Source organism: Agrococcus sp. SL85 (genome assembly GCF_026625845.1).
Taxonomy (GTDB): domain Bacteria; phylum Actinomycetota; class Actinomycetes; order Actinomycetales; family Microbacteriaceae; genus Agrococcus.
The window spans coordinates 2,122,777-2,235,438 of record NZ_CP113066.1; the positions used below are offsets into that span (position 1 = coordinate 2,122,777).

Below are 112,662 nucleotides of genomic sequence, written 5' to 3' on the forward strand. Positions count from 1 at the left end.
CGAAGTCGTCGCGACCGGCCGCATCCAGCGAACCGAGGGTGGCTACCAGTTCGTCGGCTGGGACAAGTCCCTGGGGCAGACCGCCGCGGCCGCACTGGAAGCCCGTCGAGACGCGAACCGGGCTCGACAGGCAGCCAAGCGTGCACGCGACGCGCGAGCCGCTGAGAGCGCGCCGGTCACCCGTGAGTCACGGGCGCCGTCACGGCGTGATTCACGCATGACGCCTAAGGAGAGGACAAGGCAAGGCCAGGACGAGGAAGCGACAGCAACCACGGGCTGGCCGACCGCGACTCCCGGCAGCGGCAGCACCTTCCCCCTCCCGCCCTACGACGGCACCGACCCCCGAAAGGACGCAGCATGACCACCGCCACCCTCAGCTCGATTGGAGACCGGCTCGACGCCGCTCGCCGCGACCTCGGCATGACCTGGCCCGACCTCGCCGTGGCCACGCAGATGACCGAGCCGATCCTGCGCCGCAGACTCCACCGGCCCGCCGGCATGACGCTCGCGGAGCTCGACGTGATCGCGCGAGCGCTCGACGTCGTGCCGGCGAGGCTCTTCGGTGAGGTCGGCCGCCCCACGGAATTGCCGCATGGCTGAGGTGCTCTACCTCGTGATCCCGCCCGGGGAGACCTCGGAGCGGCAGATGGTCGTCAACCACCCGTGGACGGGACCCACGACGACCATGGCGCCGAACATCAAGGTCATCTGGGCGCCGCTCATGATCAACCCCTCTAGCGGCGAGCTCGCCCACGGTTGGGACCAGTGGCGTCTCGACGGCGGTGTCCTCTACCAGGTGCGAGCGAAGTCATGACCGGCGAGCACTAGCGCGCCAGCGGCCCGGGAAGAGATGTGGCCCGGTCGCTGCATCGACCGGGCCACCACTGATCCTCAAGGAGGTGCTCCAAGCCTCCCACACCCCACCCACACGGAGGCCACCATGACCGATGATCCGACACCCACTGACGACCCCGCGATCGTGCTCCTCGCCCTCCGCATCGTCGACGCCACCCGGCTCGATGATCAGTCGGCGTTGCGACGCGCTCTCCTCGATGCGATCGAGTCGCGCCAGACAGCATCCGTGCTCCGGTCGATCGCGGCGCTCGCGGCCGAGCTCGTGCGAGCGCTGCCCGACGCCGACGAGCGCATGGCGAGATGGCTGCTCGCGACCGACCTCGAGATCCCCGCCCGCGACACCCCGCCCGACGCCAATGCGTCGACGCCGGATCGCCGATAGACTCGAACCAACGTTCGAAGCGACGTCGCAACCGGCAGCCAGCACCGAGGAGCCCCACGGGGCCAAGGCGCTCGACTCCCCACGGGGACCTGCACACCGGCCGACCAGCCCGAACGCGAGTGACGGCGTAGATCCGAAGCCGCCCACCCCCACGGGGGCCAGGGCCGCGAGCGCATCCGCCACGAGTCGCGGAACCCTCTCGCCGTGCGTCCGCGCGGCGGATTCCAGTCACTCTCAGGAGACACCACATGTCGAAGAACACCGGCTCCACCACCGCCCTGCGCGAGGAGCTCACCGCCATCCAGAAGAAGATGCAGGCCACCATCGGCTCCGCCAAGGGCGCAGGCCGCGCCATCACCCCCGCCGAAGCCCAGCAGGTCGAGAAGCTCGGCGAGGAGGCGCTCGAGCTCAAGGGCCGCATCGACAGCATCGAGCGCTCCGAGTCCCAGTTGAAGGAGCTGCTCGACCTCGGCAAGGGCTCGAGCGGCGACGGCTCCAAGTACCTCTCCCTCGGCGGCCGCGGCGCCAAGGCCGCCGGCAAGGTCATCGGCGACACCTTCCGCGAGCGCGACGACGTCCGCTCCAAGGGCATCGTCGCCGCCGGCTCGCAGCTCAGCCCCATGCCGCTCGTCGAGGCCAACCCCGTCGAGCTCGGCATGGCGCCCGCCTCGATCGTCAACCTCATCCCGGCCGTCGAGCAGACGAGCCCGACCTACAAGTACCTCCGACAGACGGAGTACACGAACAACGCTGACGTCGTCGCCCCGGGCGAGCTCAAGCCGACGTCGACGACGACGGTCGAGTCCGTCGAGAACGAGCTCAAGGTCATCGCCCACCTGTCGGAGCCCGTTGACATCTACCTCCTCAACGACAACAGCACCCTCGACTCGTTCATCGAGCGACAGCTCCTCTGGGGCATCCAGTCGAAGCTGCAGCAGCTCGTCGTCGCGGGTCAGGAGGCCGACGAGATCCAGGGCATCCTCACCACCACCGGCGTTCAGCAGCAGCCGTTCCGAGCCGACGCGATCACCACCCTCCGCGCCGCGGTCACCCGCCTCGAGAACCTCGGCTACAAGGCTGGCGCGTTCGTCCTCAACCCGGACGACTGGGAGGCCATTGAGACGAACCGCATCACCAGCGGCAGCTTCGACCTCGGCGGCCCCATCGACCGCGGCGAGCGCAAGGCCTGGGGCGTCCCCGTCGTCACGAGCCCCGACATCGCCGCCGGCACCGCGTTCGCCCTCGACCTCACCGCCGTCGGTGTCCGCTACGGCGCAGAAGGCATCAAGATCCGCTGGGACGGCGGCGGCGCTCTCTTCGAGCGCAACCAGGCGCGAGCGCTCGTCGAGGGCCGCTTCGCGATCGACGTCCTCCGCCCCCGCGGCATCGTCACGATCGAGCTCACGGCCACCACGCCGTAGCCCACGCCCAGCAGCAGCGGAGGGGCCGAGCGCATGAGCGCCGGCTCCTCCGTTCGTCGAGCGACGGTGACTAGCTGGCGCTCGCCTCGGGCTCTGCATGCTCGGCAGCAGCGGCCGCGAGCTTCCGCACGCCATCGACCTGCCCCTCGACGTAGTCCCGCTTCGCCTTCGGGATCGCGTTGTAGATCCGCTCGGCTCGCTTCGGGACCGCGATGAGCGCCTCGCACGCTTCGTTCACGACCGTGATGATCGTTTCGGCGATCTCCGCATCGTCCTCGTCGAGGTAGACGGCGACGAGCTCGGGCGCACCTTGCTCGTCGTGAAGGGTGGAGTTGCCGAGGACTCGGAGCGACGTGAGCAGCTGGAAGAGCGCCCACGGCACCTCAGACTCCGTGTTGACGATCAGCTCGGAGAGATCCCGTCCCTCCACCCCGGCGTGCCGCAGCAGGCGCTCGAGCGCTCCGCGCGCGAGAGCCGCCGCCGCACGTCGTGAGTGTGGGAAGACCGCCGCTGCCTCGCTGTAGAGCTGCAGCGCCTCCGGGGGCATGTCCTCATGCGGGCCAGGGAGGGTGGAGGCTGTGGGGTAGATCATCTGGTTGTCGTGCCAGACGGCGATGTTCTCGCAGACGCCGCAGCGTGAGAACGACCACTGCGCGATCGAGCGAGGGTCACGCCGGCTCCTGCTCGTCAGGACCGTGCCCGTGCCCTCCTTGACCAGGCGGGAGTCGCTCTGCTGAGCGAGCACGCCGCAATGCGGACAGTAGAACGACTTCTTGCCCTGCGCGGGCTTGCCATCAGGCTGCGACATGTGCCGAGCCTACGAGAGCCCGCTGACGGCGCGGACGGCGCCCGCCCGCCTACCGACGCTCCTGGGCCCGCACGCCGCCTCCGAGAGCCGCCTCGACCCTCATCCGGGCCGAGCAACGGGGGGAGGGGGCGTTCGGATCTTCGGAGACCCGACGGCCGGAACACTCCCCGCCGCGAGGCTTCCTCTCTCCCCGACTCCGCGACGGTAGGGGGGGTCGCGCGCGCGAGGCGTCGCCTCGGCGCGCCGCGTGTCGGGGGCCAGGGCTACCGTCGGCGCATGACCCAGTCTGCAATCACCCGCCGCGACGTCGCGGCACGCCTCCACGACCTTGACCCCTCCTGGATGGACGTTTGGTCGAGCGACAACGCACATATGCACCGAACCCTCGAGCTGGCAGCGTCACTCCTCGGCGATCAGCAGCCGCGGTACGCCGAGGTTCAAGCAGGCGTCGCTGCACCGAAGTTCGTGCTCGTCGTGATCGCGGACGACCGCGTCGTTCGCGTAGACGGTGCTGTCGACGGCGGTTGGCCGCGGGCCACGGTGGTGCCGCGTCACGAGCTGCGCGCGCTCACGCTGCTCGAGACTCCGCATCAGCCATTGGACTTCGGCGAGTTGAGCAGCGATTCGGTCGCTGTCGCTCTCGACTTCGGTGCCTTCACTGTGGAGCTCCCCAGCAAGCGCAACGGCCGGCGCGGTCGCGTCCTGGCGGAGCTACTGCCTTCGCTTCTCGCCGACCGTGTGAGCGCTAGGTGACTTGGTCGATACTCGGCAAGGCTCAGACCCACCGCGACGCTAGCCCCTCCTCGGCCCCAGCGGGAGCAGTGCTGGGCGGGAGCGCAAGCGTGCGCGCCGGCAGCGGCTGATCGGTGCGGGCCCGGCGCTTCGACTCGATCCACATCACGACGTCCGTCAACTCGTACACGATCGTCTTTCGCGTCACGGCGGAGTAGACCGGCCCGCCGCCTGCGTAGCGGAGCTGCGCGAGGTTGCCTGTGGTGAGCCCGGGGACCATGTCTGCCATCTGCGCCGCGCTCAGGTACGTCGGGGGCCATGCCAGTGGGAGCGAGTTCATCCCTTCAGGCTTCCAGAAGAACCGGTCGAAACCTGCGGCTAGGCCGCCTCGACCGGCTGCACGGCGCCAGGATGGGGCCATGAGCGAGACTCCGTCCGGCTACCTCGATCGCTCCGCTGCTGCGGCGCGAGTCGACCGCTCTGAGCGGACCATCTTCCGATGGGTCGAGCGCGGCGAGATCACCGCGATCATGGGCTTGTTCCGCGAGACCGACCTGCTCGAGGTCGACCGGACGATGCGGCTCCGCCGCGGGCGACCAGGCAAGCCGCGCGGGCAGTCGAAGCCGGAGTTGCAGCTGGGCGGCATGGCGGGCGCCGAGGGGCACGGCCCGCTCGCCGTCGCCGACGAGGCGGCCGAGGACGTCGTCGACGCACTCCGCGATCTCATGTTCGTGCTCGAGGACGTCGAGAACGGAACGGTGGAGCTGCCGGCACACTACGCCGTCGCGCTCACCGACGCACGGCTCGTGCTCAGCCGTCTCGCGGAACTGGTGCCGGATGCGGCCGAAAGCCTCGCAGCATGACGCCGGAGAAGCGACCGACTCGTGACGAAGCGATCGCGGCCGCCGCGCTCGTCGTCTCGGAGTGGGCGGCCAGCCTGACTGACGAGGAGTACGCGGACCTCGCCGAGAGGGCCTCGCGCAATCCGGGCTGAGCGCTCGCGGGCCATCGGTGGCCGGCGCTGGGGATCTTGCGGTCCGCAGGGAGTCCGCAAGAACCTCAGCCGAGGGCGAATGATGCAAACTCCTCACCAACACAAATTGCCTGAGAATCCGCGGATCCCCGACCCCTACAATCGGGCGCTATGAACGCTGCCGAGTACTGGTACAACCTCGAGACGGGCGTCGTCGAGGAGGGCATGGTCTCGCCGGGCTACGACCGCGCGGGGCCCTTCGCCACGCGCGAGGAGGCCGCCCGTGCACCCGAGATCATCGAGCAGCGCTCGAAGCAGTGGGCCGCCGAGGACGCCGCGGACGACGACTGGGGCGGCGCGAAGCAGTAGCCCGGGCGAGCGATCGATCGGTCTCAGCGCTCGGCGAGTCGCACTATGCGGCTCGTGCTGCGCTCAGCCCGGTCCTGCGCGGAGCAGGTCGAGCGCGCGCGACCTAGGCGGCGGCGAGCACCTTGCGCAGCGTGCGCAGGTTGCGGGTGGTGACGCGATCCTTCGCGGTGCGCTCCAGCGCCTTCGCGAACGGGCTCGTGAGCGTCGTGCCCCTCGGGTTCGACCAGTAGACGAGCTCGCGGCCGCCCGCGAGTGCCTCGCCCTCGCCCGGCTCGAGCGCCGCGAGCGCGGGCGCGACGCCCGCCTCGAGGGCGAACACGACGTACGGCGTGTGCGCGTCGTCCTCGGCGTGCGGGTACGCGTCGACGACCGTCCGGAGCGCATCGACCCCGATGCCGTGCAGTCGGATGCGTCGCCCGTAGCGCGCCTCGAGCGCCGCCTCCGCGGTCGATGCCGCCGCCGCGACGGAGGGCGCGGTCACGACCGCGTTGCCGCTCGCGAGCACCGTCGTGACGTCGCCGAGCCCGGCCTCCGACAGCAGCGCGCGCAGGTCGGCCGAGCGCACCGTCACCCCGCCGACGTTCACGCCGCGCAGCAGCAGGGCGACGCGCACGGCGCTACTCGTACTCGTGCTCGGGCGCGGGGTAGGCGCCGGAGGCGACGTCCTCGCGGAAGGCGACGGCCGCCGCCTCGAGGTCCTTGCCGATCTGCGCGTACTGCTTGACGAAGCGCGGGATGCGGCCGGTGGCGAGCCCCGCCCAGTCGGTCCAGACGAGCAGCTGGCCGTCGCAGTGCGGGCCCGCGCCGACGGAGATCGTGGGTATCTCGAGCGCCTCGGTCACCGCCTTCGCGGCGTCGGAGGGCACCATCTCGAGCACGACCGCGAAGGCGCCCGCGGCCTGCACGGCGCGCGCGTCGCGCAGCAGCTGCTCGGCCCCGGCCTCGCCGCGGCCCTGGATGACGTGCCCGCCGAGCCCGTGCTCCGACTGCGGCGTGAAGCCGATGTGCGCCATGACGGGGATGCCGGCCTCGACGATGTGCCGGATCTGCTCGGCCGAGCGCTCGCCGCCCTCGAGCTTCACCGCGTGCGCGCCAGTCTCCTTCATGAAGCGGATGGCCGTGTGCACGGCCTCGCGCGGGTTCGTCTCGTAGGAGCCGAAGGGGAGGTCGGCCACGACGAGCGCGCGCTGCGCGGCCCTCGCGACGGCGCGCGTGAGCGGGATGAGCTCGTCGACGGTGACGGGCAGCGTCGTGTCGTAGCCGAAGACCGTGTTGCCTGCGGAGTCGCCGACGAGCAGGAAGTCGATGCCGGCGCGGTCGAAGATCTGCGCCGAGAGGAAGTCGTAGCTCGTGAGGCCCACGATGGGGTGCCCGTCGCGCTTCGCCTGCAGGAAGTGACGCGTGCGCACGCGCCTCGGTCCGCCGCTCGTGCCGCCGCCGTAGGGCGCGGCGACCTCGCCGCTCTCGCTCGCTGCCATGCTCCGAGCCTAGCCCCGCGCGCCTCCGCGGCCGGCCCGCTCAGGCCGCCCCGCCCCGCGCCCCGCCTCTCAGGCGCGCCGACGCGGGGGCACTAGCCTGGGAGCAGGCAGAGAGGGGCCGGGATGGACAAGCAGCGGGACTTCGTGCTCCGGACGATCGAGGAGCGCGGCATCAAGTTCGTGCGGCTCTGGTTCACCGACGTGCTCGGCACCCTGAAGTCGGTGGCGATCGCCCCGGCGGAGGTCGAGGGCGCGTTCACCGAGGGCCTCGGCATCGACGGCTCGTCGATCGAGGGGCTCTCGCGCTCCTCCGAGGCCGACGTCATCGCGAAGGCCGACCCCTCGACGTTCCAGATCCTCCCGTGGCGCGGCGAGATCGACCCGACCGCGCGCATGTTCTGCGACATCTCGACGCCCGACGGCGAACCGGCGGCGGCCGACCCGCGGCACGTGCTGAAGCGCACGCTCGCGAAGGCCGCCGACCTCGGCTTCAGCTTCTACACGCACCCCGAGTGCGAGTTCTACCTGCTGAAGTCGGCCGACGTGCAGAACCCCGAGCCCGTCGACCGCGCCGGCTACTTCGACAACGTGCCCGGCGGCTCCGCCCACGACTTCCGCCGTGCGAGCGTGCGGATGCTCGAGGACCTCGGCATCTCGGTGGAGTTCAGCCACCACGAGGCCGGCCCCGGCCAGAACGAGATCGACCTGCGCTACGCCGACGCGCTCTCGACCGCCGACAACCTCATGACCTTCCGCACGGTCGTCAAGGAGGTCGCGATCTCGCAGGGCGTCTACGCGACCTTCATGCCGAAGCCCTTCGCCGACGCGCCCGGCAGCGGCATGCACACCCACATGTCGCTCTTCGAGGGCGAGCGGAACGCCTTCTACGACGCCTCCGGGCAGTACCGGCTGTCGAAGATCGGGCGGCAGTTCGTGGCGGGCCTGCTGCGCCACGCGCCCGAGTTCACGGCCGTCACGAACCAGTTCGTCAACTCCTACAAGCGGATGTGGTCGGGCGACGAGGCGCCGAGCCACATCTCCTGGGGCCACAACAACCGCTCCGCGCTCGTGCGCGTGCCGCTCTCGAAGCCCAACAAGGCGCAGTCGGCGCGCGTGGAGTACCGCGGCCTCGACTCCGCCGCGAACCCCTACCTCGCCTTCTCGGTGCTGCTCGCCGCGGGCCTCAAGGGCATCCAGGAGGGCTACGAGCTGCCCGAGGAGGCCACCGACGACGTGTGGCAGCTCTCGGACCGCGAGCGCAAGGCGCTCGGGTTCCAGCCGCTGCCCGCGAGCCTCGACCGCGCGCTCGGCGCGATGGAGGAGTCGGAGCTCGTGGCCGAGACGCTCGGCGAGCAGGTCTTCTCCTACTTCCTGCGCAACAAGCGCGAGGACTGGAAGCGCTACCGCGCCCAGGTGACGCAGGTCGAGCTCGAGTCGAACCTGCTGCTGCTCTAGCGCGATGCGCATCCCCTCGCCCCGGGCCCGGCTCGCGCGGCTGGGCTTCCGGGAGCCCAGCCGCGCCGAGGCGCTGCTCGCCGAGGTGCCGGAGGTGCTGCAGCCGCTGCTCGAGCACGCGCGCGAGGCCGCCGACCCCGACACGGCCCTGCAGATGCTCGTGCGGCTCGTGCGCGCGGAGGCCGACCTCGCGCCTGCGCGCCGCGACGAGGGCGCGGCCGCCTCGCTGCTGCGGGTGCTGGGCGGATCGCTCGGCACCGCCGAGCACCTGGAGCGGCACGGCGAGGACCTCGACGTGGCGATGGCGCCGAGCGCGCCCGTCGGGGCCGACGCCTACCGCGCGAGCCTGCTGGAGGCCGTGCAGGAGCAGGGCGGCGCCTCGACCCTCCCGCGGGAGGCCGCCGTCGCCGCGCTGCGCGGTCGGTACCGCCGGCACGTCACCGAGCTCGTCGCGTGGGACCTCGCGCTCGCATCGCCCGAGGCGCACGTCGACCGCGTCGCCGCCGCGCTCGCCGACCTCGCGGCCGCGGCGCTCGAGGCCGGGCTCGCCGTCGCGCGGGCGACCGCGCGAGCGCGATTCGGCGAGGACGCCGACCGCGTGCGCCTCGCGGTCATCGGCATGGGCAAGACCGGCGCGCGCGAGCTCAACTACGTGAGCGACGTCGACGTCATCTGGGTCCACGAGGCCGACGAGGGCCTCGACGACAGCCGTGCGACCACGATCGCGACGCTGCTCGCCCGCGAGACCGCGGCCGCGTGCGCCGAGTTCCAGAAGGCGCCGCCGCTGTGGGAGGTGGATGCGAACCTGCGCCCCGAGGGCAAGGACGGCGCGCTCACCCGCACCCTCGCCTCGCACCTCGCCTACTACGAGCGGTGGGCCAAGTCGTGGGAGTTCCAGGCGCTCCTGAAGGCACGCCCCCTCGCGGGCGACGCCGCGCTCGGCGCCGCCTACGACGAGGCGGTGCGCGCCAAGGTGTGGGAGTCGTCGAGCCGCGAGGGCTTCGTCGAGTCGGTGCAGCGGATGCGCGAGCGCGTCACCGAGCACATCCCGGCCGACGAGGTCGACCGCCAGCTGAAGCTCGGCCCCGGGGGCCTCCGCGACATCGAGTTCACGGTGCAGCTGCTGCAGCTCGTGCACGGCGCCGACGACGAGGGGCTGCGCCAGCGCGGCACGCTCGACGCGCTCGACGCGCTCGCGGCGCGCGGCATCATCGGGCGCGCCGAGCGCGACGAGTTCAGCGCGCACTACCGGGTCCTGCGCACCATCGAGCACCGCATCCAGTTCTGGCGGATGCGTCGCACCCACCTCATGCCCGAGGGCGACGACGACCGCCGGCGGCTCGCCCGCACCGCGGGGCTCGCCGACGCCGCGGCGCTCGACGCGCGGTGGCAAGCGGTGCGGCGCTCGGTGCGGACGCTCCACGAGCGGCTGTTCTACCGCCCGCTCCTCGGCGCGGTCGCCTCGCTCGACCACGACGCCGTGCGCCTCACGCCCGAGAGCGCGATGCGCCGCCTCGAGGCCTCCGGCTACGCCGATGCGCGCGGCGCGCTCGCGCACATCGCCGAGCTCACGGGCGGCGTCTCGCGCCGCGCGCAGATCCAGCGGCTGCTGCTGCCGGTGCTGCTCGGCTGGTTCGCCGAGGGCGCCGACCCCGACATGGGCCTCCTCGCCTTCCGCAGGCTCTCGGAGTCGCTCGGCGAGAGCCCGTGGTTCCTGCGCATGCTGCGCGACTCGCCCGTCGCGGCGCAGCGACTCACGAGGCTCCTGGCGTCGTCGCGCCTCATCGCGGCGCTCATGGAGAAGGTGTCGGAGGCCGCGTCGTGGCTCGACGACGACGACCAGCTGCGACCGCGCTCCGAGGCGGCGCTCCGCGAGGAGGCGGCCGCGGTGCTCGCGCGCCACGAGGAGCCCGCTGCCGTGCGCGAGGCGCTGCGCACCCTGCGCCGGCGCGAGCACCTGCGGGTGGCGATGGGCAGCGCCCTGCAGCGCATCGACGAGACGCAGGTCGGCGCCGCGCTCACCGCGATCGCCGCGGCGATGGTCGATGCGGCGCTGACGCTCCACGCGCAGGACGGCGTCGAGCTCGCGACCATCACGATGGGCCGCACGGGCGGGCGCGAGATCGGCTTCGGCAGCGACATCGACGTCATGCACGTCGTGCGGGGCGAGGGCGACGTCGTCGCGGCCGCGACCGGGATCATCCGGAAGGTGGGCGAGACCCTCGCCGACCCGTTCCTGCCGTTCGAGATGGATGCGGGCCTCCGCCCCGAGGGCAGGCAGGGCCCGATCGTGCGCACGCTCGAGAGCTACCGCGCCTACTACGACCGCTGGTCGGAGCCGTGGGAGGCGCAGGCGCTGCTGCGCGCCGGCTCGTTCGCGGGCTCCGCGCCGCTCGCCGCCGAGCTGCTCGCGATCATCGACGAGCGGCGGTACCCGAAGGACTTCCCGGCCTCGTCGGTGCGGGAGGTGCGGCGCATCAAGGCGCGCGTCGAGGCGGAGCGGCTGCCGCGGAGCGCCGACCGCCGCCGCCACCTCAAGCTCGGCGACGGCTCGCTGAGCGACGTCGAGTGGCTCGTGCAGCTCGTGCAGCTGCGGCACGCGGGCGCGGAGCCGAGCCTCCGCACCACGTCGACGCTCGAGGCCCTGGCCTCAGCCGCGCGCGCGGACCTCGTGGGCGACCGGGACGCCGAGGTGCTGCGGGAGGCGTGGACGCTCGCGACCCGCATCCGCAACGGGCTCGCGCTCGCGCGGGCGCGCACGATCGACCTGCTGCCCGTCGACCGCATCGAGCTGGAGGCCGTCGCGCGGCTCATCGGCATGCCCGCCGGTTCCGCGAACGCGCTCGAGGAGCAGTACCTCGCGACGACCCGCAGGGCGCGCCGCGTCTTCGACCGGCTCTTCTACGAGGCCTGACCCGCTGGAGCCCCTCCGGACGCCCGGGACGGTCGTCCGCGCTGGCGTCGCGGCGGAGGCGCGCAGGCGCCTCCGCTCCACGCTCCAGCGCGCAGCGCAGCCGCTCGCGTCCGCCCGCTGGTCGAGGAGCGCGCGGCGCAGCCGCTCGCGTCCGCCCGCTGGTCGAGGAGCGCGCGGCGCAGCCGCTCGCGTCCGCCCGCTGGTCGAGGAGCGCGCGGCGCAGCCGCTCGCGTCACGAGGCCACAGCCCCGCCCTGCGGGCTGCCCCTAGCCTGGCTGCATGCTCCTCATCTTCGGCGTCTCCGACAAGCGCGAGGACCTCGGCCCGGGCCAGACCCGCACGTGCCCGCGCTGCGGCAACACGACCGCGTGGGCGCGCATCCGCACGTCCCGCCGGTTCACGCTCTTCTTCATCCCGGTCATCCGCTGGGGCCGCCAGGAGCTCGAGGCATGCACGATCTGCGGCGAGGCGGCGCGGGCGTAGGGCAGCCTCCGCCAGGCCCCCGCGCACGGAGAGGGGCCGGGTCCCCCCAAGGAACCCGGCCCCCGTCTGGTCGCCGTCAGGCGCTCAGCGCATCAGACCCCGTAGTAGAGCTCGAACTCGAACGGGTGCGGACGCTGCGCCATCGGCAGGATCTCGTTCTCGCGCTTGTACGCGATCCACGTCTCGATGAGGTCCTTCGTGAACACGTTGCCCTCGAGGAGGAACTCGTGGTCCTGCTCGAGCGCGACGAGCGCCTCCTCGAGCGTGCCGGGCACCTGCGGGATGCCCTTGGCCTCCTCGGGCGGCAGCTCGTAGAGGTCCTTGTCGACCGGCTCGTGCGGCTCGATGCGGTTCTTGATGCCGTCGAGGCCGGCCATCATCTGCGCAGCGAACGCGAGGTAGGGGTTCGACGAGGCGTCGGGCGCGCGGAACTCGATGCGCTTCGCCTTCGGGTTCGAGCCCGTGATCGGGATGCGGATGGCCGCCGAGCGGTTGCCGGCCGAGTAGACCAGGTTGACCGGCGCCTCGAAGCCCTTCACGAGGCGGTGGTACGAGTTGATCGACGGGTTCGTGAAGGCGAGCACCGCGGGAGCGTGCGCGAGCAGGCCGCCGATGTACCAGCGGGCAGTGTCGGAGAGGTTGCCGTAGCCGTGCTCGTCGAAGAAGAGGGGCTTGCCGTCGAGCCACAGCGACTGGTGCGTGTGCATGCCCGAGCCGTTGTCGCCGAAGAGGGGCTTCGGCATGAAGGTGGCCGTCTTGCCCCACTCCTCTGCCGTGTTCTTGACGATGTACTTGAAGGCGAGGATCTCGTCCGCGGCCTTCACCATCGTGTTGAAGCGGTAGTTGATCTCGGCCTGGCCGCCCGTGCCGACCTCGTGGTGGCTGCGCTCGACCGCGAGGCCGATGGCCTCGAGCTTGAGCACGATGTCGTCGCGGAGATCGGCCTGCTTGTCGACGGGGGAGACGGGGAAGTAGCCGCCCTTGTAGGGCGTCTTGTTGCCGAGGTTGCCGCCCTCCTCGACGCGACCCGAGTTCCAGGCGCCCTCCTCGGAGTCGACGACGTGGAACGACTGGTTCTGCGTCGTCGAGTAGCGCACGTCGTCGAAGACGTAGAACTCGGCCTCGGGCGCGAAGAACGCGGTGTCGGCGATGCCGGTGGAGGCGAGGTACTGCTCGGCCTTGTGCGCCACCTGGCGGGGGTCGCGGTGGTAGATCTCGCCCGTGCGCGGGTTGTAGATGTCGAAGATCATGACGAGCGTCTTGTGCTCGCGGAAGGGGTCGACGTACGCCGTCGTCACGTCGGGGATGAGCTGCATGTCCGACTCGTGGATGTTCGCGAAGCCGCGGATCGACGAGCCGTCGAACAGCTGGCCGACGGTGAAGAACTCCTCGTCGACGGTCGACGCGGGGATGTTGAAGTGCTGCTGCACGCCCGGCAGGTCCGTGAAGCGGATGTCGAGGAACTTCACCTCCTCGTCCTTGATGTAGGCGAGGACCTCGGAGGAATCCTTGAACATGATGCTCCTGACTGGTTGGGGGTAGGCGGATGCCGTGGCATCGACGCTACGCAGGAGCGGTTGCCCTCCGGTGACGCCGATGTTTCGGCGGTGTTACGTCAGCGGGGGCGGCCGGGCCGCACTCGGCGGGGATCGATGCCCTTCGGGATGGGCAGGCTCACCTGGCCGAGCGAGGTGAGGCGGTTGGCCACGGCCATCACCTCGGCCCTCGTGAGCGTGCGCTTCAGGCGCCGCATCGAGCGCGTGAGGCGCCGCAGCTCGAGCTCGGAGTCGGGGCCGATCGCGAGCACGTGCACGGGCACGTTCGGCACGATCCGCTTCACCTTGCGCTGCTCGTCGGCGAGGATGCGCGCGACGCGCTCCCGCGGGCCCTCGGCGATGAGCACGATGCCGGGGCGGCCGACCGCGCGGTAGATCGCGTCCTGCGTCTTGGGGTTGACCGCGACGGGCATCTCGCTCGACGTCCACGAGCCGCGGAGGCCGTTCTTCAGCACGGCGCCGACCGCGCCGGGGCGGCCCTCGATCTGGCCGAAGGCGATCTTCTCGGCGCGGTTCGTGAGCACCATCATCATGAGCATCAGGCCCACGAGCAGGCCCGAGATGATCCACAGCACCAGGAACAGCACGTCGCTGCCGAGCACGATCGGCAGCACGATCGAGAGGACGACGGGGGCGAGGAACGCGAGCAGCATCAGCGGCAGCGCGACCTTGTCGTTCCTGCGGGTCATCTGGAAGATGGACCACATCGTCTTGAGCCTGCCCGGCTCCTTCTCGGTCTCGCGTGCCATGGCGTCCACGATACCGGGGGCGGGGGCCGCCGCTCTCCACACCTCGTCGCCCGATCGGCCCGGGCGGCGCGGACCTCGGGGCATCCTCGCCCGCATGGACGACGCGCGCACCACCATCGCCGGCCATCCCCTCGTGCGGCTGCTGCGGCGCGACGACGAGCGGGAGGTGTGGGTCGCCGCGGCGGAGGACGGCGCGGGCGTCGAGCCTGCACCGCGGGCTCGGGGCGGGCGCCGCGGCGATCGCGCGCGAGGCGGAGGCGGTGGCGGCCGCGGCCCACCCCCATCTCGTGCCCGTGCTCGACCAGGCCGCGGACGGCGGCGCGGTGCTCGTGCTGCCGCTGCTGCCCCGCGACCTCGCGAGCTGGCTCGTGGCGCGCGGTGCCCCGGAGACGGGGAGGCGGTGACGGCTCTCGCGCCCGTCGCGGCGGCGCTCGGCGCCCTGCACGCGGTGGGTGCGGCCGCTCGCGGCATCGCGCTGCAGGACGTGCGGCTCGATGCCGACGGGGCGCCGCTGCTGCTCGCGGCGGGCGCCGCGATCGAGACGAGCGCGCCGACCCGAGCCTGGCGGGATGCGAGCGAGGCCGTGGCGCGCGACGTCGCCGCGTGGCGCGACGTCGCCGAGGCGGTGCTCGACGCCGCGGGCGCCGCCCTGCCGCCTGCCGTCGAGACGGCGCTGGCCGAGCGCGACCTCGCCGCGGCGGGCGAGGCGCTGCTGGAGGCGTGGCCGGCGCTGCCGCTCGCGCTCGAGCCCCCGAGGCGCGCGGTGGAGCTCGACCCGCGCGCGCCGATGCGGCGCCGCGATCGCTCGGCGGCGGAGCGCTCGGCCGGCATCGGGGCGCTGTGGGAGCGCGTCGCGGCGCTGCTCGACCGCGCGCTGGCGCGCGGCGCCGCCCGATCGGTGCGCGAGCCTGCTGCGGGCGCCGGCGCGGGCCGCCCGAGCGGTGCGGCCGCGGTTCTGGATCGCCGCCGGCTCCGCAGCGGTCGCGCTCGCCCTCGCGGGCGGGCTCGCGGCGGCGGCCGACGGCGGCCCGCCTGCGCCCTCGCCACCGGTCGCGGCCTCCGCCGCACCGGCACCGAGCAGCGCTCCGCCCGCACCCCCGCCACCGGCCCCGCTGTCGCCGTCCTCCGAGGCTCCGTCGCCCGCGCCGCCCCAGAGTGCCGCGTCGACGCAGAGCGCCGCGCCGACGCCGACCGACGCCGCGGGGGCCGCCGCGCCGGCAGACCCGGCTGCGGCGACGGAGGCGCTGCTCGCGGAGCGCGAGGCGTGCCTCGACGCGGGCGACGCGGCCTGCCTCGTCGCGCTGCACGATCCGGCCAGCCCGCTGCTGGCGGCTGAGGAGCCCTGGCGCATGCCTGCCGACGGGCGCGCCGAGCCGGTGCAGCGGCTCGGCGAGGCGTGGCTGCTGCGCATCGTCTCGGAGACGGCACCGGCCTCGGTGCTCGTGATGAGCACCGAGGCCGGCTGGGTCCTGCGGGACGCCTGGTCGGACTAGACCTCGAAGGCGCCCGACTCGAGGCGCGCCTTGACCTGGCCCAGGTAGCGGGCCGCGTCCGCGCCGTCGATGATGCGGTGGTCGTACGACAGGGCGAGGTAGACCATCGAGCGGATCGCGATCGAGTCCTGGCCGTCGACCGAGACCACCACGGCGCGCTTCACGACCGAGCCCACGCCGAGGATGGCGCGCTGCGGCTGGAACACCACCGGGGTGTCGAACAGCGCGCCGCGCGAGCCCGTGTTCGTCAGCGTGAAGGTGCCGCCGGCGAGCTCGTCGGGGCTCAGCTTGTTGTCGCGCGTGCGCTGGGCGAGATCGGCGATCTCGGCCGTCAGCTCGCGGATGCTCTTCGAGCCCGCGTCGCGGATCACCGGCGTGAGCAGTCCGCGCTCGGTGTCGACCGCCATCGAGAGGTTCTCGACCTCGGGGTAGGTGATCTGCTCGCCGTCGTCCGTCGAGTTGATGATCGGGTGCGACTTGAGCGCCTCGACCGCCGCCTGCGTGAAGAACGGCAGGAAGGTGAGCTTGTTGCCCGTCTCCTGCTGGAACGCCGCCTTCTTGGCCTCGCGGAGCTGCGCGACCTTCGTCACGTCGACCTCCACGACCGTCGTGAGCTGCGCGAGCTGCTGCATCGACTCGACGGCGCGCTTCGCGACGACCTTGCGCAGTCGCGTGAGCGGTGCCGAGGTGCCGCGGAGCTCCGAGACCTCGGCCTCGACCGGCGCGGGTGCAGCCGCCGACGACGCGGGAGCGGCCTTCGCCGCGGCGAGGACGTCCTCCTTGCGGATGCGGCCGCCGACGCCCGTGCCGGTCACCGACGCGAGGTCGACGCCCTGCTCGTTGGCCAGCTTGCGCACGATCGGCGTCACGTAGACCGAGCCGCCCGACTGGGGCGCCGCGGCAGCGGGCTTCGCCGGGGCGGCAGCGGACTTCGCCGCAGGCTCGGCCGGCTTCGCGGGCGCCGCAGGCGCGGGCTTCGCGGGTGCGGCGGCGGGCTTCGCAGGCGCCGCCGGGGCGGAAGCCTGCTCGGGCTCCGGGGCCTTCGCGGGCTCCGGCTGCTCGGTGGAGGGCTGGGCGGGCGCGTCCTGCTCGGCCGGCGCGGCGTCCTGCTCCTGGGCGCTGCCCTCGGAGGCCGCGGGCTCGTCGGCGGCGGGCGCCTGCTCGGCCGGCGCTGCGCCGGCCTCGCCGACGCGCGCGATGATCGCGCCCACCTCGACGGTCTCGTCCTCGGCCGCGAGGATCTCGGTGATCGTGCCTGCGACGGGCGAGGGCACCTCGGTGTCGACCTTGTCGGTCGACACCTCGACGATGGCCTCGTCGACGGCGACCTCGTCGCCGACCTGCTTCAGCCAGCGCGTGATCGTGCCCTCCGTGACCGACTCGCCGAGCGCGGGGAGCGCGATCTCGGCGCCGCCGCCCGCGGCCGGCTTGGCCTCGGCCTGGGGCGCGGGCGCCTCCTCGGCGGCGGGCTCGGCCGGAGCCTCCTCGGCCGGTGCCTCGTCAGCGGGTGCCTCCTCAGCGGGCGCCTCCGCAGCGGGCTCCTGCTCCTCGGCAGGGGCGTCGCCCTCGGGCGCGTCGCCCGCGTCGCCGACGCGCGCGATGACGGCGCCGACCTCGACGGTGTCGTCCTCGCCCGCGAGGATCTCGGTGATCGTGCCCGCGACGGGCGAGGGCACCTCGGTGTCGACCTTGTCGGTCGAGACCTCGACGATGGCCTCGTCGACGGCGACCTCGTCGCCGACCTGCTTCAGCCAGCGGGTGATCGTGCCCTCGGTGACGCTCTCGCCCAGGGCGGGGAGCTGGATGTCGGTCATTGCGTGTCTCCTGTGGCTTCGATCAGATGGCGTGGAGCGGGGTGCCGGCGAGCTTGAGGTGCGTCTCGCCGAGCGACTCGTTCTGCGTCGGGTGCGCGTGGATGAGGTGCGCGACGTCCTCCGGGTAGGCCTCCCAGTTGACGATGAGCTGCGCCTCGCCGACGAGCTCGCCCACGCGGCGGCCGATCATGTGGATGCCGACGACGGGGCCGTCCTTGACGCGCACCGCCTTGACCGAGCCGGTCGTGCCGACGATCTCGCTCTTGGCGTTGCCGCCGAGGGAGTACTCGTACGACTCGATCGCGTCGGCGCCGAACTGCTCCTTGGCCTTCGCCTCCGTGTAGCCGACCGATGCGACCTCGGGGTCGGAGTAGGTGACCTTGGGGATGTTGATGTCCTCGACCATGCGCGGCTCGAGGCCCGCGATCTGCTCGGCCACGAAGATGCCCTGCTGGTAGCCGCGGTGCGCGAGCTGCAGGCCCGGGACGATGTCGCCGACGGCGTAGACGCCGGGCACCGAGGTCTGGAGGGTCTCGTCGACCGTGACGAAGCCGCGGTCGAGCTGCACGCCGACCTCCTCGTAGCCGAGCCCGGCCGTCACGGGGCCGCGGCCGACGGCCACGAGCAGCAGGTCGGCGTCGATCGTCTCGCCGGTCTCGAGCGAGACGTGCACGCCCGACTCGTCCTGCGTGACGCCCGAGAAGCGGGCGCCGAGCTTGAACTGGATGCCGCGCTTCTTGTAGGCGCGCTCGAACTGCTTCGAGACCGACTCCTCCTCGTTCGGGACGAGGTGGGGGAGGCCCTCGATGATCGTCACCTCGGTGCCGAACGAGCGCCAGACGCTCGCGAACTCGACGCCGATGACGCCGCCACCGAGGATGGCGACGCGCTCCGGGATCCAGTCGAGCTTCAGCGCCTGCTCGCTCGTGATGACGTTGCCGGTGATCTCCAGGCCCGGGAGCGACTTCGCGTAGGAGCCCGAGGCGAGCACGATGCTCTTGCCGGTGAGCGTCTGGTCGCCGACCGTGACGGTCGTGGGGGAGGCGAGCTTGCCCTCGCCGGCGACGACGGTGATGCCCTTCGCCTTGATGAGGCCCTCGAGGCCCTTGAACTTCTTCGCGATGATGCCCTCGCGGAAGGCCGTGACGCGCTCGATGTCGATGCCCTTGAGCTCGGCGTCCACGCCGGCCTCGCCGGACTCGCGCACGACGTCGGCGACCTCGGCCGAGTGCAGCATCGCCTTCGTCGGCACGCAGCCCCGGTGGAGGCAGGTGCCGCCGAGCTTGTCCTTCTCGACGATCGCGACGGTCTTGCCGAGCTGCACGGCGCGCAGCGCGACGGCGTAGCCCGCGCTGCCTCCGCCCAGGACGACGATGTCAAAGCTCTGATCGGACACGCACTCGCTCCTTCTGAGTCCCGTTGCCGAACCGGTGGGCACGGCTGTGCACGGCGAAGCGCTGCCGGTGCGGAGCCCTCGCCTGTGCCCAGCCTATCCCGATGCGGCTGACCGCCCGGGGACGCGGCGGCGCGTTCGCCGACGGCGTCGGGCGCTACTGCGCGGTGCCGCGCGCCATGCCCGCGACCGCGCGGAGCACGCCGCGCACGGCAGCGCCCGTGGCGCCGGAGGGCGTGTGGCCGTGCGGCGCGCCCGTGTTCATCGAGGGGCCCGCGATGTCGACGTGCGCCCACGGGATGGGGGAGCCGTCGCGCTCGCCGACGAAGTGCTCGAGGAACGCCGCCGCGAGCAGCATGCCGCCCGAGCGGTTGCCGACCTTCGCGTTCATGAGGTCGGCGACCTGGCTGTCGAGCATGGGCCGCATCTCCTCGGGGATGGGCATGGGCCAGGCGTGCTCGCCGGCCTCCGTGCAGGCGGCGACGACGCGCTCGACGAGCGCCTCGTCGTTGCCCATGACGCCCGAGACGCGGTCGCCGAGCGCGACGACCTGCGCGCCGGTGAGCGTGGCGACGTCGATGATCGCGTCGGGCTGCGCCTCGGAGGCCAGCACGAGCGCGTCGGCCATCACGAGGCGGCCCTCGGCGTCGGTGTTCGTGACCTCGACCGTGGTGCCGCCGCGCATCGTGATGACGTCGTCGGGCCGCGTGGAGGTCGAGGAGACCATGTTCTCGGCGAGGCAGAGGTGCGCGGTGACGCGGATGGGCAGCTGCAGCGCGGCCGCGGCGACGGCGACGGCGTAGACGACGGCGGCGCCGGCCATGTCGTACTTCATGTGCTGCATCGAGGCCGCGGGCTTCAGCGAGAGGCCGCCGGAGTCGAAGGTGATGCCCTTGCCCACCAGGACGACGTGCTTCGTCGCGCCCTCGGGCGCGTGCTCGACGGTCACGAGGCGCGGCGGCCGGCTGGAGCCCTGGCCTACGCCGATGAGGCCGCCGAAGCCCTCGCGGCGAAGGCGGTCCTCGTCGCGCACGGTGACCGAGAGGCCGGTGCTCGCGGCCTCGGCGACGACGCGGTCGGCGAAGGCGACGGGGCTCAGGAGGTTCGGAGGGGTGTTGGCGAGGTCGCGCGTGGTCCACACGGCCTGGGCCGCGACCGTCGCGTCCGCGACGAGCGAGCCCGTGACCTCCGCGTCGCCCGCGACGACCGCGATCTCGCAGAGCGCGAGCGGCTCCTGCTGCTTCTGCCCCTCGTAGCGGTAGGCGCCGAGGGCCGCGCCCTCGAGCACCGCGAGCACGTCCTCGCTCGAGGCGACCGGCAGCGCGATCGCGAGCGACGGCACGTCGCGCAGGGCGCGCACCGCGGCGCCCGCCACCTCGCGCAGCCGCACGGCGTCGACGCGGTCGCCGAGCCCGACGAACGCGACCCGGCGGCCGTCGACCACGGCGCGCGCGAGCTGCTCCCGCTTGCCGGTGACGCCCAGATCGGCGAGCAGCTGCGGGTCGAAGCCCGGCGCCTCCGGGGTCTCGCCGGCGAGCACGCCGTGCACCGTGAGCGATGCGGTCGCGTCGTCGGTGCTGGGGATGATGGAGAGCGCAGGGATCGGCATGGGTCACGAGGATACCGGCGCGGGTCGGGGCCGCCTGCACCGCGCGCGGCCGCGCCCGCGAGGCGGGGCGGATGCCCGCGGGCGCCGCTCACCAGGCTGCCGCTCACCAGCCTGCCGCTCACTAGGCTGGGAGCGTGATCGAGCCGAGCGACCTGAGCATGGATCTGGAGGACCTCTCGAGCGTGCCCCGGGGGCTCGACCTCGTCGTGGCGATCCACGGCTTCGTCGACGCGGGCCAGGCGGCCGAGGCCGCGGCGGCCGCGGTGCTCGACACCCTCCCGCACCGCCCGGTCGTCGCCTTCGACACCGACCTGCTCATCGATCACCGCTCGCGCAGGCCCCGCATGCTCTTCAACGAGGATCGCGTCGAGGAGTACCTGCCGCACTCGCTCTCGCTGCTGCTCGTCGAGGACGACGCGGGCGCGCCCTTCCTGCTGCTGACGGGCCCGGAGCCCGACTGGCTGTGGGAGCGCTTCACCGACCGCCTGCTCGAGCTGCTCGACGAGCTCGAGGTCGCCTCGACCACGATCATCACCTCCATCGGCATGCCGGTGCCGCACACGCGGCCGCTCACGACCACGGTGTCGGGCAACCGCGCCGACCTCATCGAGCAGTACTCCGCCTGGCGGCCCGTCTCGTCGGCCCCGGCCTCGGTCATCCACCGCATCGAGCACCGCCTGCACCCGCAGTCGCCGGTCGCGACCTTCACGGTGCTCGTGCCGCACTACGTGGGGGAGTCGGGCTCGGCCGGGCCCGCGCTCACGGCGCTCGAGGGCGTCACGAGCGCGACGGGGCTCGCGTTCCGCACCGAGGAGCTGCGGCAGGCGGATCGCGAGTTCCAGCAGCTCGTCGCGCAGCAGATGGAGACGAACGAGGAGCTGCAGCGCGTCGTCACGACGCTCGAGGCCCGCTACGACGCGTTCATGGCGCAGTCGTCGGTGCGCTCGCCGCTCACCGACGAGGACGGCTCGGTGCCGAGCGCCGACGAGATCGCGGAGGAGCTCGAGCGCTACCTGCGCGAGCGGCGCGGCGGGGACGGCGACCGGCTGCTGTGAGCGCGCGCCGATGAACAGCGCGCGGTCCTGGGTGGTGTGGAGCGTCGCGGCGCTCGCCTACATCGCCGCGATCCTCCACCGCTCCTCGCTCGGCGTCGCGGTGCCGGACGCCGCGGAGCGCTTCGACGTGCAGGCGGGCCTGCTCTCGACGCTCGGCGCCGTGCAGCTCGCCGTCTACGCCGTCATGCAGATCCCCGTGGGCGTGCTGCTCGACCGCTACGGCCCGCGCATCCTCATCGCCGCAGGCGCCGGCACCATGGCCGCGGGCCAGCTCGTCGTCGCGCTCGCGGAGGATCTGCCGGTCGCCGTCGTCGGCCGCGTGCTCGTGGGCCTCGGCGACGCCGCGACCTTCATCTCCGTCATCCGGCTGCAGGCGGGATGGTTCCGCGGCCCGATCGTCGCGCAGATGTCGCAGTGGGTCGCGACCGCCGGGCAGCTCGGGCAGCTGCTCTCGGTGGTGCCCTTCGCCTGGCTGCTGCACCAGGTCGGGTGGACGCTCTCGTTCGGCTCGCTCGCGGTCGTCGGCGTCGTGGCGCTCGTGCTCGTGCTGGTCGTGGTGTTCGACGCCCCCAAGGGCGAGCCGCCGCTCGCGACGGGCTCGATCGAGCTGCCCGAGGGGTGGTGGCCGCGGCTGCGCTCGACCCTGCGCCGCCCCGGCACGCAGCTGGGGCTCTGGACGCACTTCTCGCTGCTCGCGACGCCCAACATGTTCATGCTCTTCTGGGGCTACCCGATGCTCGTCGACGGGCTCGGCTACGACCGCGCCGCTGCGGCCGGCCTGCTCTCGATCACGGTGCTCACGGGCATCGTCGTGGGGCCGATCGTGGGGATCGCGACCGCGCGCTTCCCGCTGCGGCGCTCGAACCTCGTGCTCGGCATCGTCGGGCTGCTGGTCGTCACCTGGTCGGTCGTGCTCGCGTGGCCCGCCGAGCCGCCGCTGTGGCTCCTGGTCGCGCTCGTGGTCGTGCTCGGCATCGCCGGGCCGGGCTCGACGGTCGGCTTCGACTTCGCGCGCACCTTCAACCCCCTCCGCACGCTCGGGGCCGCGAACGGCGTCGTCAACGTCGGCGGCTTCTTCGCGAGCTTCGCGATGCTGCCGGTCGTCGGCCTCCTGCTCGACCTCGTGCAGCACGTGCGGCTCGACGCGGGGGAGGACGCGGGGCTCTACGACTGGACGGGCTTCCGCATCGCGCTGAGCGTGCAGCTGCTCGTCCTGGCCCTCGGCGCCGCGATGATCGTGCGCGCGCGGCGCCGCACCCGCGTGCAGCTGCGCGAGGAGGAGGGCATCGAGGTGGGCCCCGTGTGGCGCGCGATCGCCGCGTGGCTGCGACGGCGCCGGGGCTGAGGCCTGCGGCGAGGTCCGAGCCGATCGCTGCGGCGAGGTCGCGGCGCAGGCCGTTCGCGACCGGCGCGCCGCGCGCGACGCGCCGGTCCGGTCCCTGGACGCGGGCCGGGAATGCGTATGCCACACGAGGCGCTACACTGTCAAGACCGACCCAGTCGAGACCGCGCCCCGGCGCAGGACTTGACATGGGTCATTCGACTGCCCTGAGATCGCCCCGCGATCCCGAGGAGCCCGTGAGCACCAGCACGCAGGCGCCCGACCCGACCGGAGGACCCATGCCAGCCAAGGAGACCACCACGGCCGCGCGCCGCGCCTCGGCGACGTCCGACGCCGCGGAGACCGCGACGAAGGCTGCCCCGAAGTCGGCCGCGTCGTCGACGAAGACGACCGCGGCGAAGACGACCGGAGCCAAGACGACCGGAGCCAAGACGACCGCTGCGAAGACGACGGCGACGAAGACCGCTGCCGCGAAGACGACCACCGCGAAGACGACGGCCGCGAAGACCACCGCTGCGAAGGCCGCGGCGCCCAAGGCGGCCGCGAAGACGACCGCCACGAAGGCGAAGGCGACGCGCGCCAAGGCCGCGGCGAAGGACGAGGACGAGGACGGCGTGACCGCCGCCCCCGCCGCGAAGCCCGCGCGCGGCGGCCGGAAGAAGGCGCCGGACCCCGTCGACGAGGCCCAGGCCGACGAGTCGGTCGAGGTCGAGGAGGAGCAGGACGAGGAGGAGAAGGTCCACGTCGAGAAGCTCCCCACGGGAGCCCTCCGCCTCTCCGGCGACGACGACGAGCCCGCGCCGACGCAGATCACGGGCGCCACGGCCGACCCGGTCAAGGACTACCTGAAGCAGATCGGCAAGGTCGCGCTCCTCAACGCCGAGCAGGAGGTCGACCTCGCCATGCGCATCGAGGCGGGCCTGTTCGCCGAGGAGCGCCTCTCGCTCGAGGGCGACGACCTCGACTGGCAGCTGAAGCGCGACCTCACGCGCATCGCCCGCGACGGCCAGCGCGCGAAGTCGCACCTGCTGGGCGCGAACCTCCGCCTCGTCGTCTCGCTCGCGAAGCGCTACACGGGTCGCGGCATGCAGTTCCTGGACCTCATCCAGGAGGGCAACCTCGGCCTCATCCGCGCGGTCGAGAAGTTCGACTACACCAAGGGCTTCAAGTTCTCGACCTACGCGACGTGGTGGATCCGCCAGGCCATCACCCGCGCCATGGCCGACCAGGCCCGCACGATCCGCATCCCCGTGCACATGGTCGAGGTCATCAACAAGCTCGCGCGCGTGCAGCGCCAGATGCTGCAGGACCTCGGCCGCGAGCCGAGCCCGGAGGAGCTGGCCCGCGAGCTCGACATGACCCCCGAGAAGGTCATCGAGGTGCAGAAGTACGGCCGCGAGCCGATCTCGCTGCACACGCCGCTCGGCGAGGACGGCGACAGCGAGTTCGGCGACCTCATCGAGGACACCGAGGCGGTCGTGCCGGCCGACGCGGTGGGCTTCACGATGCTGCAGCGCCAGCTCGAGTCGCTGCTCGACTCGCTCTCGGAGCGCGAGGCGGGCGTCATCCGCATGCGCTTCGGCCTCGGCGACGGCATGCCCAAGACGCTCGACCAGATCGGCGACACCTTCGGCGTGACGCGCGAGCGCATCCGCCAGATCGAGTCGAAGACGATGGCCAAGCTGCGGCACCCCTCGCGCTCGCAGCAGCTGCGCGACTACCTCGAGTGATCGACGCCTGATCCACGTCACGGATCGCCACGAGGCCGCCCGGGAATCTCCGGGCGGCCTCGTGACGTTCTAGGATGTGTCTATACCCCCAAGAAGGAGTGCTCATGCCTCGCGCCCGCACGCGTCTGTCCCGCATCGCCCCCGTCGCCGCCGTCGCGGCCGCGTCGATCGCCCTCGCCGGCTGCTCGTCGGCCGCCGACCCCGCGCCGACCGAGAGCGCCGCGGGCCTGACGCTCGCCGAGGTGCAGGAGGCGGGCACGCTCGTCGTCGGCACCGAGGGCACGTACTCGCCCTTCTCGTTCCACGAGGACGGCGCGGGCGAGCTGACCGGCTACGACGTCGACGTCATCACGGCGGTCGCCGAGGAGCTCGGGGTCGAGGTGGAGTTCCAGGAGACCCAGTGGGACGCGCTCTTCGCGGCCCTCGACTCGGGCCGCATCGACGTCATCGCCAACCAGGTCTCGATCACGCCCGAGCGCCTGGAGCGCTACGCGTTCTCGACGCCGTACACGTACTCGCCGGGCGTGCTCGTCGTGGCCGAGGACAGCGACATCCAGTCGTTCGACGACCTCCAGGGCCGCACGAGCGCGCAGTCGCTCACGAGCAACTGGGCGACCGTCGCGACCGACGCGGGCGCCCAGGTCGAGGAGGTCGAGGGCTTCGCGCAGGCCGCCGAGCTGCTCGCCGCCGGCCGCGTCGACGCGACCGTCAACGACCGCCTGACCTTCCTCGACTACGAGCAGTCGCAGGGCGGCCAGACGGGTCTCCGGGTCGCCGCCGAGACCGACGACACGAGCGAGAACGCGCTCGCCTTCCGCGGCGGCAGCGACGACCTCGTCGCGGCCGTCGACGAGGCGCTCGCTGCGCTCGCGGCCGATGGCACGCTCGCCGAGATCTCGGCGCAGTACTTCGGCGAGGACGTCTCGCAGCCGTGACGGACGCCACCGCACGCGCGGCCCGGGCAGCAGCCCGGGCCGCGTCGGCGTGCGCGCTCGGGCGCGCAGCGGTCGGACTGGCCTAGGGTCGACAGGTGGACTGGGACCTCGTCGCGTCGTCGATCGGCCCGATCGTGCTGGGCGCCATCCAGGGCACGATCCCGCTGACCGCGGCCTCGTTCGCGCTCGGCCTCGCGATCGCCGTGCTGCTCGCGCTCGCGCGCATCTCCGGCGTCGCCGTGCTCTCGGGCATCGCGCGCGCCTACATCTCGATCATCCGCGGCACGCCGCTGCTCGTGCAGCTCTTCGTGATCTTCTACGGCATGCCTCAGATCGGCATCACGCTCGATCCGTGGCCGAGCGCGATCATCGTGCTCTCGATGAACGTCGGCGGCTACGCGGCCGAGATCATCCGCGCCTCGATCCTGTCGATCCCGCGAGGCCAGTGGGAGGCCGCGGCGATGATCGGCATGCCGCGCGGCCAGGCGCTCGTGCGCATCGTGCTGCCGCAGGCGGCGCGGGTGTCGGTGCCGCCGCTGTCGAACACGCTCATCTCGCTCGTGAAGGACTCGTCGCTCTGCTCGCTGATCCTCGTGACCGAGCTCTTCCGCGTCGCGCAGCGCATCGCCGCCCCGAGCGGCGAGTTCCTGCTGCTCTACGCGATCGCCGGCGCCGTCTACTGGGTGATCTGCCTCGTCCTGGCGTTCGGCCAGGACCGCCTCGAGGGGAGGCTCGACCGCTATGCCGTCTGACCAGCCCGGCACCGCCGCCGAGGGCCCGCTGCTCTCCGCGCGCGGCCTGCACAAGTCGTTCGGCGACAACCACGTCCTGCGCGGCGTCGACCTCGAGATCGACGCGGGCACCGTGCACGCGCTCATCGGACCGTCCGGCTCCGGCAAGACGACGGTGCTGCGCTCGCTCAACGGGCTCGAGACGCCGGACGCCGGCTCGCTCCGCATCGGCGACCTGTCCCTCGACTTCGCGCGGCCGCCCGGCCGCCGCGATCGCGCGGCGCTGCACCGCGCCTCCGCGATGGTCTTCCAGCAGCACCACCTCTTCCCGCACCTGACGGTGCTCGGCAACGCCACGATCGGCCCGATCCGCGTGCAGGGCCGCGCGAAGGAGGAGGCGACCGAGGCGGCGCTCGCGCTGCTCGACCGCGTGGGGCTGCGCGAGAAGGCCGACGCCTACCCGTCGTCGCTCTCGGGCGGCCAGCAGCAGCGCGTGGGCATCGTGCGCGCGCTCGCGCTGCAGCCCGCGATGCTGCTGTTCGACGAGCCGACCTCGTCGCTCGATCCCGAGCTCGTGGGGGAGGTGCTCGCCGTCATGAGCGAGCTCGCGGCCGACGGCTGGACGATGGCGGTCGTGACGCACGAGCTGGGGTTCGCGCGCGAGGTCGCCGATCAGGTGTCGTTCTTCGACGGCGGCATCGTCGTCGAGCGCGGCACCCCCGAGCAGGTCTTCGAGGCCCCGCAGCACGAGCGCACGCAGCGCTTCCTGCAGCGGATGCGCGGTCCCTTCGGCGGCTGACGCCGCACGCCCCGCACGCGACGAGGCCCGCCCCGGATGGGGGCGGGCCTCGTGAGCGTCAGGGGGAGACGGGCTCAGCGCTCGTGGAGCTTCGCCGTCTCGTCGTGCCACACGGTCGCGACCGGCTCGAGGGCGTCGCGGTGCTTGGCGGCGTGGTGCGCGCAGAAGAGCAGCGTGCCGCTCGCCATGGTCGCGCGGACGTACGCCTGGGCACCGCAGCTGTCGCAGCGGTCGAGACCGGTGAGCGGGGCTCGAGCCTCGTCCACCTCGAGCGTCGGGGTCTGGATGTCGTTCACAGGGCCCTCCTCTGATTCGTCCTGACCACCAGTCTCCCATGCGGGCGCCCCGGGAGGGCCCAAGGTCGACCCAGGTTCGCCAGCGGCAGAACGCGGCTGCCGCGCCGCGCGCCCTGCCCTGCTGCGGGTCCGGCCGGGCCTAGGCTGGCCTGCGGCGCGCCGCACCGAGCGGTCCCGAGCGGGGGCCGGGCGCACGACGGGCGCCGGCAGGGAGCGCGCGGCGCGCGCAGCGAAGGGGGACCGGTGGCATCCGCGGCATCCGACTACTCGGCGAGGCACCTGACGGTCCTCGAGGGCCTCGAGGCCGTGCGCAAGCGCCCCGGCATGTACATCGGCTCGACCGACTCGCGCGGCCTCATGCACTGCCTGTGGGAGATCATCGACAACTCGGTCGACGAGGCGCTCGCCGGGCACGGCCGCGAGATCTCGGTGATCCTGCACGCCGACAGCTCGGTGGAGGTGCGCGACCGCGCCCGCGGCCTGCCCATCGACGTCGAGCCCCGCACGGGGCTCACAGGCGTCGAGGTGATCTTCACGAAGCTGCACGCGGGCGGCAAGTTCGGCGGGGGCGCCTACGGCTCCTCCGGCGGCCTGCACGGCGTCGGCGCCTCGGTCGTGAACGCCCTCTCGGAGCGCCTCGACGTCGAGGTCGACCGCGACGGCGCCACCTGGGCGATGAGCTTCCACCGCGGCGAGCCTGGCGAGTTCCTCGACGCCGACGGCCCCGACCCGAAGGCCACGTTCGTGCCGTTCGTGGATGCGTCCCGGCTGCGGAAGGTCGGGCGTGTCGCGAAGGCGACCACGGGCACGCGCGTGCGCTACTGGGCCGATCCGCAGATCTTCACGAAGGACGCCGCGTTCCTCGCCGACGAGCTCGCGCGCCGCGCGCGCCAGACCGCCTTCCTCGTGCCGGGGCTCGGCATCGAGATCGTCGACGAGCGCGGCGACGAGCGCACGGTGCAGGAGTTCCGCTACGACGGCGGCATCTCGGAGTTCGCCGAGTACCTCGCGCCCGACGCCGCGATCGCCGGCACCTGGCGCCTCACGGGCGAGGGCGGCTTCACCGAGACCATCCCGGTGCTCGACGAGCAGGGCCACATGGTCAGCCGCGAGGTGGAGCGCATCTGCGAGGTCGACGTGGCCCTGCGCTGGGGCACCGGCTACGACACGACGGTGCAGTCCTTCGTCAACATCATCGCGACGCCCAAGGGCGGCACGCACCTGGCTGGCTTCGAGCAGTCGCTGCTGAAGCTCATCCGCGAGCAGGTGGCCGCGAACGCGCGCAAGCTCAAGGCCGGCAGCGACCGGGTCGAGAAGGACGATGCGCTCGCGGGCCTCACCGCCGTGGTCACCGTGCGCCTGCCGGAGCCGCAGTTCGAGGGCCAGACGAAGGAGGTGCTCGGCACCCCCGCGGTGCGCCAGATCGTCGCGCAGGTGGTCGCGCGCGAGCTGGGCGCGATCCTCACGTCCACGAAGCGCGACGAGAAGGCGCAGGCAGCGCAGCTGCTCGAGAAGGTCGTGAGCGAGATGAAGGCGCGCATCTCGGCGCGCTCGCTCAAGGAGACCGCGCGGCGGAAGACCGCGCTCGAGTCGTCGTCGCTGCCGACCAAGCTCGTCGACTGCCGCTCGAACGACGTCGCGCAGACTGAGCTCTTCATCGTCGAGGGCGACAGCGCGCTCGGCACCGCCAAGCCCGCGCGCGACAGCGAGTTCCAGGCGCTGCTGCCGATCCGCGGCAAGATCCTCAACGTGCAGAAGGCGTCGATGGCCGACATGCTCGGCAACGCCGAGTGCGCCGCGATCATCCAGTCGATCGGCGCCGGCTCCGGCCGCACCTTCGACCTCGACGCCGCCCGCTACGGCAAGATCATCGTGCTCTCCGACGCCGACGTCGACGGCGCCCACATCCGCACGCTGCTGCTGACGCTCTTCTACCGCTACATGCGGCCGCTCGTGGAGGCCGGTCGCGTCTACGCGGCCGTGCCGCCGCTGCACCGCGTGCAGGTGAAGCACCGCGGCAAGCCGGACGAGTTCATCTACACCTACAGCGACCGCGAGCTGCACGAGACGCTCACGCGCCTCAAGCGATCCGGCAAGAGCTGGGTGGAGCCGCCGCAGCGCTACAAGGGCCTCGGCGAGATGGACGCCGATCAGCTCGCCGAGACGACGATGGACCGCTCGCACCGCACGCTGCGCCGCGTGGGCATCGCCGACGTCGAGCGGGCGAGCGCGGTGTTCGAGCTGCTCATGGGCAACGAGGTCGCCCCGCGCCGCGAGTTCATCGTCACCTCGCAGCCGGATCGCGAGCGCATCGACGTCTGACGCCCGCGGCAGCCGCGGTCTGCCGACGCCGAGCGGTAACTCCCGCCCGCTCGCACTGTCGAGCGGTCGCTCGCGCACCCGAGGGCCGCCGAGCGGTCACTCCCGCCCGATCGCACTGTCGGGCGGTCCCTCGCGCACCCGAGGGCTGCCGAGCGGTCACCGACGGTCGCCGAGCGGCCGACCGGCCAGCCGTTCGTGACCGCTGGCGGCTCGAGCGACCGGTCGGCGACCTGCCGGGCGTCAGCCGCCCAGGCGGCTGCCGATCGCGCCGATCGCGCCGTCGATGGCGACGCCCGAGCCCGTGCGCGGCGCGCCGCCCGGAGGCAAGCTGTCGCTGCGCGCCGTCGGCGCCCACGGCGAGCGGCGCGGGGCCGGCCCAGGCGAGCGAGATGCCCACCTCGCCCTTGAGCAGGCGGTGCGCGGCGACGCCGCCGGTGCCGCGGCCCTTGGCGGGGAACTCCTCGAGCGCCGACACCTTCACGCGCGGCTCGTCGAGGCCCGCGAGCGTCTCGGCGGTCTCGGTGACGGTGACGACCTCGGCGTCCTCGCCGACGACGCCCGCGAAGCGCACGAGCGCGGAGCCCTTGAGGCCGATGCCCTTCATGCCGCCGGCGCCGGGGCCCTGGGGGTTCACGCCGGAGGCCTGGAAGCGCAGCAGCTGGGCGTCGGAGGTGACGAGCACGATCCAGGCCTCGTCGGCCGCCGGTGCGACGCCGATGACGCGGTCGCCGGCCTTCAGCGCGATGAGCGCCTCGCCCTCGCGGTCGCGCAGCTCCGCGGGCTTCACGCGCTTCACGATGCCCTGGGCGGTCGCGACGAGCCACGGCGACTCATCGGCGACGTCGACGATGCCGACGACCTCCTCGCCGCGGCCGAGCTGCACGAGGTCCTTGAGCTTGACGCCGGCGGTCAGGCCGATCGAGGCCGGCGGCACCGAGGGCAGGTCGAGCGGGGTGAGCCGGTGCACGACGCCCGAGGAGGAGACGAGGCCGTAGGCGCCGCGCGTGGTCGTCGTCACCGTGCCGCGGATGGCGTCGTGGCGGCTGCGGCGCGCCGGCACGGGGATGGGCTCCTCGCCGTCGACGCGCACGAGGCGGCCCGTGGCCGAGAGGATCACCGTCGTGGGCGCATCCGCGACCTCCGCCTGCACGGCCGCGGCCTTGCCGCGCGTCGGCGTCGCGCCGCCCTCGGTGAGCGCGGTCCGCCGGGGCGTGCCGAATCGATCGGCGACCTCGTCGAGCTCGTGCGCGACGAGGTCGTGCAGCACCTGCTCGGAGCCGAGGATGCGCTCGAGCTCGGCGATCGCGGCGCGCAGCTCGTCGGCCTCGGCCTCGAGCTCGATGCGCGAGAACCTCGTGAGGCGGCGCAGGCGCAGCTCGAGGATGTACTCGGCCTGCGGCTCGGAGAGGTCGAACACGTCGCGCAGGCGCGTGCGGGCCTGCTCGGCGTCGTCGCTCGAGCGGATGAGCTGGATCACCTCGTCGATGTCGACGATGGCGATGAGGAGGCCCTCGACGAGGTGCAGGCGCTCCTGCTTGCGCGCGAGGCGGTAGGCGGTACGCCGGCGCACGACGCCGACGCGGTGGTCGAGGTAGACGCGCAGCAGGTCCTTCAGGCCCAGCGTCTCCGGCACGCCCTTGACGAGCGCGACCGCGTTGATCGAGAAGCCGTCCTCGAGGGGCGTGTAGCGGTAGAGCAGCTGCAGCACTGCCTCGGGGTCGAAGCCCGTCTTCACCGGGATCACGAGGCGCAGGCCGTGCTTGCGGTCGGTGAGGTCCTGCACGTCGGCGATGCCCTGCAGCTTCTTCGCCTGCACGCCGTCCTTGATCTTCTCGATGATCCGCTCGGGGCCGACGAGGTAGGGCAGCTCGGTGATGACGATCTGCGTCTTGCGGCCCTGGCGCTCGATCGAGGCGCGGGCGCGCGTGCGGAACGAGCCGCGGCCGGTCTCGTAGGCGTCGCGGATGCCGTCGAGGCCCACGATGACGCCGCCGCCCGGCAGGTCCGGCCCGGGGACGTGCCGCATGAGGTCGGCCGTCGTCGCCTGCGGGTGGGCGAGCAGGTGCTTCGCCGCCTGCACGACCTCCACGAGGTTGTGCGGCGCCATGTTCGTGGCCATGCCGACCGCGATGCCGGAGGCCCCGTTCACCAGCAGGCTCGGGTACGAGGCGGGCAGCACGTCCGGCTGCTGGAACTGGTTGTCGTAGTTGGGCACGAAGTCGACGACGTCCTCGTCGAGGCCCTCCGTGAGCGACAGGCCGGCGGCCGCGAGGCGCGCCTCCGTGTAGCGGGGCGCGGCAGGGCCGTCGTCGAGCGAACCGAAGTTGCCGTGGCCGTCGACGAGCGGCAGGCGCAGCGTGAAGTCCTGCGCGAGGCGCACGAGCGCCTCGTAGATGGCGGAGTCGCCGTGCGGGTGCAGCTTGCCCATGACCTCGCCGACGACGCGCGCGCACTTCACGTGGCCGCGGTCGGGGCGCAGGCCCATCTCCGCCATCTGGAAGAGGATGCGGCGCTGCACGGGCTTCAGGCCGTCGCGGGCGTCCGGGAGCGCGCGGGCGTAGATGACGGAGTAGGCGTACTCGAGGAACGAGTCCTGCATCTCGCTCGCGAGATCGATGTCGTCGATGCGCTCGGCGTCGGGCGCGGTGCTGTCGATGGGAGGCGTGGCGTTCATGGGCTCCTGGCACGCTACCGACGACGCGCCGCGCGCGCTCGGAGGCGCACCGCCGCGCGCGCGAGGCGGCCGTTGCCCGGTAGCGTCGCAGCATGCTGCCCGCACGCCGCGCCGACGCGCCCGCCCTCGCCGACGTGCTCGTGAGCGCCGCCGCCGCCATGCGCGGCGAGCAGGGCGCGATCCGGCTGCCGCGGGTCGCGGGCGCCGTCGTGCTCCTCGTCGACGGCCTGGGCGCCGCGCAGGCTGGGCCAGCGCTCGGGCCACGCCCGCACGATCGCCGCGGCGCCCGGCGGCTCGATCGACGCCGGCTTTCCCTCCACGACCGCGTCGGCCCTCGCCTCGCTCACCACGGGCGCGCTGCCGGGGCAGCACGGCATCGTCGGCTACGACGCGCTCGTGCCGGGTGCCGGCGTGCGCAACCAGCTGCGCGACTGGGGCGGGCCGATGGACCCGGCCACCTGGCAGCGCCGCCGGACGGCGTTCGAGACCACGCCGTCGATCGTCGTCGCCGAGCCCAAGCACGCGGCCTCCGGCTTCACGCAGGGCGTGCTGCGCGGCGCCGAGTACCGCGGCGGCCGCACCGTCGCCGAGCGGTTCGCGATCGCCGCCGAGGCGGCGCGCGAGCGCTCGCTCGTCTACCTCTACGTGCCCGAGCTCGACCGCATCGGCCACGACCGCGGCTGGGGCGACGGCGCCTGGATCGACGCGCTGGAGGCGGTCGACGGCGAGGTGGCGGGCCTCGTGCGCGGCCTGCCGCGCGACGTCGGCCTGCTGCTCACCGCCGACCACGGCATGGTCGACGTGCCCGCCACCGCCCACCTCGTCGTGCCGGCCGAGCTCCTCGAGCACGTCGCGCACGTGGCGGGGGAGCCGCGCGCGCTGCAGCCTGCACGTGGCCGACGGCGCCGACGCCGCCGCGCTCGCCGAGCGCTGGCGCGGATGGGCTGGCGACGCCGCCTGGGTCGCGACGCGCGAGGAGGTCGCCGCCGCCGGCTGGCTGGGGGAGCTCGACCCGGAGGTCGCGCCGCGCTTCGGAGACGTCGTCGTCGCCGCTCGTGGCCGGTACGCGCTCTACCTCGACGAGGCGGATCCGGCGCGCGGGATGGTCGGCCAGCACGGCTCGCTCACGTCCGAGGAGCTGCGGGTGCCGCTGCGCCGCTTCGGCGCGTTCGCCTGAGCCTGCGGAGATGCCGCGCGGATCCGTGACGGATCGGCCGGCCGTGACGTCTCAGTGGTGCGGGCGCGCAGGGTGCCGCCCGTCGCGTCCGGCACGAGGCCGCTCGCGCGACCGCGCGGCCTGGACCGCGCACGAGGAGGAGATCCCATGCGCCGCTGGCTCATCACGACCGTCGTCACCGCCGTCGCAGGCTTCATCGCGAACCGCCTGTCGGACCGAGCCGAGAGCCGGGGACGCGGGCCGCAGGGCCGCCGGAGCCGCGGCCGCCGCCGCTGAGCCGCGCGGCTAGCAGCGCACCACCTGCCGGATCGCGCGCCCCTCGGCGAGCGTGTCGAGCGCCTCGTTGAGGCCCTCGAGCCCGATCTCGCTCGTCACGAGCGCCTCGACGGGCAGGCGTCCCTGGCGCCACAGCTGCTCGTAGCGGGGGATGTCGCGCGAGGGCACGGCGGAGCCGAGGTACGAGCCCACGACCGTGCGGGCCTCCGCCGTCATGACCAGCGGTGAGAGCGACGACCGCGCGTCGGGGTGCGGCAGGCCCACGGTGACGGTCGTGCCGCCCGGCGCCGTGAGCGCGAAGGCGGTCTCGAAGGCCTTCGGATGGCCCGCCGCCTCCACGACGACCGGGGCGCGCAGGCCCTGCTCGAGCGCCGCCTCGGGCGTGAGCGCGAGGTCGGCGCCGAGCTGGCGCGCGGACTCGAGCTTCGCGGGCACGGCGTCGACGCCGATGACACGGCCGAGGCCGAGCGATCGCGCGGCGAGCAGGGCCGCCATCCCGACGCCGCCGAGGCCCACGACGACGACGTCGTCGCCCTCGCGCGGGCGCCCGGCGTTCACGACGGCCCCGCCGCCCGTGAGCATCGCGCACCCGAGGACGGCGGCGACCGCCGGCGGCACGTCGGCGCCCACGGGCACCACCGAGCGGCGATCGAGCACCGCGTGGGTCGCGAAGGCCGAGACGCCCAGGTGGTGGTGCACCGGCGTCGAGCCGTCGCCGTCGACCTCGTGGAGGCGCCGCCCGCCGCCGAGCAGGCTCGCCCGCGCCGTTCGAGGCGGAGCCGCGCTCGCAGGGCAGCCGCCCGTCGGTCGCGCACGCGGCGCAGTCGCCGCAGCGGGGGAGGAACGTCGTCACCACGCGCGTGCCGATGGCGAGGTCCACGCCAGGGCCCACGGCCTCCACGATGCCCGCGGCCTCGTGGCCGAGCAGCATCGGCACCGGCCGCGGCCGCGCGCCGTCGACGACCGACAGGTCGGAGTGGCACAGGCCCGCGGCCTCGATGCGCACGAGCAGCTCACCGGGCCCCGGCTCGTCGAGCTCGAGCTCGACGAGCTCGAGGGGTCGCGACGTGACGAACGGGCGCTCGGCGCCGATCGCCCGCAGCACCGCGCCGCGGATCCGCATCAGCGGCCGTCCCAGCCCTCGACGGCGCCGTCGGGGCTCGCCTCGCGCACCACGAGCGTGCAGTCCTTGCCGCCGAGGCCGTCGTCGAGGAGCCGCTGCAGCTGGTCGCGGATCAGCGTCGCGGCCGGCACCGCCACGCCCGTCGCCTCGGCGCCCGCGACCGCGAGCGCGACGTCCTTGTGCGCGAGCATCGCCGAGAACGAGGCGTCGAAGTTGTCGTCGGCCGCGGAGCCGGCGACGACCCCCGGGACGGGGTACCAGGTGCGCACCGCCCAGGAATCGCCGGAGGAGACGCGCGCGACGTCGAAGAAGGCCTTGGGATCCAAGCCGAGCTGCTTCGCGAGCTGCGAGCCCTCGCTCATCGCGAGGATCGAGATGCCGAGCATCATGTTGTTCACGAGCTTCGCCGCGATGCCGTGCGTCGCCTCGCCCACGGCGAAGACGTTGCCGGCCATGGGCGTCACGACGGCGCGGGCGTCCTCGACGTCGGCGGCGTCGCCGCCGAGCATGAACGTGAGGGTCGCGGCCGCTGCGCCCTGGATGCCGCCGGAGACCGGCGCGTCGACGAAGCGCAGCCCGCGCGAGCCCGCCTCGTCGTGGCACCAGGCGGAGGTCTCGACGTCGACGGTCGAGGTGTCGAGCACGAGCGTGCCGGCGGCGGCGTGGGCGAAGACGCCCTCGGCGCCCGCGAGCACCTCGCGCACGTGGTCGCCCTTCGGCAGCGAGAGGATCACGACCTCCGCGCCCTCGACGGCCTCCGCGATCGAGGCCGTGGGCGTGATCCCGTGCTCCGCGGCGCGTGCGCGCAGCGCCTCGACCACGTCGAAGCCGCGCACGTCGTGCCCCGCCGAGACGAGGTGCGCCGACATGCGGCTGCCCATGTTGCCGAGCCCGATCCAGGCGATGGACGTCATCGTCGATTCCCTCCGTTGGGTTGTGCTCCCACGCTATCGCCGGGGAGCAGGACGGGCGGCGAGGGTGCCCTCGCCGCCCGCGGTGCCGGGGCACGCGTCAGCCGCGCGTCCCGGGCGAACGGTCGCTCAGACCGTGCCCTTCTCCTGCAGCAGACGCTCGCGGTCGGCGTCGTCGACGTCGTGGAGCGAGATGCCCTTGGTCTCCTTGAGCGCGAGCACGGCGATGAGCGTGATCGCGCAGCAGATGACCAGATAGATCGCGACCGGGACAGAGCTGCCGAACTGGCCGAGCAGCGCGGTCGCGATGATCGGCGCGAGCGAGCCCGCGACGATCGACGTCACCTGGTAGCCGAGCGAGACGCCCGAGTAGCGCATGCGCGTCGGGAAGAGCTCCGCCATGATCGCCGGCTGCCCGGCGTACATGAGGGCGTGGAAGGCCAGGCCGATGATGATCGCGGCGAGGATGACGACGTCGTTGCCCGACTCGAACATCGGGAAGGCGAAGAAGCCCCACGTCGCGCCGAGCAGGGTGCCGACGAGGTACATGGGCTTGCGGCCCACGCTGTCGACGAAGCGGCCGACGATCGGCACGAAGACGAAGTGCGCGACGTGCGCGATCGCCATGAGGCCGAGGATGCGCGCGACGTCGTACTCGAGGTACGTGCGCAGGTACACGATCGAGAACGTGACGACGAGGTAGTAGAGCACGTTCTCCGCGAAGCGGAGGCCCATGGCCGTGAGCACGCCCTTGGGGTAGCGCTTCAGCACCTCGAGCACGCCGTACGACTGCGCCTTCGACTCCGCGACCTCCTCGCGGACGGACTGGAAGATCGGCGCGTCCTCGACGCGCGTGCGGATGTAGTAGCCGACGCCGACGATGACGACCGAGAGCCAGAACGCGATGCGCCAGCCCCAGCCGAGGAAGTCCTCGTCCGAGAGGGTCCACTGCAGCACGAGCAGCACGAGGGTCGCGAGCAGGTTGCCCGCGGGCACCGCCGCCTGCGGGAACGACGACCAGAAGCCGCGCTCCTTGTTGGGCGAGTGCTCGGCCACGAGCAGCACGCCGCCGCCCCACTCCCCGCCGACCGCGAAGCCCTGGGCGAAGCGCAGCAGCACGAGGAGCGCGGGCGCCCAGTAGCCGATCTGGTCGAAGGTCGGCAGGCAGCCCATGAGGAAGGTCGCGACGCCCACGAGGATGATCGCGAACTGCAGCAGCTTCTTGCGACCGAACTTGTCGCCGAAGTGCCCGAAGACGATGCCGCCCAGCGGGCGGGCCACGAAGCCCACCGCGTAGGTGAGGAATGCGGCGATGATCGGCGCGTAGGGGTCATCCGACGGCGGGAACATGATGACGTTGAAGACGATCGTCGCTGCCGTCGCGTACAGGAAGAACTCGTACCACTCGACGACCGTGCCGGCCATCGCGGCGGTGACGACGCGGCCGAGGCCGGAGCGCGTGTTGTCGCGCTGCGCCTCTCGCGTGGGTGCTGTCATGCCTACCTCCTCGTAGGTGCACGGGGCGTCGGTGCCCGGGACTGTGCGCCGCGAATCTAACATGACGAGCGAGTCAGGTGCGTCGCCCGGCGTGCGACACGCCACGGGTCGCGCCTCGAGCACGCCGGACGCGAGGAGGGCGGAGCCCCTCGGCCCCGCCCTCCTCGCCGCGCTGCGGCGCGCTGCTGCGTCAGCGGTCGTCGTCGGCGCGCGAGCCGAAGACGATCTCGTCCCAGGCTCGGCATCGCCGCGCGCGAGCCGCGCTTGCGCGCGCCCACGGGGCCCGTCGCGCCCGCCGTGCGGCGCTGCGGCTCCTCCTGCTCGGGCAGCGCCTCGGGCTCGGGCGCCGCGGGGCCGGTCTCCGCGGTGCGGAGGGCGTCCTCGCGCTCGCTGCGGCGGCGGCGGAGCGCGTCGAGGAGCTCGGCCGTGTGGTTCGGCTGCGCGCTCGCGGCCGAGCGGTTGATCGCGGCCGCCTGCACGCCCTCGGGCTGCGTGCCCACCTCGCCGGTGCGGCGGCGCAGCCACGGGTTGTCAGCGCGCGTCGCCTCCTGCCGGTCCTCCTCGGGCGAGCGGCGAGCGCCGTCGACCGCGTCCTCGAGGCCCACGCCGGGCTCGACGGGAGCCGGCGCCGAGCGGCGACCGCGCTCGATGGTGCGGAAGGCGTCGGAGTCGAAGCGGCCGGTGTCGGTGCGGGCGGCGTCGACGCGACCGGTGTCCGAGCGAGCGGCGTCCGGACGACCGGATCCGGCAGCCCCGCCGCCCTGGCCGAGGTCGATGCGGCCAGAGTCGCCGCGGCGCTCGGCGGGGCGCCGCTCCGCGCGCTGCTGGATGGGAGGCGCGGCGTCGGCGGCCGGGGCGGAGGCGGCACCGGTCGATCCAGGGGCCACCGGACGCGCCTGGCGGTCGATCGCGCGGAGGCGCGGCACGAGCACGCTCGACGCGTCGCCCGACTGGCTCAGCGACGTCGCCTCCTTGCCGCGCGGCAGGAGCGAGGCCTTCTTCGGCTCCCACGCCCACGTGGCCTCGTGCTGGATGCCCTCGGTCGTGAAGCGCAGGCGCACCGTCCAGGCACCGCCCTCCGTGTCCTTCCAGGCCGCCCACTCGCGGTCGGAGGCGCGCAGGTCGTCGAGCCGGTCGTCCATCGCGGCGCCGAAGCTCGTCTCGCCCGCGAGCGGATCGATGTCGCCCGTGGCGACGGGGATCGAGAGCGCGCTGTCGAGCATGTGAGCGCGCTCGGCGAGCACGGGGCCCTCGAACCGCTGCACGTAGGCGAGCTCCTCGCCGGTGGAGGCGGCGACCTCCTCGGCGGTCATGCCGCCGCGGATGAGGGCCTGCACGTCGCGCGGGCTGGCCTTGCGCTCGCGCGCCGGGATGGCGCTCGGCCGCTTGCTGCGCTCGGGCAGCGCGGAGACGGGGACGCGGTAGCGCTCGCCCGACTCGGACTCGAGGACGAGCTGGTCGTCCTCCACGCCGATGACGCTCAGCTGCTGCATGATCCGCCGGTCCTTCCTGCTGCGGGTGGGGTCGTGCGACAGCCTCCCACGCGGGCCGCACGCGGCTCGGGAATGCGCCGGGCGCGCCGCGCGTTCCGTCGGGTGCGGGGCTCGAACCGGGCTCGGATCCACCGGGCCCCGTCCCTCCGTCGGCCGAGCCCGATGCACGTCTCGGATATCTGATTTGCCTCTGAGGTCGCAGTCGTGCAGAATGTGCGCCGACGCACGCTGGAACCCCATCGCAAGGACTGCCGAATGGCCACCGACTACGACGCCCCGCGCAAGACCGACGACGACTCGAACGAGTCGATCGAGGCCCTCAAGGAGCGCGTCCCCGCGAAGAGCGTCGCGACGGACGACGACGCCGACAACCCGGGCAGCTTCGACCTCTCCGCCGCCGACCTCGCCGACGTCGAGCTCGACGTCGTCGTGCTGCCGCCGCAGGAGGACGAGTTCACCTGCGTGAGCTGCTTCCTCGTGAAGCACCGCCTGCAGTTCGACCACGAGTCGAAGCTCGGCCCGATCTGCCGCGAGTGCTCCTGACCGAGCCCCGCAACCACGACGACGCCCGCGCCACCACGGCGCGGGCGTCGTCGTGCGCGGGGGAGCGCGGTCAGGGGCGAGCGGCCTCGATCGCCGCGGCGAGCGCCGCCGGCCGGCGCGTGCTGACGAGCCACGCGGTCGTGGGATCGGCCTCGTCGACGACGCTCGCGCGCACGAGCGCGCGCGTCCACGGCACGGTCACGTGGTGGGCCGCCGCGTCCCAGCCCGTGCGCATCGCCTCGCGCGCGGCGTCGGCCTCGAGCGGCTCCGCGACGCCGAGGTGCACCACCTCGATGCGCGCGCGGCCCGCGCGCAGCGCGCCCTCCGCGACCTCGACGACGGGCGACGACAGCCACAGGATCGCCACGACGAGCGCGTAGATCGCCACCGCGACCACCGCGCCCCAGGCGAGGCTGATCGGCAGGAACACCGCGAGCACGGCGGGCACGATGAGCAGCAGGACGACGAGCAGCCACAGCGGCGGCGCGAGCCGCTCGCGGTAGGAGATGGAGGAGGCCATGCCTCCATCATCCCGCGCCGGTGGGCCGCGCCGCGCCCGCGCGACGACCGTCGTCGCGGCCCGCCGATTCCGCCTCCCGGCCCCGCTCCACTACCGTGGGGACGATGGAGCAGGTCGAGGTCCTCATCACCGGCGCGCCGGTGCCGCGCTACGCGCACCCGGGCGATGCCGGTGCGGACCTCCACGCGGCCGAGCCGGTCGTGCTGGAGCCCGGCGCCCGCGCGCTCGTGGGCACGGGCGTCGCGATCGCGCTGCCGGACGGCTTCGCCGCCTTCGTGCACCCGCGCAGCGGGCTCGCCGCGAAGCACGGCATCACGATCGTGAACGCGCCGGGCACGGTCGACGCGGGCTACCGCGGCGAGATCAAGGTCAACCTGCTGAACACGGGCGACGAGCCGCACCGCATCGAGGCGGGCGACCGCATCGCGCAGCTGGTGGTCCAGCGCGTCGAGCGCGTGCGCTTCGTCGAGGTGGAGCGGCTGCCCGGATCGGACCGCGGCGAGGGCGGGCACGGGTCCACCGGGCTCCGCGCAGCGACGGAGGGGAGCGGTCGATGACCGACACGACGAACGACGAGGCATTCGAGGCCGACGAGGAGCTCATCGAGAAGAGCGCCCCGAGCGACCGCGGCGAGGCGGGCCCGCTCGACGAGTCCGAGGCGCCCGTGCGGCCCTACGTCGATCTCGGCGGCCTGCGCATCGTGCCCCGCCCGGGCATGCAGATGCGCCTCGAGGTCGAGGAGAAGACGAAGCGCATCGTGGCCGTCACCCTCGAGCACGAGGGCTCCACAGTGCAGCTGCAGCCGTTCGCGGCGCCGCGCAGCGAGGGCATCTGGGCTCCGGTGCGCGAGGTGCTGCGCGCGCAGCTCGAGCGCCAGGGCGCCACGGTCGACGAGGCCGAGGGCCTCCTCGGCCCCGAGTCTCCGCGCCCGTCTGCAGTCGGGCCCCGACGGCGCGCCGCGCGCGGTGCGCATCGTCGGCGTCGACGGGCCGCGCTGGATGCTGCAGGGCCTCATCGGCGGCCAGGCCGCGATCGACGACGAGCGCGCCGCGCTCGCGATCGAGCTCTTCCGCTCGACCGTCGTGTGCCGCGGCCAGGAGCCCATGCCGCCGCGCGAGCTCATCACGCTCACCGCGCCCAAGCCGGTCTGATGGTCGAGCGCGACGAGCGGACCCCCGAGGAGCGGCCCGCGGGCGCCGGCGAGGACGGCGCCCCGGAGGCGTCGTTCTCGGAGCAGGTCGGCGCCGCGATCCGCGGCTCGCGCCTCGGCCAGCTGGACCCGCAGGCGGCGCCGAGCGCCGGTGCGCTGCTCGGCGCGATGGGCGGCGTGCGCGGCTTGATCGAGTCGCTGCTGCCCGGCATCCTCTTCCTCGCGCTCTTCACGCTCACGAGGGACGTGGCGATCGCGGTGCTCGTGCCGCTGGGGGTCTCCGTGGCCTTCGTGCTCTGGCGGGTGCTGCAGAAGGGGCAGCCGGCGCTCGCGTTCGCCGGCCTCATCGGCGTCGGCATCTCGGCGGTCGCCGCGCTCCTGACTGGCCAGGGCGAGGACAACTTCCTGTGGGGCTTCACGGTCAACACGATCGTGGTGCTCGTCCTGATCGGCTCGATGCTGGCGCGGAAGCCGCTCGTCGGCATCGTCGTGGGCGCCCTCACCGGCAGGCCCCACGCCTGGCGCACCGAGCGGGCGAAGCGGACCGTCGCCTGGCGCGCCACGGTGCTCTGGCTCGGCGTCGTCGCGGCACGCCTCGCCGTGCAGGTGCCGATGTACCTCGCCGCCGACGCTGGGACGCCCGGCGCCGTCGAGGCCCTCGCGGCCACGAAGCTGCTCATGGGCGTGCCGCTCTACCTCGCCGCGATGTGGGTGACGTGGCTCATGGTGCGCACGGTGCTCGACACGCCCGATCCGGCCGCCTCGGCCCCGAGCGACGCCCAGCCGCGCTAAGGTATCTTGACGTCAAGACATCTCGTCGCCGAGCGGCGGCGCACCCCTGTGCGCGGCGGATCGGCGGCGTAGGCTCGTCACGCCCCAGCGCACCCGCGAACCCCGGAGGAGACCACGATGGCGAATCCCAACAGCTTCGGCAGCAAGAGCACGCTGTCGGTCGGCGGCACCGACTACACCGTCTACCGCATCGACACCGTCGAGGGGCACGAGCGCCTGCCGTTCAGCCTCAAGGTGCTGCTCGAGAACCTGCTCCGCACCGAGGACGGCGCGAACGTCACCAGGGAGCAGATCGCGTCGCTCGGCTCGTGGGTCGCCGACTCCGAGCCCTCGACCGAGATCCAGTTCTCGCCGGCGCGCGTCGTCATGCAGGACTTCACCGGCGTCCCCTGCATCGTCGACCTCGCCACGATGCGCGAGGCCGTCGCCGAGCTCGGCGGCGACCCCAAGAAGATCAACCCGCTCGCCCCCGCCGAGCTCGTCATCGACCACTCGGTCATCGCCGACCTCTTCGGCACGCCCGACGCGCTCGAGCGCAACGTCGAGATCGAGTACGAGCGCAACGGCGAGCGCTACCAGTTCCTGCGCTGGGGCCAGACCGCCTTCGACGACTTCAAGGTCGTGCCCCCGGGCACGGGCATCGTCCACCAGGTGAACATCGAGAACCTCGCGAAGGTGACCTACTCGCGCACCTTCGGCGGCGAGCTCACCGCGTACCCCGACACCGTCGTCGGCACCGACTCGCACACCACGATGGTCAACGGCCTCGGCGTGCTCGGCTGGGGCGTCGGCGGCATCGAGGCCGAGGCGGCCATGCTCGGCCAGCCCGTCTCGATGCTCATCCCGCGCGTCGTCGGCTTCAAGCTCACGGGCGAGATCCCCTCGGGCGTCACGGCGACCGACGTCGTGCTCACGATCACCGACATGCTCCGCAAGCACGGCGTCGTCGGCAAGTTCGTCGAGTTCTACGGCACGGGCGTGGCCTCTGTGCCGCTCGCGAACCGCGCCACGATCGGCAACATGAGCCCCGAGTTCGGCTCGACGGCCGCCATCTTCCCCGTCGACGACGTCACGCTCGACTACCTGCGCTTCACCGGCCGCCCGGCCGAGACCGTCGCGCTCGTCGAGGCCTACTCGAAGGAGCAGGGCCTCTGGCACGACCCCTCGGTCGAGCCGGTCTTCTCGGAGTACCTCGAGCTCGACCTGTCGACCGTCGTCGCGTCGATCGCCGGCCCGAAGCGCCCGCAGGACCGCATCGAGCTCACGGCCGCGAAGACGCAGTTCGAGGCCGACCTCCAGAACTACGCGACGCAGCCCGCGAAGGACACGGTCGACGCCGCCGTCGAGGGCACCTTCCCGGCCTCCGACCCCGGCGCGATCACGCCCGACACCGAGAACGACGTCGTCGAGCCCGCGAAGGCCGCGACGACGCGCATCTCGAAGCCCGTCGACGTGACGGTCGACGGCGAGACCTTCGAGCTCGACCACGGGCACGTCGCGATCGCCGCGATCACCTCGTGCACGAACACGTCGAACCCCTCGGTCATGCTCGCCGCGGGCCTCCTCGCCCGCAACGCGGTCGCGAAGGGCCTCGAGTCGAAGCCATGGGTCAAGACGACGATGGCGCCCGGCTCGAAGGTCGTCACCGACTACTACGAGAAGGCGGGCCTCTGGGGCGACCTCGAGGCACTCGGCTTCTACCTCGTCGGCTACGGCTGCACGACCTGCATCGGCAACTCCGGCCCGCTGAAGGAGGAGATCTCGGCCTCGGTCAACGACAACGACCTCGCCGTGACCGCCGTCCTCTCCGGCAACCGCAACTTCGAGGGCCGCATCAACCCCGACGTGAAGATGAACTACCTCGCGTCGCCGCCGCTCGTGATCGCCTACGCGCTCGCCGGCACGATGGACTTTGACTTCGCGCAGCAGCCGCTCGGCAAGGGCAAGGACGGGGAGGACGTCTTCCTCGCCGACATCTGGCCCTCGGCCGACGAGGTGCAGGCGACGATCGACGGCTCGATCGACACCGAGATGTTCACGCAGCAGTACGCTGCCGTCTTCGACGGCGACGAGCGCTGGCAGAGCCTGCCCACGCCCGACGGCGACGTGTTCGAGTGGGACGCGCAGTCGACGTACGTGCGGAAGCCCCCGTACTTCGAGGGGATGACGATGGAGCCGGCGCCCGTCGCCGACATCACCGGCGCCCGCGTGCTCGCGAAGCTCGGCGACTCGGTCACGACCGACCACATCTCGCCGGCCGGCAGCATCAAGGCCGACAGCCCCGCGGGCCAGTACCTCACGGAGCACGGCGTCGACCGCAAGGACTTCAACTCCTACGGCTCGCGCCGCGGCAACCACGAGGTGATGATCCGCGGCACGTTCGCGAACATCCGCCTGAAGAACCTGCTCCTCGACGGCGTCGAGGGGGGCTACACGCGCGACTTCACGACCGAGGGCGGCGAGCAGGCGTTCATCTACGACGCATCGCAGCACTACCAGGAGCAGGGCATCCCGCTCGTCGTGCTCGGCGGCAAGGAGTACGGCTCGGGCTCGAGCCGCGACTGGGCCGCCAAGGGCACGAACCTGCTGGGCGTGAAGGCCGTCATCACCGAGTCGTTCGAGCGCATCCACCGCTCCAACCTCATCGGCATGGGCGTCGTGCCGCTGCAGTTCCCGGCAGGCGAGAGCTGGGAGAGCCTGGGCCTCGACGGCACCGAGGAGATCTCGATCACGGGCCTCGAGCAGCTGAACGAGGGCGTCACGCCCAAGACGCTGAAGGTCGTCGCGACCCCCACGGCGCACAGCCCCGAGGGCAAGCAGACGATCGAGTTCGACGCGGTCGTCCGCATCGACACCCCCGGCGAGGCGGACTACTACCGCAACGGCGGGATCCTGCAGTACGTGCTCCGCTCGCTCGTCTGAGCAGCACCGGCAGCAGCCTGATCGACGGCCCGTCCTCCGCCCGGAGGGCGGGCCGTCGTCGTGCGTGCAGGTCGCCCGTTCCGCGCGGCCCGCACCGGGCGCAGCGTGCAGCCAGCGGGCAGCGGAGCGGCCCGCGGGGCGGAGCTGCCATGCGCACGATCGAGGACGACGCGGAGGCTGTGGCCGAGCGGATCCTGCAGGCTCGCTGGGCGCGATCGACGTGCTCGCGATCCACCTCGGCGACCGGCTGGGGTGGTACCGGAGCCTCGCGGACGACGGACCCGCCACCGCGCCCGAGCTCGCCGCCCGCACCGACACGGACGCGCGCTACGCGCGGGAGTGGCTCGAGCAGCAGGCGGTCACGGGGCTGCTGGCGCTCGAGCCGGGGGAGGACGCCGCCGGCAACCGCTACCGGCTGCCCGCGGGCGCGGCGGAGGTGCTGACCGACGCCGAGAGCCTCGCGCACCTCGCCCCGCTGCCGCGCATGCTCGCCGCCGCCGCGGCGCAGGCGCCCGCGCTCCTCGAGGCGTACCGGCACGGCGGCGGCGTCTCCTGGGCGCAGCTCGGCCCGGACGCGCGCGAGTCGCAGGCCGACATGAACCGGCCCTGGTTCGCGAGGCTGCCCGAGGCGCTCGCCACCGTGCCCGCGCTCGCCGCGCTGCTCGCGCGGGACGGGGCGCGGGTCGCGGACGTCGGCTGCGGCGCAGGGCACGCGGCCGTCGCGCTCGCGCTCGCGCATCCGGGGCTCCGCGTGGACGGCATCGACGTGGACGCGCCCTCGCTCGAGCTCGCGAGGGCGCACGCCGCCGAGGCCGGCGTCGACGACCGGGTCGCCGTCGACCTCGAGGGCGGCGCCGCGCTCGCCGCCCGAGGGCCCCACGACCTCGCCCTCGCGCTCGAGTGCGTGCACGACATGCCCGATCCCGTGCCCGTGCTCGCGGCGATGTTGGCGGCGATGGGGGAGCGCGGCGAGGTCGTCGTCATGGACGAGGCCGTGGCGGCCGCGCTCGAGGCGCCGGGCGACGACCCCGAGCGCCTCGTGCACGGCTTCAGCCTGCTCGTCTGCCTGCCCGACTCGTGCTCGGGCTCGAGGCGCTGCCGATCGAGGGCTTCGGCGCGTTCCGCTGCTCCCGCCTGCTGCGGTGACCGGGATGCACGTCCGCTGAGGCCGCTCCCAGCCCGGCGCGGGGCCTCCCAGGGGCGCGCGCCGTAGCATGGGAGGCCCATGAGCATCCTCGAGCAGATCCGCGGCCCTCGCGACCTCGACCGCCTCTCGCGCGCCGAGGTGCGCGAGCTCGCGGCCGAGATCCGCGCCTTCCTCATCCGGGAGGTGTCGCGCACCGGCGGCCACCTGGGCCCCAACCTCGGCGTCGTCGAGCTGACCATCGCGATGCACCGGGTCTTCGACTCGCCGCGCGACGCGTTCGTCTTCGACACGGGCCATCAGTCGTACGTGCACAAGCTGCTCACGGGCCGTCAGGACTTCTCGCGGCTCCGCCAGCGCGGCGGCCTCGCCGGCTACCCGCAGCGCGCCGAGAGCGAGCACGACATCGTCGAGTCGAGCCACGCGTCCTCGTCGCTGTCCTGGGCCGACGGCATCAGCCGCGCCTTCGACATCACGGGCCAGCACGACCGATCGGTCGTCGCGGTCGTCGGCGACGGCTCGCTCACGGGCGGCATGACGTGGGAGGCGCTCAACAACATCTCCGACGACAACCGGCGCCGCCTCGTCATCGTCGTGAACGACAACGGGCGCTCCTACGCGCCGACGATCGGCGGCATGGCTCGGTTCCTCAACGGCGTGCGCACGCGCACCTCGTACCGCAGCCTGCGCGGCTCCTCCGAGCGGCTGTTCTCGCACCTGGGGCACCCGGGCCGGGCCTTCTACCGCGGCGTGCGCGGCGCGACCCACGGCTTCCTCTCCCGCTTCGTCAACAACGAGGCGCTCTACTCGAACCTCGACATCAAGTACCTCGGCCCGATCGACGGGCACGACCCCGAGGCGCTCGAGGTGGCGCTGACGCAGGCGCGCGACTTCGGCGCGCCCGTCATCGTCCACGTGATCACGCAGAAGGGCCAGGGCTTCGACCCGGCCATCAACGACGAGGCCGACCAGTTCCACGCCGTCGGCCAGATCGACCCCGAGACCGGCGAGCCGATCGCGAGCGCGGGGCGCCCCGCCTGGACCTCGGTGTTCGCCGACGAGCTCGTGCGCATCGCGCGCGCCGACCAGCGCGTCGTGGGGATCACCGCGGCGATGCTGCGCCCCACGGGCCTCGACCGCCTCGCCGCCCTCGACCCGAGCCGCGTGCTCGACGTGGGCATCGCCGAGCAGCATGCCGTCACGACCGCGGCGGGCCTCGCCTACGGCGGGCTCCACCCCGTGGTCGCGATCTACGCGACCTTCATGAACCGGGCCTTCGACCAGGTGCTCATGGACGTCGCGCTGCACCGCGCGGGCGTCACCTTCGTGCTCGACCGCGCCGGCGTCACCGGCCCCGACGGCCCCAGCCACCACGGCATGTGGGACCTCGCGCTCCTGCAGTTCGTGCCCGGCATCCGGCTCGCGGCGCCGCGCGACGCGCTGCGCCTCGAGGAGGAGCTGCGCGAGGCGATCGCCGTCGACGACGCGCCCACGGTCATCCGCTACCCGAAGGGCTCGGTGCCCAACCAGCTCGACGCCGTCCGTCGCACCGACGACGGCGTCGACGTGCTCGTCGAGGCCGCGCACCGCGACGTGCTCATCGTCGCCATCGGTGCCTTCGCGCACCTCGCGATGGACGTCGCGCAGCGCGTGCAGGCGCAGGGCATCGGCGTGACCGTCGTCGACCCGCGCTGGGTCGTGCCCGTGCCCGAGACGGTCGTCGAGCTCGCGCGCGAGCACCGCATCGTCATCACGCTCGAGGACGGCGTGCGCGTGGGCGGCATCGGCACGCGGATCCGCCAGGACCTGCGCGCCGCGGGGGTCGACACGGCCGTGGACGAGCTGGGCCTGCCGGACGCGTTCATCGACCACGCCGAGCGCGGCGAGATCCTCGAGGACGTCGGGCTCTCGGCCCAGGCGATCGCGCGGGACATCGTGCAGCAGGTGCTGGGCGCGGGCAAGCTGCCGGTGGCGCGACCGCTGCCGGACGAGCTGGAGCTGCGCGTGGACGCCTCGGTCGTCGACGCGGCGGTCATCGACGCGACGACCGAGGCCGAGGAGCCCGCGGAGGGCGTGCAGCGCGACGCCTAGGGCCGCTCGGCCCGCCTGTCTCGCAGGGTCGTTCTCCACAGCGCGCCGAGGAGTCGCCGCGAGCATGTCGCCGGATGGCGTTCCCTGCGCGGCATGGATGACCTCTCCCGCAGCGATCTGCCCGCTCCCGACCTCCTCGCCCTCGGCGACCTCCCGCTCGCCGACGACGACGCGCTCCTGGAGCGCGCCCGCAGCCTCCTCGGCGAGGGCATCGTGCCGCGGCTCTGGCTGCTCCTGCTCGACCACGAGGGTCGGCAGCTGCCGCTCCTGCCGCAGATCGAGGGATCGCCCCGCACGCCGGACGCCGCCGCGCCCATGACCGTGCGCACGACCCTCGGCGTCGTCGCGCAGGTCGCGGCCCAGGTGGCGGTCGTGCTCGAGCGGCCGGGGCCCGCCAGCCCGACGCCCGACGACCTCGCGTGGTGCGACGCGATCCGGCGTGGCGCGCGCGGCCTGGAGGTCGAGCCTGCGCGCCGTGCTGCTCGCGCACGGCCGCGGGGTGGATCGCCTCTGGCCCGTGCCCACGGGCGCCGCGGCCTGAGCGCACGGGAGGCGCGGGTATCGTCGCCGCATGAGCTGGCTGCGCGCGCCCGGACCGGAGGACGACAAGCGGACCATGGGCGTGCTCGGCGTCGTCACGGGCTCCGAGCGCTACCCGGGCGCAGCGGTGCTGGGGGTCGAGGCGGCCTGGCGCACCGGCGTCGGCACGGTGCGACTGCACGCCCCGCGGCGCGTGCAGGACCTCGTGCTCGCGCGCAGGCCCGAGACCGTGTGCGTCGACCTCGACGAGGCGCCCGCCGAGGTCGACGCGTGGCTCGTGGGCTCCGGGCAGGATGCCAGGGAGCGCTCGCCGCGGCTCCGCGCGCTGCTGGCCGAGGCGCTCGGCTCCTCGGCGCCCGCAGTCGTCGACGCGGGCGCCCTCGACCTCGTGCGCCCGCGCGGCGCCGCCACCGTGCTGACGCCGCACGCCGCGGAGGCTCGCTCGCATGCTCCGCGAGCTCGGCCGCGACGCGGACGCGCGGTCCGTGCGCGCGGACCCTGCAGCCTCCGCCGCGCACGTCGCCGAGGCGCTCGGCGCCGTCGTGCTGCTGAAGGGCGCGACGACGCTGGTCGTGGCGCCGGGCGCCCAGGCGCTCGAGGTCGTCGCACCGACGCACCGGCTCGCGGTCGCCGGATCCGGCGACGTGCTCGCGGGCCTGCTGGGCGCCGCGCTCGCGGCGACGCGCCTGGCGCCGGGCGGCCACGACGCCCTCGCGGCCCTCGCGGTGGAGGGGGCGCGGCTCCACGGCCGCGCCGCGGCGCTCGCCGCCGAGGGCGATGTGCCGATCGTCGCGCTCGACGTCGCGGCGCGGCTCGCCGACGCGCAGCGCGCCTGAGCGCGGACTCGCGTTCCGCCTCCTCGGCATGTCGGTGAGGGATGCTCCGTAGGATCCGGAGCATGGACGTCGACCGCAGCATGGATCGCGTGCGCGAGCTGCTGCACTCGGGCGACGAGATCGGCGCGCGGGCGCTGCTGCGGGAGGCGCGCGCGCAGGCGCGCGACGACGGCGAGCGGCTCTTCGTCGACGTGCACGCGGTGTCGTTCCGCCTCGCGACCGAGGAGCCCGCCCCCTCGGCGACGAGGACCGACGCGGCGTGGCGCGCGCTCGAAGGAGGCGCGGGCGGGGTGCTCGATCCGCTCGTGCGGAGGCGGCTCGCGCTCGAGCTGCGGATCACCGACGCCGTGCGGGCGGGCGACGACGCCGACCTCGACGACGCCGTGCGCGAGTCGCTGCGCCTCCTCCCGCTGCTGCCCTCGTCGCTGCCGACCGCGGCCCGGGCTGCGAACAACCGGCTCTCGGCGCGGATCGACCGGCTCGAGGCGCTGGGCCTCGGCCCCGGCGAGCCCGGGCACGTCGACGCGCTGCTCGCGATCGGCGAGGCGCGCTCGCTGGCCGACCAGCTCGGGCGCCGCGGCACGATCGACCGCCGCTCGATCGACGTGGCGATCACGATCGGCGACTGGAACCGCGCCTGGGAGTGGACCCACCACGCCCTCGAGACGCGCCGGCTGCTGCACTCGGAGCGCGTGGGCATCTCGCTCGACGCGGCGCAGCTCGCGCTCGAGCGCGGGATGCTGCGCGAGGCGCGCGAGGCTCGGCGCGGCGGCGCAGGCGCTCGCGGTCGGGCGCAGCGAGCTCGCCACGCGGCGCTGGGGCGCGATGGGCGGCGTCGTCGCGGCCGCCGCGGGCGCAGGATCGCTCGAGGCCGCGCTGCGCGGTCTCGCGCGGGCGGTCCCGACGGGCCGTACCGTGCCGCGGCTCATGCGGGCGGGCCTCCTGGCGCTCGAGGCGGGCATGCCGCTCGCCGAGGTCCACGCCGCCCTCGCGCGCGTCTTCGGCGCCGACCGCTCGGCGTGGCCGCAGCCCTGGGCGGCGCTGCTGGAGGCGACCGCCGCGCCGAGCCCCTGGTCGCGGGTCGCGGCGCTCGACGCGTGGTGCGACGGCCCCGCGCCCGCGCACCTCCGCGGCGCGGCGCTCCGGCTGCGCGCGATCGCGAGGATCCGCGAGGGAGCCCCGGCCGCCGCCGCGGCCGACCTCGCGCGGGGCCTGCGCGTGCTGCAGATGTGGGAGGGGCCAAGGCGCGACGCGCTGGTGCGGCTGCGCGAGGAGCTGCTGCCGCGCCGACCCGTGACGCCCGCGCAGTCGGCGGTGCTCGAGCTGGTCGTCGAGGGGCGCACCGACCGCGAGATCGCCGCGGCGCTCGGCCGCTCGGCCCGCACCGTCGAGAGCCACGTGCGCGCGCTGCTGCGCGTCTACCAGGCGCCCAACCGCGTGGGCCTCGCGGTCGCGGCGGCGCGCGAGCCCTATCTCGACCGCTGAGCCTCGACCGCTGCGCGCTGGGGCCTCGACCGCTGCGCGCTGGGGCTCAGCTCGCTGCGGGCTGCGCGTCGGGCGCGAGCATCCCGATCCGCACGAGCTCGCGCACGCGCGGCAGCAGGTCGGCGGCCAGCACGGCCTCGTCGACCTCCAGCAGCCCCGCGATCGCGCCCACGAGCACGCCGACGGGCAGGCTCGCCGTCGCACGCGCCGACGAGCGCGGCGAGGGCCGTGTCGACCGACAGCGTCCGAGCGAGGCCGCCGCCCTGGCGCAGCTCGATGACGTTCGGCCCGGCGGCGCCGGGCAGCTGGTGCCGTGCCTCCGTGACGTCGGGCGCGACGACGAGCGTCGCCGCGGCGAGCGCGTCGTCGTCCTGCTCCGCCGCCCAGCCGGCCGCGTCGACCGATGCCGCCAGGTGCGAGCCCGCCTGCTCGAGGGCGACGGGCTGCGCGATGCGCTCGGCGCGACGCAGCGCCGAGTCCTGCTGCAGCACCACCCAGCCCATGCCCACCTCGTCGACGCCGCGCGCCTCGAGGTCGTCGAGCCAGGCGCCCAGCAGCGCGTCGTGCTCGTCGTCGCCGGGCCGGGTGCCGCCGTCGCGCAGCCACAGCTCGGCGTAGGCGACGGGGGAGAGCGCCTCGCGCTCGAGCACCCAGGCGCCGGTGTCGTCGCCCGCCCACGACAGCGCGCGCTCGCGCCCGGCCGATCCGTCCCGGGACTCCCAGTTGCCGAGCATGCGCGCGGCGCCGCCGGGCGCCAGGTGCGCGGCCGCCCCGGCGACGGCCGCCTGCATGAGGCGGTCGCCCTCGAGGCCGCCATCGCGGTACTCGTAGGCGGGCATGCCCTCGGCGCGCGGCGTGATGACGAACGGCGGGTTCGAGGCGATGAGGTCGAAGCGCTCGTCGGCGACCGGCTCGTAGAGGCTGCCGAGGCGCAGCTCGATGCCGTCGACGCCGTTGAGGGCGGCGTTGAGCGCGGCGAGCTCGAGCGCGCGCCGCGAGACGTCGGTCGCGACGACCCGCTCGGCGAAGCGCCGCAGGTGGAGCGCCACGATCCCGCAGCCCGTGCCGAGGTCGAGCGCGGTGCCCGCCGCCACGGGCGGCAGCAGCCTGCACGAGCGTGCGTGCCGCGCCGCCGACGCCGAGCACGTGGTCGGGGCGGAGCGGCCGCTGGCCCGAGAGCTCGTCGAGGTCGCTCGCGATCCACCACTCGACCTCGCCGAGCGCGTCGCGCATCGCGACCGGCCGCACCGCGAGCAGCGGCACGGCCTCGTCGTCGTCGAGCACGACGAGCCCCAGCGCCGCGGCGCCCGCGAGGCCCGCCTCCGGCAGGGCCGCGGCGAGCGCCGCCGCGGGCACGCGGTCGCCCAGCACGAGCGAGCGCAGGAGCGTCGCCAGCGGCCCGGGCGAGCGCAGCGCCGCGCGGCGGGCGGGCGCCGCGGACATCCGGGCGAGGGCGTCGGCCGCGTCGTCGCCGACGAGCGCGCGGACGCCCCCGCCCGTGAGCCCCGCGGAGGCGAGGTCACGGGCGAGGGCGTCGGCGTGCTGGAGCGCTGCGGAGATCACCCAGCGAGGCTACCGAGGGCTACGCGGCCCCGGCGACCGATGCGCCCTCGCGGGCGGCGGGCCCCGCGATGCGCGGCTCGTGGAAGGTGCCGCCGAACGCGCGCTCCGAGGCGCCCGACCGGTCGAGGTACGGCGTGATGCCGCCCATCTGGAACGGCCAGCCCGCGCCGAGGATCATGCACAGGTCGATGTCCTCAGGGCCTGCGACCACCTGGTCGTCGAGCATGCGGCGGATCTCGTCGGCCAGGCCGTCCTCGATCCGCACGCGCAGCTCCTCGGCCGTGAGCGGCACCGCGTCGGCGGGCGTGTGCTTCGCGACGATCTTCCGGGCGCGCTTGTCGATGCCCTTCGGGTTGCCCTTGCCGTCCTTCTCGAGCAGCACGCCCTCGGCGGCCAGCTCGTGCAGCGCGGGCGACTCGAAGAAGCGCTCGGGGAAGGCGCCGTGGTGCGTGTCGAGCACGTGGGCGCCGACCTTGAGGCCCACGAGGTCGAGCAGCACGAAGGGGTCCATCGGGAAGCCGAAGGGGCGCTGGGCCTCGACGACGGTCTCGAAGGGCGTGCCCTGCTCCACGGCGTGCATCGCCTCGCCGAGCAGCTTCGCGAGGATGCGGTTCACGACGAAGCCGGGCGTGTCGCGCGTGATGACGGCGTTCTTCCTGAGGTCCTTCGCGACGCGCATCGCGGTGGCGAGCGTCGCGTCGTCGGTCGAGGGCGTCCGCACGACCTCGATGAGCGGCATGACCGCGACCGGGTTGAAGAAGTGGAAGCCGACGAGCCGCTCGGGGTGCGCGAGGGTCGCGCCGATCTGCTCGACCGAGAGGCTCGAGGTGTTCGTCGCGATCACCGCGGTCTCGGAGAGGTGCGGCTCGACCTCGGCGAAGACCTGCTGCTTCACCGAGAGCTCCTCGAACACCGCCTCGATGACCCAGTCGCAGTCGGCGAAGTCGGCCTTGTCGACCGTGCCGGCGATGAGGGCCGAGAGGCGCTTCGCCGTGTCGTCGTCCACGCGCCCCTTGGCCCGCAGCGCCTCGATCTCGCCGCGGATGCCCGCGACGGCCTGGTCGACGCGCGCCTGGTCGAGGTCGGTGATCACGACGGGCACCTGCAGGCGGCGCAGGAACAGCAGCGCGAACTGGCTCGCCATGAGGCCGGCGCCGATGATGCCGACCTTCGAGACGGGCTTCGCGAGCTTCGGGTCCGGGGCGCCCGCGGGCTTCTTCGCGCGCTTCTGCACGAGGTTGAAGGCGTAGATCGAGGCCTGGAACTGGTCGCCGACGATGAGCTCGGCGAGCGCGGCGTCCTCGGCCGCGAAGCCCGCGGCGCGGTCGTCCTTGCGGGCGAGCTCGAGCACCTCGAGGGCGCGGTAGGGCGCCTGGGGCACCTCGCCGAGCTTCGAGCGCAGCATGTCGCGCGCGACCTTGATCGCGATCGGCCACTTGACGGTGCGCTCGAGGGTGCCGGGCGTGTTCGGGCGCTCCACCTTCCTGCCGCCGAGGACGGCGTCGGCCCACGCGAGCGACGACTCGAGGAAGGTCGCCGGGCCGAACATCGCGTCGGCGATGCCGAGCTCGAGCGCCTCCGCGGGCTTCAGCACGCGGTTCTGCTTGAGCGGGTTCTCGATGACGACCTTGAGCGCGCGCTCGATGCCGATGAGGTTCGGCAGGATCGTGGCGCCGCCCCAACCGGGCACGAGGCCCAGGAACGTCTCGGGCAGCGCGACCGCGGGGGCGGCCGAGCTGATGGTGCGGTAGTCGGCGTTCAGGCCGATCTCGAGGCCGCCGCCGAGCGCGAGTCCGTTGATGAACACGAAGGTCGGCACGCCGGCCTCGTGCAGCAGCCCGAGCACCCGGTGGCCGAGCCTCGGCAGCTCGGCCGCGGTCTCGAGGTCGGGGATCGCGGAGACGTTCGAGAGGTCGGCGCCCGCGGCCAGGAAGTAGGGCTTGCCCGTGACCGCGATCGCCGCGATCTCGCCGCGCGCCCCGCGGGCGCGCTGCTCGAGGAGCACGTCGCCGAGCCCGAAGAGCGTCTGCGGGCCGAGCGTCGACGGGCGCGTGTGGTCGCGCCCGTTGTCGAGCGTGACGAGGGCGAGCGTGCGGCCAGAGGGCAGCGCGACGTCGCGCACGTAGGAGTGCGTGACGACCTCGTCGAACTCGGCGGCGGCCAGGCGGGGGAACTCGTCGCGGATCGCCATCACTTCCTCTTCCCGTAGTGCTTGTGGTGGGGGTTCTCCCAGATGACCGAGCCGCCCTGGCCGAGGCCGACGCACATGGCGGTCAGGCCGTAGCGGACCTCCGGGTGCTGCTCGAACTGGCGCGCGAGCTGCAGCATGAGGCGCACGCCCGAGGAGGCGAGCGGGTGGCCGATCGCGATCGCGCCGCCCCACGGGTTCACGCGCGCGTCGTCGTCGGCGATGCCGAAGTGGTCGGTGAACGAGAGCACCTGGACGGCGAAGGCCTCGTTGAGCTCGAACAGGCCGATGTCGTCGATCGAGAGGCCCGCCTTCGCGAGCGCCTTCTCGGTCGAGGGCACCGGGCCGATGCCCATGATGTCGGGCTCGACGCCCGCGAAGCCGAACGAGACGAGGCGCATCTTGGGCGCGAGGCCCAGCTCCTTCGCCGCGCGGCCCGAGGCCATGATCGACATCGTCGCGCCGTCGTTGAGGCCCGAGGCGTTGCCCGCCGTCACGCGGCCGTGCTCGCGGAACGGCGTCTTGAGGGTCGCGAGGCCCTCCATCGTCGTCTCGGGTCGCGGCGCCTCGTCGGCGGTCGCGAGGCCCCAGCCGGACGTCGACTGCGTCGCGACGGGGACGAGGTCGGGCTGGATGTGCCCGGCGGCGAGCGCGGCGGCGTACTTCTCCTGGCTGCGCATCGCGAAGCGGTCGGCCCGCTCCTTCGTGAGCTCGGGGAAGCGGTCGTGGATGCGCTCGGCGGTCTTGCCCATGTTGAGCGCGTCCATCGAGACCAGCTTCTCGGCCACGAAGCGAGGGTTGGGGTCGGCATCGAGGCCCATGGGGTGGCGCCCCATGTGCTCGACGCCGCCGGCGATGGCGACGTCGTAGCCGCCGAGCGCGATGCCGCCCGCGACCGCGGTGACGGCCGTCATGGCGCCCGCGCACATGCGGTCGATCGCGTAGCCGGGCACCTGCACGGGCAGGCCCGCGAGCATGCCCACGGTGCGGCCGAGCGTGAGCCCCTGGTCGCCGGTCTGGGTCGTGGCGGCGATCGCCACCTCGTCGATGCGGTCGAGGGGGAGCGAGGGGTTGCGCTCCAGCAGGCCCGTGAGCGCCTTGACCGCGAGGTCATCGGCTCTCGTGCCCCAGTACATCCCCTTCTCGCCCGCACGCCCGAAGGGGGTGCGGACGCCGTCCACGAACACGACGTCGTCGTCAGCCACGGTGCCTCCTGATGGTGATTGCGCCACCAGCGTAGGCGCGCGGCCTGGGGGCCCCGAGCCGGGTGTGGCTTCCTACGAGGAGGGCTCCGAGGGTTCCGGACCGCGTTGGTCGGCCTCCACAAACGCGGCGGCGATCCTCTGTGCGGTCGCCGCAACCTGCCACGGGCGCGCGTCGCGGTCGGCGAGCGCCTCGGCGACCGCGCCGGGGGTGGGCTCCACGCCGTCCCACGTGATGCGGCGCAGGACGTCGGGGGTCAGCAGGTTCTCCGCCGGCATCGAGAGCGCGCCCGCGACCTCCGCGACCGCGGCGCGTGCGCGCTGCAGGCGCGCATCGGCCTCGGGCTTGCGGCTCTTCCAGAAGCGCGGGGGCGGCGGCTCGTTCGAGGGCACGCGCAGGAGCGGCAGGTCCTCGGCGGCGCGGCCCGCCTCGATCGCCGCCCACCACCGGTCGAGGCTCCGCGCGGCTCGCGCGGCCCACGAAGTCGCGGCGGGCGGCGAGGCGCCCCTTGCTGTCGACGTCGGCCTGCGCGGCGATCAGCAGCGAGCGGTCGGGGATCAGGCGGCCCGGCGCGCGGTCGGTGTCGCGCGCGAGCGCGTCGCGCGCGAGCCACAGGCTCGCGGGCCACGGCGAGAGCGCCTGCGGTCGCGGATGCCGTGCAGGCCCGAGAGCCGGCGCCACGGCTCGGCGGCGGGCGGCTTCGGCTGCCGGGCGAGCGCGTACGCGAACTCCTCCTCGGCGATCTGCTCCTTGCCCTGCGCGGCGAGCTCCTCGGCGAGGGCGTCGCGGAGGTCGGGCAGCACCTCGACGTCGAGCGCCGCGTACTCGAGCCAGGACTCGGGGATGGGGCGCTGCGACCAGTCGCTCGCGCCGTGCTCCTTGCGCAGGCGGAGGCCCCCGAGCCGCTCGGCGACGGCCGCGAGGCCGACGCGCTCGAAGCCCGCCAGGCGTGCGCCGAGCTCGGTGTCGAACAGGGTCGCGGGCTCCAGGCCCACCTCGCGCAGGCACGGGAGGTCCTGGCTGGCCGCGTGGATGATCCACTCCTCGTCGCCGATCGCCTCCTGCAGGGGCGAGAGGTCGTCGATCGCGATCGGGTCGACGAGCGCCGTGCCGGCGCCGCGCCGGTGGAGCTGCACGAGGTACGCGCGGGAGGAGTAGCGGAAGCCGTTGGCGCGCTCGGCGTCGACCGCGACCGGCCCGACGCCGGCGGCGAGCCGGTCGGCGGCGGCGCGGAGCGTCGCGGCGTCCTCGATGACCTCGAGCGGGCCGACGGCGACGGCGTCGCGCAGGTCGGTGCGCGGCTCGGCGGCCGCGGCGGCATCGCGCTCAACCACGCGTGCGCCTCCTGGCGTCGAGCCCCGTGGCGCCCGGCTGCACCGACAGGCCGGCGATCGCGCACAGCAGGTCGGTCCAGGCCGTCAGGTGCGCGCCGAAGTCGGCGCCCACGGGCGTCCACGATGCGCGCAGCTCGATCTGGGCGCCCTCGCCCTGGGCGGCGAGCTCGCCGAAGCCGTTCGAGAGGATGCGCGTCGCGGTGCCCGACTCCGAGTGGTGCTCGGCGCCGCGCTGGTCGAGCGCCTCGGTGAGGTAGGTCCAGGTCACCTCGGCCAGGAACGGGTCGACGCCGATCTCCGGATCCTGCGAGGCCTGCGTGAACGAGACGATGCGGAAGTCGCCGCCCCAGGCCTCGGGCTCCTCCGGGTCGTGCATGAGGATGAAGCGGCCCGTGCCGAGGTCGGAGTCGCGGCCGTGCTCGGGCGCGCCGACGTCGGCGGCGATGGCGAAGGACCACGGGGCGATGCGGCCGGGCGCCGGGATCTCGCGCACCGAGAGCTCGGGGCGCAGCTCGGCGCGCCGCAGCTGCTCGATCGCCGCCCGGAAGGCCTCGGGCACCGGGGCGGGCGCTGCACTGCTCGTGTCCACCTCGCAAGACTACGATCACGGGCGTGTCGAGACCTCCCAGGCGCGCGGCGCGCCGCGGCGCGGCGCGGCCCGCGCTCGTCGCCGGCGGCGTGCTGCTCGGCGGCGCCGCGCTGGCCGTGACCGCGGCGTCGGCCGCGCTCGCCTCCATGCTCGTGACGCCGCCGCGCGACCAGCGCGACGACATCCGCGTGCTCGGCCTCGACGCCCGCGGCGTGCGGCTCGGGCGCACGCCCGACACGGGCCTCCCCGGCACCTACGCGCTGTGGGTGGGGGAGCGCATCGCGGTGCTCGGCGAGGTCGTGGCACAGGATGCCGCGTCGGTGGTGCGCGCCGTCGACGAGGAGGCGCGGGGCATCCTCGCCGGCGTCGCGAGCGCCCGGTGGTCGGGCTACGCCCTCCATCGCCCCGAGGACGTCGACGCAGCCGTCGAGCACGTGGCGGTGCCGACGGAGCTCGGGCCGGCGCCCGCGTGGATCCTGGGCGACCAGTCGGCCACGACCTGGTGCATCCAGGTGCACGGGCGCGGCGTCACCCGCCGCGAGACGCTGCGCGGCATGCCGCTCATGCTCGAGCGCGGCATCCCCTGCATCGCCGTGTCGTACCGGAACGACGGCGAGGCGCCCGCGAGCGGCGACGGCAAGCTGCGCCTCGGCCTCGACGAGTGGCGCGACGTGGAGGCCGCGATCGACCTCGCGCTCGAGCGCGGCGCCCGGCGCATCGTGCTCATGGGTTGGTCGATGGGTGGGCAGATCGCGCTGCAGGTCGCGCGCCGCTCGCGCCACCGCCGCGCCATCGCGGGCCTCGTGCTCGACTCGCCCGTCGTCGGCTGGGCGCCGACGCTGCGGCTGCAGGTCGCGCTCGTCAAGGCGCCCGCCTGGCTCGTCGACACCGCGGTCGGGCTGCTCGAGTCGCCCGCGGCCGTCCTGAGCGGCGGGCGCAGCCTCGACTTCGACGAGCTCGACAACGTGCTCCACGCCGACGCGCTCTCGCAGCCCGTGCTGCTGCTGCACTCCGCCGACGACGGCTACGTGCCGCCGGACGCCTCCCGCGAGCTCGCCGCGGCGCGGCCTGACATCGTGGACTACCGGGAGTGGACGACCGCGCGGCACACGAAGCTCTGGAACCTCGATCGCGGCCGCTACGAGGCCGAGGTCGGCGCGTGGGTCGACCGGCTCCTGCAGCGGGCCTAGGCGCTCGGCTCGGCCCGCTCGGCGAGCCGCTCGCGCACCTGGCGCTGGATGCGGCCGAGCATGCCGGCCATGCCGCGCAGGCGCAGCGGCGAGACCGCGCGGTCGAGCCCGAGGAGGCGCGGCATGTCGGCGGGCACCGCGAGGGCCTCCTCGGGGCTCGCCCCCTCGAGCCCCTGCACGAGGATCGAGGCGAAGCCGCGCGTCGTCGGCGCCTCCTCGGGCGCCGTCGCGAAGACGCGCACGGCCTCGTCGGCCTCGACGAAGAGGAACACGGGGGACTGGCACTCCGCGACCCGCTCGAGGAGGTCGGGGTGGTCCGCGTAGCGCGGCGGGAGCGCCGGCAGCTCGTCGGCGAACTCGAGCAGCAGCTGCAGGCGGTCGGGCTCCGCGATCGCCTGGAAGTCGTCGACCGCGCGCCGCAGGCCCGGCGTGAGCCCGTCGACGCTCATCGGCGCGACGCCCACGAGCCCGCGGGCACCTCGCCGGGCTCCGCGCCCTGCACGATCGGCACGCCGACGAGCGAGCCCCACTCGGTCCACGAGCCGTCGTAGTTGCGCACGCGCGGCAGGCCCAGCAGGTGGGTCAGCACGAACCAGGTGTGGCTCGAGCGCTCGCCGATGCGGCAGTAGGCGATGACGTCGTCGGCGCCGCGGAGGCCCGCGCCGTCGAGGTAGACGGCCTCCAGCTCGGCCCGGGAGCGGAAGCGGCCGTCCTCCTGGACGGCCCTGCCCCACGGCACGCTCTGCGCCGTCGGGATGTGCCCGGCGCGCAGCGCCCCTCCTCGGGGTAGGCGGGCGCGGTCGTCCGCTCGCCCGAGAACTCCTCCGGGCTGCGCACGTCGACGAGCGGGCCGGTGCCCAGGTGGGCGAGCACGTCGTCGCGGAACGCGCGGAGCGTGCGGTCGTCGCGCTCGACGACGGGGTAGTCGACCGCCGCGCGCGACGGGCGGTCGCGCGTGAGCTCGCGGCCCTCCGCGATCCACGCGTCGCGGCCGCCGTCCATGATCCGGACGTCCTCGTGGCCGTGCAGCGAGAGCACCCACAGCGCGTAGGTCGCCCACCAGTTGGCCTTGTCGCCGTAGAGCACGACCGTCGTCGACCGATCGATGCCGCGCTCGCCCATCAGGCGCGCGAAGGCCTCCGGGGCCACGTAGTCCCGCAGCACGGGATCGTTGAGGTCGGTGTGCCAGTCGAGCTTCGCCGCGCCGGGGATGTGGCCGACCTCGTAGAGCAGCACGTCCTCGTCGGACTCGAGCACGACGACCGAGGGGTCGTCGAGGTGCGCAGCGACCCACTCGGTCGACACGAGGCGCTCGGGCGCCGCGTACTGCGCGAAGCGCTCGGCGTCGGCGCGGTCGATGGCGGGGATCTCGTCGCTGGTTCGGCTCACTGCTGCTCCTCGGACGCCGCGGCCGCACCCCGGCGGGGGCGGAGCGGCGCGTCACTAGGCTTCTGGAGGGGGAACGCCATCCTCCCACCGAACCTTCCACCGACGCCCGCCGCGCGCGGGCGACCCGAGGAGCCCGCATGCCTGCACCGATCTCGCTCGTGGAGCGCAGCCCCGAGGCCAGCGCCGAGCAGATCGTCGCCAGCCTGAAGCCGCCGCGCCAGTTCGACGCCGCGACCTTCGAGAGCTACCGGCCGGACCCGGCGCACCCCTCGCAGCAGGAGGCGCTCGAGCGCATGCAGGGCGTCGTGGACGCCTGGGAGGCGCCGAAGCGGCGGCTGTTCCGGAAGGCGCCGGAGACCAAGCCCGGCATCTACCTCGACGGCGGCTTCGGCGTCGGCAAGACGCACCTGCTCGCCTCGCTCTGGAAGGCGATGCCCGGCCCGAAGTACTTCGGCACCTTCATCGAGTACACGGCGCTCGTGGGCGCGCTCGGCTACGCCGAGACCGTGCAGCAGCTGCGCGGGGCGCGCATCGTCTGCATCGACGAGTTCGAGCTCGACGACCCGGGCGACACGATGGTCATGACCCGGCTGCTCGGCGAGCTCGCCGAGGGCGGCACGAAGCTCGCCGCCACCTCGAACACGCCGCCGAACGCCCTCGGCGAGGGCCGCTTCGCCGCCGCCGACTTCCTGCGCGAGATCCAGGCGATCGCCGACCGCTTCGACATCCTGCGCATCGACGGCGACGACTACCGGCACCGCGACGTCTCGGGGCACGCGCCCGTGCTCACCGAGGCGGAGATCGACGCGGAGCTCGCGCGCTTCGACGGCACGGTCGCGCTCGACTCCTTCGACGACCTCGTCGCGCACCTGACGCGCGTGCACCCCTCGCGCTACGTGGGCCTCGTGCAGGGCGTGCGGGCGCTCGGCCTCCGCGACGTGCGCACCCTCCAGGACCAGAACGACGCGCTGCGCCTCGTCGCGCTCGTCGACCGCCTCTACGACCAGCAGGTGGCGCTGCGCGGCTCGGGCACGAGCCTCGACCGCGTCTTCGGCGAGGAGATGCTGGGCGGCGGCTACCGCAAGAAGTACCTGCGCGCGATCTCGCGCCTCATGGCGCTCGCGGGCGAGCAGCCCTGACGGCCGCGCAGCCCTGACAGGCCCGCAGCCCCGACGGGCGGCCGACCGGGAGCCCTCCGCCTCAGCGGCCGTCGGTGCGGCGGGTCGACTCGTCGAGCTCGTACTGCGCGATCGCCGCGTCGTCGGCCGCCGGGTAGCGGCGCGCGAGGAGGGCCGTGCAGGCCGCGCCCAGCACGACCGCGACGAGCGAGCCGGCGAGGACGCCGAGCGTGCCCTCGACGAGGAACTCCTCGGCGCTGCGGAAGGCGAGCTCGTTCATGAGCAGCGACACCGTGAAGCCGATGCCGCCGAGCAGCGCGACGGCGAGCAGCTCTGCGGGAGTGAGCCGCTCCTGCTTCGGGACGCGGGTCGCGAGCTGCGCGCCGAAGCCCGCGATCGAGATGCCGATGAGCTTCCCGAGCGGCAGCGCCACGAGGATCGCCCAGAACACCGGGCTCAGCTGCGCGATCGGGATCTGCGGGATCGTGACGCTCGCGGCCACGAAGGCGAACAGCGGCAGCACGATGCCGTTGACGGCCGGCTCGAGCTTCACGCGCGCCGACTCCGCCGGCGCCGGTGCGAGCACCGCCCCGAGCGCGACGCCCGCGATGGTCGCGTGGATGCCGCTCGAGGCGACGAGCCACCACGTGAGCACCGCGATCGCGACCATCGCGATGCGCAGCGGCCAGCTGCCGCGGCGTGCGCGGTAGGCGCGCCCCAGCAGCGCGAACGCGACGACCGCGAGCACGGCGCCGCCGAGCGGCAGCCACGCGAGCTCGGTCGTGAAGAAGACGGCGATGACGAGGATGCCGATGAGGTCGTCGATGATCGCGAGGGCCAGCAGGAGCGCGCGCACGCGGCTCGGGAGGCGTCGGCCCACGAGCGCGAGCACGCCGAGCGCGAAGGCGATGTCGGTGGCGATCGGGATGGGCCAGCCCCGGTCGAGCTCGCTCGGCACGATCGCGAGGAAGATGATCGCGGGCGCCGCGACGCCGCCGACGGCCGCGACGCTCGGCACGATCGCGCGGCGCACCGAGGCGAGCTCGCCCTGCGTCAGCTCGTAGCGCAGCTCGATCGCGGCGACGAAGAAGAAGACGACGAGCAGGCCGTCGGTCACCCAGTGGGCCATCGAGAGGTCGAGGCCCGCGACGGGGAACGGCAGGTGCCAGTGCTTCAGCTCGTCGAGCCCGGGGCCGAGCGGCGTGTTCGCCACGACGAGGCCGAGGACGGCGGCGCCGAGCAGCAGCATGGCCGACACCTGGGGGTTCCTGATCCACGTCACCGGTCAATCCTGGCACCGCGGCGGATGCCGGGCGTGCGCCCCGCATGTCCGCAGCCGCCCGTAACGCGCCCGAAACCTGGATCGCTCCTTCGTAACGGTCTCGAAACGCGAGGGCACCGGCAGGGGCAACATCGCCGCGTCATCCTCGAGAGCAGTCCCTTCCGGATCACCCCCAAGGAGCACCTCCCATGGATGCAGGCAGCATCGCCTTCGGCGTCGCGGCAACGGCCCTCGTGCTGTTCATGACGCCCGGTCTGGCGTTCTTCTACGGCGGCCTCGTGCGCGCCAAGAGCGTCATCAGCATGATGATGATGTCGTTCGGGGCGCTCGGCCTCGTCGGCACCCTCTGGATCCTCTACGGCTACAACATGTCGGCCGTCGAGTCCCCCTTCGCCTTCTCGGGCAACCCCTTCAGCGACCTCGGCCTCGCAGCCCTCTCGGCGGGCGAGAGCGCGAACACCGACCTCGTCGGCGTCGCCTACGGCTCGACCTTCGCCATCATCACCGTGGCGCTCATCTCCGGCGCCATCGCGGACCGCGCGAAGTTCGGCGCCTGGATGCTCTTCGCGGGCGTCTTCGCGACGGTCGGCTACTTCCCGATCGCCGCGTGGGTCTGGGGCGGGGGCTGGGTGTACAGCCTCGGCGACCTCATGGGCCTCCCGGCCGTCATCGACTACGCGGGCGGCACCGCCGTGCACATCAACGCGGGTGCTGCGGCGCTGGCCCTCGCGTTCGTCCTCGGCAAGCGCATCGGCTTCACGAAGGGCTCGCACAAGCCCCACAACGTGCCGTTCGTGATGCTGGGAGCCGCGATCCTGTGGTTCGGCTGGTTCGGCTTCAACGTGGGCGCGGAGTGGCTCAACGAGCTCGGCAACGCCGGCCTCATCACGCTCAACACCATCGGCGCCACGGCTGCGGCGGTCATCGCCTGGCTCGTCGTCGAGAAGGTGAAGGACGGCAAGCCCACCGCCGTCGGCGCCGCCTCGGGCGCCGTCGCGGGCCTCGTCGCCATCACCCCGGCATGCGCCAACCTCACGCCCGGCTGGGCGCTGCTCCTCGGCGTCGTCGCCGGCGCGGTCTGCGCGCTCGCGATCGAGCTGAAGTTCAAGTGGGGCTTCGACGACTCGCTCGACGTCGTGGGCATCCACCTCGTCGGCGGCCTCATCGGCACGCTCTACCTGGGCTTCTTCGCCACCGACACCGGCCTCCTGCTCGGCGGCGGCATCGGGCAGCTCGTGGTCCAGGTCATCGCGGCGCTCGGTGTCATGGCCTACGCCTTCGTGGTCGCGTTCGTCATCGGCTTCGCGATCGAGAAGACCATGGGCTTCCGCGTCAAGAACGAGGACGAGCTGGCCGGCGTCGACTCGACGATCCACGGCGAGGAGGCGTACGCCTACGAGCTCGACCGCGTCTGACGCGATCCAGCACCGCAGCGGGGGCCCGGCGCACGCCGGGCCCCCGTCGCGTGCGCGCAGCGGCTACACCGACACGACGCCCCGCACGCGGTGGCCGACCGCGACGGCCTCGCTCGAGATCGCGTTGGCGGGGGAGAGGAGGAAGACCACGAGGCGCGCGACCTGCTCGGGGCTCGACTCGCCCGGACGACCGTGCTCGACCTGGGACGCGGGGGACGCGACGACGGGGCCGGGATCGACGACGTTCACCGCGACGCCCGTGCCGGCGAGCTCGTCCGCGAGCGACTGCGCGGCGATCGTGACCCCCGCGTTCCGCACCGCCGCGGTGATGCTGCCGCTCAGCCTCGCGTTCTGGCCGCTGACGCCGACGATGCGGCCGGTTCCCGCCTCGCGCATCGCCGGCACGACCGCGTTCGCCACCCGCAGGAACGTCATGGCCTTGGCCTCGAACGCCTGCGCCACCTGCTCCGGATCGCCGGCGCGCGCGGGGTCGAGCGTCTGCGCGGGCGGCGCGGCCGTGACGACGAGCCCGTCGATGCGGCCGTGGTCGGCGAGCACGCGCGCGACGGCGGCGTCGACCGAGGCGGGATCGGCGCCGTCGAGGCGCACGTCGGCGCCCTCGCCGCGCGCTGCGGCGACGACGACGGCGCCCTCGGCGCGGAGGAGGTCGCCGACGGCGCGGCCGATGAGGCCGGTGCCGCCGACGACGAGGATGACGCGGTCCGCGAGCTGGAGGTCCATGGCGCGACGCTACCGGCCGGCGAGGGCGTCGAGCTCGGCGGCGGTGAGCTCGAGCCGCATCGACGCGAGCAGGTCGACGAGCTGCTCCGGCGTGCGCGCCGAGGCGATCGGCGCGACCACCTGCGGCTGCTGGCGCAGCCACGCGAGCGAGACCGCGGTCGCGGAGGTGCCGTGCGCCGCGGCGATGCCGTCGAGCGCCTCGAGCACGGCGAGGCCCTCGGGTGCCTGCAGGTAGCGGCCCGCGGTGCCCGCGCGCACCGAGTCGACCTCGGAGCCCGGCCGGTACTTGCCGGTGAGGAAGCCCGAGGCGAGCGATGAGTAGGGAGCCTCGACGATGCCGAGCTCGGCGAGCGCGGGCAGCAGCTCGGCCTCCGCGCCGCGCTCGACGAGGTTGTAGCGGTCCTGGCTCACGGTGGGCCGGACGAGCCCGTCGCGCTCGGCGATCGCGACGGCGGAGCGGATGCGCTCGGGCGCGAAGTTCGACACGCCCATCTCGCGCACCTTGCCGGCGCGCACGAGCTCGTCGAACGCGGCGAGCACCTCCTCCTGCGGCACCGCCTCGTCGTCGCGGTGCGCGTAGTACAGGTCGATGCGGTCGGTCCGCAGACGGCGCAGGGAGTCCTCGACCGCCGCGCGCACGGTGGCGGCCGACAGGCCCTGCCGCTGCGGGTGCTGCGAGACCTTGGTGGCGATCTCGACGCGGTCGCGGTGCCCGCGCGAGGCGAGCCACTCGCCGAGGATCGTCTCCGACTCGCCACCGGTGTTGCCGTCCGCCCACGCGGAGTAGACGTCCGCGGTGTCGATCGCGGTGCCGCCCGCCGCCAGGAACGCGTCGAGGACGGCGAACGACTCGTCGCGGTCGCTGGTCCAGCCGAAGGTGTTGCCGCCGAGGATGAGGGGGCCGAAGCCGAGGTTCGTCATGGAGGAGGCCAACCGGGCGCGCGGTCGGGCATTCCCGATCGCGGAGCTCGGCGGGGCGAGCCGCGCCTGGGACGACGAAGGCCCCGGCGCGGTGCCGGGGCCTGCTGCTGTGGGCGATACCAGACTCGAACTGATGACCTCTTCCGTGTGAAGGAAGCGCGCTACCAACTGCGCCAATCGCCCGTCCCGCTCGGCTCGCACCGTGCGGACTCGACGATTCTGCCACATCCGGGGGCGCTCCGATGACCACCGCGGTGCGGATCCCGCGGAAACACGGGGGAGACACGGGCGCGGAGGCCTCGATTTGGTTTGTGCTCGAAGACCGGGATATAGTCATCGAGTGCTCAGCGATGAGCCCCGCGGATGTGGCGCAGTGGTAGCGCATCACCTTGCCAAGGTGAGGGTCGCGAGTTCGAATCTCGTCATCCGCTCGAGAGCAATCTCATGTGAAGGATCTCACACCACCTGGTGGGGTGGCCGAGTGGTGAGGCAGCGGCCTGCAAAGCCGTCTACGCGGGTTCGAATCCCGTCTCCACCTCGAGCACCAGCCAATGGGCGATTGGCGCAGCGGTAGCGCGCTTCCCTGACACGGAAGAGGTCACTGGTTCGAACCCAGTATCGCCCACGATCATGAAGGCCCCGGCATCGCGCCGGGGCCTTCGTCATGCGCGGCGTCGTGCGCGGAGCGCGCCGGTGACCGCGTCGTCGCGCGCGGCAGCCACGGCGCCCAGCACGACCACGTCGCCACCGAGCGTCGAAGCCAGCAGCTCGGGCGGCGGCAGGTGCCCGCGGTCGGGCATCGCGCGGCCCGCCGCGGCCACGACGGTCGCGATGCCCGCCGAGACCGCGCCCGCCACGATGACGCGCTGCGGGTCGTACACGCTCGCGAGCACGCTCACGATCCTCGCGAGCACGGCGCCCACCTGCTCGGCGATCGCCGCGGCGTGCGCATCGCCGGCCTCGGCGAGCTCGAGCACCGCCCGGCCGTCGAGCGCGGCCGTCGGGATGCGCGCGAGCGGGCTCGAGGCCGGGATCGAGCCGCTCGCGACCGCCGCGCGCGCGAGCGCCGCCGCGTGGGCGCCGAGCCCGTCGGCCGAGCCCACGCCCTCGACGTGGTCGAACGCGACCATCTCGCCGACGCCGCCGTGCGCGCCGTGCAGCAGCACGCCGTCGACGACCACGCCCGCGCCGAGGCGCGCGCCGGCGAGCAGGGCCACGTAGTCGCTCGCGCCGACCGCCCCGCCCATCGCGCCCTCGGCGACCGCGGCGAGCGCGGCATCGTTCGCGACCCGGCGCAGCGGCGCCCAGTCGAGCGCGTCGACGAGGTCGGCGTTCATGCGCTGCCAGAAGCCGTCGCCGTGGGCGGGGGAGCGGCCCGCGCGGTCGACGGGCGCTGGGACGCCCGCGCACACGGCCAGGACGGCCTCACGATCCCTGCCGGCGGCCCGGAGCGCCGCGTCGACGAGGGCGAGGATGCCCTCGCGGCGCTCCGCAGCCCCGGCGCGATCGGAGCGCAGCGCCCCGCGCTCGATGTGCAGCATTTGTGCTCGGAGGTCGGCCACGGCGACCGTCGCGTGCGCGTTGCCGGCGTCGATGCCGACGAGCACGGCGGCGTCGTCGCGGAGCGCGAAGCGCCGGGCCGGACGGCCCGTGCGGTAGTCGCCCGCGGCCCGGGCGTCCGGCAGCTCCTGCAGCAGGCCGAGCTCGACCAGCTGCTCGGTCGCCTCGATGGTCGTCGAGCGCGTGAGGCCCGTGGCGCGCATGGCGTCGGAGGCCGTGAAGGGACCGCTCGCCCATGCGTGGGCGAGCAGCGACTGCAGGCTCGCGGGCGCTCCGCCCGCCCGTGCTGCTGCACCCGTCATGCCCTTGACCTCCTTCTCGTCCTCCTGCATACTCCCTCACAAGAGTTGATTCGGGGACCGAATCTACTCGTCGGAGCCCGGATCTGCGATTCGGAGCCCGAACCTGCTGTTCGGGGCAGGGTGTCGCAACGGAGCGGACGGAGGACCGATGATCGGGACCACGAGAGAGAGGCGCCGCCTCGTCGCGATCGCGGGCGTGCTCGCGCTCGGCGGCGCGATGCTCGCGGGCTGCTCCGCGGACGGGCGCGAGACGATCCGCTTCACGTTCTCCAAGCGCGAGGCGCTCACGCAGATGTCGGCCCTCGTCGACGAGTACAACCAGTCGCAGGCCGAGGTGCTCGTCGAGCTCGACACCTCGGGCGTCGACGTCGTCTCCGCGAGCTTCGTCCGTGGCAACCCGCCCGACGTCATGCTCGCCAACTACAACTACGAGGTCGCCCGCTTCGTGCAGCGCTGCGCGCTCACCGACCTCTCGGGCACCGAGGCCGCCGCGAGCGTGCGCGACGACCTCGCGCCGCTCATGGCGCAGTACGGCTCGTGCGAGGGCCGCGTCAGCGCGCTGCCGTACTCGGTCATGGCCTCCTCGGTCATCTACAACCCCGCGATCTTCGCCGAGCACGGCGTCGAGGTGCCGCGCACCTGGGACGAGCTGCTCGCCGCGTGCGAGACCTTCGCCGAGGCCGGCGTGACGCCCATCTACGGCACCTTCAAGGACGACTGGACGGTCGCGCAGGGGTGGTACGACTACGCGATCGGCGGCTCGGTCGACGTGCTCGAGTTCTTCGGCGACCTCGCAGCGCAGGGCACCGAGGTCGACGCCTCCGCCCCCGTCTCCTTCGCGGGAGACTTCGCGGCGCCCGTCGAGCGGATGCAGGAGCTCGCGCAGCACGTGAACGGCGACGCCGCGAGCCGCGCCTACGGCGACGGCAACCTCGCGATGGCGAACGGCGAGGCGGCGATGTACCTGCAGGGGCCCTGGGCCTTCGGCGAGATCGCGAAGATCGCGCCCGACCTCGAGCTCGGCACCTTCCCGCTGCCGATGACCGACGACCCGGAGGACCTCGCGGTGCGCGTCAACATGGACCTCGCGGCGATGATCCCGGAGGGCTCGCGCCACCAGGAGGCCGCGCGCGACTTCGTCGAGTTCCTGTACGAGCCCGAGCACATCCAGGCGTACAACGACGCGCAGCTCGGCTTCTCGCCGAGCGCCGACGCCCAGCCGCCCTCGGACCCGCGGGTCGCGGGCATGATCGAGCCCTACGAGACCGGCGCGATCTACCAGGGCCCCTCCGTGCTCGTGCCGAAGACCATCCCGGTGTTCAACTACGCCCAGGCGATGATCCTCGGCGCCGACGCCGGGTCCGTGCTCGCGGGCATGGACGCCGACTGGGCCAGGCTCGCCTACCGGCAGCCCGCCCCGTCCGCGACGCCGGAGGCCCGGCCGTGACCGCCCGCGCCCCCGAGCGCGCCCGGCCGCGCGGCCGACGGGTGGAGCCGATCTTCTACCTCTTCCTGCTGCCGACGCTCGTGCTCTTCACGCTCGCGATCACGGTGCCCGCCGTCATCGGCATCCTCTTCAGCTTCACCGACTCGATCGGCATCGGCGACTGGTCGTTCCGAGGGCTCACGAACTACATCGCCCTCGCGAGCGACCCTGCGGTGCTGCAGAGCTACCTCTTCACGTTCGGGTTCTCGCTCGTCACCGTGCTCGTCGTGAACGTCGTCGCGTTCCTGCTCGCCGTCGGCCTCACCGCCAAGGTCCGCTTCCGCGTGGGCCTGCGGGCGATCTTCGTGATCCCGATGGTGATCTCGGGCATCATCATCGCCTACGTCTTCAACTTCCTCTTCTCGAACTCGCTGCCCGCGCTCGGCACCGCCCTCGGCATCGAGCCGCTGGCGACGAGCATCCTCGCCGACCCGGATCTCGCGTGGATCGCGATCGTGCTCGTCACCGCGTGGCAGGCGATCCCCTCCGCGCTCCTCATCTACATCGCTGGCCTCCTCGCGGTGCCGGGGGAGGTCTACGAGGCGGCCGCGATCGACGGCGCGAGCGCGACGCAGCGATTGCTGCGCATCACGGTGCCGCTCGTGGCCGGCTACGCCGTCATCAACGTCATCCTCGGCTTCAAGGGGTTCCTCAACGCCTACGACATCATCGTCGGCCTCACCAACGGCGGGCCCGGCACCTCGACCCGCTCCATCGCGATGAGCATCATCGCGGGCTTCAACGGCGGCGACTACGCCTACCAGATGGCCAACGCGACGATCTTCTTCGTCGTCGCGGTGCTGCTGTCGCTGCTGCAGCTCTGGATCACCCGCGGAAGGAACGCGCTCTGATGGCACGCACCACCCCGGCAGCCCCGCTGCCCGCCGCCGCGCGCGACGCCCGCCGCTCGCGCCGATCCCGCCCCGAGGGCGCGCGCTGGTCGACCACGATCGTGCTGCTGCTGTGCGCGGTCACCGTCCTGCTGCCGCTGTACGTGACGGTGGCCATGGCGTTCAAGACCACCGAGCAGGCGGTCGACGGCAACGCCTTCTCGCTGCCCGCGCCCTTCAGCGTCGACGGCTTCGTCGAGGCCTGGACCCTCATCGACTTCCCCGTCGGGCTCGTCGTCTCCGTCGTCGTCACGGCCTCGACCGTGGCCGCGACGGTCGTGCTGGCGGCCTTCGCCTCGTACGCGATCGTCCGCAACTGGGACCGCCGGCTCTTCCGCTGGTCGTTCTTCTACCTGCTCGCGGCCATGTTCATCCCGTTCCCGGTCGTGGCGCTGCCGCAGATCCAGCTGACCGGGCGCTTCGGCCTCGACAACCCGGCGGGCGTCATCATCCTCGCCACGATGTTCCAGCTCTCGTTCAGCGTGCTGCTCTTCACGGCGTTCCTGCGCTCCATCCCGCTCGAGCTCGAGGAGAGCGCGCGGATCGACGGCGCCACGACCTGGCAGACGTTCTGGCAGCTGATCTTCCCGCTGCTCGCGCCCATGAGCGCGACCGTCGGCATCTTCGCGTTCCTCTACGCCTGGAACGACTTCATGATGCCCTCGCTCATCATCTCCGACCCCGGCCTCCAGACGCTGCCCGTGCGCCAGAGCCTCTTCCAGACCCAGTTCTCGAACAACTACAACGTGTCCTTCGCGTCGTACCTGATGGCGATGGCCCCCGCGATCGTCGCCTACCTGTTCACGCAGCGCTGGGTGATGGAGGGCGTGACGCAGGGTGCCGTCAAGGGCTGAACCGACCACCGACCACGAGAGGCAGGACCGCATGACGCAGACGACCACGACGAGGACCCGGCACGAGGAGGCCTCGGCCGAGCCCTGGTGGCGGCAGGCCGTGGTGTACCAGATCTACCCGCGCAGCTTCGCCGACGCCACGGGCGACGGCATCGGCGACCTCCAGGGGGTGCTCGAGCGCATCGACCACCTCGACGCCCTCGGCGTCGACGCGGTGTGGCTGAGCCCGTTCTACCCCTCGGCGCTCGCCGACGGCGGCTACGACGTGGCCGACTACCGCGACGTCGACCCGCGGATCGGCACGCTCGAGGAGTTCGACCGGATGGTCGCCGCCCTCCACGAGCGCGGCATCCGCGTGGTCGTCGACATCGTGCCGAACCACAGCTCCGACCTGCACCCCTGGTTCCAGGCGGCGCTCGAGGCCGGCCGCGGCTCGCCCGAGCGCGCGCGCTACATCTTCCGCGAGGGCACGGGGCCGGACGGCGCCGAGCCGCCCACCGACTGGGTCGCGATGTTCGGCGGCTCGGCCTGGGAGCGCGTCGCCGACGGCCAGTGGTACCTCCACTCGTTCGCCGTCGAGCAGCCCGACCTCGCCTGGGACCACCCGGAGGTGCGCGCCGACTTCCTCGAGACGCTGCGCTTCTGGTCGGACCGGGGCGTCGACGGCTTCCGCATCGACGTCGCGCACATGCTCACGAAGGACCTCACCGAGCCGCTGCCGTCGCAGGCGGAGCTCGCGGCGATGCCGGTCGACGGCATGCATCCGCTGCTCGACCGCGACGACGTGCACGAGGTCTACGCCGAGTGGCGCGCGCTCTTCGACTCGTACGACCCGCCGCGCACCGCGGTCGCGGAGGCCTGGGTGCACCCCTCGCGCATCCACCGCTACGCGAGCCCCACGAGCCTCGGCCAGTCGTTCAACTTCGACCTGCTCGAGGCGCCCTTCGAGGCCGCGGCGTTCCGGCGCATCATCGCCGACAACCTCGCGCTCGCGCACGAGTCGGGCTCGTCGAGCACCTGGGTGCTCTCGAACCACGACGTCGTGCGCCACGCGACCCGGTACGGCCTCGCCGCGACCGAGGGCGCGTCCGTGCGCGAGCGCGGCATCGCCTGGATCCGCGAGGGCGGCCCGGAGGCCGAGCTCGACCGCGCGCGCGGCGAGCGTCGGGCACGCGCCGCGACCGTGTTCATCCTGGGCCTGCCGGGCTCGACGTACCTCTACCAGGGCGAGGAGCTCGGGCTGCACGAGGCCGCGACGATCCCGGCCGAGGCGCGGCAGGACCCGACGTTCTTCCGCAGCGGCGGCGCCGAGCTCGGCAGGGACGGCTGCCGCGTGCCGCTGCCGTGGGAGGCCGACGCCCCCGCCTTCGGCTTCGGCGGCGAGCCGCACCTGCCTCAGCCCGCGTGGTTCGGCGAGCACGCCGCCGACGCGCAGGCGGCCGACGGCTCGTCGACGCTCGCGCTCTACCGGCAGGCGCTCGCGCTGCGGGCCGCGCTGCTCGCGCCCGAGGGGCTCGAGTGGGTCGAGACCGGGCGCGACGACGTGCTGCGCTTCGCCCGGCCGAACGGCTGGGAGGTCGTCACGGCCTTCGGCGACGCGGCGGTGCCGCTCGGCGCCGACGAGCTCGAGCGCGTCGTGCTCGCGACGGGCGGCATCGTCGACGGCGCCATGCCGGGGGAGTCGACCGTCTGGCTGGCCCCGGCCGGCTGAGCGCGGCGCTCCTGCAGGGCGCCCGGACCGACGGCTGCGACCGTCCGGCCGGGCGCCCTCGTCGTGTCGGCCCCCGGCCGCGCGCGCCGATAGCATCGAGCGGTGACCACCGGATTCGACCTCTTCACCGACCGTGCCGTCGTCGCCATGCGCGTCGACGGCGAGCTCCAGGACCTCGCCCGCGAGGTGACGGAGACGCAGGCGGTCGAGCCGGTGACGATCGACAGCCCCGACGGCCTCGACATCCTGCGCCACTCGGCCGCGCACGTGCTGGCGCAGGCCGTGCAGCGCGTGAACCCCGAGGCGCGCCTGGGCATCGGGCCGCCCGTCCAGGACGGCTTCTACTACGACTTCGACGTGCCCGAGGCGCTCTCGAGCGACGACCTCAAGGCGCTCGAGAAGGAGATGCAGCGCATCGTCAAGGCCGGCCAGCGCTTCGTGCGCCGCGTCGTCACCGACGAGGAGGCGCAGGCCGAGCTCGCCGACGAGCCCTACAAGCTCGAGCTCATCGGGCTCAAGGGCGGCGCCGCCAAGGCGGCCGAGGGCGCCGACGTCGAGGTGGGCGCGGGCGAGCTCACGATCTACGACAACGTCGACCCGAAGACGGGCGAGGTGGCCTGGAAGGACCTCTGCCGCGGCCCGCACCTGCCCTCCACGCGCCTCATCGCCAACGGCTTCGCGCTCACGCGCGTCGCCGGCGCCTACTGGCGCGGCAGGACCGACCAGCCGCAGCTGCAGCGCATCTACGGCACCGCCTGGCCGACCAAGGACGAGCTGCGCGCCCACCAGCAGCGCCTCGAGGAGGCCGCGAAGCGCGACCACCGCAAGCTCGGCCGCGAGCTCGACCTCTTCTCGTTCCCCGACGAGATCGGCTCGGGCCTCTCGGTCTGGCACCCCAAGGGCGGCATCGTGCGCGGCGAGATGGAGCAGCACGCCCGCGCGCGGCACATCGCGCAGGGCTACAGCTACGTCTACACGCCGCACATCACGAAGCGCGACCTCTTCGACACCTCGAACCACCTCGTCACCTACGCGGACGGCATCTGGCCACCCATCCGCATGGACGAGGAGCGCGACGAGGCGGGGAACGTCACCAAGCAGGGCGTCGACTACTACCTGAAGCCGATGAACTGCCCGATGCACATCCTCATCTACAAGGAGCGCGCCCGGTCGTACCGCGACCTGCCGCTGCGCCTCGCCGAGAACGGCACGGTCTACCGCAACGAGCTCTCGGGCGCCGTCCACGGCCTGACCCGCGTGCGGGGCTTCACGCAGGACGACGCGCACCTGTTCGTGACCCCCGAGCAGCTCGAGGAGGAGACCACGAAGGTCCTCGAGTTCGTGCTGTCGCTGCTCGGCGACTTCGGCCTCACCGACTTCCGCCTCGAGCTCTCGATGCGCGACGACGAGAAGGCGAAGTGGATCGGCGACGAGGCGGTCTGGGCGACCGCGACCGACGCGCTGCGCCGCGTCGCGCAGCGCACGGGCCTCGAGCTCGTCGAGGAGCCCGGCGAGGCGGCCTTCTACGGTCCGAAGATCGATCTCAAGGTGCGCGACGCGATCGGCCGCTCCTGGCAGCTCTCCACCGTGCAGCTCGACTTCAACCTGCCCGAGCGCTTCGAGCTCGAGTACACGGCGGCCGACGGCTCGAAGCAGCGGCCCATCATGATCCACCGCGCGCTCTTCGGCTCGATCGAGCGCTTCTTCGCGATCCTGCTCGAGCACTACGCGGGCGCCTTCCCCGCCTGGCTCGCGCCCGTGCAGGTCGTCGGCGTGCCGGTCGCGAACGACTTCGCGCCCTACCTCGAGACCGTCGCCGAGCGCCTCCGCGCCGAGGGCGTGCGCGTGGAGGTCGACGCGAGCGACGAGCGCATGCAGAAGAAGATCCGCACGCACACGCTCGCGAAGGTGCCGTTCCAGCTCATCGCCGGCGGCCAGGACGCCGAGGCCGGCAGCGTCTCCTTCCGCTTCCGCGACGGCACCCAGGACAACGGCGTGCCCGTCGAGGAGGCGGTCGCGCGCATCGTCGACGCGATCCGGACGAAGGCGCAGGTCTGAGCACCGTGGGCGGCGGCGAGCAGGTCGTGGGCGACGAGCCCGCCGAGCGCGCCGCCGCGCACCGCGACAGGGTGCCGGCCTTCGAGCCCGCGCCCGAGCCCGAGGAGCCGCTCGTCGCCGAGCACGCCTGGGGCACGCCCACGCAGATGTCGAGCGAGCTGCCGGGCGTGCCCGACCACTTCCAGCGGCTCTGGACGCCGTACCGCATGGTCTACATCCAGCAGGGGCAGATGCCGGAGGAGCACGCGTGCCCCTTCTGCCGCGCGCCGGAGCTGGCCGACGACCAGGGGCTCGTCGTGCACCGCGGCGAGACCGCGTTCGTGCTCATGAACCTCTACCCCTACAACACGGGCCACATCATGGTCTGCCCGTACCGCCACGTGGGGATGTACGACCAGGCGACCACCGAGGAGGTCGCCGAGATGGCCGTGCTCACGCAGACGGCCATGCGCGTGCTCTCGCAGGTGACGCGCTGCCAGGGCTTCAACATCGGCATGAACCAGGGCCGCATCGCGGGCGCCGGGATCGCCGACCACCTGCACCAGCACATCGTGCCGCGGTGGAGCCTCGACGCGAACTTCTTCCCCATCATCGCCAAGACGAAGGCGCTCCCGATCCTCATCGAGGACATGCGGCGCGACCTGCAGGAGGCCTGGCCGGCCTGAGCCCGGCCGACCCGCGGCGGCGCGTGCGCGGCGACGCCCTCCAGGCGGCGTACGATCGAGGATCGTGACCGATCAGCACCAGACCACCACCGGCACGCAGCGCGTCAAGCGCGGCCTCGCCGACATGCTCGTCGGCGGCGTCATCATGGACGTCGTCACCCCCGAGCAGGCCCGCATCGCCGAGGACGCCGGCGCCGTCGCCGTCATGGCCCTCGAGCGCGTGCCCGCCGACATCCGCGCGCAGGGCGGCGTCGCCCGCATGTCCGACCCCGACCTCATCGACGCCATCAAGGCGGAGGTGACGATCCCCGTCATGGCGAAGGCCCGCATCGGCCACTTCGTCGAGGCGCAGGTGCTCGAGGCGCTCGAGGTCGACTACATCGACGAGTCCGAGGTGCTGAGCCCCGCCGACTACGTCAACCACATCGACAAGTGGGGCTTCGAGGTGCCCTTCGTGTGCGGCGCGACGAACCTCGGCGAGGCGCTCCGCCGCATCACCGAGGGCGCGGCGATGATCCGCTCCAAGGGCGAGGCCGGCACCGGCGACGTCTCGGAGGCGATGAAGCACATCCGCACCATCAAGGGCGAGATCCGCCGCCTGGGCGCGCTCTCGAAGGACGAGCTGTTCGTCGCGGCCAAGGAGCTGCAGGCGCCGTACGAGCTCGTCGCCGAGGTCGCCGAGTCGGGCCGCCTGCCCGTCGTGCTCTTCGTCGCCGGCGGCGTCGCGACGCCCGCCGATGCGGCGATGATGATGCAGATGGGCGCCGACGGCGTCTTCGTCGGCTCCGGCATCTTCAAGTCCGGCAACCCGGAGGCCCGTGCCGCCGCGATCGTGCGCGCCACCGCCTCCTACGACGACCCGAAGGCGATCGCGGAGGCCTCGCGCGGCCTCGGCGAGGCCATGGTCGGCATCAACGTGGCCGACCTGCCCGCGCCGCACCGCCTCGCCGAGCGCGGCTGGTAGCGATGGCCGGCCGGCCCCGCGTCGGCGTCCTCGCCCTGCAGGGCGACGTGCGCGAGCACCTCGCGATGCTGCAGGGCCTGGGCGCCGACGCGCGCCCCGTGCGCACGCGCGCGCAGCTCGACGACGTCGCCGGGCTCGTGCTGCCCGGCGGCGAGTCGAGCGTCATCGACCGCCTCGCGCGCATCCTCGGGGTGCGCGACGCGATCGTCGAGCGGATCGCCGAGGGCATGCCGGTCTACGGCACGTGCGCGGGCCTCATCCTGCTGGCCGACAAGATCCTCGACGCGGCGCCGGGCCAGACGAGCTTCGGCGGGCTCGACGCCGTCGTGCGGCGGAACGCCTTCGGCAGCCAGGTCGACTCGTTCGAAGCCGACCTCGACGTGCCGGTGCTCGGCGCGCCGCCCGTGCGCGCCGTCTTCATCCGCGCGCCCGTCGTCGAGCGCGTGGGGGAGCGGGCCACGGCCCTCGCGGACGTCGGCGGCCGCGTCGTCGCGATCGAGCAGGGGCCGCTGCTCGGCACCTCCTTCCACCCGGAGGTGCAGGGCGAGGAGCGCTTCCACCGGCGCTTCCTCGACCGCGTGGACGGCCTCGCGTGAGCGCCTCGGCCGCCTGTCGCGACCTGTCGGCGGCCACTGGCAGGATCGCCGCGTGAGCATCCTGCAGCGCGTGCCCTGGCAGCTCCTCTGGGTCGCGCTCGCCCTCGTCTGGGGCTCGAGCTTCCTCTGGATGAAGGTCGCGCTCGAGGCCCTCCACCCCATGCAGCTCTCGACCCTGCGCGTCGTCGTCGCCGCCGCCACGCTGCTGCTGCTCGCCGTGGCGCTCCGGCAGCCGCTGCCGCGCGACGGCCGCACCTGGGCGCTGCTCGCCGTCTGCTCCTTCTTCCTCACGGCGCTGCCGTTCACGGCCTTCGTCGTGGCCGAGACCCGCATCTCGTCGGGCCTCGCCGCGATCGGCAACGCGGTCACGCCCATCGCCACCGTCCTCTTCGCGCTCCTGCTGCTGCCGAGCGACCGGCCGACGCCCCGCAAGCTCACGGCCGTGGGCGTCGGCTTCGTCGGCGTCGTGCTCGTCGCCGAGCCCTGGGCGAGCGAGGGCGCGCCAGACCTCGTCGGCTTCCTCATCGCCCTCGCCGGCGGCGTCTCCTACGGCATCGGCTGGACCCTGAACCGGCGCCTGCTCGCGGGCACCGAGGTGCCCGGGCTCGCGCATCCCACCGCGCTCATGCTCACGGGCGCGCCCATGACGATCGCCGCGCTGCTCGTCTGGTCCGCGATCGAGGGCTGGCCGCCGCTCGCGCCCGTCGCGACCGAGCAGCTGCTGCCCGCGCTCGGCGCCGTCGCGGTGCTCGGCGTCGTCGGCACCGGCGTCGCCTACATCCTCCAGTTCGAGGTCGTGCGGAGCGTCGGGCCGACGATCTCGGCCACCGTCACATACTTCATCCCCGTCGTCGCGGTCGGGCTCGGGTTCCTCGTGCTGCACGAGCGGCTCGGGGCGTGGCAGCTCATCGGCGCCGCGGTCGTCATCGGCGCGGGGCTGCTCATCCAGGGCCGGCGCGCCCGGAAGCCGCAGGCCGCGCCCGCCGCCTGACGGGGCGCGCGCGGCGGCGCCTGCCAGGATGGCGCCGTGCAGCCCTACTCCGCCCGTCCCGCCGTCGCCGCGCTCCAGGTCCTGTGGGACCTCGCCGCGGTCGGCACGCTCATCGCCGCGATCTGGGTCTCGGAGCAGGTGCGTGCCGCGATCGCCTCCTTCGGCGGCTTCGGCCGGCAGATCGAGGACGCCGGCGCCGGGTTCGCGACGACCCTCTCCGGCGCGGGCGACGCGCTCGCGCAGGTGCCGTTCATCGGCGAGGGCGTCGCGCAGCCGTTCCGCGACGCCTCGGGCTCCGCGACCGAGCTCTCAGCGGCGGGGGAGTCGCTGCGCGGCTCGGTGGAGGCGCTCGCCGCGGCGGTCGGCACGGCCCTGTGGCTGCTGCCCGCGCTCCTGCTCGTGCTCATCTGGCTCGTGCCGCGCGTGCGCGGCGCGCTGCGGGCGGCGTCGACCGCGCGCATGGCCGCGACGCCCGGCGGCCGCGACCTGCTCGCGCTCCGCGCCCTCGTCGCCCAGCCCGCAGCGCGCGTGCTGCGGGTCGCGCCCGATCCCGCGGCGGCGCTGCGCGCGGGCGACGCGGCGGTGCTCGAGGCGCTCGCCGCGCTCGAGATCCGCTCGGCGGGCGCGCGGCGGCGCGGCGATAGAGTGTCCTGACCCCCCAACCGATCCAGGAGCAGCATGTCCGGACACTCCAAGTGGGCGACGACCAAGCACAAGAAGGCCGTCATCGACGCGAAGCGCGCGAAGTCGTTCGCGAAGCTCATCAAGAACATCGAGGTCGCCGCGAAGCTCGGCGGCGCCGACCTGTCGGGCAACCCCACGCTCGTCGACGCCGTCCAGAAGGCGAAGAAGACGAGCGTCCCCAACGACAACATCGATCGCGCCATCAAGCGCGGCGCCGGCCTCACGGGCGACGCCGTCGAGTACACGACGATCATGTACGAGGGCTACGGCCCCTCGGGCGTCGCGCTCATGATCGAGTGCCTCACCGACAACAAGAACCGCGCCGCGGCCGAGGTCCGCACCGCGATGACGCGGAACGGCGGCACGATGGCCGACCCGGGCTCGGTCGCGTACAACTTCAGCCGCAAGGGCGTCGTGGCGGTCACGAAGACCGAGGGCCTCACCGAGGACGACATCCTGCTCGCCGTGCTCGACGCGGGCGCCGAGGAGGTGCTCGACCAGGGCGAGGGCTTCGAGATCCTCTCGGAGGCGACCGACCTCGTCGCGGTCCGCACCGCGCTGCAGGAGGCGGACATCGACTACGACTCCGCCGACGTGGAGTTCGTGCCGAACCTCCGGGTCGAGGTCGACGCCGACACGGCGCGCAAGGCGCTGCGGCTCATCGACGCGCTCGAGGACAGCGACGACGTGCAGAACGTCTACGCCAACCTCGACATCCCCGCCGAGGTGCAGGCGCAGCTCGACGAGGACGAGTAGCGGCGATGCCGGGGCCGTCGCCCGTGCGGGTGCTCGGCGTCGACCCCGGCCTCACCCGCTGCGGCATCGGCGTCGTCGACGTCGAGCGGCGCGTGCCGAGCCTCGTGCACGTCGAGGTCGTGCGCTCCGACGCCGACGAGGCGATCGAGCAGCGGCTGCTGCGGATCGGTCGCGGCGTCGAGGCCGCCATCGACGCGCACCGGCCCCGCGTGATCGCGATCGAGCGCGTCTTCGCGCAGGCGAACCTGCGCTCTGTCATGGGCGTCGCCCAGATCTCGGGCATCGTGCTGCGGGCCGCGGCGGAGCGCGGCATCCCGATCGCGATGCTCACGCCCTCCGAGGTCAAGGCCGCCGTCACGGGCTATGGCGGCGCCGACAAGCGTCAGGTGGCCGAGATGGTGCGGCGCCTGCTGCGGCTCGAGGCGGCGCCGCGTCCCGCCGACGCCGCGGATGCGCTCGCGATCGCCATCGCGGAGGGCTGGCGCGTGCGCGCCGTCGCGTCCGCCGTGGCGACCCCGGCGCAGCAGGCGTGGGCTGCGGCCGAGACGGCGGCCCGGCGGCGCTGACGGGGGAGGCGTCCGCGCCCTCGCGGCGAGCACGGACAGAAGGTTGACGCAGGTCAAGCACCAGGCGTATCGTTGACGCAGATCAACCTTCTGCTCAGGGAGTCCCATGTCCACCGTCGCCGCCGCCCCGCGCCGCGTGCTCGCACCCCTGTCGGGCCTGCTGCTCGGCATGTTCGTCTCGATGATCGCCTCGACGGTGGTCTCGACCTCGCTGCCCGTCATCGTCCACGACCTGGGCGGCGACCAGGGCGTCTTCACCTGGGTCGTGACGGCCACGCTGCTCACGACCGCCATCTCCACCCCGATCTGGGGCAAGCTCGCCGATCTCGTCGACCGCAAGCGGCTCTACCAGATCGCGCTCGTCGTCTTCGTGCTCGCGACCGCGGCCGCCGGCTTCGCGCAGGACCCGGGCTCCCTCATCGCCTTCCGAGCCGTGCAGGGCCTCGGCGCGGGCGGGCTCGCCGCGCTCAGCCAGGTGCTCATGGCCGACATCATCAGCCCGCGCGAGCGCGGCCGCTACATGGGCCTGTTCGGCGCCGTGATGGCGGTCGCGACCGTGGGTGGGCCGCTGCTCGGCGGCGTGATCACCGACTCCATCGGCTGGCGCTGGAACTTCTTCGTCTCGCTGCCGATCGCCGTCGCCGCGCTGCTGCTCGTGCAGCGCACCGTGCCGCGCGGCACGCCGAGCACCCGCAGGCCCCGCATCGACGTCGTCGGCATCGTGCTGCTCTCGACGGCCGTCTCGCTGCTGCTCGTGTGGATCACGAGCGCCGGCAGCGCCTTCCCCTGGTGGGGCACCGAGACCGCGCTCATGGTGGGCGGCGCGGTGCTCGCCGCGGTGCTCTTCGTGATCGTCGAGCTGCGCGCCTCCGAGCCGCTCGTGCCGCTGACGCTCTTCCGCGACCGCACCTTCTCGCTCTCGGTCGTCGCCTCGATCGCGACGGGCATCGCGATGTTCGGCGCCTCGGTCTTCCTCGGGCAGTACATGCAGATGGCCCGCGGGGCGACCCCCACGGAGGCCGGACTCATGACGATCCCCATGATCGCGGGCCTGCTGCTCTCGTCGGTCGGGGTCGGCGCGCTCATCACGCGCTTCGGCGTGTGGAAGCCCTACCTCGTGCTCGGCGGCATCCTCCTGACGGCGGGCGCCGCGCTGCTCTCGACCATCCGCTACGACACCGACTTCGTGCTCGTCTCGCTCTTCATGGCGATGCTCGGCGCTGGCGTCGGCATGACGATGCAGAACCTCGTGCTCATCGTGCAGAACTCGGCGCGGCCCGAGGAGATCGGCGTCGCGAGCGCGGGCGTCACGTTCTTCCGCAGCCTCGGCGGCACGGTCGGCGTCTCGCTCATGGGCGCCGCGCTCGCCACCCGCGTCACCGACCTCTTCGCCGGCGCGCAGGACCGCATCGTCGCCGCGCTCGCCGAGCTCGGCCCCGACGGCGCGCAGTGGGCCGCGACGCTGCAGAGCGGCACGCTGCCGCAGGTCTCGACGCTGCCGGAGGGGCTCCGCGTCATCGTCGAGGACATCTACGCGCAGGGCATCTCGAGCGCGTTCCTCATCGCCGTGCCGTTCGCGGTCGTCAGCGTCATCGCGATCCTGCTGCTGCCGGACGCGCCGCTCAGCGGCATGACGACGAGCGAGCGCCGCGATGCGGCCGAGGCCGACCTCGCGACCGTCGCCGTGCCGCAGGGCATGGCGGGCCTCACGGCGACGGGGTCCGTCCGCGTCGTCGACGGCGGCGCGCCTACGATGGAGGACCGTGACCGAGACGAGTGACGCAGCAGCGCCCGCGCCCGACGCCGACCGCCACGCAGCGGTCCAGGCGGTCGAGGACGAGCTCTCGAGCCTCATCGGGAGCGTCCGCCGGGTGCTCGCCGAGCACGCCGAGCGCGTCAGCCCCGGCATGCTGCCGGGCGTCTACAAGGTGCTCACGACCATCGCGCGGCACGAGGGGATCACGCTCTCGGCGCTCGCCGAGTCGCTCATGGCCGACAAGGGCCAGATGAGCCGCGCGGTGCGCGAGCTCGAGGGCCTGGGACTCGTCGAGCGCGCCGCCGATCCCCGTGACCGGCGCTCGAGCGCGCTGCGGGCCACGGCGGTCGGCCAGGAGCGCCTCGCGGCCGCGCGCGCGCCGCGGGAGCGCGCCCTCGTCGCCGCGCTCGAGGACTGGGCGCTCGAGGACGTGCAGGCGCTCGCGCGGCTGCTCCGCGCGCTCGCCACGGGCACGACGCCCGGGGCGTGAGTCGTCAGCCGCGCGTGCGGTTGCCGCGGTAGCCGTACTCGATCGGCAGCGCGATCGAGGCCATGATCATGACGAAGCCGACCATGAACAGCACCGCCTCCATGCCCACGGCCTGGAAGGCGTAGCCGGTGACCACGAAGCCGCCGACCATGAGGACCATCGAGACCAGGAAGACGATGAAGGGCATGCGTGGCTCCGGAGGATTCGGGTGCGGGGGACCGGGATCGAACCTACCAGTCCAGGGCCGCGCGCCCGCGGCGCGGCAGCGCGCCGGGCACCGCGCGGCGGCCTAGGCTTCCAGGGTGATCGCGAGGCTCGACGGAACCGTGCTGTCCGCCGCCGGCGGGCGGCTCGTCGTGGGCGTCGGCGGGGTCGGGCTCTCGGTGGCCGTGACGCCGCAGTGCTCGCTCGCCGCCCGCGAGGGGCAGCGGATCGCGCTCCGCACCGCGCTCGTCGTGCGCGAGGACGAGCTCTCGCTCTACGGCTTCGAGACCGACGCGGAGCTCGAGGCCTTCGACCTGCTGCGCGGGGTCTCCGGCGTGGGCCCCAAGTCGGCGCTCGGCGTGCTCGCGCACCTCGCACCCGACGCGCTCGCGCGCGCCGTCGAGGGCGCCGACGAGCGCGCGTTCAAGGCCGTGAGCGGCATCGGGCCGAAGACGGCCAAGCTCATCATCCTGCAGCTCACCGGCAAGGTGCACGCGGCGGCCGTCGTGCCCACGGCCGCGGCGCCCGACGCCCGGGCCGACGTGCTCGTCGCGCTCACCGGCCTCGGCTGGCCCGAGCGCTCCTCGGTCGAGGCGATCGACCGCGCGGTCGCGGTCGCGCCGGAGGCCGCCGCGAGCACGGGCACGCTGCTGCGCGCGGCCCTCGCCATCCTCGGCCCTGGCGGCCGCGCATGACCGATCCCGTCGTCGACCCCGTCGCCGGCTCCGACGAGCTCGCCTTCGAGGGGGCCCTGCGCCCCACCTCGCTCGCCGAGTTCGTCGGCCAGCCGAAGGTGCGGGGGCAGCTCGAGGTGCTGCTGCGCGCCGCGGCGCTCCAGGACCGCGCGCCCGACCACATCCTCCTCGCGGGCCCCCCGGGGCTCGGCAAGACCACGCTCGCGATGATCATCGGCGCCGAGACGGGCCGGCCCATCCGCTTCTCCTCCGGCCCGGCGATCCAGCACGCGGGCGACCTCGCGGCCGTGCTCTCGGCGCTCGTGCCGGGCGAGGTCCTCTTCATCGACGAGATCCACCGCATGGCGCGCTCGGCGGAGGAGATGCTCTACCTCGCGATGGAGGACTTCAAGATCGACATCATGGTCGGCAAGGGCGCGGGCGCGGCATCGATCCCGCTCGAGCTCGCGCCGTTCACGCTCGTGGGCGCGACGACGCGCTCCGGCATGCTGCCCGCGCCGCTCCGCGACCGCTTCGGCTTCACCGCGCACCTCGAGCACTACGACGTCGCCGACCTCGAGCGCGTGCTCGGGCGCTCCGCGAGCCTCATGGGGCTCGCGATCGAGCCCGCCGCGCTCGCGGAGCTCGCGGGGCGCTCCCGCGGCACGCCGCGCATCGCCAACCGGCTGCTGCGCCGCGTGCGCGACTGGCTCCTGGTGCACGAGGGCTCGACCGACCTGGACGGCGTGCGCGCGGCGCTCGAGCTCTACGACGTCGACGCGGCGGGCCTCGACCGCATCGACCGGGCCGTGCTCCACGCCATCGCGCATCGCTTCGCGGGCGGCCCCGTGGGGCTGTCGACCCTCGCAGCGGCCGTGGGGGAGGAGGCCGACACGATCGAGTCGGTCGTCGAGCCCTTCCTCGTGCGCGAGGGGCTCATCGGGCGCACGCCGCGCGGCCGCGTCGCGACCCCCGCGGGCCTCCGCCACGCGGGCGCGACCTCCTCGGAGGCGACGCTCGACGGGGTATGATGGGCCCTTGCGTCGTGCGCGCTGCCGCGCCGACGGACCGGACTCGAGAGGCTCCCTCCCACCATGCTGTTCACGCAGACGACCGCCAACGCCCAGTCGGGCGCGTTCCCGATCGACCCGCTGACGCTCATCATGCTCGTCGTGCTCGCGGCGATGATCTTCTTCATGTTCCGCTCGAACAAGAAGCGCAAGGAGCAGCAGGCGCAGCTCCAGGACAAGATGGTGCCCGGCGCCGAGGTCATGACGAACTTCGGCCTCTTCGGCGAGCTCGTGTCGATCGACGAGGAGAAGAACGAGGCCTTCGTCGAGATCGCCCCCGGCACGATCGTCCGCGTGCACCGTCAGGTGCTCGCCCGCGTCGTCGAGGACGAGCCGGTCGACGAGGCCGAGGAGGCGGCGGCCGCCGACGCCCCCGACGCCGGCGAGCAGCCCGGCGAGCCGCGCGACCGCGCCTGATCCGTGGCGAAGGCTCGCACCCGGGGCGCCCGCGCCCTCATCTGGCTCGTCGTCCTCTTCGCAGGCCTCGCGGCCGCCAACTTCGGCGCCGTGCAGTCCGGCGGCGGTCAGTGGACGCCGAAGCTCGCCCTCGACCTCGAGGGCGGCACGCAGCTCGTGCTCGCGCCGCAGCTCGCCGACGGCGCCTCGGTCAGCCAGGAGCAGCTCGACCAGGCCGTCGCGATCATCCGCCAGCGCGTCGACGCGTCCGGCGTCTCCGAGGCCGAGATCACGACGCAGGGCGGCCAGAACATCGTCGTCGCCATCCCGGGCGAGCCCGACGCCGCGACGATGCAGCGCATCCAGGCGAGCGCGAAGATGGAGTTCCGCCCCGTGCTGGCCTCCGCCGCCGCGAACGCGCCCGGCACGACGCCGACCCCCTCGCCGTCGGAGGAGGCGCCCGCGGAGGGCGCGGAGCCCGGTGCCGACACCCCCGCGTGGGATGGCTCGTGGATCACGCCCGAGCGCCAGGCGGCGTTCGACGCGTTCCAGTGCGCCGACGTCGACACGACGGTGCAGGCTCCCGCGGACGAGCCCTTCATCACGTGCTCGACCGACGGCAGCGCGCGCTTCCTGCTCGGTCCGGTGGCCGTCGAGGGCGCCGACATCGCCGACGCCCAGGTCTCGGCCGCCACGAACTCGCAGGGCCAGGCCACCGGCGGCTGGGCGGTCAACCTCGAGCTGAGCGGCGAGGGCCCCGCGAACTTCGAGGCCGTCACCCGCGCCATCACGGGCCAGCCCGAGCCGACCGACCAGTTCGCCGTCGTGCTCGACTCCACCGTGCTCATGCCGATCACGTCGAACGCCGTCATCACCGACGGCAACGCGCAGATCACGGGCGGCTTCGACCAGGCGAGCGCCCGCTCGCTCGCCGACCAGCTGCGCTTCGGCGCGCTCCCCGTGGGCTTCGTCGTGCAGTCGAACGAGACGATCTCCGCGACCCTCGGCGAGAGCCAGCTGCAGGCCGGCCTCCTCGCGGGCCTCATCGGCCTCGTGCTCGTCGTCGGGTACTCGATCTTCCAGTACCGCGCGCTCGGCCTCGTGGTGGTCGGCTCGCTCGCGATCGCCGCGGGCCTGACCTACCTCGTCGTGACCTTCCTGTCGAGCACCGAGGGCTACCGCCTCTCGCTCGCGGGCATCGCGGGCCTCGTGATCGCGATCGGCATCACCGCCGACTCGTTCATCGTCTACTTCGAGCGCATCCGCGACGAGCTGCGCGAGGGCAAGCACCTCACGAGCGCCCTCGAGACGGGCTGGAAGCGCGCCTTCCGCACGATCCTCGTGTCGGACGCGGTGAGCTTCCTCGCCGCGGTGATCCTGTTCCTGCTCTCGGTCGGCAACGTGCGCGGCTTCGCGTTCACGCTCGGCATCACGACGTTCATCGACATCGTGGTCGTCGCGCTCTTCACGCACCCGCTGCTGCGCATCCTCGCCCGCACGCGGTTCTTCTCCGAGGGGCACCCGTTGTCGGGCCTCGACCCGAAGGCGCTCGGCGCCGTGTACCGCGGCCGCGCGAGCTTCCGCGCGCCGGTCGTGGAGGGCAAGGGGAAGACCTCGTCGCGCGAGGCCGCGCGCCGCCAGACGATCGCCGAGCGCAAGGCCGCCGAGGACGCCGTGGTCGGCGCCCGCGGCTCGGCCTCGCAGGGCAAGGAGTCCTGATGTCCCTCACCACCTTCGGCAACTCGCTCTACACGGGCGAGCGCTCCGTCCCGGTCATCCCGAAGCGGCGCCTCTGGTTCTCGATCGCGATCGGCGTGCTGCTCGTGCTCGCGCTCGGCACCGTCGTGCGCGGCGGCTTCGTCTTCGGCATCGAGTTCACCGGCGGCAGCGAGTTCCGCGTCACCGGCGTCTCCGACACCTCCGACGGCCCCGCGGTCGACGCCGTCGCCGCGGTCGTGCCCGAGGCCGACGCACGCGCGACGGGCCTCGGCCCGGATGCGCTGCGCGTGCAGACCGACGAGGTGACCGACGAGCAGGCCGGCGAGATCCGCGCCGCGCTCGCCGACGCCTACGGCGTCGACGTCGGCTCGGTCGCGTTCTCGTTCATCGGCCCCTCGTGGGGCGCCGACGTCACGAGTCAGGCGCTCCGCGCGCTCGTCGTGTTCCTCGTGCTCGTCTCGATCGTCATGGCCGTCTACTTCCGCACCTGGAAGATGGCGGTCGCGGCCCTCGCCTCGCTCGCCTTCGACATGCTCGTCACCGCGGGCGTCTACGGCGTCGTCGGCTTCGAGGTGACGCCGGCGGCCGTGATCGGCTTCCTCACGATCCTCGGCTACTCGCTGTACGACACCGTGGTGGTGTTCGACAAGGTGCGCGAGAACACGGCGCCGGGGTCCTCCGGCACGTTCCTCGACAACATCAACCTCGCCGTCAACCAGACGCTCGTGCGCTCGATCAACACCTCCGTCGTGGCCGTGCTGCCGATCGCGTCGATCCTCTTCATCGGCGCGGTGCTGCTGGGTGCCGGCACGCTCCGCGACATCGCGCTCGCGCTCTTCATCGGCACGATCGTCGGCACCTGGTCGTCGATCTTCGTCGCCGCGCCCGTCTACGCGGCGCTGCGCAAGAACGACGAGATCAAGGCGGAGTCGACGCTGCCGAAGCGCGAGCGGGGCGCGGTCGTCTGAGCGGTCGCGGCAGGGGAGCGGAGGCGCCATGAGCGATGCCCAGACCACCTCGGGCGGCTTCCGCACGCTCCTGCCGTTCCTGTTCTCCCGGTCGCACCGCGCGGGCGCGGTCGACGAGCTCATCCGCACCGTCCGCACGCAGCACCCGAAGGCCGACACGGGCCTCATCCAGCGGGCGTACATCGTCGCGGAGGAGGCCCACCGCGGGCAGTACCGGAAGTCGGGCGAGCCCTACATCACGCACCCCGTCGCGGTCGCGCAGATCCTCGCCGACCTCGGCATCGGCGCCATCACGGTCGCCGCGGCGCTCTTGCACGACACCGTCGAGGACACGAGCTACACGCTCGAGCAGTGCCGCGCGGACTTCGGCGACGAGATCGCGATGCTCGTCGACGGCGTCACCAAGCTCGACAAGCTGAAGTACGGCCAGAGCGCGCAGGCCGAGACCGTCCGCAAGATGGTCGTCGCGATGTCGAAGGACATCCGCGTGCTCGTCATCAAGCTCGCCGACCGCCTGCACAACGCGCGCACCTGGGGCTTCGTCTCCGGCGAGTCTGCGGAGCGCAAGGCACGCGAGACGCTCGAGATCTATGCGCCGCTCGCGCACCGCCTCGGCATCCAGACCATCAAGGTCGAGCTCGAGGACCTCTCGTTCGCGGTGCTGCAGCCCAAGGTCTACCTCGAGATCAAGAACCTCGTCGAGGCGCGCTCGCCCGAGCGCGAGCGCTACCTCGAGGAGGTCGTCGCGGCGCTGCGCGACGACATGAAGGCCTCGAAGATCCGCGGCCGCATCGCGGGCAGGCCGAAGCAGTACTACTCGATCTACACGAAGATGCAGGTCCGGGGCCACGACTTCGGCGACATCTACGACCTCGTGGGCGTGCGCGTCATCGTGCCCTCGGTGCGCGACTGCTACGCGGTGCTCGGCGCGATCCACGCCCGCTGGGTGCCGATGCCCGGGCGCCTCAAGGACTACATCGCCACCCCGAAGTTCAACCTGTACCAGTCGCTGCACACGACGGTCATCGGCCCGCGCGGGCACCACGTCGAGATCCAGATCCGCACCGAGGAGATGCACCGCCGCGCAGAGTACGGCGTCGCGGCGCACTGGAAGTACAAGCAGGGCGGCGGCCAGATGTCGTCGACCGACATGGCGTGGCTGCAGCACATCAACGACTGGCAGCAGGAGACCGAGGACCCGGGCGAGTTCCTCGAGTCGCTGCGCTTCGAGATCGGGGCGAAGGAGCTCTACGTCTTCACGCCCAAGGGCAAGGTCGTCGGCCTCCCCGCCGGCGCGACCCCCGTCGACTTCGCCTACGCGGTGCACACCGAGGTCGGGCACCGCACCATGGGCGCGAAGGTCAACGGCCGACTTGTGCCGCTCGACACCCGGCTCTCGACGGGCGACATCGTCGAGGTGCTCACGTCGAAGAACCCCGACTCGGGTCCCAGCCAGGACTGGCAGGGCTTCGTCACCTCGCAGCGCGCGAAGAGCAAGATCCGCCAGTGGTTCCAGCGCGAGCGCCGCGACGAGGCCGTCGAGGTGGGCAAGGAGGCGATCGCGAAGGCGATGCGCCGGCATGACCTGCCGCTGCAGAAGCTCATGGGCCGCGAGGCCTTCGCGCAGGTCGCGTCGCAGCTGAAGTACGACGACGTCACCGCGCTGTACGCGGCGGTCGGCGAGGGCCACGTCTCGACGCAGTCGGTGCTCGAGAAGGTCGTGGCGGCGATCCGCGCCGAGGAGGCGCCCGACGACGCGCCCGAGCCCGTGCTGCCGCCGACGCGCGCTCCCCGCGCGACGCACGCTGCCTCCGGCGTGCTCGTGCGCGGCGCCGACGACATCCTCGTGAAGCTCTCGAAGTGCTGCACGCCCGTGCCGGGCGACGACATCGTCGGCTTCGTCACGCGCGGGCAGGGCGTGAGCGTGCACCAGCGCTCGTGCCCCAACGTGCAGGGCCTGCTGGCGGAGCCCGAGCGCATGATCGAGGTGGCGTGGGCGCCGACCTCGAAGGGCCTGTTCCTCGTGAACATCCAGGTCGAGGCGCTCGACCGCTCCGGCCTGCTCTCGGACGTCACGCGCTCGCTCAGCGAGCACCACGTGAACATCCTCTCGGCGAGCGTGCACACGGGCACCGACCGCCTCGCGATCAGCCGCTTCGTCTTCGAGATGGGCGACGTCACGCACCTCGAGAACGTGCTGAACGCCGTGCGCCGCATCGACGGCGTCTACGACGTCTATCGCATCACCACCGGCTGAGCCGGGCGGCGGCGCGACGACGGACGGCGGGCAGGACCCTCGAGGATCCTGCCCGCCGTCCGCGGTCGTCGGGCGTCGGGCGTCAGCCGGCGGCGGCGACGACCTCGAGCCAGGAGCGCTTCGTGGCGAGCTCGGCCTCGAGCTCGGCCTTGTGCTTGGCGTCCTTCGTCTCGGCGATCTGCGCCTCGAGCTGCTCGATCGCCTCCTCCAGCTGCCCTGCGAGGCCCGCCGAGCGCGCCTTGCGCTCGGGGTTCGTCGACTGCCAGTGCTTGTCGTCGAGCTCGCGCACGTGCGACTCGACCTTGCGCATGCCGTCCTCGACCTCGCGGAGCGCCTCGCGCGGCACGCGGCCGATCTCGTCCCACCGGCGCTGGATGCCCGTGAGCGCGTTGCGCGCGGCCTGGCGGTCGGTGAGCTGCAGGATGGGCGCGGCCTCCTCGAGCAGCGCGCGCTTGGCGACGAGGTTCGCGGCGTACTCCTCGTTCTCGACGGCCGACTGCTCGGCCTTCGCCTGGAAGAGGACGTCGCCCGCCTCCTTGAACTGCGCCCACAGCGCGTCGTCGACCTTGCGGCCCGCGCGGCCGGCGGCCTTCCACTGGTCGAGCAGGCTGCGGTAGGCGGGGATGCCGTCGGAGCCCTTCGGCGCGAGCGCCTGCGCCTGCTCGACGAGCGCCTGCTTGCGGGCCCGGACGTCCTTGTGCGAGGCGTCGAGGTCGGCGAAGAAGCGGCGGCGCGCCGTCTCGAGGGTGGAGCGCGCGTCGCGGAATCGCTTCCAGAGGGCGTCGGCCTGGCCCTTGGGCAGGCGCGGGCCGTCCTTCTGCAGGCGCTGCCAGTCCGCGAAGAGCACGTCGACCTGCTGCATGGTCTGCTTCCACTGCACGTGCTCGAGGTCGCGCGCGGCGAGCTGCTCGATCGACTCGACGACCTGCGTGCGCTCCGCCACCGCGGCGTCGAGCTCGGCGCGCGTCGCGGCCTGCTGCTCGGCCTCGAGGCTGGCCGAGCGAGCCCTTGAGGGCGTCGAGGCGCGTCAGGAGCGCGGGGATGTCGCCCACGGCGTGCGCCTCGGCGACGGTCGGGTGGAGGTGCGAGGCGGCCTTCGCCACGTCGCGCGCGTTGGCGCCGCCGCGCACGCGCTGCTCGAGCAGGCGCACCTGGCCCTCGAGCTCGGCGTACTTGCGCTCGAAGTAGGCGAGCGCCTCCTCGGGGGTCGCGTCGGGGAACTGCCCGACCTGGCGCCAGCCCTCGCCCTCGCGGACGTGGACGGTGCCCTGGGCGTCGACGCGACCGAGGCCGCGCTCGATGACGGCCTCGCCGGGCTCGGCAGCGGCGGGCGACTCGGCGGCGGGGGTCTCCGCGACCTCCGGGGCCTGGTCGTCCGTGGCCTCCTCGGCGGCGGGCTGCTCGGCCGCGGCCTCGTCGGGGACAGGGGCCTCGTCTGCGGTCTCCGGCGAGGCGTGCGCCTCGGAGACGGGCGCGGGCGACTCGTCGGTCGCGGCGGCCTCGGGGGCTGCCGCGGCCTCCTGCTCGACGGGTGCCTCGGGCACGGCCGTCTCGTCGGCGGCGGGGTCGTGGGGCTGGGTGGCGTCAGGCATGGGGAGCCTCTCAGGCGAGGGGGATGGGCAGGACGAGCCTAGTACGCGCGGGGCGCGCTACTGCAGGACCACGTCGTCGATGGTCACGGGCTCGGCGGGCGCGCCGTCGGGCGCGTCGTTGACCGTGCCCTTGCTGATGACGTCGTCGATGAGCTGGTCGAGGCCCGAGGTCACCTGGCCGACGACGGAGTAGCCGCCCGCGGCGTCCGAGGGGATGGTGGTGTCGCCGTAGACGATGAAGAACTGGTGGCCGTTCGACTCGGCGTCGCCGCCCGCGCGCGCCATGGCGATCGTGCCCGCCGGGTAGACGTCATCCTCGGGCGCGTTCTCGATCGGACCGTACTGGTAGCTGGGGTCGCCGGCGCCGGTGCCGTCGACCGAGCCGCACTGGAGCACCGAGAAGCCCTCGGAGGTCGTGAGGCGGTGGCACGTGCGCCCGGCGTAGAAGCCGGTCTGGGCGTCGTTGACGACGGCGGAGACCGCCTGCGGGGCCGCGGCGCCGTCGAGCTCGATGGCGAGCTCGACCCCGTCGATCGTCATCGTGCCCGTCCACGTGCGGCCCTCGGCGAGGGAGGGGTCGGGCACCGTCGACTCGGCGGCGGGGGCGCTCGTCGAGGGCGCCGGGGTCTCGGTCGCCGCGGCGTCGACGGGTCCCTGGCGATCCCAGACGAGGGCCGCGCCGCCGACGAGCACGACGAGGGCGACCGCTGCGCCGACGATCGAGTCGCGCACCTGCCGGCGCTGCCGGCGCTCGTGCACGGCCTGGCGCGCCTTGTAGTCGCGCACGCGGCGCTGCTGCTCCTGCTTCGTGACCACGGATGCTCCCTCGTCGTCCGCGCGCTCGTCGCGCGGATGCGCCGTCCAGGCTAGCGGGTGGGCGCCCGCTGCCCGGCGGCGGCGCGGGCCGCGCCGGAGCCGCGTGGGCGGCCGCGCCTACGATGGAGGCATGGTGATGGGGGCGACTGCGCCGCTCGCGGTGCGCATGCGCCCGACGAGCCTCGACGAGGTCGTCGGCCAGCAGCACCTCCTGCGCCCGGGCTCCCCGCTGCGCCGGCTCGCCGCGCCGAGCGAGGGCTCCACCACGGCGGGCCAGAGCGTCATCCTCTGGGGCCCGCCCGGCACCGGCAAGACGACGCTCGCGCAGTCGATCGCGCACTCCTCCGACCGCCGCTTCGTCGAGCTGAGCGCCGTCACCGCCGGCGTCAAGGACGTGCGGCAGGTGATGGAGGACTCGCTGAACCAGCGCGACCTCTTCGGCCGCTCCACCGTGCTCTTCCTCGACGAGATCCACCGCTTCACGAAGGCGCAGCAGGACGCGCTGCTGCCGGGCGTCGAGCAGGGCTGGGTCACGCTCATCGCGGCCACGACCGAGAACCCGTCGTTCTCGGTCATCTCGCCGCTGCTGTCGCGCTCGCTGCTGCTGACGCTGCAGCTGCTCGAGGACGACGACATCGTCGCCCTCCTCGATCGCGCGATCGCCGACCCGCGCGGCTTCGACGCCCGCATCGCCCTCGACGATGAGGCGCGGAGCCAGCTCGTGCGGCTCTCGTCGGGCGACGCGCGCCGGGCCCTCACGGCCCTCGAGGCCGCGGGCGCCCACGCGCTCGAGGCCGCGGGCACCCCGGAGGACGACGACCCGCCGGCGCTCGTCACCGCCGAGGCCGTCGCCTCCGCCGTCGACCGCGCGCTCCTGCGCTACGACCGCCAGGGCGACGAGCACTACGACGTCATCTCCGCGTTCATCAAGTCGGTGCGCGGCTCCGACCCCGACGGCGCCCTCCACTGGCTCGCGCGGATGATCGAGGCGGGGGAGGACCCGCGCTTCATCGCCCGCCGCATCATCGTCTCGGCCTCCGAGGACATCGGCATGGCCGACCCGCAGGCGCTCGTCATCGCCACGGCCGCCGCGACGGCGGTGCAGATGATCGGGATGCCCGAGGGCCGCATCCCGCTCGCCGAGGCCGTCGTCTACCTCGCGACGGCGCCGAAGTCGAACCGCTCCTACCGCGGCATCGACGCCGCGCTCGCCGACGTGCGCTCCGGCGACATCGGCCGCGTGCCCGTGCACCTGCGCGACGCGCACTACCCGGGCGCCAAGCGCCTCGGCCACGGCAAGGGCTACCGGTACGCGCACGACGAGCCCTCGGGCGTCGCGCCGCAGCAGCACCTGCCCGACCCGCTCGTCGGCCGCCGCTACTACGAGCCGGGCCAGCACGGCTACGAGCGCGACGTGGCGGCGCGCCTCGAGCGCATCCGGAAGATCCTCGCGGGCGGCTGACGCGCCGCGGGCGGGCTGGGCCGGAGCGCGGCTCCTCTGCTAGTCTGGTCGCTGGTCCGCAGGGCGCCCCGCGCCCATCCCTGGACCCGCACCCCTCCTTAGGTCCCGGCACTCGGCCGGGACAGCCGCTCGCGCGGCAGCGACTCAGCGAAGGAAGTCATGTCCACGAAGTCCCGTACCCGTTCCAAGACGCGCCTCTCGCGCGCCCTCGGCGTCGCCCTGACGCCCAAGGCCGCGCGCTACCTCGAGAAGCGCCCCTACGGCCCCGGCCAGCACGGCCGCACCAAGCGCAAGGCCGACAGCGACTACGCCGTCCGCCTCCGCGAGAAGCAGCGCCTGCGCGCCCAGTACGGCATCCGCGAGGCGCAGCTGCGCAACACCTTCAACGAGGCGCGCCGCCAGGCGGGCCTGACGGGTGAGAACCTCGTCGAGCTGCTCGAGATGCGCCTCGACGCGCTCGTCCTGCGCGCCGGCTTCGCCCGCACCACGGCGCAGGCGCGCCAGATGGTCGTGCACCGCCACATCATGGTCGACGGCCAGCGCGTCGACCGCCCGTCGTTCCGCGTGAAGCCGGGCCAGCTCATCCACGTGCACGAGCGCAGCGAGGGCATGGAGCCGTTCCAGGTCGCCGCCGCCGGCGGCCACGCCGGCGTGCTGCCGCCCGTCCCGGCCTACCTCGACGTCACGCTCGACCGCCTGCAGGCGCGCCTCGTGCGCCGCCCGATGCGCGCCGAGGTGCCCGTCGTCGCCGACGTCCAGCTCGTCGTCGAGTACTACGCCGCCCGCTGATCCAGCGCGCAGGAGAGGGGTCGCCGGAAGGCGGCCCCTCTCGTCGTTAGACTGTCGGAACCCGTGCCGACCCGGTACGGGCCCGAAGCGTGACACGAGGAGATCCCGCCGTGAAGAAGCTCCTGTTCCTGGCCATCGGCGTCGTGGTCGGCGTCCTCGCCGCCCGCAAGCTCGAGGAGACCGAGAAGGGCAAGCGGTTCTTCGACACCGTCGACTCGCGCGCCCGCGAGTTCTCCGACGCCGTCAAGGACGGCTACCAGGCCCGCGACCGCGAGCTGCGAGGCGAGTAGACACACCCGATCCGGATCCGGGCGCTCGACGCGCGGCTCCGTCAGGCCCGCGAGGGCTGGAGAGACAGACCCACCGAATGCAGACCGCAGAGATCCACAGCCGCTTCCTGTCGTACTTCGAGCGTCGCGACCACGAGATCGTGCCCTCGGCATCGCTCGTGAGCGACGACCCGGCGATCATGTTCACGATCGCCGGCATGGTGCCGTTCATCCCGTACCTCTCGGGCCGCGTGCCCGCGCCGTGGCCCCGCGCCGCCGACGTGCAGAAGTGCATCCGGACGAACGACATCGAGGAGGTCGGCCGCACGCCGCGCCACGGCACGTTCTTCCAGATGGCCGGCAACTGGTCGTTCGGCGACTACTTCAAGCGCGAGGCCATCGGCTACGCGTGGGAGCTGCTCACGGGGTCCGAGGCCGACGGCAACTACGGCTTCGACCCCTCGCGCCTGTGGGTCACGGTCTACCTCACCGACGACGAGGCCGAGCGCCTCTGGCTCGAGCACACCGACATCCCCGCCGAGCGCATCCAGCGCCTCGGCCTCGAGGACAACTACTGGATGACGGGCCAGCCGGGCCCCGCGGGTCCCGACTCCGAGATCTTCTACGACCTCGGCCCCGAGCACGGCCCCGACGGCGGGCCCGCCACGGGCAGCGACCGCTACGTCGAGATCTGGAACCTCGTCTTCATGCAGGACGAGATCGCCGACGTGCGCTCGAAGACCGAGTTCACGATCGTCGGCGAGCTGCCGAACAAGAACATCGACACCGGCATGGGGCTCGAGCGGATCGCCTTCCTCAAGCAGGGCGTGCAGAACATGTACGAGATCGACCAGGTGCGCCCCGTGCTCGACCTGGCCGCCGAGCTCTCGGGCCGTCGCTACGGCGCCGAGCACGAGGACGACGTGCGCATGCGCGTCGTCGCCGACCACGTGCGCTCCTCGCTCATGCTCATGGGCGATGGCGTCACGCCCGGCAACGACGGCCGCGGCTACATCCTGCGCCGCCTCATGCGCCGCTCGATCCGCTCGATGCGCCTGCTGGGCGTGCACGAGGCGACCTTCCCCACCCTCTTCCGCGCGAGCCACGACGCGATGGTCTCGGCCTACCCCGAGCTCGGCGAGGCGTTCCCGCGCATCGAGCGCATGGCGATCGCCGAGGAGGAGACCTTCCTCAAGACCCTCGAGTCGGGCTCGACCGTGCTCGACCTCGCGATCGGCGAGGTGCGGAAGGACGCCGGCAAGGTCGTGCCCGGCAAGACGGCGTTCCTGCTGCACGACACGTACGGCTTCCCGATCGACCTGACCATGGAGATCGCCGAGGAGGCGGGCCTCGAGGTCGACCGCCCCACCTTCGAGACGCTCATGAGCGAGCAGCGCTCGCGCGCGAAGGCCGACGCCAAGGCGCGCCGCCGCCAGCTCGCCGACCTCTCGGTCTACAGCGACCTGCGCGCCAAGGGCGAGACCGCGTTCCTCGGCTACGAGGAGCTCGAGGCCGACGGCGAGGTCATCGGCATCGTCGCCGACGGTGCGCAGGTCGCCTCGGCGACCGCGGGCCAGGAGGTCGAGGTCGTCCTCACCGCCACCGCGCTCTACGCCGAGGCGGGCGGCCAGGACAGCGACCAGGGCCTGCTCATCGGCTCGGGCTTCGAGGCGGAGGTGCTCGACGTGCAGCGCGTCGTGCCCGGCCTCGTGAGCCACACCGTGCGCATCACCTCGGGCGAGCTCGCCGTGGGCGACGTCGCGCGCTCGGTCGTCGATCCCGTCTACCGCCGCTCGGCGAACCAGGCGCACTCCGCGACGCACCTCGTGCACGCGGCGCTGCGCCAGCTGCTGGGCTCGGACGCGCACCAGTCCGGCTCCTACAACAAGGCCGGCTACATGCGCCTCGACTTCTCGTGGTCGAGCGCGCTGTCGAGCGACATGCGCGCCGAGCTCGAGGGCATCGCCAACACCGCGATCCGCGACGACCTGCCGGTCGAGACGCGCGTCCTGCCGATCGACGAGGCGAAGGCGCTCGGCGCCATGGCGCTCTTCGGCGAGAAGTACGGCGACCGCGTCCGCATGGTCGACATCGGCGGCCCCTGGTCGCGCGAGCTCTGCGGCGGCACCCACGTGGGCTCCTCGAGCCAGGTGGGCCTCATCTCGATCACGAGCGAGTCGAGCGTCGGCTCGACGAACCGTCGCGTCGAGGCGGCCGTCGGCCCCGACGCCTTCCGCCAGCTGGTCGCCGAGCGCACGCTCGTGGGCGAGCTGACCTCGATGCTGAGGACGCCGCGCGAGCAGCTGCCCGGCCGCATCCAGGAGCTCGTCACGAGCCTGAAGCGCGCCGAGAAGCAGATCGCCGACTTCCAGTCGCAGCAGCTCGCGGGCCGCGTGCAGCCGCTCGTCGACTCGGCCGAGCACGTGGGCGCCGTGCGCCTCGTCGCGACCGACCTCGGCGCGGTGGGCTCGCAGGACGACCTGCGCTCGCTCGCGGGGCAGGTGCGCGAGCGCCTCGGCGCCGACGCGGCCGTGGTCGCGATCGGCGGCACGGTCGACGGGCGCCCCGCGGTGGTCGTGGCCACGAACCAGGCGGCGCGCGACGCCGGCGTGCAGGCGGGCCCGCTCGCGAAGGCGGCCGCGGGTGCGCTCGGCGGCGGCGGCGGCGGCAAGCCCGACATGGCGCAGGGCGGCGGCCAGGACGCCGCTGCGATGCCTGCCGCGCTCGTCGCGGTGCGCGAGGGGCTCCGCCGCTGAGCGCGGCGACGACGATGCGACGGGGCGCGCGACTCGGCGTCGACGTGGGCAGGGCCCGCGTCGGCGTCGCCCGCTCGGACCGCGATGGCCTCCTGGCCGTGCCGGTCGAGACCATCCAGCGCGCCTCCGTCGACGTCGTCGCGCGCCTCGTCGCGCTGGCGGAGGAGCACGAGGCCATCGAGGCCGTCGTGGGCCTGCCCGTCTCGCTCTCCGGCGGCGACACCCCGAGCACGCAGGACGCGCGCGACATCGCCGCGCTCCTCGCCGGGCGCATGGACGTGCGCCTCGTCGACGAGCGGCTCTCGACCGTGACGGCCTCGGCGGGCATGCGCGCCGCCGGCAGGTCGGCCAAGCAGCAGCGCAGCGCGATCGACCAGGCGGCCGCGGTCGTCATCCTGCAGCACGCGCTCGACAGCGAGCGCACGGCCGGGCGCGCGCCCGGCGAGCTCCTGACCCGCGGCGACGGCGCCGCCCGAGAGGACTGATCATGGCTGGACGACGCGCGAGGGAGCGGAAGGCCCGCACCCGCCGCAGGATCATCGGCTGGAGCATCGCCCTCGTGGTCGTCGCCGCGATCGCGATCGGCGCGGCGTGGGCGCTGCCGCGCGTGCTCGACCGCTTCAGCGGCCCGGAGGACTACGCGGGCCCGGGCTCCGGCGAGGTCATCGTGCAGGTGCAGTCGGGCCAGAACGGCTCCGACGTCGCCGCGACGCTCGTCGAGCAGGACGTCATCGCGAGCGCCGAGGCGTTCACCGACATCCTCGTCGCCGACCCCTCGATCCAGCTGCACCCGGGCGCCTACCGCCTCGCGCAGCAGATGTCGGCGCAGGGCGCGCTCGACGCGATCCTCGACCCCGCGAACCGCGCCGAGCTCCGCGTCACGGTGCCCGAGGGCTACGTGCTGCGCCAGGTCTTCGAGCGCCTGGAGCGCGACCTCGGCATCCCGCAGGCGGACTTCACGCAGGCGGCGGGGGATCTCACGCAGTTCGACCTGCCCGCCGATGCGCTGAGCCTCGAGGGCTGGCTCTTCCCCGCCACGTACACGTTCGACGACGGCGTCACGGCCGTGCAGGTGCTGCAGGCGATGATCGCGAGGCAGCAGCAGGCGCTCGACGCCGCGGGCGTCGCCGTCGAGGACCGGCAGCGGGTGCTGACCTTCGCCTCGCTCGTGCAGCGCGAGGCGCGCCTGCCCGACGACTTCGGCCGCGTGGCCCGCGTGTTCCAGAACCGCCTCGACATCGGCATGCGGCTGCAGTCGGACGCGACCGTGGCGTACGGCACCGGCAACCTGCACGTCGTCACGACGACGCGCGAGGAGCGCGAGGACACGACGAACCCTTACAACACCTACGCGAACGACGGGCTCCCCGTCGGGCCGATCGGTGCGCCGGGCGACACCGCGATCCAGGCCGCGCTCGAGCCGACGCCCGGGGACTGGCTCTACTTCGTCACCGTGAACCCGGAGACGGGCGAGACGGTGTTCTCGGCGACCTACGAGGCGCACAACGTCGCGGTGGCGCAGTTCCAGCAGTGGCTGCGCGACAACCCGGGCTGGGGCGGCTGATGGCGGCGGGCGGCGCCGAGGGCGCGGCCCGCCTGGCCGTCGTGGGCTCGCCGATCGCGCACTCGAAGTCGCCCGCGATCCAGGCGGCCGCCGCCGAGGCGCTGGGCCTCGACTGGATGTACGGCCGCGCCGAGGTGCCGACCGGGGGCCTCGCATCCTTCGTCGCTGGGCTCGACGGCAGCTGGCGCGGCCTCTCGGTGACGGCACCGCTCAAGGAGGAGGCTGCGGCCCTCGCCGCGAGCCTCGACGATCGCGCGCGAGCGACGGGCGGGGCGAACACGCTGCTGCTGGGCGACCGGATCAGGGGCTGGAACACCGACGTGGGCGGCATCGTGCACGCCTTCCGCGAGGCTGGTGCGCCGGCGGCCGCCACCGGCGCGATCGTCGGCGCAGGCGCCACGGCGCTCTCGGCGCTCGTCGCGCTCGCCGAGGCTCGGCGCGCACGAGGTCGTCGTGGCCCTCCGCACGCCCGCGAAGGGCGCTCGCCTCGCGGCACTCGGCGACGAGCCTCGGCGTCGCCGTGCGGCTGCAGCCGCTCGACGAGCCGCTGCCCGCGGTCGACGCAGCCGTCTCGACGCTGCCCGCGGCCGCGCCTGCTGTCCCGGCCTTCGTCGCGCCGCCCTCGCGCCTGCTCGACGCCGACTACGCCCGTGCGGGAGGCTCGCGCTACGCGACGGCGCTCCCCGCGGGCGCGCTCGTCGACGGGCTCGCGATGCTGCTGGGCCAGGCGGTGCTGCAGGCGCGGATCTTCGCCACCGGCGAGGTCGAGGCGCCGCTGCCGGACGAGGCGGGCGTCCTCGCCGCCATGCGCGCCGCCCTCGACCGGCGGGCGCGCGACGGCGGGGCGTAGCCTGCCCGCATGACCGTCGACGCCGCGCGGACCGCGCTCGCGACCGCCGACTGGCGGCGCCGCACCTTCGCGCTCTACGAGGAGGTCCGCGCCGTCGCGGATCCGCGCGAGGCGCACGAGCGATGGCGCGAGGGCCGCGACGCCCTCATGGCGCGGCACCCCGCCTCGCCGCTGCTGGAGGACGACCGGGCCGGGTTCGCGGGGCTCGCGGTCGCCGCCTACGACCCGCGCTGGCGCTTCGAGCTGCCGATCCTCGCGGCCGAGCCCGCGCGGTTCGAGTTCGCCACGGGCACCGACGGGCTCGTGCCGTTCGAGCGCATCGGCAGGCTCGAGGTCCCCGCCGTCGGCTCGCTCGACGTCTGGCGGCTCGCCTCCTACGGCGGCGGCATCTTCGTGCCCCTGCGGGACGGCCTCGCCGGCGCCCCGGGCGGCACCTACGGCGGCGGGCGCTACCTGCTCGACACCGTCAAGGGCGCCCACCTGGGCGGCGACCGCGAGCGCGGCACCCTCGTCGTCGACCTCAACTTCGCCTACAACCCCTCCTGCGCCTACGACCCGGCCTGGGCGTGCCCGCTCGCGCCCGCGGGCAACGTCGTCGCGGCCGAGGTGCCGGTGGGGGAGCTGCACGCCGGCGCGTAGCCGCGCGCTGCGTCCGCTCGCGTGCGCGGCAGGTCGCGCGCGCCTGGCAGGATGGAGACCATGCTGCGCTGGCTCACCGCCGGGGAATCCCACGGCCCCGAACTCATCGCCGTCCTCGAGGGGATGCCCGCCGGGGTCCCCATCACGGCGGAGGACATCCAGGCCGACCTCCAGCGCCGCAAGCTCGGCGCCGGCCGCGGCGCGCGCATGAAGTTCGAACAGGATGCCCTCAGCCTCTCCGGCGGCATCCGCCACGGCCGCACGCAGGGCGGGCCCATCGCCATCCGCGTCGGCAACACCGAGTGGCCGAAGTGGATGGAGGTCATGAGCGCCGCGCCGCTCGAGGCCGAGCCCACGGGCGCCCGTGCCGCGAAGCTCACGCGCCCGCGCCCCGGCCACGCCGACCTCGTGGGCATGCAGAAGCACGGCTTCGACGAGGCGCGGCCCGTGCTCGAGCGCGCGAGCGCCCGCGAGACCGCCGCGCGCGTCGCGCTCGGCGCGGTCGCCCGCGCCTTCCTGGCCGAGCTCGGCATCCGCCTCGTCGCGCACACCCTCTCGATCGGACCCGTGCGCGTGCCGGACGGCGCGCCGCTGCCGACGCCCGACGACGTCGACCGGCTCGACGCCGACGAGCTGCGCTGCGCCGACCCGGCGACGAGCGCCGCGATGCTCGCCGAGGTCGAGGACGCCAAGCGCTCGGGCGACACGCTCGGCGGCATCGTCGAGGTGCTCGCCTACGGGCTCCCGCCGGGGCTCGGCTCCTACGTGCACTGGGACCGCCGCCTCGACGGCCGCCTCGCGCAGGCGCTCATGGGCATCCAGGCCATCAAGGGCGTCGAGGTCGGCGACGGCTTCGAGACGACCCGCCGTCGCGGCTCCGTCGCGCACGACGAGCTGCTCGTCGGCGACGACGGCGTGCACCGCGAGACGGGCCGCGCCGGCGGCATCGAGGGCGGCATGACCACGGGCGACGTGCTGCGCGTGCGCGCGGGCATGAAGCCCATCGCGACCGTGCCCCGCGCGCTCCGCACCGTCGACGTCGCCACGGGCGAGGCCGCGCAGGCCCATCACCAGCGCAGCGACGTGTGCGCGGTGCCCGCTTCGGGCGTCGTCGCGGAGGCGATGGTCGCGCTCGTGCTCGCGGACGCCGTCGTCGAGAAGTTCGGCGGCGACTCCGTCGCCGAGACCCGCCGCAACCTCGAGGGCTATCTCGCCGCCATCCCCGCGCGCCTCCGCACGACGTGAGCGCGCTCCCGGGCGACGAGGCGAGCACCGTGCCGCCCGTCGCGCTCATCGGCCCGATGGCTGCCGGCAAGTCGTCGCTCGGCCGCAAGCTCGCCTCGCGGCTCGGCCGCACGTTCGCCGACACCGACCGGCTCGTCGTGCTCGAGCACGGCCCGATCCCCGAGCTCTTCGCCGCCGAGGGGGAGGCGGCGTTCCGCCGCTACGAGGCGGCGGCCGCGCGCCGCGCGCTCGTGCCGGGCGCCGTCGTCGCGCTCGGCGGCGGCGCGGTGCTCGACGAGGGCACCCGCGCGCTGCTCGCGCAGGCGACCGTCGTGCTCGTGACCGTCGACGAGCGGGCCGCCGAGCGTCGCCTCTCCGGCGGCGGTCGGCCGCTCGTCGCCGACGGCATCGCCTCGTGGCGCCGCATCGCCGCGGAGCGCGAGCCCCTTTACCGCTCGCTCGCCGACACCGCCGTCGACAGCTCGCGCACGCCCATGGCCCAGCTCGTCTCGACGCTCGAGGCCTGGCTGCGGGAGCGCGAGCGATGACCGCCGCGACCCGGCCCGCTCCGAGCGGGCGCACCTCGACCGCCGACCGCCAGGAGGCACCATGACCACGATCCGCGTCGCGACCGACGCCCCCTACGACGTCCACGTGGGCCGCGGCATCCTCGTCGACCGCCTGCGCGAGTCGCTCGGCCCGGCCCGGAAGCTGCTCGTCGTGCACCAGCCCGCGATGAGCCGCATCGCCGACCACCTCAAGGAGGAGCTCGGCATCGAGGTGCTGCTCGCCGAGGTGCCGGACGCCGAGGCCGCGAAGCGCATCGAGGTCGCCCAGTTCCTCTGGCAGATCATGGGCCAGGCCGACTTCACCCGCACCGACGCCGTGCTCGGCCTCGGCGGCGGCGCCGTCACCGACCTCGCGGGCTTCGTCGCCGCCACGTGGCTGCGCGGCGTGCGCGTGCTGCAGGCGCCCACCTCGGTGCTCGGCATCGTCGACGCGGCCGTCGGCGGCAAGACCGGCATCAACACCGAGCAGGGCAAGAACCTCGTCGGCGCCTTCCACCACCCCTCGGTCGTCGTCGCCGACCTCGAGCTCGTCGACTCGCTGCCGCGCAACGAGCTGCTCACGGGCTTCGCCGAGGTCGTGAAGGCCGGCTTCATCGCCGCCCCGCGCATCCTCGAGCTGCTCGAGACGCGCCTCGACGCGACGACCGACCCGACGACGCCGGAGTTCGCGGAGGCGATCGCCCGCGCGATCGAGGTGAAGGCCGAGGTGGTCGCGAGCGACTTCCGCGAGCACGGCCGCCGCGAGATCCTGAACTACGGCCACACCCTCGGGCACGCGATCGAGCTGCACGAGCGCTACCGCTGGCGCCACGGCGCGGCCGTGTCGATCGGCATGGTCTACGCCGCCGAGCTCTCGCGCCTCGCGGGGCGGCTCCCCGAGGCCGCCGTCGACCGCCACCGCGCGATCCTCGGCTCGCTCGAGCTGCCGATGAGCTACCCGCTCGGCCGCTGGCAGTCGCTCCTCGCGTCGATGCGGCGCGACAAGAAGGCCCGCGGCGCGATGCTGCGGTTCATCGTGCTCGACGACGTCGCGAAGCCGCGCGTGCTCGAGGCGCCCGACGAGTCGATGCTCTTCATGGCCTACCAGTCGCTCGCCGACTGAGCCCGGCCCTAGGCTCCCAGCATGCGCATCCTCGTCCTCAACGGCCCGAACCTCGGCAGGCTCGGCTCGCGCGAGCCGGAGGTCTACGGCGCCGCGACCCTCGCCGACGTGCAGGCGCTCCTCGACGGCGTCGCGGGCATCGAGGCGGAGGTGCGCCAGACCGACGACGAGGCCGAGCTCGTCCGCTGGATCCACGGCGCCGTCGACGCCGCGACGCCCGTGATCCTCAACCCCGCCGCCTTCACGCACTACTCGTACGCGCTGCGCGACGCGTGCGCGATGCTCCGCGGCGTCGCGCCGCTCATCGAGGTGCACATCTCGAACCCGCACGCGCGCGAGGCGTTCCGGCACGTCTCGGCGATCTCCGCGGTCGCGACGGGCGTGATCGCGGGCTTCGGCATCGACGGCTATCGGATGGCCGCCGAGTCGCTCTCGCGGGCGGCCCGCTAGACTCGTCTGTCGGCCAGCGAGGCCCGCAGACCCTCCCACGGAACGGAACCCCCATGGCGACCACGAACGACATCAAGAACGGCGCGGTGCTGAACCTCGACGGACAGCTCTGGAGCGTGATCGAGTTCCAGCACGTCAAGCCCGGCAAGGGCGGCGCCTTCGTCCGCACGAAGCTGCGCAACGTCCGCAGCCTCAAGGTCGTCGACAAGACCTTCAACGCCGGCACCAAGATCGACTTCGCCACGGTCGACCGCCGCGACTACCAGTTCCTGTACAACGACGGCACCGACTTCGTCTTCATGGACAACGACACGTACGAGCAGCTGCCGATCTCGGCGGAGGTCGTGGGCGACGGCGCCAAGTACCTCCTCGAGAACGGCACCGCGACCATCTCGATGCACGAGGGCGAGGCGCTCCAGGTCGAGCTGCCCGCGTCGGTCGTGCTCGAGATCACCTACACGGAGCCGGGCCTGCAGGGCGACCGCTCGAGCGCCGGCACGAAGCCCGCGACCGTCGAGACGGGCGCCGAGATCCAGGTGCCGCTCTTCGTCGAGCAGGGCACGAGGGTCAAGGTCGACACCCGCGACGGCAGCTACCTCGGTCGCATCTCCTGACCGTGGCAGAGGAGACCTACCCCTCCCGCCGCAAGGCGCGCAAGCACGCCGTCGAGGTCCTCTACTCGGCGGAGGCGCGCGGCGACGCCCCCGAGGACATCCTGCGGGAGACGGCCGACCGGCTCGAGTGGCGCCGCCACCCGTGGTTCGCGTTCGCGCACGAGCTCGTCACGGGCGTGGCCGACAGCCGCGACGAGGTCGACGAGCTCATCGCCTCCTCGAGCGAGCACTGGAGCCTCGAGCGCATGCCGCGCACGGACCTCGCGATCCTGCGCGTCGGCGCGTGGGAGCTCGAGCACGGCACCGCGCCCTCGGGCGTCGTGATCTCGGAGGCCGTGCACCTCGCCAACGAGCTCTCGACCGATCGCTCGGGCGCGTTCATCCACGGCGTCCTCGCGCGCATCGCCGCCCAGAAGGCGTAGCGGCTCCTGCCGGAGCGCGTCGCGTGCCCCCGCACGGGTGCGCGACGCGCTAGGCTGGGAGCGATCAGACAACCTTGAAGCCCGTCCTGTGAGGCGGAGAAGGGAGTCAGCTTGACTACCGCGCGCACCGTGCTCGGCCCCGACGAGATCGCCAGGTCGCTCACCCGGATCGCCCACGAGATCCTCGAGGCGAACCACGGTCCCGACGACCTCGTCCTCCTCGGCATCCCGACCCGCGGCGGCCATCTCGCGCAGCGCCTCGCGGCGCGCCTCACCGCCATCACCGGCGAGGACTTCGGCGCGCGCGTCGGCACCCTCGATGTGACGATGCACCGCGACGACTTGCGCGGCCGGCCCACCCGCGCCTCCGCGCCCACGCGCATCCCCGCCGGCGGCGTCGACGACCGGGTCGTGGTGCTCGTCGACGACGTGCTCTACTCGGGCCGCACGATCCGCGCCGCCTTCGACGCGCTCGCCGACCTCGGCCGCGCCCGCGTCGTGCGGCTCGCGGTGCTCGTCGACCGCGGCCACCGCGAGCTGCCGATCCGCGCCGACTTCGTCGGCAGGAACCTGCCGAGCGCGCGCAGCGAGCACGTGCGCGTGCTGCTCGAGGAGGCCGACGGCGAGGACGCCGTCACGATCGACGGCGCCGTCGCCGCCGCGAGCGAGCGGGAGGCCCGCGCATGAGGCACCTGCTCACGGCGGCGATGCCGCGCGACGAGGCGATCGCGATCCTCGACCTCGCCGAGGACATGCACCAGATCCAGGACCGCGAGGTGAAGAAGCTGCCGGCGCTCCGCGGCCGCACCGTCGTGAACCTGTTCTTCGAGGACTCCACGCGCACCCGCTCCTCGTTCGAGATCGCCGGCAAGTGGCTCTCGGCCGACGTCATCAACGTCTCGGGCAAGGGATCGAGCGCCTCGAAGGGCGAGTCGCTGCGCGACACGGGCCTCACCGTCGCCGCGATGGGCGTCGACGGCGTCGTCGTCCGCTCGGGCGCCTCGGGCGCGCCCGCGCTGCTCGCGGAGTGGATCGGGCGCCCCGTCGTCAACGCGGGCGACGGCACCCACGAGCACCCCACGCAGGCCCTCCTCGACGCCTTCGCGCTGCGCCGCCGCATCCACGGCGAGGCAGCGCGCGGCAAGGACCTCGACGGCGTGCGCGTCGCGATCGTCGGCGACATCGCCCACTCGCGCGTGGCCCGCTCCAACGCGCTCCTGCTGCCCGCGCTCGGCGCAGAGGTCACGCTCGTCGGGCCGGCCGCGTTCCTGCCGCCGGGCAGCGGCGCCACGCGCCTCGGCGTCCGCGCCGAGACCGACCTCGACGCCGTGCTCGCCGAGCAGCCCGACGCGCTCATGCTGCTGCGCGTGCAGCTCGAGCGGCAGACGGGCGCGGTCGTGCCGAGCGCCGCCGAGTACATCACCGGCTGGTCGCTCACCGACGAGCGGCTGGCGCGGCTGCAGGGCGCCCGCATCATGCACCCCGGGCCCATGAACCGCGGGCTCGAGATCTCGAGCCGCGCGGCCGACGGCGACGCCTCGACCGTGCTCGAGCAGGTCACCGCGGGCGTCTCGGTGCGCATGGCCGTGCTCTACTCCCTGCTCGCATCCGACCACCCCTCGACCGACGGAGGCCCCCGATGACCACGCTGCTCACCGGTGCCCGCGTGCTCGGCGGCGAGGTGCGCGACCTCGCGATCGAGGGCGGCGCCCTCGTCGACCCCGCCTCGATCGACCGCGACGCGGCGACGGTGATCGACGCCGCCGGCCTCGTCGCGCTCCCCGGGCTCGTCGACCTGCACACGCACCTCCGCCAGCCCGGCGGCGAGCAGGCCGAGACGGTCGCCTCCGGCCTCCGCGCCGCGGCCGCGGGCGGCTTCACGTGCGTGTTCGCGATGGCGAACACGACCCCCGTCGCCGACACGCCCGCGGTCGTCGAGCAGGTGCACCGGCTCGGCCTCGAGTCCGGGCTCGCGACCGTGCGGCCCATCGGCGCCGTGACGGTGGGGCTCGCGGGGGAGCGGCTCGCCGACATGCTCATGCTCCACCGCAGCGCCGCGCGCGTCACGGTCTTCTCGGACGACGGTCGGTGCGTCTCCGACGCGGAGCTCATGCGCCGCGCGCTCGAGCACGCGGCGTCGATGGACGCGGTCGTCGCGCAGCACGCGCAGGAGCCCACGATGACCCGCGGCGCCGTCATGCACGAGGGCGCGCTCTCGGCCGAGCTCGGCCTCGCCGGCTGGCCGTCGATCGCGGAGGCCACGATCGTCGCGCGCGACGCGATGCTCGCCGAGGCGACCGGCGCGCGCCTGCACGTCTGCCACGTCTCCACCGCCGAGACCGTCGAGGTCGTCCGCGCGGCGAAGGCGCGCGGCGTCCGCGTCACCGCCGAGGTCACGCCGCACCACCTGCTGCTCACGGAGGAGCTCGTGCGCTCCTACGACGCGCGCTTCAAGGTCAACCCGCCGCTGCGGCCCGAGGCCGATGTGCTCGCGCTCCGAGAGGCGCTCGCCGACGGCACGATCGACGTCGTCGCCACCGACCACGCGCCGCACGCCCCCGAGGCGAAGCAGGCGGCGTTCGCGGAGGCCGCGTTCGGCATGGTCGGGCTCGAGACCGCGCTCGGCGTCGTCCAGCAGGCGATGGTCGAGACGGGCCTGCTCGACTGGGCCGGCGTCGCGCGCGTGCTCTCGAGCGCACCCGCCGCGATCGGCCGCGAGCCCGGCTACGACGCCCCGCTCGAGGTGGGCAGCCCTGCCCACGTCGTGCTCGTCGACCCCGCGGCGCGCCGCACGATCGAGATCGGGCACCTGCGCGGCCGCTCCGCGAACTCCCCGTTCCTCGGCATCGAGCTGCCGGGCGAGGTGCGCCACGTGTGGCACGGCGGCGCCCGCACCGTCCGCGACGGCCAGGTGCTGCCCGTCCCCGAGCCCGAGGCGGTCGCATGAGCAAGGAGGCCTTCGCGCTGCTGTGCGCCGCCTTCGTCGCCGTGCTCGCGATCGGCGCCGCGCTCGGCATCTGGAGCCGCCGCCGCCGCCAGCGCGACATCGCCGCGCCGCTCGGCTGGGCCGAGGTCGTGCCCACCCTCGTGGTCCCTGCGCTCTACGTCGCCACGACCCGCGCCGGCGACCCCTACGACCGCGTCTTCGCCCACGGCCTCGGGTTCCGCGGCCGCACGGACGTGGCGATCGACCCCGAGGGGGTGCAGCTCGTCGCCGACCGTCGCGAGGTGCGCATCCCCGCCACGCGAATCCGCTCCGTGGAGCGCGCCACCTGGACCATCGACCGCGTCGTCGAGAACGGCGGGATCCTCGTGATCGCGCACGACCTCGACGCGCCCGTCGACACCTACCTCCGCATCATCGGCGACGACACCGCCGCGCTCGAGGCCCTGCAGGCCATCGCGCGCGCACCCCAGGAAGGAGCCACCCCATGACCGTGACCACCGAGCCCGCGGCGCTCGTGCTCGAGGACGGCTCGATCCATCGAGGCACCGCGTACGGCGCCCGAGGCGCCGCCCTCGGCGAGGCCGTCTTCGCCACCGGCATGACCGGGTACCAGGAGACGCTCACCGACCCCTCCTACGCCGGGCAGATCGTCGTCCAGACCGCCCCGCACATCGGCAACACGGGCGTCAACGCCGAGGACGCCGAGTCGCGCCGCATCTGGCCCGCAGGCTACGCGGTGCGCGCCGCCAGCCGCCGCCCGTCCAACTGGCGCTCCGAGGAGCCGCTCGACGCGCAGCTCGAGCGCGACGGCATCGTCGGCATCGCAGGCATCGACACGCGCGCCGTCACCCGGCGCCTGCGGGACGCCGGCTCGATGCGCGCCGGCGTGTTCTCGGGCCAGGCCCTCACGACCGACGAGCAGATGGTCGCCGCCGTGCGCGAGAGCCTGCCGATGGCGGGCCGCAGCCTCTCGGAGGTCGTCTCCACGCAGGAGCCGTACACGATGCCCGCCGTCGGAGGCAGCCTCGGCACCCTCGCGGTGCTCGACCTCGGCGTGAAGGCCTCGACGCTCCGCTTTCTCGCCGAGCAGGGCTTCGACCTCGTCGTGCTGCCGCAGGGCTCGACGCTCGAGCAGGTGCTCGCGCACGAGCCCGTCGCCGCCTTCTACTCGAACGGCCCCGGCGACCCCGCCGCCTCCGACGCGCAGGTCGAGCTCCTCCGGGGGCTGCTGCGCGCCGGCCTGCCGTTCTTCGGCATCTGCTTCGGCAACCAGCTGCTCGGCCGCGCCATGGGCCTCGGCACCTACAAGCTGCCCTTCGGCCACCGCGGCATCAACCAGCCGGTGCTCGACGTCGCCACCGGGCGCGTCGAGATCACGAGCCAGAACCACGGCTTCGCGGTCGAGGCGCCCATCGGCGAGACGATCGACAGCCCGGCCGGCCTCGGCCGCGTCGAGGTCAGCCACTACTCGCTCAACGACCGCGTCGTCGAGGGCCTCCGCGCGCTCGACGTGCCCGCGTTCAGCGTCCAGTACCACCCCGAGTCGGCGGCCGGCCCGAACGACGCCCGTCACCTGTTCGCACGGTTCCGCGACCTCGTCGTCGCGACGAAGGAGGCCCAGGCCTGATGCCCAAGCGCGACGACATCCGCTCCGTCCTCGTCATCGGCTCCGGGCCGATCGTCATCGGCCAGGCCGCCGAGTTCGACTACTCCGGCACCCAGGCGTGCCGCGTGCTCCGCGAGGAGGGCGTGCGCGTCATCCTCGTGAACTCCAATCCGGCGACGATCATGACCGACCCGGACTTCGCCGACGCCACCTACATCGAGCCCATCACCCCCGAAGTGATCGAGTCGATCATCGTCAAGGAGCGTCCCGACGCGATCCTGCCGACGCTCGGCGGCCAGACGGCGCTCAACGCCGCCATCCAGCTGCATGAGCGGGGCATCCTCGAGCGCCACGGCGTCGAGCTCATCGGCGCGAAGGTCGACGCGATCCAGCGCGGCGAGGACCGCCAGCTGTTCAAGCAGCTCGTGCTCGAGTCGGGCGCCGACGTCGCCTCCTCGGTCATCGCGAGGACGGTCGACGACGCGCTCGCGTTCGCGGGGGAGTACGGCTACCCGGTCGTCGTCCGCCCCTCGTTCACGATGGGCGGCCTGGGCTCGGGCTTCGCGCACGACGAGGCGGAGCTGCGCCGCTTCGTCGGCGACGGCCTCCACGCCTCGACGATCGGCGAGGTGCTGCTCGAGGAGTCGATCCTCGGCTGGAAGGAGTACGAGCTCGAGCTCATGCGCGACACGGCCGACAACACGGTCGTCGTCTGCTCGATCGAGAACGTCGACCCGGTCGGCGTGCACACGGGCGACTCGATCACGGTCGCGCCCGCGCTCACGCTCACCGACCGCGAGTACCAGCGCCTGCGCGACATCGGCATCGACATCATCCGCCGCGTCGGCGTCGACACCGGCGGCTGCAACATCCAGTTCGCCGTCGACCCCGCGACGGGTCGCATCATCGTCATCGAGATGAACCCGCGCGTCTCGCGGTCCTCGGCGCTCGCGTCGAAGGCCACGGGCTTCCCGATCGCGAAGATCGCGGCGAAGCTCGCGCTCGGCTACCGACTCGACGAGATCCCCAACGACATCACGAAGGTGACGCCTGCCTCGTTCGAGCCGACGCTCGACTACGTCGTCGTGAAGGTGCCGCGCTTCAACTTCGAGAAGTTCCCGGCGGCCGACGCCACGCTCACGACCACCATGAAGTCGGTCGGCGAGGCGATGGCGATGGGGCGCACGTACACGCAGGCGCTGCAGAAGGCGCTCCGCTCGCTCGAGCGGCGCGGCTCGTCGTTCCACTGGGAGGGCGAGCCCGGCGACGCCGCGGCGCTCCTCGAGGCCGCGCGCACGCCCACCGACGGCCGCATCGTGACCCTGCAGCAGGCGCTCCGCGCCGGCGCGACGATCGAGCAGGCCTTCGAGGCGACCGGCATCGACCCGTGGTTCCTCGACCAGATGCTGCTCATCGAGGAGACGGCGGCCGAGATCCGCGCGGGCGGCCTCGACGAGGCCACGCTGCGGCTCGCGAAGGAGCACGGCTTCTCGGACGCGCAGATCGCGCAGCTGCAGGGCACGACCGAGCAGGCCGTGCGCGAGGCGCGCTGGGCGATGGGCCTGCGCCCCGTCTACAAGACGGTCGACACGTGCGCGGGCGAGTTCCCCGCCGAGACGCCGTACTACTACTCGAGCTACGACCTCGAGACCGAGGTGGCGCCGAGCGACCGCCGCAAGGTGATCATCCTGGGCTCGGGCCCCAACCGCATCGGCCAGGGCATCGAGTTCGACTACTCGTGCGTGCACGCCTCGTTCGCGCTCGCCGACGCGGGCCTCGAGACGATCATGATCAACTGCAACCCGGAGACGGTCTCGACCGACTACGACACGAGCGACCGGCTCTACTTCGAGCCGCTCACGCTCGAGGACGTGCTGGAGGTCGTGCACGCGGAGTCGGGCTCGGGCGAGCTCGTCGGCGTCGTCGTGCAGCTCGGCGGGCAGACGCCGCTCGGCCTCGCGCGCGGGCTCGAGGCCGCCGGCGTGCCGATCCTCGGCACGAGCCCCGACGCGATCGACGCGGCCGAGGAGCGCGGCCTGTTCCAGCGCATCCTCGACGAGGCGGGCCTCGTCGCGCCCCGCAACGGGACCGCGACGAGCGAGGACGAGGCGATCGCGATCGCCGAGCGCATCGGCTACCCCGTGCTCGTCCGGCCCTCGTTCGTGCTCGGCGGCCGCGGCATGGAGATCATCTACGACACCCCGAGCCTCCACGGCTACTTCGACCGGATCGCGGCGCACGGCATCATCGCGCCCGACCGCCCGCTGCTCGTCGACCACTTCCTCGACGACGCCGTGGAGGTCGACGTCGACGCGATCTACGACGGCCACGAGCTCTTCGTGGGCGGCATCCTCGAGCACATCGAGGAGGCTGGCATCCACTCGGGCGACTCGTCCTGCTCGCTGCCGGCCATGGGGCTCGGCCGCTCGCAGCTGCTCGAGATCCGCGACGCGACGCAGCGCATCGCCGAGGGCCTCGACGTCCGCGGCCCGATCAACGTGCAGTTCGCGTACGGCGCCGGCGTGCTCCACGTCATCGAGGCGAACCCGCGCGCGAGCCGCACGGTGCCCTTCGTCGCGAAGGCGCTCGGCACGCCCATCGCGAAGGCGAACGCGCGCGTGCTCGCGGGCTCGACCATCGCGGAGCTGCGCGCGGAGGGCCTGCTGCCCGAGCGCGACGGCACGATCCTCCCGATCGACGCGCCCGTCGCGGTCAAGGAGGCCGTGCTGCCGTTCCGCCGCTTCCGGACCGCGGACGGCCGGATGGTCGACAGCCTGCTGGGTCCCGAGATGCGCTCGACCGGCGAGGTCATGGGGATCGACCGCGACTTCCCGACCGCGTTCGCGAAGTCGCAGGCCGCTGCCTACGGCGGCCTGCCGCTCACGGGCACGGTGTTCGTCTCGCTGTCCGACCGCGACAAGCGCCAGGCCGTGCTGCCGGTGCACCGCCTCCACCAGCTCGGCTTCCGCATCGTCGCCACCGAGGGCACCGCCGAGGTGCTCGCGCGCAACGGCATCCGCGTCGAGACCGTGCGCAAGCACTCGGACGCGGGCGTCGAGCCCTCGATCGTCGACCTCATCGACGCGGGCGAGATCGACATCATCATCAACACGCCCACGGGCGGCACCGCGCGCGCCGACGGCTACGAGATCCGCGCCTCCGCCGTGGCCGCCGACAAGGCGCTGTTCACGACGGTGTCGCAGCTCGGCGCGGCCGTGCCGGCGATCGAGGCCGCGCGCGAGGCCTTCGCGGTGACGAGCCTGCAGGAGTACCACGCGAGGCGGAGCGCATGACGCTCCTCGAGCGGCTGCGGGGCGCGGTCGATGCCCACGGCGCCCTGTGCGCCGGCATCGACCCGCACCCCGCGCTGCTCGACGCGTGGGGCCTCGGCCGCGATGCCGACGGCGCCGAGCGGCTCGGCCGCGCGGTCGTGGCCGCTGCGGCAGGTCGCGTGGGCGTCGTCAAGCCGCAGGTGGCGCTCTTCGAGGCGTTCGGGGCCGCGGGCCTCGGCGCCCTCGAGCGGGTGCTCGCCGACGCGCGCGATGCGGGCCTCGTCGTCATCGCCGACGCCAA

Annotated in this window: 103 protein-coding genes, 4 tRNA genes and 9 pseudogenes (2 of these 116 cut by a window edge); 83 read left to right on the top strand and 33 right to left on the bottom strand. The window is 73.5% G+C overall.

The annotated features are described in order from the left end of the window. The 5 genes from OVA14_RS10550 to OVA14_RS10570 form a co-directional block, all read left to right on the top strand. Positions 1-361, top strand: the 3' portion of a protein-coding gene (locus OVA14_RS10550; RefSeq protein WP_267503829.1) for a hypothetical protein. 182 nt of this gene lie to the left of the window's left edge; the window shows 361 of its 543 coding nt (coding positions 183-543); its start codon lies off the left edge, out of view; its stop codon occupies positions 359-361. Beyond that, a complete protein-coding gene (locus OVA14_RS10555; RefSeq protein WP_267503830.1) occupies positions 358-600 on the top strand; it encodes a helix-turn-helix domain-containing protein in 243 nt (80 codons plus the stop codon). The genes OVA14_RS10550 and OVA14_RS10555 overlap by 4 nt, the downstream gene beginning before the upstream one ends. Continuing rightward, positions 593-814 carry a hypothetical protein gene (locus OVA14_RS10560; RefSeq protein ID WP_267503831.1) on the top strand — a complete coding sequence of 74 codons (222 nt, stop codon included), beginning with the start codon at positions 593-595 and terminating at the stop codon, positions 812-814. Before OVA14_RS10555 ends, OVA14_RS10560 begins: the two co-directional genes overlap by 8 nt. Before the next feature lie 36 nt (positions 815-850). Then, a complete protein-coding gene (locus OVA14_RS10565) occupies positions 851-1,237 on the top strand; it encodes a hypothetical protein (protein ID WP_267503832.1) in 387 nt (128 codons plus the stop codon). Between the two features lie 248 nt (positions 1,238-1,485). Continuing rightward, positions 1,486-2,658: a phage major capsid protein gene (locus OVA14_RS10570; RefSeq protein WP_267503833.1), complete on the top strand. Its 1,173-nt coding sequence runs from the start codon at positions 1,486-1,488 to the stop codon at positions 2,656-2,658. Between the two features lie 70 nt (positions 2,659-2,728). On the opposite strand, the gene OVA14_RS10575 is transcribed toward OVA14_RS10570, so the two are convergent. Next, positions 2,729-3,466 (bottom strand): DUF4145 domain-containing protein, encoded by a 738-nt coding sequence (locus OVA14_RS10575; protein ID WP_267503834.1) that lies wholly within the window; start codon positions 3,464-3,466, stop codon positions 2,729-2,731. A gap of 276 nt (positions 3,467-3,742) precedes the next feature. On the opposite strand from OVA14_RS10575, the gene OVA14_RS10580 reads away from it, so the two are divergent. Then, positions 3,743-4,219 carry a hypothetical protein gene (locus tag OVA14_RS10580; RefSeq protein WP_267503835.1) on the top strand — a complete coding sequence of 159 codons (477 nt, stop codon included), beginning with the start codon at positions 3,743-3,745 and terminating at the stop codon, positions 4,217-4,219. Between the two features lie 22 nt (positions 4,220-4,241). On the opposite strand, the gene OVA14_RS10585 is transcribed toward OVA14_RS10580, so the two are convergent. Beyond that, a complete protein-coding gene (locus tag OVA14_RS10585; RefSeq protein ID WP_267503836.1) occupies positions 4,242-4,487 on the bottom strand; it encodes a hypothetical protein in 246 nt (81 codons plus the stop codon). A 130-nt stretch (positions 4,488-4,617) separates the two neighbouring features. Between OVA14_RS10585 and OVA14_RS10590 the strand changes: the two genes are divergently transcribed. The 3 genes from OVA14_RS10590 (at position 4,618) to OVA14_RS10600 (ending at position 5,540) form a co-directional block, all read left to right on the top strand. Continuing rightward, complete coding sequence (locus OVA14_RS10590; protein ID WP_267503837.1) at positions 4,618-5,061, top strand: hypothetical protein; 444 nt, start codon at positions 4,618-4,620, stop codon at positions 5,059-5,061. Beyond that, positions 5,058-5,192 (top strand): hypothetical protein, encoded by a 135-nt coding sequence (locus OVA14_RS10595; protein WP_267503838.1) that lies wholly within the window; start codon positions 5,058-5,060, stop codon positions 5,190-5,192. Before OVA14_RS10590 ends, OVA14_RS10595 begins: the two co-directional genes overlap by 4 nt. Before the next feature lie 150 nt (positions 5,193-5,342). After that, positions 5,343-5,540 (top strand): SPOR domain-containing protein, encoded by a 198-nt coding sequence (locus OVA14_RS10600; protein WP_267503839.1) that lies wholly within the window; start codon positions 5,343-5,345, stop codon positions 5,538-5,540. Between the two features lie 103 nt (positions 5,541-5,643). Here OVA14_RS10600 and OVA14_RS10605 read toward each other — a convergent pair whose 3' ends face one another. Then, positions 5,644-6,153 carry a DUF1697 domain-containing protein gene (locus OVA14_RS10605; protein ID WP_267503840.1) on the bottom strand — a complete coding sequence of 170 codons (510 nt, stop codon included), beginning with the start codon at positions 6,151-6,153 and terminating at the stop codon, positions 5,644-5,646. Positions 6,154-6,157: 4 nt separating this feature from the next. Next, on the bottom strand, positions 6,158-7,018 hold the full coding sequence (gene panB, locus OVA14_RS10610) for a 3-methyl-2-oxobutanoate hydroxymethyltransferase (protein WP_267503841.1): 861 nt from the start codon (positions 7,016-7,018) through the stop codon (positions 6,158-6,160). Positions 7,019-7,141: 123 nt separating this feature from the next. Between panB and OVA14_RS10615 the strand changes: the two genes are divergently transcribed. The 3 genes from OVA14_RS10615 to OVA14_RS10625 all read left to right on the top strand — a co-directional run bounded on the left by OVA14_RS10615 (position 7,142) and on the right by OVA14_RS10625 (position 11,870). Then, positions 7,142-8,473 (top strand): glutamine synthetase family protein, encoded by a 1,332-nt coding sequence (locus OVA14_RS10615; RefSeq protein WP_267503842.1) that lies wholly within the window; start codon positions 7,142-7,144, stop codon positions 8,471-8,473. A gap of 4 nt (positions 8,474-8,477) precedes the next feature. Continuing rightward, entirely contained in the window at positions 8,478-11,387 is a 2,910-nt protein-coding gene (locus tag OVA14_RS10620) for a bifunctional [glutamine synthetase] adenylyltransferase/[glutamine synthetase]-adenylyl-L-tyrosine phosphorylase (RefSeq protein WP_267503843.1), read from the top strand. A 279-nt stretch (positions 11,388-11,666) separates the two neighbouring features. Next, positions 11,667-11,870 (top strand): zinc-ribbon domain-containing protein, encoded by a 204-nt coding sequence (locus tag OVA14_RS10625; RefSeq protein WP_267503844.1) that lies wholly within the window; start codon positions 11,667-11,669, stop codon positions 11,868-11,870. A gap of 92 nt (positions 11,871-11,962) precedes the next feature. Here OVA14_RS10625 and glnA read toward each other — a convergent pair whose 3' ends face one another. Together glnA and OVA14_RS10635 are read right to left on the bottom strand one after the other, a co-directional pair. Then, positions 11,963-13,387 (bottom strand): type I glutamate--ammonia ligase, encoded by a 1,425-nt coding sequence (gene glnA / locus OVA14_RS10630; RefSeq protein ID WP_267503845.1) that lies wholly within the window; start codon positions 13,385-13,387, stop codon positions 11,963-11,965. 98 nt (positions 13,388-13,485) lie between these two features. Then, complete coding sequence (locus tag OVA14_RS10635; protein WP_267503846.1) at positions 13,486-14,175, bottom strand: DUF4191 domain-containing protein; 690 nt, start codon at positions 14,173-14,175, stop codon at positions 13,486-13,488. Between the two features lie 260 nt (positions 14,176-14,435). On the opposite strand from OVA14_RS10635, the gene OVA14_RS10640 reads away from it, so the two are divergent. From OVA14_RS10640 to OVA14_RS10650, 3 genes are read left to right on the top strand one after another with little or no spacing between them, the layout of a single operon-like run. Next, positions 14,436-14,579 (top strand): hypothetical protein, encoded by a 144-nt coding sequence (locus OVA14_RS10640; protein ID WP_267503847.1) that lies wholly within the window; start codon positions 14,436-14,438, stop codon positions 14,577-14,579. After that, the gene (locus OVA14_RS10645) at positions 14,576-15,511 is read left to right on the top strand and encodes a hypothetical protein (RefSeq protein WP_267503848.1); all 936 of its coding nucleotides are present in this window, start codon (positions 14,576-14,578) and stop codon (positions 15,509-15,511) included. The genes OVA14_RS10640 and OVA14_RS10645 overlap by 4 nt, the downstream gene beginning before the upstream one ends. Positions 15,512-15,524: 13 nt before the next feature. Continuing rightward, complete coding sequence (locus tag OVA14_RS10650; protein ID WP_267503849.1) at positions 15,525-15,668, top strand: hypothetical protein; 144 nt, start codon at positions 15,525-15,527, stop codon at positions 15,666-15,668. Here OVA14_RS10650 and sucB read toward each other — a convergent pair. The 3 genes from sucB to OVA14_RS10665 form a co-directional block, all read right to left on the bottom strand. Further along, positions 15,665-17,482 carry a 2-oxoglutarate dehydrogenase, E2 component, dihydrolipoamide succinyltransferase gene (sucB, locus tag OVA14_RS10655; RefSeq protein ID WP_267503850.1) on the bottom strand — a complete coding sequence of 606 codons (1,818 nt, stop codon included), beginning with the start codon at positions 17,480-17,482 and terminating at the stop codon, positions 15,665-15,667. The genes OVA14_RS10650 and sucB overlap by 4 nt on opposite strands. A 22-nt stretch (positions 17,483-17,504) precedes the next feature. Next, positions 17,505-18,878: a dihydrolipoyl dehydrogenase gene (gene lpdA / locus OVA14_RS10660; protein ID WP_267503851.1), complete on the bottom strand. Its 1,374-nt coding sequence runs from the start codon at positions 18,876-18,878 to the stop codon at positions 17,505-17,507. A gap of 154 nt (positions 18,879-19,032) precedes the next feature. Next, positions 19,033-20,484 (bottom strand): leucyl aminopeptidase, encoded by a 1,452-nt coding sequence (locus tag OVA14_RS10665; protein ID WP_267503852.1) that lies wholly within the window; start codon positions 20,482-20,484, stop codon positions 19,033-19,035. A gap of 134 nt (positions 20,485-20,618) precedes the next feature. Here OVA14_RS10665 and OVA14_RS10670 point away from each other — a divergent pair, with 134 nt between their 5' ends. The 6 genes from OVA14_RS10670 to OVA14_RS10695 all read left to right on the top strand — a co-directional run bounded on the left by OVA14_RS10670 (position 20,619) and on the right by OVA14_RS10695 (position 27,076). Next, positions 20,619-21,539, top strand: a complete 921-nt coding sequence (locus OVA14_RS10670; RefSeq protein WP_267503853.1) for a PAC2 family protein — start codon at positions 20,619-20,621, stop codon at positions 21,537-21,539. A 10-nt stretch (positions 21,540-21,549) separates the two neighbouring features. Continuing rightward, positions 21,550-22,884 carry an MFS transporter gene (locus OVA14_RS10675; RefSeq protein WP_267503854.1) on the top strand — a complete coding sequence of 445 codons (1,335 nt, stop codon included), beginning with the start codon at positions 21,550-21,552 and terminating at the stop codon, positions 22,882-22,884. 275 nt (positions 22,885-23,159) lie between these two features. Continuing rightward, positions 23,160-24,611 (top strand): RNA polymerase sigma factor, encoded by a 1,452-nt coding sequence (locus tag OVA14_RS10680; RefSeq protein ID WP_267505568.1) that lies wholly within the window; start codon positions 23,160-23,162, stop codon positions 24,609-24,611. Between the two features lie 104 nt (positions 24,612-24,715). Continuing rightward, the gene (locus tag OVA14_RS10685; RefSeq protein ID WP_267503855.1) at positions 24,716-25,546 is read left to right on the top strand and encodes a transporter substrate-binding domain-containing protein; all 831 of its coding nucleotides are present in this window, start codon (positions 24,716-24,718) and stop codon (positions 25,544-25,546) included. A gap of 95 nt (positions 25,547-25,641) precedes the next feature. Continuing rightward, entirely contained in the window at positions 25,642-26,298 is a 657-nt protein-coding gene (locus OVA14_RS10690; protein WP_267503856.1) for an amino acid ABC transporter permease, read from the top strand. Beyond that, positions 26,288-27,076: an amino acid ABC transporter ATP-binding protein gene (locus OVA14_RS10695; RefSeq protein WP_324288005.1), complete on the top strand. Its 789-nt coding sequence runs from the start codon at positions 26,288-26,290 to the stop codon at positions 27,074-27,076. Before OVA14_RS10690 ends, OVA14_RS10695 begins: the two co-directional genes overlap by 11 nt. 74 nt (positions 27,077-27,150) lie before the next feature. Here OVA14_RS10695 and OVA14_RS10700 read toward each other — a convergent pair whose 3' ends face one another. After that, positions 27,151-27,363 carry a DUF7455 domain-containing protein gene (locus OVA14_RS10700; protein ID WP_267505570.1) on the bottom strand — a complete coding sequence of 71 codons (213 nt, stop codon included), beginning with the start codon at positions 27,361-27,363 and terminating at the stop codon, positions 27,151-27,153. A gap of 252 nt (positions 27,364-27,615) precedes the next feature. On the opposite strand from OVA14_RS10700, the gene OVA14_RS10705 reads away from it, so the two are divergent. After that, positions 27,616-29,694 (top strand): DNA gyrase/topoisomerase IV subunit B, encoded by a 2,079-nt coding sequence (locus OVA14_RS10705; RefSeq protein WP_267503857.1) that lies wholly within the window; start codon positions 27,616-27,618, stop codon positions 29,692-29,694. Positions 29,695-29,934: 240 nt separating this feature from the next. Here the strand turns inward: OVA14_RS10705 and OVA14_RS10710 are convergent. Beyond that, positions 29,935-32,368, bottom strand: a pseudogene (locus tag OVA14_RS10710) (DNA gyrase/topoisomerase IV subunit A). A 14-nt stretch (positions 32,369-32,382) separates the two neighbouring features. Then, entirely contained in the window at positions 32,383-32,715 is a 333-nt protein-coding gene (locus OVA14_RS10715; RefSeq protein WP_267503858.1) for a hypothetical protein, read from the bottom strand. Between the two features lie 10 nt (positions 32,716-32,725). Here OVA14_RS10715 and OVA14_RS10720 point away from each other — a divergent pair, with 10 nt between their 5' ends. Both OVA14_RS10720 and OVA14_RS10725 read left to right on the top strand, forming a co-directional pair. Beyond that, entirely contained in the window at positions 32,726-33,574 is an 849-nt protein-coding gene (locus OVA14_RS10720; protein ID WP_267505571.1) for an alkaline phosphatase family protein, read from the top strand. A gap of 118 nt (positions 33,575-33,692) precedes the next feature. Beyond that, entirely contained in the window at positions 33,693-33,821 is a 129-nt protein-coding gene (locus tag OVA14_RS10725; RefSeq protein ID WP_267503859.1) for a hypothetical protein, read from the top strand. A gap of 9 nt (positions 33,822-33,830) precedes the next feature. Here the strand turns inward: OVA14_RS10725 and OVA14_RS10730 are convergent. The 4 genes and pseudogenes from OVA14_RS10730 to sepH form a co-directional block, all read right to left on the bottom strand. Next, positions 33,831-34,944: pseudogene (locus OVA14_RS10730) on the bottom strand (zinc-binding dehydrogenase). After that, entirely contained in the window at positions 34,944-35,858 is a 915-nt protein-coding gene (locus OVA14_RS10735; protein ID WP_267503860.1) for an NAD(P)-dependent oxidoreductase, read from the bottom strand. The pseudogene OVA14_RS10730 and the gene OVA14_RS10735 overlap by 1 nt, the downstream one beginning before the upstream one ends. Before the next feature lie 126 nt (positions 35,859-35,984). Further along, complete coding sequence (locus OVA14_RS10740; protein WP_267503861.1) at positions 35,985-37,352, bottom strand: MFS transporter; 1,368 nt, start codon at positions 37,350-37,352, stop codon at positions 35,985-35,987. A gap of 56 nt (positions 37,353-37,408) precedes the next feature. Beyond that, entirely contained in the window at positions 37,409-38,845 is a 1,437-nt protein-coding gene (gene sepH / locus OVA14_RS10745; protein WP_267503862.1) for a septation protein SepH, read from the bottom strand. A gap of 255 nt (positions 38,846-39,100) precedes the next feature. Here sepH and OVA14_RS10750 point away from each other — a divergent pair, with 255 nt between their 5' ends. Continuing rightward, a complete protein-coding gene (locus OVA14_RS10750; protein WP_188717424.1) occupies positions 39,101-39,388 on the top strand; it encodes a DUF4193 domain-containing protein in 288 nt (95 codons plus the stop codon). Between the two features lie 70 nt (positions 39,389-39,458). Here OVA14_RS10750 and OVA14_RS10755 read toward each other — a convergent pair whose 3' ends face one another. Then, positions 39,459-39,908: a DUF3093 family protein gene (locus OVA14_RS10755; RefSeq protein WP_267503863.1), complete on the bottom strand. Its 450-nt coding sequence runs from the start codon at positions 39,906-39,908 to the stop codon at positions 39,459-39,461. 104 nt (positions 39,909-40,012) lie between these two features. On the opposite strand from OVA14_RS10755, the gene dut reads away from it, so the two are divergent. The 10 genes and pseudogenes from dut to OVA14_RS10805 all read left to right on the top strand — a co-directional run bounded on the left by dut (position 40,013) and on the right by OVA14_RS10805 (position 50,868). Next, positions 40,013-40,465 carry a dUTP diphosphatase gene (dut, locus tag OVA14_RS10760; protein ID WP_267503864.1) on the top strand — a complete coding sequence of 151 codons (453 nt, stop codon included), beginning with the start codon at positions 40,013-40,015 and terminating at the stop codon, positions 40,463-40,465. Then, positions 40,462-40,758: pseudogene (locus tag OVA14_RS10765) on the top strand (DUF3710 domain-containing protein); the annotation flags it as partial. The gene dut and the pseudogene OVA14_RS10765, both read left to right, overlap by 4 nt. A 115-nt stretch (positions 40,759-40,873) precedes the next feature. After that, positions 40,874-41,059 (top strand): DUF3710 domain-containing protein, encoded by a 186-nt coding sequence (locus OVA14_RS10770; protein WP_267505572.1) that lies wholly within the window; start codon positions 40,874-40,876, stop codon positions 41,057-41,059. Continuing rightward, a complete protein-coding gene (locus OVA14_RS10775; protein ID WP_420710659.1) occupies positions 40,993-41,850 on the top strand; it encodes a DUF3159 domain-containing protein in 858 nt (285 codons plus the stop codon). The genes OVA14_RS10770 and OVA14_RS10775 overlap by 67 nt, the downstream gene beginning before the upstream one ends. Positions 41,851-41,967: 117 nt before the next feature. Beyond that, positions 41,968-44,772, top strand: coding sequence for an aconitate hydratase AcnA (gene acnA, locus OVA14_RS10780; protein WP_267503865.1), 2,805 nt, complete (start codon positions 41,968-41,970; stop codon positions 44,770-44,772). A 220-nt stretch (positions 44,773-44,992) separates the two neighbouring features. Further along, positions 44,993-45,985, top strand: coding sequence for a class I SAM-dependent methyltransferase (locus OVA14_RS10785; protein WP_267503866.1), 993 nt, complete (start codon positions 44,993-44,995; stop codon positions 45,983-45,985). Between the two features lie 12 nt (positions 45,986-45,997). Then, a complete protein-coding gene (dxs, locus tag OVA14_RS10790; RefSeq protein WP_267503867.1) occupies positions 45,998-48,007 on the top strand; it encodes a 1-deoxy-D-xylulose-5-phosphate synthase in 2,010 nt (669 codons plus the stop codon). A gap of 616 nt (positions 48,008-48,623) precedes the next feature. Next, positions 48,624-48,929: pseudogene (locus OVA14_RS10795) on the top strand (NAD(P)H-hydrate dehydratase); the annotation flags it as partial. 64 nt (positions 48,930-48,993) lie between these two features. Continuing rightward, positions 48,994-49,383 carry an NAD(P)H-hydrate dehydratase gene (locus OVA14_RS10800; protein ID WP_267503868.1) on the top strand — a complete coding sequence of 130 codons (390 nt, stop codon included), beginning with the start codon at positions 48,994-48,996 and terminating at the stop codon, positions 49,381-49,383. 825 nt (positions 49,384-50,208) lie between these two features. Beyond that, positions 50,209-50,868 carry a helix-turn-helix transcriptional regulator gene (locus OVA14_RS10805; protein WP_267503869.1) on the top strand — a complete coding sequence of 220 codons (660 nt, stop codon included), beginning with the start codon at positions 50,209-50,211 and terminating at the stop codon, positions 50,866-50,868. Here OVA14_RS10805 and OVA14_RS10810 read toward each other — a convergent pair. From OVA14_RS10810 to OVA14_RS10830, 6 genes and pseudogenes are all read right to left on the bottom strand, one after another. Continuing rightward, complete coding sequence (locus OVA14_RS10810) at positions 50,853-51,962, bottom strand: methyltransferase (protein ID WP_267503870.1); 1,110 nt, start codon at positions 51,960-51,962, stop codon at positions 50,853-50,855. The two genes, OVA14_RS10805 and OVA14_RS10810, sit on opposite strands and share 16 nt — an antisense overlap. Before the next feature lie 229 nt (positions 51,963-52,191). Further along, positions 52,192-52,431, bottom strand: a pseudogene (locus OVA14_RS13935) (DUF7059 domain-containing protein); the annotation flags it as partial. Positions 52,432-52,450: 19 nt separating this feature from the next. Then, positions 52,451-54,622: a 3-hydroxyacyl-CoA dehydrogenase NAD-binding domain-containing protein gene (locus tag OVA14_RS10815; protein ID WP_267503871.1), complete on the bottom strand. Its 2,172-nt coding sequence runs from the start codon at positions 54,620-54,622 to the stop codon at positions 52,451-52,453. Further along, positions 54,622-55,806 (bottom strand): thiolase family protein, encoded by a 1,185-nt coding sequence (locus OVA14_RS10820; RefSeq protein ID WP_420710660.1) that lies wholly within the window; start codon positions 55,804-55,806, stop codon positions 54,622-54,624. The genes OVA14_RS10815 and OVA14_RS10820 overlap by 1 nt, the downstream gene beginning before the upstream one ends. A gap of 90 nt (positions 55,807-55,896) precedes the next feature. Next, a pseudogene (locus tag OVA14_RS13940) lies at positions 55,897-57,111 on the bottom strand (ribonuclease D). A 37-nt stretch (positions 57,112-57,148) separates the two neighbouring features. After that, complete coding sequence (locus tag OVA14_RS10830; RefSeq protein ID WP_267503873.1) at positions 57,149-57,745, bottom strand: DUF3000 domain-containing protein; 597 nt, start codon at positions 57,743-57,745, stop codon at positions 57,149-57,151. A gap of 23 nt (positions 57,746-57,768) precedes the next feature. On the opposite strand from OVA14_RS10830, the gene OVA14_RS10835 reads away from it, so the two are divergent. Next, the gene (locus OVA14_RS10835) at positions 57,769-58,935 is read left to right on the top strand and encodes an alpha/beta hydrolase family protein (RefSeq protein ID WP_267503874.1); all 1,167 of its coding nucleotides are present in this window, start codon (positions 57,769-57,771) and stop codon (positions 58,933-58,935) included. Here OVA14_RS10835 and OVA14_RS10840 read toward each other — a convergent pair. After that, positions 58,932-59,384 (bottom strand): SufE family protein, encoded by a 453-nt coding sequence (locus tag OVA14_RS10840; RefSeq protein ID WP_267503875.1) that lies wholly within the window; start codon positions 59,382-59,384, stop codon positions 58,932-58,934. The genes OVA14_RS10835 and OVA14_RS10840 overlap by 4 nt on opposite strands. Further along, positions 59,381-60,294: pseudogene (locus tag OVA14_RS10845) on the bottom strand (sulfurtransferase). Before OVA14_RS10845 ends, OVA14_RS10840 begins: the two are co-directional and overlap by 4 nt. Positions 60,295-60,461: 167 nt before the next feature. Here OVA14_RS10845 and zapE point away from each other — a divergent pair. Then, positions 60,462-61,463 (top strand): cell division protein ZapE, encoded by a 1,002-nt coding sequence (zapE, locus tag OVA14_RS10850; protein WP_267503876.1) that lies wholly within the window; start codon positions 60,462-60,464, stop codon positions 61,461-61,463. Between the two features lie 61 nt (positions 61,464-61,524). Here zapE and OVA14_RS10855 read toward each other — a convergent pair whose 3' ends face one another. Beyond that, a complete protein-coding gene (locus OVA14_RS10855) occupies positions 61,525-62,724 on the bottom strand; it encodes a Na+/H+ antiporter NhaA (RefSeq protein ID WP_267503877.1) in 1,200 nt (399 codons plus the stop codon). Positions 62,725-62,912: 188 nt separating this feature from the next. Here OVA14_RS10855 and OVA14_RS10860 point away from each other — a divergent pair, with 188 nt between their 5' ends. Continuing rightward, positions 62,913-64,139: an ammonium transporter gene (locus OVA14_RS10860; RefSeq protein ID WP_267503878.1), complete on the top strand. Its 1,227-nt coding sequence runs from the start codon at positions 62,913-62,915 to the stop codon at positions 64,137-64,139. A gap of 63 nt (positions 64,140-64,202) precedes the next feature. Here OVA14_RS10860 and OVA14_RS10865 read toward each other — a convergent pair whose 3' ends face one another. The 3 genes from OVA14_RS10865 to OVA14_RS10875 form a co-directional block, all read right to left on the bottom strand. Continuing rightward, positions 64,203-64,880 (bottom strand): SDR family NAD(P)-dependent oxidoreductase, encoded by a 678-nt coding sequence (locus tag OVA14_RS10865; protein ID WP_267503879.1) that lies wholly within the window; start codon positions 64,878-64,880, stop codon positions 64,203-64,205. Positions 64,881-64,889: 9 nt separating this feature from the next. Then, positions 64,890-65,801: an aldo/keto reductase gene (locus tag OVA14_RS10870; RefSeq protein WP_267503880.1), complete on the bottom strand. Its 912-nt coding sequence runs from the start codon at positions 65,799-65,801 to the stop codon at positions 64,890-64,892. A 110-nt stretch (positions 65,802-65,911) separates the two neighbouring features. After that, positions 65,912-65,984: transfer RNA gene (locus OVA14_RS10875), tRNA-Val, on the bottom strand. A gap of 176 nt (positions 65,985-66,160) precedes the next feature. On the opposite strand from OVA14_RS10875, the gene OVA14_RS10880 reads away from it, so the two are divergent. The 3 genes from OVA14_RS10880 to OVA14_RS10890 all read left to right on the top strand — a co-directional run bounded on the left by OVA14_RS10880 (position 66,161) and on the right by OVA14_RS10890 (position 66,426). Then, positions 66,161-66,232, top strand: a tRNA-Gly gene (locus OVA14_RS10880). A gap of 36 nt (positions 66,233-66,268) precedes the next feature. Further along, a tRNA-Cys gene (locus OVA14_RS10885) sits at positions 66,269-66,339 on the top strand. 15 nt (positions 66,340-66,354) lie between these two features. Beyond that, a tRNA-Val gene (locus OVA14_RS10890) sits at positions 66,355-66,426 on the top strand. 37 nt (positions 66,427-66,463) lie between these two features. On the opposite strand, the gene OVA14_RS10895 is transcribed toward OVA14_RS10890, so the two are convergent. Further along, a complete protein-coding gene (locus tag OVA14_RS10895; protein ID WP_267503881.1) occupies positions 66,464-67,693 on the bottom strand; it encodes an ROK family protein in 1,230 nt (409 codons plus the stop codon). A gap of 118 nt (positions 67,694-67,811) precedes the next feature. Between OVA14_RS10895 and OVA14_RS10900 the strand changes: the two genes are divergently transcribed. From OVA14_RS10900 to OVA14_RS10965, 14 genes are all read left to right on the top strand, one after another. Continuing rightward, positions 67,812-69,110 carry an ABC transporter substrate-binding protein gene (locus OVA14_RS10900; protein ID WP_267503882.1) on the top strand — a complete coding sequence of 433 codons (1,299 nt, stop codon included), beginning with the start codon at positions 67,812-67,814 and terminating at the stop codon, positions 69,108-69,110. Then, a complete protein-coding gene (locus OVA14_RS10905; protein WP_267503883.1) occupies positions 69,107-70,000 on the top strand; it encodes a carbohydrate ABC transporter permease in 894 nt (297 codons plus the stop codon). The genes OVA14_RS10900 and OVA14_RS10905 overlap by 4 nt, the downstream gene beginning before the upstream one ends. Then, a complete protein-coding gene (locus tag OVA14_RS10910) occupies positions 70,000-70,893 on the top strand; it encodes a carbohydrate ABC transporter permease (RefSeq protein WP_420710587.1) in 894 nt (297 codons plus the stop codon). The genes OVA14_RS10905 and OVA14_RS10910 overlap by 1 nt, the downstream gene beginning before the upstream one ends. A gap of 31 nt (positions 70,894-70,924) precedes the next feature. Continuing rightward, positions 70,925-72,604 (top strand): glycoside hydrolase family 13 protein, encoded by a 1,680-nt coding sequence (locus OVA14_RS10915; RefSeq protein ID WP_267503884.1) that lies wholly within the window; start codon positions 70,925-70,927, stop codon positions 72,602-72,604. 147 nt (positions 72,605-72,751) lie between these two features. Then, the gene (gene thrS / locus OVA14_RS10920; RefSeq protein WP_267505575.1) at positions 72,752-74,662 is read left to right on the top strand and encodes a threonine--tRNA ligase; all 1,911 of its coding nucleotides are present in this window, start codon (positions 72,752-72,754) and stop codon (positions 74,660-74,662) included. A 146-nt stretch (positions 74,663-74,808) separates the two neighbouring features. Further along, complete coding sequence (locus tag OVA14_RS10925; RefSeq protein ID WP_267505576.1) at positions 74,809-75,327, top strand: HIT family protein; 519 nt, start codon at positions 74,809-74,811, stop codon at positions 75,325-75,327. Between the two features lie 64 nt (positions 75,328-75,391). Beyond that, on the top strand, positions 75,392-76,291 hold the full coding sequence (gene pdxS / locus OVA14_RS10930; RefSeq protein ID WP_267503885.1) for a pyridoxal 5'-phosphate synthase lyase subunit PdxS: 900 nt from the start codon (positions 75,392-75,394) through the stop codon (positions 76,289-76,291). Between the two features lie 2 nt (positions 76,292-76,293). Then, positions 76,294-76,887, top strand: coding sequence for a pyridoxal 5'-phosphate synthase glutaminase subunit PdxT (gene pdxT, locus OVA14_RS10935; protein ID WP_267503886.1), 594 nt, complete (start codon positions 76,294-76,296; stop codon positions 76,885-76,887). 52 nt (positions 76,888-76,939) lie between these two features. Further along, a complete protein-coding gene (locus OVA14_RS10940; RefSeq protein WP_267503887.1) occupies positions 76,940-77,878 on the top strand; it encodes a DMT family transporter in 939 nt (312 codons plus the stop codon). 36 nt (positions 77,879-77,914) lie between these two features. After that, positions 77,915-78,532, top strand: a complete 618-nt coding sequence (locus OVA14_RS10945) for a hypothetical protein (RefSeq protein ID WP_267503888.1) — start codon at positions 77,915-77,917, stop codon at positions 78,530-78,532. A 24-nt stretch (positions 78,533-78,556) separates the two neighbouring features. Further along, positions 78,557-79,318, top strand: coding sequence for a YebC/PmpR family DNA-binding transcriptional regulator (locus OVA14_RS10950; RefSeq protein ID WP_267503889.1), 762 nt, complete (start codon positions 78,557-78,559; stop codon positions 79,316-79,318). Positions 79,319-79,323: 5 nt separating this feature from the next. Continuing rightward, positions 79,324-79,884 (top strand): crossover junction endodeoxyribonuclease RuvC, encoded by a 561-nt coding sequence (gene ruvC, locus OVA14_RS10955; RefSeq protein ID WP_267503890.1) that lies wholly within the window; start codon positions 79,324-79,326, stop codon positions 79,882-79,884. Positions 79,885-79,990: 106 nt separating this feature from the next. Continuing rightward, positions 79,991-81,664 carry an MDR family MFS transporter gene (locus OVA14_RS10960; protein ID WP_267503891.1) on the top strand — a complete coding sequence of 558 codons (1,674 nt, stop codon included), beginning with the start codon at positions 79,991-79,993 and terminating at the stop codon, positions 81,662-81,664. Further along, positions 81,648-82,130 (top strand): MarR family winged helix-turn-helix transcriptional regulator, encoded by a 483-nt coding sequence (locus OVA14_RS10965; RefSeq protein WP_267503892.1) that lies wholly within the window; start codon positions 81,648-81,650, stop codon positions 82,128-82,130. Before OVA14_RS10960 ends, OVA14_RS10965 begins: the two co-directional genes overlap by 17 nt. A 4-nt stretch (positions 82,131-82,134) precedes the next feature. Here OVA14_RS10965 and OVA14_RS10970 read toward each other — a convergent pair whose 3' ends face one another. Continuing rightward, entirely contained in the window at positions 82,135-82,317 is a 183-nt protein-coding gene (locus OVA14_RS10970; protein WP_267503893.1) for a hypothetical protein, read from the bottom strand. A 115-nt stretch (positions 82,318-82,432) separates the two neighbouring features. Between OVA14_RS10970 and ruvA the strand changes: the two genes are divergently transcribed. The 6 genes from ruvA (at position 82,433) to OVA14_RS11000 (ending at position 89,418) form a co-directional block, all read left to right on the top strand. Then, positions 82,433-83,029, top strand: a complete 597-nt coding sequence (ruvA, locus tag OVA14_RS10975; protein ID WP_267503894.1) for a Holliday junction branch migration protein RuvA — start codon at positions 82,433-82,435, stop codon at positions 83,027-83,029. Beyond that, entirely contained in the window at positions 83,026-84,039 is a 1,014-nt protein-coding gene (gene ruvB / locus OVA14_RS10980; RefSeq protein WP_267503895.1) for a Holliday junction branch migration DNA helicase RuvB, read from the top strand. Before ruvA ends, ruvB begins: the two co-directional genes overlap by 4 nt. A gap of 63 nt (positions 84,040-84,102) precedes the next feature. After that, on the top strand, positions 84,103-84,495 hold the full coding sequence (gene yajC, locus OVA14_RS10985) for a preprotein translocase subunit YajC (RefSeq protein WP_267503896.1): 393 nt from the start codon (positions 84,103-84,105) through the stop codon (positions 84,493-84,495). A 3-nt stretch (positions 84,496-84,498) separates the two neighbouring features. Continuing rightward, positions 84,499-86,193 (top strand): protein translocase subunit SecD, encoded by a 1,695-nt coding sequence (gene secD / locus OVA14_RS10990; protein ID WP_267503897.1) that lies wholly within the window; start codon positions 84,499-84,501, stop codon positions 86,191-86,193. Beyond that, positions 86,190-87,161: a protein translocase subunit SecF gene (secF, locus tag OVA14_RS10995; protein ID WP_420710661.1), complete on the top strand. Its 972-nt coding sequence runs from the start codon at positions 86,190-86,192 to the stop codon at positions 87,159-87,161. The genes secD and secF overlap by 4 nt, the downstream gene beginning before the upstream one ends. A gap of 28 nt (positions 87,162-87,189) precedes the next feature. Then, positions 87,190-89,418: a RelA/SpoT family protein gene (locus tag OVA14_RS11000; protein ID WP_267503899.1), complete on the top strand. Its 2,229-nt coding sequence runs from the start codon at positions 87,190-87,192 to the stop codon at positions 89,416-89,418. Positions 89,419-89,500: 82 nt separating this feature from the next. On the opposite strand, the gene OVA14_RS11005 is transcribed toward OVA14_RS11000, so the two are convergent. Both OVA14_RS11005 and OVA14_RS11010 read right to left on the bottom strand, forming a co-directional pair. Then, positions 89,501-90,361 (bottom strand): DUF349 domain-containing protein, encoded by an 861-nt coding sequence (locus tag OVA14_RS11005; protein WP_267503900.1) that lies wholly within the window; start codon positions 90,359-90,361, stop codon positions 89,501-89,503. 706 nt (positions 90,362-91,067) lie between these two features. Next, the gene (locus tag OVA14_RS11010; RefSeq protein ID WP_267503901.1) at positions 91,068-91,826 is read right to left on the bottom strand and encodes a peptidylprolyl isomerase; all 759 of its coding nucleotides are present in this window, start codon (positions 91,824-91,826) and stop codon (positions 91,068-91,070) included. A gap of 130 nt (positions 91,827-91,956) precedes the next feature. On the opposite strand from OVA14_RS11010, the gene OVA14_RS11015 reads away from it, so the two are divergent. From OVA14_RS11015 to pyrF, 22 genes and pseudogenes are all read left to right on the top strand, one after another. Further along, positions 91,957-93,288: a replication-associated recombination protein A gene (locus tag OVA14_RS11015; RefSeq protein WP_267503902.1), complete on the top strand. Its 1,332-nt coding sequence runs from the start codon at positions 91,957-91,959 to the stop codon at positions 93,286-93,288. A gap of 159 nt (positions 93,289-93,447) precedes the next feature. Next, on the top strand, positions 93,448-94,077 hold the full coding sequence (gene rpsD / locus OVA14_RS11020; protein WP_267503903.1) for a 30S ribosomal protein S4: 630 nt from the start codon (positions 93,448-93,450) through the stop codon (positions 94,075-94,077). 110 nt (positions 94,078-94,187) lie between these two features. Continuing rightward, positions 94,188-94,367: a hypothetical protein gene (locus tag OVA14_RS11025; RefSeq protein ID WP_267503904.1), complete on the top strand. Its 180-nt coding sequence runs from the start codon at positions 94,188-94,190 to the stop codon at positions 94,365-94,367. A gap of 77 nt (positions 94,368-94,444) precedes the next feature. Continuing rightward, entirely contained in the window at positions 94,445-97,102 is a 2,658-nt protein-coding gene (gene alaS / locus OVA14_RS11030; RefSeq protein WP_267503905.1) for an alanine--tRNA ligase, read from the top strand. A gap of 14 nt (positions 97,103-97,116) precedes the next feature. Next, positions 97,117-97,587 (top strand): Holliday junction resolvase RuvX, encoded by a 471-nt coding sequence (gene ruvX, locus OVA14_RS11035; RefSeq protein ID WP_267503906.1) that lies wholly within the window; start codon positions 97,117-97,119, stop codon positions 97,585-97,587. Positions 97,588-97,589: 2 nt separating this feature from the next. Continuing rightward, on the top strand, positions 97,590-98,666 hold the full coding sequence (gene mltG, locus OVA14_RS11040) for an endolytic transglycosylase MltG (RefSeq protein WP_267503907.1): 1,077 nt from the start codon (positions 97,590-97,592) through the stop codon (positions 98,664-98,666). Further along, a pseudogene (locus OVA14_RS11045) lies at positions 98,666-98,890 on the top strand (shikimate dehydrogenase); the annotation flags it as partial. The gene mltG and the pseudogene OVA14_RS11045, both read left to right, overlap by 1 nt. 296 nt (positions 98,891-99,186) lie before the next feature. Beyond that, on the top strand, positions 99,187-99,516 hold the full coding sequence (locus OVA14_RS11050; RefSeq protein WP_267505605.1) for a hypothetical protein: 330 nt from the start codon (positions 99,187-99,189) through the stop codon (positions 99,514-99,516). 9 nt (positions 99,517-99,525) lie between these two features. Next, the gene (locus OVA14_RS11055; RefSeq protein WP_267503908.1) at positions 99,526-100,155 is read left to right on the top strand and encodes a DUF1684 domain-containing protein; all 630 of its coding nucleotides are present in this window, start codon (positions 99,526-99,528) and stop codon (positions 100,153-100,155) included. Between the two features lie 60 nt (positions 100,156-100,215). Beyond that, positions 100,216-101,400 carry a chorismate synthase gene (gene aroC, locus OVA14_RS11060; protein ID WP_267505577.1) on the top strand — a complete coding sequence of 395 codons (1,185 nt, stop codon included), beginning with the start codon at positions 100,216-100,218 and terminating at the stop codon, positions 101,398-101,400. Continuing rightward, positions 101,397-101,927: a shikimate kinase gene (locus tag OVA14_RS11065; RefSeq protein WP_267503909.1), complete on the top strand. Its 531-nt coding sequence runs from the start codon at positions 101,397-101,399 to the stop codon at positions 101,925-101,927. The genes aroC and OVA14_RS11065 overlap by 4 nt, the downstream gene beginning before the upstream one ends. Positions 101,928-101,988: 61 nt before the next feature. Beyond that, on the top strand, positions 101,989-103,050 hold the full coding sequence (gene aroB, locus OVA14_RS11070; protein ID WP_267503910.1) for a 3-dehydroquinate synthase: 1,062 nt from the start codon (positions 101,989-101,991) through the stop codon (positions 103,048-103,050). A gap of 21 nt (positions 103,051-103,071) precedes the next feature. After that, positions 103,072-103,500, top strand: coding sequence for a type II 3-dehydroquinate dehydratase (locus tag OVA14_RS11075; protein ID WP_267503911.1), 429 nt, complete (start codon positions 103,072-103,074; stop codon positions 103,498-103,500). A 53-nt stretch (positions 103,501-103,553) separates the two neighbouring features. Continuing rightward, on the top strand, positions 103,554-104,114 hold the full coding sequence (efp, locus tag OVA14_RS11080; protein ID WP_267503912.1) for an elongation factor P: 561 nt from the start codon (positions 103,554-103,556) through the stop codon (positions 104,112-104,114). A 2-nt stretch (positions 104,115-104,116) separates the two neighbouring features. Next, positions 104,117-104,536, top strand: a complete 420-nt coding sequence (gene nusB / locus OVA14_RS11085) for a transcription antitermination factor NusB (RefSeq protein ID WP_267503913.1) — start codon at positions 104,117-104,119, stop codon at positions 104,534-104,536. A gap of 111 nt (positions 104,537-104,647) precedes the next feature. Beyond that, positions 104,648-105,223, top strand: coding sequence for a bifunctional pyr operon transcriptional regulator/uracil phosphoribosyltransferase PyrR (gene pyrR, locus OVA14_RS11090; RefSeq protein WP_267503914.1), 576 nt, complete (start codon positions 104,648-104,650; stop codon positions 105,221-105,223). Further along, entirely contained in the window at positions 105,220-106,179 is a 960-nt protein-coding gene (locus OVA14_RS11095) for an aspartate carbamoyltransferase catalytic subunit (protein ID WP_267503915.1), read from the top strand. The genes pyrR and OVA14_RS11095 overlap by 4 nt, the downstream gene beginning before the upstream one ends. Further along, positions 106,176-107,483 (top strand): dihydroorotase, encoded by a 1,308-nt coding sequence (locus OVA14_RS11100; protein WP_267503916.1) that lies wholly within the window; start codon positions 106,176-106,178, stop codon positions 107,481-107,483. The genes OVA14_RS11095 and OVA14_RS11100 overlap by 4 nt, the downstream gene beginning before the upstream one ends. After that, a complete protein-coding gene (locus OVA14_RS11105) occupies positions 107,480-107,971 on the top strand; it encodes a hypothetical protein (RefSeq protein WP_267503917.1) in 492 nt (163 codons plus the stop codon). The genes OVA14_RS11100 and OVA14_RS11105 overlap by 4 nt, the downstream gene beginning before the upstream one ends. After that, a complete protein-coding gene (carA, locus tag OVA14_RS11110) occupies positions 107,968-109,110 on the top strand; it encodes a glutamine-hydrolyzing carbamoyl-phosphate synthase small subunit (protein ID WP_267503918.1) in 1,143 nt (380 codons plus the stop codon). The genes OVA14_RS11105 and carA overlap by 4 nt, the downstream gene beginning before the upstream one ends. Continuing rightward, the gene (gene carB / locus OVA14_RS11115) at positions 109,110-112,382 is read left to right on the top strand and encodes a carbamoyl-phosphate synthase large subunit (RefSeq protein ID WP_267503919.1); all 3,273 of its coding nucleotides are present in this window, start codon (positions 109,110-109,112) and stop codon (positions 112,380-112,382) included. Before carA ends, carB begins: the two co-directional genes overlap by 1 nt. Next, positions 112,379-112,662: pseudogene (gene pyrF / locus OVA14_RS11120) on the top strand (orotidine-5'-phosphate decarboxylase); its annotated part runs 415 nt beyond the window's last position; the annotation flags it as partial. The gene carB and the pseudogene pyrF, both read left to right, overlap by 4 nt.

Coding starts and splice junctions, on each gene's coding strand:
- OVA14_RS10555 (WP_267503830.1), top strand. CDS start 358: ATGACCACCGCCACCCTCAGCTCGATTGGAGACCGGCTCGACGCCGCT.
- OVA14_RS10560 (WP_267503831.1), top strand. CDS start 593: ATGGCTGAGGTGCTCTACCTCGTGATCCCGCCCGGGGAGACCTCGGAG.
- OVA14_RS10565 (WP_267503832.1), top strand. CDS start 851: ATGTGGCCCGGTCGCTGCATCGACCGGGCCACCACTGATCCTCAAGGA.
- OVA14_RS10570 (WP_267503833.1), top strand. CDS start 1,486: ATGTCGAAGAACACCGGCTCCACCACCGCCCTGCGCGAGGAGCTCACC.
- OVA14_RS10575 (WP_267503834.1), bottom strand. CDS start 3,466: ATGTCGCAGCCTGATGGCAAGCCCGCGCAGGGCAAGAAGTCGTTCTAC.
- OVA14_RS10580 (WP_267503835.1), top strand. CDS start 3,743: ATGACCCAGTCTGCAATCACCCGCCGCGACGTCGCGGCACGCCTCCAC.
- OVA14_RS10585 (WP_267503836.1), bottom strand. CDS start 4,487: ATGGCAGACATGGTCCCCGGGCTCACCACAGGCAACCTCGCGCAGCTC.
- OVA14_RS10590 (WP_267503837.1), top strand. CDS start 4,618: ATGAGCGAGACTCCGTCCGGCTACCTCGATCGCTCCGCTGCTGCGGCG.
- OVA14_RS10595 (WP_267503838.1), top strand. CDS start 5,058: ATGACGCCGGAGAAGCGACCGACTCGTGACGAAGCGATCGCGGCCGCC.
- OVA14_RS10600 (WP_267503839.1), top strand. CDS start 5,343: ATGAACGCTGCCGAGTACTGGTACAACCTCGAGACGGGCGTCGTCGAG.
- panB (WP_267503841.1), bottom strand. CDS start 7,018: ATGGCAGCGAGCGAGAGCGGCGAGGTCGCCGCGCCCTACGGCGGCGGC.
- OVA14_RS10615 (WP_267503842.1), top strand. CDS start 7,142: ATGGACAAGCAGCGGGACTTCGTGCTCCGGACGATCGAGGAGCGCGGC.
- OVA14_RS10620 (WP_267503843.1), top strand. CDS start 8,478: ATGCGCATCCCCTCGCCCCGGGCCCGGCTCGCGCGGCTGGGCTTCCGG.
- OVA14_RS10625 (WP_267503844.1), top strand. CDS start 11,667: ATGCTCCTCATCTTCGGCGTCTCCGACAAGCGCGAGGACCTCGGCCCG.
- glnA (WP_267503845.1), bottom strand. CDS start 13,387: ATGTTCAAGGATTCCTCCGAGGTCCTCGCCTACATCAAGGACGAGGAG.
- OVA14_RS10635 (WP_267503846.1), bottom strand. CDS start 14,175: ATGGCACGCGAGACCGAGAAGGAGCCGGGCAGGCTCAAGACGATGTGG.
- OVA14_RS10650 (WP_267503849.1), top strand. CDS start 15,525: ATGCCTGCCGACGGGCGCGCCGAGCCGGTGCAGCGGCTCGGCGAGGCG.
- sucB (WP_267503850.1), bottom strand. CDS start 17,482: ATGACCGACATCCAGCTCCCCGCCCTGGGCGAGAGCGTCACCGAGGGC.
- OVA14_RS10665 (WP_267503852.1), bottom strand. CDS start 20,484: ATGCCGATCCCTGCGCTCTCCATCATCCCCAGCACCGACGACGCGACC.
- OVA14_RS10675 (WP_267503854.1), top strand. CDS start 21,550: ATGAACAGCGCGCGGTCCTGGGTGGTGTGGAGCGTCGCGGCGCTCGCC.
- OVA14_RS10680 (WP_267505568.1), top strand. CDS start 23,160: ATGCCAGCCAAGGAGACCACCACGGCCGCGCGCCGCGCCTCGGCGACG.
- OVA14_RS10685 (WP_267503855.1), top strand. CDS start 24,716: ATGCCTCGCGCCCGCACGCGTCTGTCCCGCATCGCCCCCGTCGCCGCC.
- OVA14_RS10695 (WP_324288005.1), top strand. CDS start 26,288: ATGCCGTCTGACCAGCCCGGCACCGCCGCCGAGGGCCCGCTGCTCTCC.
- OVA14_RS10725 (WP_267503859.1), top strand. CDS start 33,693: ATGCGCCGCTGGCTCATCACGACCGTCGTCACCGCCGTCGCAGGCTTC.
- OVA14_RS10735 (WP_267503860.1), bottom strand. CDS start 35,858: ATGACGTCCATCGCCTGGATCGGGCTCGGCAACATGGGCAGCCGCATG.
- OVA14_RS10740 (WP_267503861.1), bottom strand. CDS start 37,352: ATGACAGCACCCACGCGAGAGGCGCAGCGCGACAACACGCGCTCCGGC.
- sepH (WP_267503862.1), bottom strand. CDS start 38,845: ATGCAGCAGCTGAGCGTCATCGGCGTGGAGGACGACCAGCTCGTCCTC.
- OVA14_RS10750 (WP_188717424.1), top strand. CDS start 39,101: ATGGCCACCGACTACGACGCCCCGCGCAAGACCGACGACGACTCGAAC.
- OVA14_RS10755 (WP_267503863.1), bottom strand. CDS start 39,908: ATGGCCTCCTCCATCTCCTACCGCGAGCGGCTCGCGCCGCCGCTGTGG.
- dut (WP_267503864.1), top strand. CDS start 40,013: ATGGAGCAGGTCGAGGTCCTCATCACCGGCGCGCCGGTGCCGCGCTAC.
- acnA (WP_267503865.1), top strand. CDS start 41,968: ATGGCGAATCCCAACAGCTTCGGCAGCAAGAGCACGCTGTCGGTCGGC.
- dxs (WP_267503867.1), top strand. CDS start 45,998: ATGAGCATCCTCGAGCAGATCCGCGGCCCTCGCGACCTCGACCGCCTC.
- OVA14_RS10800 (WP_267503868.1), top strand. CDS start 48,994: ATGCTCCGCGAGCTCGGCCGCGACGCGGACGCGCGGTCCGTGCGCGCG.
- OVA14_RS10805 (WP_267503869.1), top strand. CDS start 50,209: ATGGGCGGCGTCGTCGCGGCCGCCGCGGGCGCAGGATCGCTCGAGGCC.
- OVA14_RS10815 (WP_267503871.1), bottom strand. CDS start 54,622: ATGGCGATCCGCGACGAGTTCCCCCGCCTGGCCGCCGCCGAGTTCGAC.
- OVA14_RS10840 (WP_267503875.1), bottom strand. CDS start 59,384: ATGAGCGTCGACGGGCTCACGCCGGGCCTGCGGCGCGCGGTCGACGAC.
- zapE (WP_267503876.1), top strand. CDS start 60,462: ATGCCTGCACCGATCTCGCTCGTGGAGCGCAGCCCCGAGGCCAGCGCC.
- OVA14_RS10860 (WP_267503878.1), top strand. CDS start 62,913: ATGGATGCAGGCAGCATCGCCTTCGGCGTCGCGGCAACGGCCCTCGTG.
- OVA14_RS10865 (WP_267503879.1), bottom strand. CDS start 64,880: ATGGACCTCCAGCTCGCGGACCGCGTCATCCTCGTCGTCGGCGGCACC.
- OVA14_RS10870 (WP_267503880.1), bottom strand. CDS start 65,801: ATGACGAACCTCGGCTTCGGCCCCCTCATCCTCGGCGGCAACACCTTC.
- OVA14_RS10895 (WP_267503881.1), bottom strand. CDS start 67,693: ATGCAGGAGGACGAGAAGGAGGTCAAGGGCATGACGGGTGCAGCAGCA.
- OVA14_RS10900 (WP_267503882.1), top strand. CDS start 67,812: ATGATCGGGACCACGAGAGAGAGGCGCCGCCTCGTCGCGATCGCGGGC.
- OVA14_RS10910 (WP_420710587.1), top strand. CDS start 70,000: ATGGCACGCACCACCCCGGCAGCCCCGCTGCCCGCCGCCGCGCGCGAC.
- OVA14_RS10915 (WP_267503884.1), top strand. CDS start 70,925: ATGACGCAGACGACCACGACGAGGACCCGGCACGAGGAGGCCTCGGCC.
- thrS (WP_267505575.1), top strand. CDS start 72,752: ATGCGCGTCGACGGCGAGCTCCAGGACCTCGCCCGCGAGGTGACGGAG.
- OVA14_RS10925 (WP_267505576.1), top strand. CDS start 74,809: ATGTCGAGCGAGCTGCCGGGCGTGCCCGACCACTTCCAGCGGCTCTGG.
- pdxT (WP_267503886.1), top strand. CDS start 76,294: ATGGCCGGCCGGCCCCGCGTCGGCGTCCTCGCCCTGCAGGGCGACGTG.
- OVA14_RS10950 (WP_267503889.1), top strand. CDS start 78,557: ATGTCCGGACACTCCAAGTGGGCGACGACCAAGCACAAGAAGGCCGTC.
- ruvC (WP_267503890.1), top strand. CDS start 79,324: ATGCCGGGGCCGTCGCCCGTGCGGGTGCTCGGCGTCGACCCCGGCCTC.
- OVA14_RS10960 (WP_267503891.1), top strand. CDS start 79,991: ATGTCCACCGTCGCCGCCGCCCCGCGCCGCGTGCTCGCACCCCTGTCG.
- OVA14_RS10970 (WP_267503893.1), bottom strand. CDS start 82,317: ATGCCCTTCATCGTCTTCCTGGTCTCGATGGTCCTCATGGTCGGCGGC.
- ruvB (WP_267503895.1), top strand. CDS start 83,026: ATGACCGATCCCGTCGTCGACCCCGTCGCCGGCTCCGACGAGCTCGCC.
- yajC (WP_267503896.1), top strand. CDS start 84,103: ATGCTGTTCACGCAGACGACCGCCAACGCCCAGTCGGGCGCGTTCCCG.
- OVA14_RS11000 (WP_267503899.1), top strand. CDS start 87,190: ATGAGCGATGCCCAGACCACCTCGGGCGGCTTCCGCACGCTCCTGCCG.
- OVA14_RS11015 (WP_267503902.1), top strand. CDS start 91,957: ATGGTGATGGGGGCGACTGCGCCGCTCGCGGTGCGCATGCGCCCGACG.
- rpsD (WP_267503903.1), top strand. CDS start 93,448: ATGTCCACGAAGTCCCGTACCCGTTCCAAGACGCGCCTCTCGCGCGCC.
- alaS (WP_267503905.1), top strand. CDS start 94,445: ATGCAGACCGCAGAGATCCACAGCCGCTTCCTGTCGTACTTCGAGCGT.
- ruvX (WP_267503906.1), top strand. CDS start 97,117: ATGCGACGGGGCGCGCGACTCGGCGTCGACGTGGGCAGGGCCCGCGTC.
- mltG (WP_267503907.1), top strand. CDS start 97,590: ATGGCTGGACGACGCGCGAGGGAGCGGAAGGCCCGCACCCGCCGCAGG.
- OVA14_RS11055 (WP_267503908.1), top strand. CDS start 99,526: ATGACCGTCGACGCCGCGCGGACCGCGCTCGCGACCGCCGACTGGCGG.
- aroC (WP_267505577.1), top strand. CDS start 100,216: ATGCTGCGCTGGCTCACCGCCGGGGAATCCCACGGCCCCGAACTCATC.
- aroB (WP_267503910.1), top strand. CDS start 101,989: ATGACCACGATCCGCGTCGCGACCGACGCCCCCTACGACGTCCACGTG.
- OVA14_RS11075 (WP_267503911.1), top strand. CDS start 103,072: ATGCGCATCCTCGTCCTCAACGGCCCGAACCTCGGCAGGCTCGGCTCG.
- efp (WP_267503912.1), top strand. CDS start 103,554: ATGGCGACCACGAACGACATCAAGAACGGCGCGGTGCTGAACCTCGAC.
- OVA14_RS11095 (WP_267503915.1), top strand. CDS start 105,220: ATGAGGCACCTGCTCACGGCGGCGATGCCGCGCGACGAGGCGATCGCG.
- OVA14_RS11100 (WP_267503916.1), top strand. CDS start 106,176: ATGACCACGCTGCTCACCGGTGCCCGCGTGCTCGGCGGCGAGGTGCGC.
- OVA14_RS11105 (WP_267503917.1), top strand. CDS start 107,480: ATGAGCAAGGAGGCCTTCGCGCTGCTGTGCGCCGCCTTCGTCGCCGTG.
- carA (WP_267503918.1), top strand. CDS start 107,968: ATGACCGTGACCACCGAGCCCGCGGCGCTCGTGCTCGAGGACGGCTCG.
- carB (WP_267503919.1), top strand. CDS start 109,110: ATGCCCAAGCGCGACGACATCCGCTCCGTCCTCGTCATCGGCTCCGGG.